A 115,343-nucleotide genomic window follows, 5' to 3' on the forward strand; every position below is an offset into this window, starting at 1 on the left:
GAATTGCAGGAAGGTGCGGCTGTAAAACTGCATCTTGATGAAGATAAACTTTTTTTTGAAAAAACTCCTGATGATATTGCATTTGAAGTTACGGAAAAATCTGTTCTGTTTGAAGATGAAAATATTATCGTAGTTAATAAACCTTCTTTTTTTCCTACAGAGGCAGGAATGGTCGGCAGCCGTGATAATCTTCATGCAGCAGTTATTCGTTATCTGCATAGCAAAAATCCGGCTTTACGGAATCCTCCTTATGCTGGTGTCATGCATCGTCTTGACCGTGAAACAAGCGGAGTTATTCTGTTTACAAAAAGCCGTAGTGTGAATGCTCCATGTCATGATATGTTTGAAAAGCATACGGCAAGAAAAGTTTATCAGGCAGTAGTATGTGCTGACAGGATGAATAAAAAAATTAGTGAAAAGAATTTTATCGTTAGAATGTTTATGGGAAGAATCAGCGCAAAAAGTCAGGCAGCAAAATGGGGAAGTGTGTCTGAAAGTAAAGGCGGGGTTGATTCCGTGACAGAGTTTTCTGTTTTAAAACAGATTGAACTTTCAGGAAAAAAATATTTTCTTGTAGAAGCCCGTCCTTTGACCGGCCGTACTCATCAGATTCGCGTGCACCTGGCAAGCGTGGGACTTCCGATTCTTGGAGATGAACTTTATGGTGGAAAAACCTATTGGAGAATAATGCTTCATGCCTGCAGGTTGAGTTTTCCTCATCCTGTTACCGGAGAAAATATGACAGTGTCCTGTGAGTTTTCAGATTTAGCAGTTAAATAAAAGATAGAGTGATAAGGGCAACTGTTAGAAAAACCGCGGCTGCTGCAAAAATGTGTAAGCATGGTTTATGTCCGGCTGGTGTGCTGCAATATTCAGGATATGAAATTTGAGAGTGCTTAAAAATTTTTTCCTTTAAGAATCCAAATGGTCTGAAGAATCCTGCTGAGGTTAATAATTTAAAGGTTGCGGCTGCAAGTAATAAAACTGAAGTTATGAATGTTGCATCACTGAGTTTATGATATGTAGAAAAATCTGTGTTTTTGCTTTCTAAAAAAAATAATACAGCAGAAATTAAAATTCCGAAAAAAACATATATAAAAAAAGAAGTGAGAAATTTTTTCAAAGCCTGCTCCTGTCTGAAGTCCGGGACAGTTCTGCATCAGGATCTGCAAGTGGAATTGCATCGAGCAGAGATTTTGTATACGGATTAACCGGGTTTTTGAAAAGTTCATCAGAGTCTGCGGTTTCAAGAATTGTTCCCTGACGCATTACGGCAATTCTGTCAGAAAAATATTTTGTGATGGAAAGATCGTGTGCTATAAACAGGATTGCAATGTTTAATTCTTTTCTTAAGTCATTAAGCAGATTTATTATCTGTGCTTTTATTGAGACATCAAGAGCACTTACAGGTTCATCTGCAATTATAAGTTCAGGCTTCATGATTAAGGCTCGGGCAATTCCTATGCGCTGTTTTTGTCCCCCGGAAAATTCATGAGGGTAGCGGTCTGCATATTCCGGCAGAAGTCCGACTTTTAAAAGAACTTCATTCACCTTCTGCTGAATCGTATTCTTATTTTTTTCTCCCTGAATTATAAGTCCTTCTCCGATAATTTCTTTTACAGTCATTCGCGGATTAAGTGAACTGGAAGGATCCTGAAAAATCATTTGAATCTTCGGATTGATTTTTAATTTTGTTTTTTTTGAATTAATAAGTTCTCCGTTAAAAAAAATTTCTCCGTCAGAAACTTTATAAAGATTTATAATGCATCTTCCTGTTGTGGTTTTGCCGCAGCCGCTTTCTCCAACAAGACCAAGGACTTCTCCCTTTTTAATATCAAGGCTCACATTTTTTACGGCATTAAAGATACCGTTTTTTGTGCGAAAGTTCATAGAGATATTTTTTACGCTTAATAATGTATCACTGTTCATGGAAGTTTCCTTTTTGCTGAAGCTGCTTGATGCGGAGTGGAAGTTCAACTTCCGGTGCATCAGGATGTAAAAGCCAGGTTGCTGCATAATGTGTCGGACTTACTTTGAAAAATGGCGGTTCTCTTTCAAAATCTATCTCCATAGCATATTTATTTCTTGGAGCAAAGGCATCTCCTTCCGGTGGAAACCTCATGTCTGGTGGTGTTCCCGGAATAGACTCAAGACGGTTATCAGAATCCGGGTCTGGAATACTTGAAAGTAAAGCCCAGGTGTAAGGATGTTTTGAATTGTAGAAAATTTCCCGGCTGGTTCCGTATTCAACAATTTTTCCGGCATACATTACTGCAACAGAATCAGCAACATTTGCAACAACTCCTAAATCATGGGTAATAAAAATAACGCTCATGTTTCTTTCTTTTTTAAGACGTTTTATTGTCTGAAGAATCTGTGATTGAATTGTAACGTCCAGAGCTGTGGTTGGTTCATCACAGATGAGAATTTCTGGATTTGAGGAAATTGCAATTGCGATAACGATGCGTTGTCTCATTCCTCCGGAAAATTCAAAGGGATATTGATTGAATCTTTTTTCGGGTTCAGGGATTCCTACTTCCGTCATGATGGAAATTGCTTTTTGATAAGCTTCTTTTTTAGAAATTTTCTGAAAGTTTTTCTTTGCGTTGATTATGATAGCTTCTGTTATTTGCTTTCCGATTTTCACAATAGGATCAAGGGAAGACATCGGGTCCTGAAATATCATGGCGATTTTATTGCCGCGTATTTTATTAAAATCTTTTTCTGAGAATTTTAATAAGTTTTCGTTTTCGAAAATAATTTCACCCTGGGGAATTTCTGCGTTGGGAGATTCTATTCCAAGAATTGCTTTTGAGGTAACGCTTTTACCGCTGCCGCTTTCTCCGACAATTGCAAGTGTCTGTCCTTTGAAAAGGTCAAAGCTTATGTTGCGGACTGCGTGTACTGTGCCGGAATTTGTGCGGAAATTTACAGTAAGATTTTTTACGCTGAGGATTACTTCGTTCATTTTTCGCTTCCTCTTAAAACCGGGTTGAAGGCATCTCTGAGTCCGTTTCCAAATTCATTAAAACAGATGAGGAGAATAGATATGAAGGCTGCCGGAAAGAATACGCAGTGAGGATGAATGGAAAGTGCGTCCTGTGCACCGTTGAGCATTGTTCCGACAGAAGTCATTGTGTCACTTTGAAGATTTACAATACCAAGGTAAGTAAGGTTTGCTTCAGAAAAAATTACTCCTGGAATTGTAAGAACGCTTGTTGTGATGATGAAGCCGATTGCATTCGGGAAGATATGTCTGAAAATCAGACGAAAATCCTTTGCACCTAAAGTGCGGCTTGCCATTACGTATTCCTGACCTTTGTAACGGTAGAACTGTGCACGGACAGTTGAGGAAGTTCCAATCCATCCGAAGAAAATAAATGCAACGAACATTGAAAAAACCGGTCCTGCTTTTTTTGCAAAATATAACTGGAACAGTGTCATTAAAATTACGGAAGGTATCTGATATAAAATTTCTTTAATACGTTCTGCAATCAAATCAAAAGTTCCGCCGTAGTATCCTTCAAGAGAGCCAATGATGATTCCTAAAAATAAATTTATGGCAGCAACACAAATACTTAATAAAAGAGAAAGTCTTGCTCCATAAGCAAGTCTTGTAAAAATATCGTAGCCTGCATTATCTGCGCCAAAAAGGAAGGAAGCGTATTTATTATTTTGATATCTGTACCATTCTTTATAAAGAACTCTGGTTTCAAACTGTGTTCCGTCCATTCTGGAGATAAACATTGCCGGTGAGGAAGAATTATTTTCATAAAGAAAAATATCTTTTACTTTTTCACTATCATCTTTAAGGGCAAACCCATGATCATCTGTTAAGAACCATGCATTCTGATCATTTTTGTAGACAGGACTTTTAATTTTCTTGCGGTCGATAATCGGATAGAAAAGCTGTCTGCCGGTTTCTTTTTCGTAGTTTAAGGCTGCTTCATATTCTTCTTTTGTGAGAAGTTTTTTTATCCAGCCGACTTTTGCATAATCATCAATTTTTACTTTGAACCATTTTTGCGGGCGGTTTGCAATGCTGTAAGTTTTTGTTCCGTAAAATTTTTTTACAGCTCCAGGAATATTATTCAGATAATCGAAAGTCTGTTCATTGACTTCTGTAATAGAGCATCCGTTCCAGAAAGCGGTGTTTTCAAATAATGAACATTTTGGAGATGCGTATGCGTAGTAGCCGTCTTTATCAGAAATCTTATATGAAGAAAAAACAGGGGCAAAAACTGCATATAAAATTAAAGCGATGATTATAAAAAAACAGATGACGGAGCCGCGGTTTTTTGCAAAACGAATCATTGCATCCTTAAAATATCCGGTTGGTTTTGTCTGAAGTTTGCATTCACCTAAAGTATTGTTCAGCTGAACAAATTTGAATTTTGATTTATCAATTTTTATACTGCATGGATCAGTCTTATTTTCATAATTCATTTGTTTTATTTCCTCCCATGCGGATTCTAGGGTCTATAAAACCGTAGCTAAGGTCAAAGAGTATTCCTGCAGCAAGACCGATGGAAATGTAAAACATGGAACACATCATGAAGACGCTGTAGTCTTTTTGCGAAATAGAAAGAATGTAAGTTTTTCCGATTCCAGGTACGGCAAAAATCTGTTCGATAATCATACTGCCTGCAATTACGTAAAGAAAATCTGCCAGGTACGTAGGGATGAGCGGTACAAGAGAATTGCGCAGTGCATGTCTTACAGTCGCCTGCTTTTTAGACAGGCCTTTTGTTACTGCAAGGAGCATGTATTCACTGGTAAGGGATTCTGTAAGTTCAGCCCTGATGAGACGCATCTGTCCGGCAATAGGACCAAAAGAGAGGGCTAGAACAGGAAGTATGGCACTGTGAAACATTGTCCAGGAAAACCAGTCATTGCCGGAAGCAAGAACAAGAGGACACAGATTCAGTTTAAAACCTATAAAATACTGGAGAAGAAATGCATAAACAAAAGAAGGTACAGATATAAAGAACATAATGAAAACCTGAATTATGTGATCAGGCCATTTGTTTTTGTAGACTGCAGCTGTTATTCCAAAAATAAGTCCTAAAGGAATAGAAATAATAAGGGAAAAAACGTTTATGTATATGGTTGCAGGAAGTTTTGACATGAGATATTCATCAACAGGCTGTAAAAAAGAGCCCATTGTCGTACAGAATCCCCAGTCCCACTTTGTAAACACATTTTTTAGAAAAATTGCATATTGAACCAGAACCGGTTTGTTGTAGCCCCAGGCCTGCCTCATGTCAGAGAGGGCTTTGTCATATCCGCCCTGTACGCTTTCTACCTGATTTGGAAGCAGGCGGATCAGTATAAAGAGCATGGTCATAATTATAAAAAGGCTTAAAACCAGCAGAGCTATTCGTTTTAAAACATATTTCAGCATATATGAATTTTCGGCATTATTTTAAAATGCTGAATGCATAATTAAGGGACAAATAAGCAAATTCTATGTGAAAATAATAAAAAAAAATTGAAAAGATAAAACAAATTATGTATAATCATTTAATATAATTTGGAGGAAATAATGGATTTTATCGAAACATTGTTTAACAAAGTAACAGACTTCCTTAAATCACAGATTGGTGTATTTGTAGGTCTTGGTCTTGCAGGTGTAGGATTCATTCTTGGATTCTTTGGTTCTTGCGCATTCCTTGGTGTTGCACTTGGTGCACTTGGTCTTCTTGTTGGTGCATATCTTCGCAATGCAGGAACAAAAACTCCTTTTACAGCTCTTACAGTAACACTTGGTGTACTTGCTGTATTCCTTGGAACACTTATCGGTGGTTTCTCTGGTGAATCAAAGAAATCTGTTTACCTTAAGTTTAACGAATATGCTTCATCAAATAAATATTATGAAGAAAGAGAGATTGCTGATGCAGAACTTAATGTTAAGGTAACGCTTTATAATGATGAAAATAAAATCTCTGACTCTCTTAAGGAAAAAATAAGTAAAAAAGTTGAAAAGATCAATAAAAAGCTTCCGGAAAGCCTTAGAGGTCGTTCCTGGTAATATTTTCTTGAAATAAGAAAAAGGGGGTTGTCTGGTATTTTTTTATGCCGGACAGCCCCAATTTTTTTGTCTGTTTTATTTACAAAATTCCTTAATTTCTTCCATATACATGTTGATTGCATTCTGCCAGAAATCTTTTTTTGTAATATCAAACCCTGCCTGAAGGCACAGATTTTCACAGGACATACTGCCGGTATTGCTCAAAATAGTACAATATTTTTCTGCAAAAGATGTTCCTTCTTTTTTGTAAAGGGCATATAATCCGCTGGCAAACAGCTGTCCGAAGGCATAAGGGTAGTTATAAAAATCAAAATCCGTTGAATAATAATGACTTTTAACAGCCCACATGTATTCGTGGCGTTCTTCATTTAATCCGTCACCGTAGCTGCGTTCCTGTGCATCTTTCATCAGCTGGCAGAAATCGTCTGCATTGAGTTCTCCTTCTGAACGTTTTTCAAATACACTCTGTTCAAAATAAAATCTGCAGAGGATATCTACGAGTACCTGACTTGCATCCTGTAAATCTGTTTCTATCATTTTGAGTTTATCTTCATCAGAACAGGTTGCAATCATATCCTGCTTTACGATTGTTTCTGCAAAAGTGCTTGCTGTTTCTGCCAGTGTCATCGGATAAGAAAAGAAAGCTGCTGGTTTATTTTTCATGCAGCTGAAGTGGAAAGCGTGTCCCAGTTCATGAGCAAGAGTTATGATGTCGCTGAAAGTTCCGGTAAAGTTTGTAAGGATGCGGCTCTGGTGTCCTTTTGGAAAATCTTCATCGTAAGCACCACCGACTTTTCCTGGACGAACTTTTGCATCAATCCATCCTGATTCAAAGGCCTGTTTTGCAAAATCTCCCATCTTTTTAGAAAAGGAATTGTATTCTTTTATGATATATTCTTTTGCGTCAGAAAAGGACCATTCTTTTGTAAGAAGAGAATTTTCTGTTCCTGTACTGGAGGAATTTTTTGAAGGAAGCGGAGCAAATAAATCGTAGAAAGCGATTCCTTTTTGAGAAGAAGTACTTGCTGTCGTGCCTGCTTCTTTAAGAAGCTGAGCTTTTTTCTGCCAGTATTTTCTCCATTCCGGAAGACTGTCTTCGATAACGGAAATCATTGCTTCAAGAGTTTTGCGGGAAAGACGGCTGGTAAAAAGGGAACGGTCCAGGGCTGTGTTCCAGCGGCGGCGTTTATTTAAAGAAACAGTTTCTCCTTTTAAATTGTTAAGGGCTGCGGCAATGGCAATTCTGTTTTGAGAAAGAAGATTTATTTCTTTAGCCCAGGCTTCTTTGCGTACTGCAGGATCATTAGAAAAAGCATCGTTTCTTATTTCGTTAAAAGTTTTGCCGTTTTCGTCATGGAGATTGGAAATAATCTGTTCCTGTAAAAGTCCCCAGGCATTTCCTCCTGTGCGGGAAAGTTCTCCTGCAAGTTTTTCTTCTGCCGGTGACATAAGGTGTTTTGATTCTTCAAGAATTTCTTCAAGAAGGAATTTGTATTCGGCATATTCAGGAAAGCGATTGTAAAACTCTTCAAGATAAATCTGATGAGATACGAGTATTGCAGAAAATTTTATTTCCAGCTGATGAATGTTATTTTTTAATTCATCGATTTTTGAAAGATTATTTATATATTCAGTGTTTGTTGTATCTGTTGAATATACAATGTAAGCGTAGGCAGAAAGAGTTTGTGCACTGGCGATAAGTTTGTCTTCTGTTTCAAGATAAGTTTTAAGCCACTGTGCAAAATCAAAATTAGAATTTGCTTCCCGGGTAAAACGGTCTGCTGTTTCTAAAAATTCTTCACAGGTTTTTCTTAAAGTCTCTGTTTCGTTAACGGCTGCTTTATATTCAGCGGAATCAATTGAAGCAAAAAGACTGTCCAGATTCCAGAGCGGAATGTTATTTAAATCGTTTGTATTCATACGAATATTTTATTGATTTTAAGATGCAATTACAATTTGTGTAAAACATGATACACTTGAGGACAACGGAGATATTTAATGAAAAAAATTTATTCTGATACACGTGAACTTGATAAAGCAGCCCGCAGCACATTTGGACTTACAGAAGATATTATGATGGAAAATGCAGCTGCTGCAATGGAAAAAGAAATCTCTGATTATATAAAAAAATGCAATGGTCCTTTTTTATCACGGCCGACAGTTTTAGTTTTATGCGGCGGTGGAAATAACGGAGGTGACGGATATGCACTTGCCCGCCGGCTTATTTCTCATGATGTTTCTGTAACGGTTTGTGAAGTTCTTGAAGCAAAGAGTGAAATGTGTATTTTGCAGAAAGAGCGTGCAAAAAAAAGTGGAGTTCATTTTATAAGTTTTTATGAACTGGATGATTTTTTAACGGAAACAAGTTTTGATTTAAAAGCTGTAGCTGACTGTATTTTTGGAAGCGGGTTTCATGGTGAACTTCCGGTGCAGGCAAAAGCTGTTCTTGATGCTGTAAATAAAGAAAAGGGTCTGCTGAAACTTGCCTGTGATATTCCTTCAGGAATTTATTTTAAAGCAGACGTAACGGTTACTATGGGTGCATTAAAAACACAGCTCTTTACGGACCGTTCAAAAGATATGTGCGGAAAAATAAAAGTTGCAGATCTTGGAATCAGCAGAAGTTCTTTTGAAAACTGTCCGTCGGTACAGCCGGAAGCATTTTTGCTTGAAGAATCAGATCTTGTTCTTCCGATTAGAGAAAAACAGAATGTGCATAAAGGAACCTTCGGTCATACGGTAATTTACAGTGGAGAAAAAACCGGAGCTTCCGTAATTGTAGGAACTGCCGCATTAAATTTTGGAAGCGGTCTTGTAAGTCTTGTGGATAAAACCGACGGTCTTGAAAATAAAAACATTCCTTATGAACTTATGACGGGAAAACAGCTGCCGGAAAATACTACAGCAGTTGCACTGGGAATGGGGCTTGGTATAAATAATGACTGCGGAAATGAATACCTTGAAACCCTGATTGAAAATAAAAATATTGCTGCTGTGCTTGATGCCGACATTCTTTCTGGAGAAAAGTTTTCTGAAAAATTAAAGGAACTTTTATACAGTCGCCGCGGACTTGATAATTTAATACTTACTCCGCATCCTAAAGAATTTGCAAACATGATGAAACATCTTGGGCTTGGAGAATATGAAGCAGCTGATGTTGTGGAAAACAAGCTTGAATGTGCAAAAAAGTTCTGTAGTGAATTTGAAGGCGTTACTTTGATTTTGAAAGGTGCCGATGTTGTTATTGCTCAGAAAAATCCTTCTGAAGAAAATGTCAGGATTTATGTGAATGTGTTCGGCACCGCTGCTCTTGCAAAGGCAGGGAGCGGAGATGTTCTTGGGGGATTCGCGGCGGCGCTTCTTGCCCAGCATAAAAATTCTCTGGGGAGTGCAGTTCATGCTTCCCTGGCACATGCCCTGGCTTCTCAAAAGTGCAGTGTGAATTTTTCGCTTACTCCATTTGAACTGATTTCGTACTTAAAGCAGATTTAAATAAAAATAAACCTCAATTTATGTACAGGCTGTGATTACTCATGTAGAATGTCAGTTGATGAAAAAACAAATTTACATTTTTGTGTTGATGGCAGCAGCTCAGTTGAGTCATGCACATCAGAATGTAAACGATCTGCTTGAAGGGTATTTGAAAAACGATTTGGATTTACAAAAGTTGACGAGTCAGGTGCAGCAGAAGTTATTAACAAAAAAATCAACGGCTGTTTCAAACGGAATTTCTGTACAGCTTTCTACAGGTACGGTTACGATTACCGGCGGAGATTCAACTCAGATAGAATTTTCTCCGGAACTTGAAGTAAAAATTCCTCAGGCAGAAAACTTAACCTTAAGTGCTTTTACATCAGTTTCTGTTTCTTCAGATGAAGATTCAAAAACTTTTACGTCTACAAGTTTAAGTCTTGCGGCAGATATTTATTCCGGTGCCGGTGAAGAAAGAAAAATAACACTGCTTGAAGCAGAGCGGGATTATCTTGAAACCAGACGTTCCCTTCAGAATGGTTTTTTAGAAACAGAAACAGAGTTTTATGAATCATTAAAATCTCTTTATGAAATTGCTTCTCAGATTGTAAGTGCAGAAAAAAGTCTTTATGAAGACACAATCGATTTTGAAAAAATAAAAGCTCAGGGGTACAGTACCGGTTCTACAACGTACAGACTTGCGCAGTCAGAAGTAAAAACTGATGAACATAATGTTGAAGTTTACAGACATAAGCTTGAGCGGGAAGTAAAGATTTTTGCTTCAAAGTGCGGAACTTCTTATGATGAAAAAAATGCGCTGGATTTTCTTCCGTCAGAAATAATGTCTGTTGAACCGGTGAATGTGGATTCATTTAAAAAAGAAAATTACGTAAAAATAGAAAATGCTGTCTGGACAAATTACATAAATGAATTGAAACGAAAAGCTGACAAGACTCACACATTAAAAGGTTCTGCCGGATATACTTTTGATAATAAAGTTTCAGGTTCAAATTCAACAGAGAATAAATATGCAGATACGGTAGATGCTTCTCTTTCTTATACATGGGATTCCACGGCTTTGACTGCTACGGCTGGTGTTTCTGTTCCTGTAGATTCCGGCAATCCGATTTATAAACTTGGTCTTAGTTTTAATCCGAGCCAGTTTATAATTTCTAAACTTCAGAAACTTTCTGATGAGGAAGCTGCAAAGATAGAAGAGCTTGCCGTAAAGAGTGCTCACAGTGATTATGAAACGGCTGTAATTTCTCAACGGACTTCTGCTGCAGATATTCTATGGGATAAAAGTGTTCTTGAAGAAAATTATGACATGTATGTTACTTTGGAAAAAGATACGGCGTTGTATTTAAAGCGTGGAATTATTTCTGAAAGTGAATATAAGTCTGCACAGGTAAATAAAGAAAATTACAGAATAAAACTTTTGATAAATGCACTTGAACTTATCATTTACAATAATGAAACAAAAGTTTTGTTTGTTCGGGATGAAGAATTGTAATGAGATGTAATGAATCGTAATGAATTGCAAGGTGGGGAATCATAAATGAAAAGAAAACAGAAAATTAAAATAGCTGTATTTTCTATGGCAGGACTTGCCGCAGTAATTGTTGTTTTGTTTGCAGCACGTTCTTTTCTTGCTGAAGATGATATAAGTAATGTTACATATAGAGTAAGGCAGGAAAAATATGAAAATGTAATTGATGTTGCCGGGGTTGTTTCTGCAGCACAGGAACAGACTTTGCAGGCACTTTCTGACGGAACTGTTGTTGGGGTTTTTGTTAAGCAGGGAGATCATGTAAAAAAAGGCGATATTATCATTCAGCTGGATGATACGACACAGCAGTATAATCTTGCCAAACATGATTATGAAATGGAAACTACCCGTATCAGCGGTTCAAAAAAAGAGCTGGCGTTAAAAGAAACGGAGAGGCTTTCTCTAGTTCAGAAAATTGCAGAAAGAAAAGTAATGGCAACTTTTGACGGAATAATTGCAGATATTGATGTTGCTGTTGGAGATTCACTTGAAGCAAAAGATTCTGTAGGAACTCTTGTTGATGTTTCTTATCTTCTTGCAGATGTTGAAATTGCAGAAACTGATGTATCGAAACTTTCTGTAGGCCAGACGGTTGAGTTTACGTTTCCGGCACATTCAGGTTTGATAACCGGTTATGTTGTAGGATGGCCTGCTATTGGCGAAGTAACAAGCCGTGGTGCGACTGTCGTAAATGCAAAGCTGAGAATTGATTCACCTTATCCTGAAGAGATTCTTCCAAATTTTTCTTTCAGCGGAAAAATAAAAATTTCACCTGATGAGAATTTTCTTATCGTAGAAAAATATGCTGTTGCCCGTGACGGTAAAGAAGCTTATGTCGTAAAAAAATCTTCTGATGAAAAAATAAAAGTTACTGTTCGTCCTTATGATGTTGAATACGTAAGGATTGAAAGCGGTGACATAAAAGCCGGAGATATTCTTAAGGCTCAGAGTTCTGCAGAAAAATCCGGACAGCAGCGCGGCATGAACATGAAAAATAAGAACAGTAAAAATAATACAAATACGAAAAATAGTCCTGGTGCAGGCGGTCCTCCGCCGGGAGGATTCTAGTGGAAGACTCTGTAATAACTCTGGAACATGTTAAGCGCAGTTACATAATGGGAGAAACGGAAGTAAAAGCTCTTCGTGATGTTTCCTTTGACATTAAGCAGGGAGAGTTTGTAACGATAATGGGGCCTTCCGGTTCCGGTAAATCTACCTGCATGAATATGATTGGCTGTCTGGACAGACCTACTGACGGAATTGTAAAGATTAACGGAAAAGAAACTGCCCGCATGTCAGAAAAGGAACTGGCTGTGCTTCGTAATCAGACTGTGGGTTTTGTTTTTCAACAGTATTTTTTATTGCCGGCTATGACTGTTTTAGAAAATGTAATGCTTCCTTTGCGTTATGCTGGTATTGAACATCATGACAGAATAATTCTTGCGGAAGAAGCGCTGGGTAAAGTCGGTTTGTCTGACAGGCTTCATCATCATCCAAGTGAACTTTCCGGTGGTCAGAAGCAGCGTGTTGCAATTGCGCGGGCAACTGTTACAAAACCAAAAATAATTCTTGCAGATGAACCGACTGGAGCTTTGGACAGCGAAACCGGTAAATCTGTAATGAAATTATTCTGGGAAGTAAATAAAACCGGAACAACAGTTGTAATAGTAACTCATGATCCTCGTGTAGGGGCTGCATCAAAAAGATGCATTAGAATTTTTGACGGACTTATTCAGCAGGATTCACTTCAGGATCCTCAGGAGCTGTAAAGTGCTGGAAGATTTTATAAACGCTTTTTCAAATTTTAAACGGAATAAAATACGAACATTTCTTTCTCTTCTTGGAATAATTATTGGTGTAGCATCAGTAATTGTAATTATGAGTATGGGTTCAAGTTCAACAAAACAGGTCCAGGATACTTTTGGTTCCAACGGTCTTGATATGGTAAGCGTTTCTTCTGGTTTTAAAAGACGAATGAGGGAAGCGATTTCTCTTCAGTTTAATGAATCTTTTAGAGAAACAATGTTTGGTCAGATCGAAAACATAAAAAAAATCTGGTACAAAAATACCTGCAGCATGACTGTATCTTACGGAGATACCAGTGTTTCGATTACTGCAACTGCTGTTGAAACTGATTATCTTCAGGAATACGGATTAAAGCTTGAAAGCGGAAATTATTTTTCTGTAACGGATAATGTTATGGGAACTCAGAAAATAATTCTCGGAAGTGAAATTGCTTCTTCTCTTTTTCCAAACGGTGATGCTGTAGGAAAAATAGTCAATGTTGTTGTCAGTAAAGTTTCATTCAGTTTTACTGTCTGCGGGGTATTAAAGGAACAGACTTCCGGAATGGAAAATACAACGACCGGCTGTTATATAATCCGGGGATTTTATTCAAAAAAGATAAAGGCAAATCCTGAAGCAAGTACGATTATGGTTCAGGCTGTATCAACGGAAAAAGCAACGGAACTCGTAACGACAATTACAGAGTATTGTGAACAGGTCAGCGGAACGGAAGGCTCGGTAAACGTAACTTCAATGCAGACAATTATTGAACAGATAAGTTCCATAACAAATACAATGAGCATCATGCTTTCTGCAATTGCTGCAATTTCTCTTTTAGTCGGCGGAATCGGAATCATGAACATAATGATTGTAACAGTAACGGAACGTCGTCAGGAGATAGGAATTCGTAAAGCGCTGGGGGCAAGTCCGGCAGTGATAAGGCAGCAGTTTCTGATTGAATCTGCAAGCATTACTTTAATGGGCGGTACTATCGGAATTATTCTTGGAATTCTTTTAAGTATTGCAGTTGAATTTGTAAGATCCCTTTCTTTTATAATCAGCTGGCAGTCCTGCATAATTGCCTTTGTATTTTCAGTTTTTGTAGGAATCTTTTTTGGATTAAGTCCTGCTTCCCGTGCAGCAAAGCTTGATCCGGTTGCAGCTCTTGCATGAAATGTCACAGGCAAAAAAAATGGGGATGACCAATAAGTAGCGTTCAGCATGAGTCATTGCCGTGCTCGACACCCTGTCATTGCCGCACTTGATGCGGCAATCTCATGCAGGGGGATTTTCGGATCGAGCCCGAAAATGACACTTTTTGACCGAAAATGACATTTTTTGAACTTTTTGGACAGCCCCTTTTATTCTGAACCGATAAAAAATTTTAAATCAGTTATCAGCTTCCGATAGAACCTTTTGTTGAAGGAACTTCACCATTACGTCTCGGATCTATTTCAACAGCGCTTCTTATGGCACGGGAAGCTGCTTTAAATAATCCTTCCATTTTGTGATGATCACTTCTTCCGCGGATTGTATCAAGATGAAGATTGCATTTTGCATTTGCAGTAAATCCCTGCCAGAAATCTTCAAAGCAGTCTGTCTGAAAACTTGCTTCTGTTCCGTCTGGAGAAATTGAAACCAGAGGAATATTAGTAAGGTTTGCATTGCAGACTAAGAAAGATCTTCCTCCAAAATCAACGCTGGCCTGAAGAAGAGCTTCATCCATAGGATAAATAAAGAAACCGCTGCGGTTAATTCCTGCACAGTCACCAAGGGCTTTTGCAAAACAAAGTCCAAGAACAATGCCTGTATCTTCAATAAGGTGATGCTGGTCTACATGCAGGTCTCCTTTAAGTTCACCTGTCAGATCAAACATTCCGTGTTTGCAAAAAGAGCGGAGCATGTGATCAAAAAAACCAATAGGATTTTTAACATCGCATTTTCCTGTTCCGTCGAGATTCAGGGTAAGCTTAATTTGTGTTTCTGAAGTATTTCTTTCGATTGTGGCAGTGCGCATAATTTTCTCCAATCTGCATTTATTCCGTTTAACTTTGGAATGAATTTATAATACAACTTTTTTTTTATATTGTCAGCGACATTGTAAAATGAGATACTGTTGAACATGACGACAAAAGAAAAAGTACTGAATGAATTGAATAATAAATCTGAACCTGTCAGCGGAGAGTATCTTGCAAAAATCTGTGGAGTAAGCAGGGCTGCTGTGTGGAAGGCAATTAATTCTTTAAGGGAAGCCGGTGTCTGCATTAACGGAACTACTAACGGCGGTTACATGATTGAAGGTCAGGCGGATATTTTTTCTTTAGAAACAGTCAGGCGTGAATTTGAATCAGCATTCCCGCAATTTTCAGAAAGTCATATTGAATGTTTTAATGAGATAGATTCAACAAATACCTATGCAAAAAGATTATTGTCTCAATGTGCTTCTCTTAGAAATGAAAAGGGAGAACTTACTGCTGATGGAAAAAAGTATAATAATTCAATTATTGTTGCAGAATCCCAGACTGCAGGAAGGGGACGTTCCGGCAGAACTTTTGTTTCTCCAAAAAAAACCGGTATTTATCTTTCTGTAATTGTTATGCCTGAAGGCGGTGTAAAGAATCCGGCTCGTATAACGGCATTCAGTGCGGTGGCAGTCTGTCGTGCAATAGAAAAACTTTATGGTGCAGAGCCTTCTATAAAATGGATAAATGATATTTTTTTGAATGGAAAAAAAGTTTCAGGAATTCTTACGGAAGGAACTGCAAATTTTGAAACAGGTATAATTGATTCAGCTATAATTGGAATTGGAATTAATATTGAACCTAATGAAGAGTTTTCAAAAAGCGGATTGAGTAAAGTTGCAGGTTCAATTATTGACGGAACAGCTGATAAAAATGATAAGAAAAATTCTGTAACTCGTGCAAAATTTGCTGCTTTTGTTGCAGGAGAAGTTTTATCTGTTTTACAGGAAGATACGGCAAGTGTTATTTCAGAATACAAAGCCCGGTCGTTTATAATTGGAAAAACTGTTGAAGTTCATACACTGGCTGACAGCGATCAGGGAATGTATAAAGCAACGGCTGTAGATATAACGGATGATGCCGCTCTTGTCGTTGAATGTTCTGATGGAAGCCGTCATACCCTTTCTTCCGGAGAAGTAACCCTAAAGTCTGATGCATTTGTTTAAGTTTTTTTGACAGTTTATGCCTTAATATGCTATATTTGTATAGCATGTTAAGGAGGACAATATGTTAGCATTACGATTAAAACCTGAATTAGAAAAAAGACTTACAAATCTTGCTTTAAAAACAGGAAGGACAAAAACTTTTTATGCAACAAAAGCTATTGAACAGCAATTAGACGAAATGGAAGATTACTATCTTGCTGAACAGTCTTATGATGAATGGATTGCTGAGGGTAAGAAAAGCTATTCTTTTGATGAGGTTTTTAATTAATGTTTGCAGTGGGATTTTCTCCAAAAGTTAAAAGACAAATTGCAAAATTGGGAGAATCGGTTAAACACTCAATAAAGACCTATTTAGAAGAAAAGATTATACCGGCAAAAAACAAAAAAGAGCTTTATGAAGCTGGTGGTACTGAATTAGTTGGCAATCTCAAAGGTTTGTGGCGCTTTAAAAGTTCGGAATTTAAAAATTATAGAATTATTGCTTATCTTGAAGATGATAAACTTGTTATTACAGTATTAGCTGTTGAAAGTCGTTCTGGTTCTTATAAAAACAAAGAAGATTTGGCAAAGAAGGCAAGAAAAGGAAAAATTGGATAAAATCTGTTTTAATGTTTAACCTCTTTTCATAAAATGTTCGTGCATTTGTTTAAGTCTTTTAACAGTTCAAGAATGTATTTTGCCTGATGGGGATTTAGTGCTTTATAATATTTTATAATTTCCTGGATAGATGCTGAATTTTTTACTTCCGGATTAAAAAAATCAGATGGAGAAATATTTAGGAATTCACAGATGTTTAAAAAAGAGGTTATTGAAATGGAAGCTTTTCCGGTTTCGATTTTGTTGATGTAACTTTCATTTTGTCCTAAAGACAGACTCATTTCTCGTGCTGAAATATGTTTTTCGTTTCTTAAAAACCGTAATCTGTCTCTAAAAAAATCTTCAGTCATATCAAACCTCTGTATAGCATTGTAAATCACAGATTTGTTGATTTATGACTTTTTAAGCTGTATACTGATTAGTGTATAGCATTATATACTCTATTAACTTAAATCTATAGCCTATGGAGAGAGGTATGAAGTTACGTTTTGTTCTGTCTGTTTTTTTAGTTACTTTTGGAATTTTTTTAGTTGGATGTAAAAGTGAAGATGAGAAAGTTGTGAAAAGTATTACGGTAACTGTCAGTGATTTGCCGAACTTGTCTCTTGATGAGAAAATTGATCTTTATGAAATAAAAGTTGTTGAAGATAGAGCAGAACCTTCTTATGATTCCAGTTTTTTTTATAAATTATCCATAATATGTTCATCGGCTTCACCTGTTAGTCTTGATTTAACTGAATTAGGTATATCTACTATAGAAAGCTCTATATCTATATTTAGAGGCTGTATAGTTTTGCAAGGTATAAAGTTACCAGATTCACTTACAACAATAGGAGGTAGTGCATTTTCTGGTTGTACAAGTTTGAAGAGTGTAGAGATACCCGATTCAGTTACAACTATAGGAATGTATACATTTTCTGGTTGTACAAGTTTGAAAAGTGTAGAAATACCTGATTCAGTTACAACTATAGGAATGTATACATTTTCTGGTTGTACGAGTTTGCAGAGCGTAGAGATACCAGATTCAGTCACAGCAATAGAACGGAGTGCATTTTATGGTTGTACAAGTTTGCAGAGCGTAGAGATACCTGATTCAGTTACAACAATAGGATCGGAAGCATTTTCTGGATGTACAAGTTTGAAAAGTGTAGAGATACCCGATTCAGTTACAACTATAGGAATGTATACATTTTCTGGTTGCACAAGTTTGAAAAGTGTAGAGATACCCGATTCAGTCACAGCAATAGGATCGGGAGCATTTTATGGTTGTACAAGTTTGAAAAGTGTAGAGATACCCGATTCAGTCACAGCAATAGAATGGAGTGCATTTTATGGTTGTACAAGTTTGCAGAGCGTAGAGATACCTGATTCAGTTACAGCAATAAAGGGAGGTGACATTCAACTTGGGTTTTACGGTGCATTTTCTGGTTGTACAAGTTTGAAGAGTGTAGAGATACCTGATTCAGTCACAGTAATAGGATCGTGTGCATTTTCTGGTTGTACAAGTTTGCAGAACGTGGAGATATCTGCTTCACTTATAACGATAGGAAAGTATGCATTTTATGGATGTACAAGTTTGAAGAGTGTATATATTCCGGCTTCTGTTATAACAATAGAACAGAATGCATTTAAGGAATGTACAAATCTTTTAAGTGTCGTTTTTGAGGATATAGAAGGGTGGTCTCCTCAAGTTTCAAATTTAGTAGAAACAACAAAGTTGTTAGTTCTTGGTTATAGTTTTACAAAGAGTTAATGTGTTATGAAAATAAATTGGCATCGTAGGAATATTTCAAAAGAAGAGTATGAATGTGCTTTTTTAAATAATAGTGTAAAAGAAGCTGCGTATAAAGAAGCAAGTGATATCCGTAAATTTGAAATAGAACTTTTCTGGAAACGGGCAGCTTTTTTCTGGGCATTTATCGTTTCTATTTATACAGCATATTACCATGTTCTTACAAAAATATATGAAAGAAAATGTGAAAACGGTACTTATTATTTACATGGAAAAATTCCTTTAATAGTCTTAAGTGGTTTAGGTCTGTTCTTTTGTGTTTCATGGTTGCTGTCTAGTAGGGGTTCAAAACACTGGCAGGAAAATTGGGAAAATCATCTCATGCTTCTGGAAGATTCGATAACTGGACCTCTTCATAAAACATATGAAGCAGGAAAAGCATTTTCTGAATCAGAATTAACAATAGCTGCAGGATGGATTGTCAGTATCTGTTCATATGGTTTATTACTTTTTGAATTCATGGAGTTTGTAAAAAGATTAAATAATGGTGTTGTATGTTTTTTTACAACATGTATTTTTGCTCTACTTGTATTTATATTGCTTATCTCCTATTCACAAATTGTAAAAGGAACGACATCTAAATCAGGAAGCATAAAATTTCAAACGCAGATTTTAGATAAATAATTATGTGTGAAATAAAGAATAATTGTATATACAGACTGGTTTTGTTTGTTGCAGGTTTTGCGGCATTGGTTTTGATTCTGTACTTTTATTTTATGGATGATGAAATGAAAAAATGTTGTGCCATTAAAGTTTTTATAATTATACTGTTTGTAGTGGTTTTTGTTTTGGCATGTTGTTTAGTTTTTTTCTTAGATTGTAATACGGAGTGTGATTATAATTCTGAAAAATTTATTCGTCAAAATAAAGGAAAAATAAAACTTGTTGTCGATAATGGGGATAATTGTTATACAGTAATATATAAAGATGAGTTTTCTGATTTGATTCAGTATATTCCTGAAGATTCAAAAATATGTATTTATGCAGATAAGTTATCTCTTTCAAAAGACGATTTAATTAAGCTTTCTAAAAAAATTAAAAACCAAAAAGTCATCTTTGTAAGAAAAAAAATATTTTGTAGATAAGCACTTAACAAGAATAGAGCTGATTCCCTCCTTTCACCCCTCCCGGACAGCAACTGCTCTGGCGGCATTGTAGGCCTGCTTGATACCTACAGAAAAAAATACAGGAAAGAGTGCGGCGTACATTTTTATTCCAGAGCGGCCTTTACGGGCAAACCAGGCTCTTTTACACTGATTCCAGTTTTTAAAAACCATGGGAATAAAACATATAAATAAAGAAAGCATATTTGTAAATGTATTTTTCTTAGAGACCGGAAGAAATTTTCTTACAGCGCCTTCAATCGTACCGACACCTTCACGAATCTGCAGCGATGTAGAAGTTCTGAAAACCAGAGAGGCACTTTGAATAATACAAAAAAGTTTTAAAAGCAGAACTGCAGTTTCAGCATTTTTAAAATTAACGGCGGCAGCATATTTAACGCTCAAATACATCTGTCTGTAAAATTCCTCTGAAGAAAAATAAGCAGAAATCCATCTGGCAATAAAACCAGTAGAATATAAAAGCACTGCATAAAAAATTATCGGAGAAAAATCTTTAAGCTGTTCTTTTAAAGTAAAATGCAGATAACAGCAGAGAATAAATTGAAGAACTAAAAAAAGCACGGCAATATAAAAATGCGATTTAAAAATAAAAACATTAAACAGCGGAATAAAAAGTATTTTGCACCATGCCGGCATTTTATGTAAAAAAGAATTTCCGGTTTTATAATTAAAAGGCATTATTTTCTCCAGAATGGTAAAAAAAATTTACCAGATTAAATCTTCAACTTTGGTATATGAATTAAAAGGATTACGGATGTTCCACTGTTCAACATCTGTAGTTAAAATTTTTGAAGGAATATCATCAAAGACTTTAACTCCACGGAACAAAACTATAAACCTGTCTGCAAGGGCAAGACATTTTTCAATTTCATGACTGAGAATGATGACGGTTTTACCCTGGGACTTTAAATCTTTTATAAGGGCGTTTACCTGCTTTACTCCGCCGTAATCAAGATTTGCATAAGGTTCATCAAGAATTATGACAGGAAGATTCATTGCAAGCATGCAGGCTACGGCAAGACGGCGCTTTTCTCCGCCAGATAAAAACCGTGCAGTAAAATCTTTTTTTTCCGTAAGTCCTGTTTTTTCTAAAGCAGTACTTACAGCCTGATTTACTTCAGGTTTTTTCCAGCCGAGATTTTTAGGACCAAAAGCAATATCTTCTGCAGGTGTTTCTCCAAGAATCTGAGTTTCCGCTTCCTGAAAAACAAGACCAACTTTTTTAACTGTATTTTTTTTATTTATAGATTCTTCAAAAATTTCTACAGAGCCGCTGTCTGCATTTTCAAGTCCGGCAATAATGGACATCATTATACTTTTACCGGAACCGTTTTCTCCACCAATAACAAGGCACTGTCCTTCGTCAAGTTCAAAAGAAACATCTTTTAAAACCTGACGGGGACCGTTTATTGTTTCAAAAGTTTTAGAAATATTTTTAATACTTAAAGCTTTCATAAGGATGACAATAATATTAACGGCGGTACTGTGCAAGAACAGGTCTGACTGCAAGTGCAACAGGAATGCATATAACGGTTTTTATGATATCACCCGGAATAAATGGAAGTACGCAGGCAGACATTGTAAATGCAAAAGCAGATTTGTCTGCAGGAACTTTAGAATTAGATAAAGCCCAGCGTGCAAAATGAATTGTTCCCGGAATGTAAAGAATAATCATACCAGCAATTATTGCCACAGAAACACGGATAACATTAACGGCGGAAAACTTTTTCTGCTGAATGTCAGGTTTTCCTGCAATAAGTCCTGCGATTATTGCTCCCAAAAGATAACCCGGAAAAAATCCGCCTGTAGGACCAAGAAGAACTGCAAAACCGCTGCTTCCTCCTGCAAATACCGGCAGTCCGATTAATCCGGCAACTATAAACAGTGCAGTTGGTGCACCGCCAAGTAAACCGCCGAGAATTGTTCCCGTAAGAATGCAGAGAGCGTTTTGTAAGACAATAGGAACAAGTCCCAGCGGAATTCTAATAACACAGCCAATACAGATAATTGCAGCAAAGAGTGCAATAATGGCAGATGTAAAAGCAACATTTTTTTTCATTTTAAAAACTCCTTTAAAGCCACAACGGCAGTTGTGCGACACGGATGTCGCAGACAGCGAATGCAGGCTTTAGAATGCATTCGCAAATGATAGAAAGTACGCAGGCGTACTTTAGTACAGGGAAGTACTTTTTATCATGCCTCCTTTTTTATATTGTTCTATTTAATTGCGCAAACATTTTTTTATCAGATTCAGTATCTGTTCCGGTTGTAGTTAAAAAATTGCCGGTTATAGTTGAATCTGCTCCGGAAGTAAATGCAGCAGAACCACCGTTTTGTAAGTATTTTCTTCCTGCAGCCAGCCGTATCTGAGCCTGAGGATTAATAAAACGGAAAATTGCAACCGTTCTTAAAATTTCTTCCGCGGATAATGGACTCTGGTTTTCTAAAGGTGTGCCTTTTACAGGTGTAAGCACATTAATCGGAATTGAATCAACAGGGATTTCAGAAAGAGAAAGAGCCATGTCTATTCTGTCGGCCATGGTTTCTCCCATTCCTATAATTCCTCCGGAACATATTCTCATACCGCATTCCTTTATGATTTTAAGGGTTTGGATTTTCATTTCATAAGAGTGAGTTGAACAGATGTTTGGAAAAAAACGTCTGGAAGTTTCTATGTTATGATGATAGGTATTTACACCAACTTTTTTTAATTCTATAAACTGCTCTTTTGTAAGAAAACCGAAAGATGCACATAAATCGATGTTTACAGTTTCGTGAATTGTTTTGTAAGCATGTACAGCTTTTTCAAATTCTTCTCCTGTTAAAGCTTTGCCGGCTGTAACAATAGAAAATCTGTGAACTCCTTCTGCGGCATCATTTTTTGCCTTTTCAACTATTTTTTCTTCCGGTAAGAATTCATATTCCGTGCAGTTTGTTTTGTTCCAGGCACTTTGAGCACAGAATTTGCAGTTTTCGCGACACCGGCCGCTTCTTCCACTGATAATGGAGCAGAGGTCTATTTTGTTTCCGCGGAGTTTTTCTCTGATAAGATCGGCACCCTGACACAGCTGTTCAAAGTTGCAGGTTTCAAAAAAAGAAAGGTCATCATTTCTGGTCAAACGCCTTCCGTTTAATATTTCTTGGGTGAGTTGGTTTATATCCATGATGAATGCAATGTATACTAAAATTAAAATATTGTAAACCTGTTTGTGTTCATAAGGTTTACAATACCCTGATGAGAATATAACTGCTGTATTTATATAGAAATAAAAGAGACGGGCGTGATAAAATAAAACCATGGCAGAAAAAATAAAGATATTTCTTCAGTTAATGATTCCTTTTCTGGGAACAGCCTTAGGTTCAGCCTGCGTATTTTTTATGCGTGGAAAGATGAACGAAAAACTTACAAAAGCCCTTCAGGGATTTGCAGGCGGTGTAATGGTTGCAGCTTCAGTCTGGAGTTCAATAATTCCGGCACTGGAACAGTCTGCCTCTTACGGAAAGCTTCAGTTTTTGCCGGCTGTCATTGGTTTCTGGGCAGGAATACTTTTTTTACTTTTTATAGATGTTATTGTTCCGCACCTTCATTTGGGAAGTGAAGAAGCTGAAGGTCCGAAGAGCCATCTTAAAAAAACAACAATGCTTATGCTTGCAGTTACGATTCACAATCTGCCGGAGGGAATGGCTGTGGGTGTAGTTTATGCAGGCTATCTTGCCGGGAACAGCGGAATAACGGCAATGGGTGCATTAAGTCTTGCCCTTGGAATTGCAATACAGAATTTTCCTGAAGGGGCAATCATTTCCATGCCTTTAAACTCAGAAGGAATGAGTCGCCGCCGTTCTTTTTTATATGGAACGCTTTCCGGTATTGTTGAACCGATTGGAACTGTACTTACGATTTTACTGGCAACTTTAGTTATTCCAAGTCTGCCGTATTTTCTTGCATTTGCAGCAGGTGCAATGATGTACGTTGTTATTGAAGAATTGATTCCGGAAATGTCACAGGGCTATCATTCAAATATAGGCACGATTCTGTTTGCATTTGGCTTTACTTTGATGATGACCCTGGATGTAATGCTGGGATAAGGATTACATTAAGACTTTGCGCAGCCCGTACTCAACAATGTCTGTTGCACCGAGAGCATGAAGCTGTGGAAGAAGTGTAGGAACTTCTGATTTTTTAACGGCAATCTTTACAGCATAACCGTTTCCTCCGAACAGTGGAGAAACAGTAGGGCTTTTCATTGAAGGAATACCTTTAATAAGTCCGTCAAACTTTTCTTCGGAAACATTCATTTCGAGCATTACGCGTGAACGTGCAGCAAGAACTGTTTCAAAGAGCATCTTAAGTTCCATGATCTTCTGTTTTTTAGCAGGATCCTTAAGGGCTTCCTTAGAAGCATACATTCTTGTAGAAGATTCCATTAAAGTATCTACAATCTTAAGGCGGTTTGCTTTAAGGGAAGAACCGGTTGATGTGTTGTCAATGAGAACTTGAGCAAGTGCATCCGGAGTATCCTGAACAAAACCTTCGGAAGTTCCCCAGGTGCGGAAAATCTTGCCGTCGATTTTTTTATCAGCAATCCATTTAGAACTTAATGCCTGATATTCAGTTGCAATTGTAAGCGGCTTTTTAAGAAGGGAATCATAATCTACTGTTTCTGGAATTGCAGCAACAATGCGTACTGGATCAAAGCCAAGATCCATAATTTCTTCAACATCGTTCTGAACTCCGTTTTCGTAAACCCAGTCTTTACCGCTGAATCCTACATCTGCCTTATTCTGGGCAAGAAGGGCACTTGTAATCTGAGGCTTTACAACCTGAAATGCCAGATCGTCCTGATTTGTGATAGGAAAGTATTGTCTGTCAGGAAGGTAAAGTGTAATTCCAACGTCATTTAAAAGAGAATAAACTGATTCATAAATACGGCCTTTTGCCAGAAGTATCTTCAATTTTTCCATCGTGTTTCTCCATGTAAAAACATTTAGTGCGGAACCCAATTATATAGATGAAAATAGAATGTTTCAATGCAAAATTTGTTTTGCGGGGGTTAATTAACTTCAAATTGGTGATTTTAAAAGGTGTCAGATTAACGATTAGGTGTAATATTTTTTGATTTTACGCAATTTTTTTATAATACTGATGACTGATTTTATTTATATATGTTATATTATTTAGTTGGGTTTTCAATTTCAGGAGGTATGATGAATCAGGCAAAACGTAAAAATGGCAAACTTTTTGTTTTAATTGCCATGATTATTGCATTGACAGTAGTTGTTCTTGATGCAGTTCAGATTTTAGTTGTTTCTGTATCTGCACGTGGAGAAATCGAAAAAGATACTTTCATGCAGTACAAGGAACTTTCCAGGCAGAGTGCCCTTGTTTATGAGCATCAGATAGACAGTTATCTTTCAAAAATGGATTATTATGCAAATGCAGATATTGTACAGCAGGGTAAATCCACAGAAGAAATTGTAAAATGGATGACAAATCGCATTCATAACAGATCAGAAGTATTTGAATACATCGGTTATGTTGATAAAAACGGCGTTAACTATACCGATCACGGAGAAACTTCTAACGTTTCAGACCGTGATTATTTCCAGGCAATAATAAAGCAGGGAGCAGATAGTTACATTGATAACCCTGTTGTTGCCCGTACTACAGGAAGAACAGTCGTTCATGTCTGTAAGGCTGCCAAATATAAGGATAAGACAATCGGACTTTTCTATGGTGTAATGAATCCTGAATCAGTATCCGATGCCCTTGCAGAAATTGACCTCGGTTCCATCGGTAAGATTGTAATGTTCGGTTCAAACGGTGCTCTGGTGGGAACAAGTATTCCAACAGATTTGTATGCAAAATCTCTTGAAGCAATTAAAGAAAAGTATCCTGAATCATACAACAGTCTTTCAAGAGCGTGGGGTTCTGAAGGCGATGTAGACGGAACTATTGTAAATGAATATGGTTCAAAAGAAGTATTCTTTGCACAGTCAGTAACCGGTACTCCATGGAAACTTTTTGTTCTTCTTAATGAGGAGCGTATATTTACGACTGCAACTCTTGTAACTCAGCTTCTTATCATCGGTGGAGTCATTCTTGCCGTTATGATAGTGATTGTAGTTGGAGTTATGCTGTTCCGTTCATTAAAGCCTCTTACAGTTGTAGAAAACACAATCCGCGGAATTGCTACTGGTGATGCTGACCTTACACAGAGAATTCACATTAATACAAATAATGAAATCGGTCGTGTGGTAGACGGATTCAACCTGTTCTCTGAAAAACTTCAGGAAATCATCAAGACAATGAAGGAATCAAAGGTAGAACTTTTTGATGCAGGTGAACTTCTTCAGAATTCTACGGAAGATACTGCCGCTGCCATTACACAGATTATCAGTAACATTGAAAGTCTTGGCGGACAGGTTGGATTCCAGACAGATTCTGTACATCAGACAGCCGGTGCTGTAAATGAAATTGCCTCAAATATTGAATCCCTTAACCGTATGATTGAATCACAGAGTTCAGCTGTAACACAGGCAAGTGCAGCCGTTGAGCAGATGATCGGTAATATTAATTCGGTTAATACATCAGTTCAGAAAATGGCAGCATCCTTTAAAGACCTTGAGCAGAAAACAATTGTTGGTGTTCAGAAGCAGAATGATGTTAATGCCAGAATTGAAGAAATTGAACGTGAAAGTCAGGCCCTTCAGGAAGCAAATGCCGTTATTTCCGGTATTGCAGAACAGACAAACCTTCTTGCCATGAATGCGGCTATTGAAGCAGCTCATGCCGGTGAAGCAGGAAAGGGATTCTCAGTAGTTGCTGATGAAATCCGTAAGCTTTCTGAGGATTCAAGTTCTCAGTCACAGACAATCGGTAAGCAGCTTTCTACTATAACTGCAAGTATTGAATCAATCGTTAACGCTTCTCAGGTTGCAAGTAATGCTTTCACTGAAGTTCTTAACGGAATCAATTCAACAAATAATCTTGTTCATGAAATTACAAATGCAATGCTTGAACAGAATGAAGGTTCTAAACAGATCAGTCTTGCCCTTAACAGCATGAATGACACTTCAAATGAAGTAAAGACAGCTTCTGTAGAAATGGCTGAAGGAAACAAGGCTATTCTTGCAGAGATTAAAACTCTTCAGGAAGCAACGTTCAGCATAAAAGACGGAATGACAGAAATGTCTGCCGGAGCCCGCAAGATTAATGAAACAGGTGCGGCTCTTTCTGATCTTTCTAACCAGATGAAGGAATCCATTCTTAAGATTGGAAAAGAAGTAGATCAGTTTAAGGTTTGATGATTGTAGATAAGTAAAGTTAAGCCCCGGATAAGCAGATTGTCCGGGGCTTTTTTATTTTAAAAATTTAGAAGGAAGCGCCTAATGAAAAGTTGAAGGTAGAATATTTTTTGTTAACGTTGTATGAGTAGGTGAATCCAAGGGCTGGAAGTGCAATTTTTTCCAGATAGACATAGAATCCGAATCCCGGACCATGGCATATAGCGGCAGAATCATCATAGTCTTTGGCAAAGTCTGCTTCGTAGGAACCAAGAAGGGACATGGTTATTGCAGAAGATTTGTATACGGCCCCTTCAAGAGAAAGTCTGGCCAGGGCAAGTTCTGTAGAAACAAAATTGCCTGATATTATTTTTAGCCCGCAGTCACTGGCAGAATTTTTGTTTTCTATAGAAACTCCATGCTGGTAAGAAGTTTTTAAGTCGATAATTGAACGGATTCTTGGGGTAAAAAAGTTGTTCTGCAGAGTAAGGCTGAAAGAGGCGTTTTCAGAAAAATCATTGACTGACGAATAATCGGCCCCTCCTCTAAGGTTAAGTGATTTTGTAAGAAGAAAGTAGCCGTTCCAGTCAGAAAAGTTTGCATTAAAAGCAACAGATGTATTTATATTGTGACTGTCTTTGTATTCACAGTCCGAAAAATTGTTGTAAGAGTAGCCGATGTTTTGGCTTAAAGTACAAAAGGAATTTAGTCGTTCAGAAATTCCGCCTGAAAAAGAAAAACCAGTGTTGTAGTATTTGATTAATTCTTTGTCGCTGATATCAGTAATTGTGTGATCTGTTTTACCTGCACTTGAAAATAAAGACCATCCTAAAGAGTTGCTTTCCGGGGCGTGGGAATAGGTAAACATTCCGAAGATTCTGTCAGAAAGAATCATTCCTCCGGCAGCCAGTACATCTTTTTTTCCGAAAGCATTTGAATTCAGGATAAAGAGTCCGCCTCCGTAGTTTTTAGATGAATAGAATGCAAAAGGTAAAGGAAGTAATGTTATTTTTTCTTTAAGACTTATGTTCAGTGCAGAGGTTTTAGAATCTGTTTCTGCATTTTCATCACCTTCCGTTTCTGTAAGGGTAACTTCTATGTCAGAGAAAATTCCGTAAGTTCTAAGGGTTGTTTCTATTTCGTGAAGGTCGATTTCTTCTGAATCTTTATTTAAAAAAGTATCAAGATAAGGCTTTAAAGTTTCTGGTTTTGTTTTTTTTAAGCCGGAAATTTTATAATCTGTTATTGTTGAAGCAAAAGCCGCTGTGTACAGAAAAGAAAGAGAAAGTGCCGTAATGAATTTTTTAGTAAAGAGTGATTTCATTTTTATTTTACCGGACCTTTATTTAGAAAAATGCTGACCGCGTTCTATAAAATTCATGTGTCGCAGGGATTTTCTGGATTCTGTTTTTATTACAGATGAGGAAGGTTTGTGTTCAGGTTTCTGTTTCTGAAGCCAGACTGGTAATGCAGGATGGCTGTCTCCTTTTTTTACGTAGTTAAGCCATTCTTCCGGCTCAGGAATGTCAAAGCGCATTTTTTCTCCTGTTACAGGATGAATGAATTTAAGGCTTCTTGCATGAAGGGCCAGTCTGTGGAAAGGATCTGTTTTTGCCCTGTAGTTTTCATCTCCTGCAAGAGGATATCCTTTGTTTGATAAGTGGGCACGTATCTGGTTTTTTTTGCCGGTATCAAGTTCAAGTTCAAAAAGAGTATGGGTTGCTCCCCGTTCAATGATTTTATAATGAGTGCGGGCGGCTGTTGTTTTAGCATTATCATCTTCGCCTGGAACATAACCTACATGATGTGCATTCTGTGCAAGGTTATCATCAATAAGCCCTGAGTCCGGAAGAATTTTTTTATTGTCTTTCGGGTTTTCTGCAACTGCATGATAAAGCCGTTCGGTAACCATTGTGTGCCATGTAGCCATGATTTTATGCTGAACAGTTTCGTTAAGGGCAAACATCATTACACCGGAAGTGTCCCGGTCAAGCCTGTGAACAGTAAAAGGTCTGTGGTTTTTTGTCCATGTACCTTTGCTGCGCATGATTTTTTCCAGTACATCAAGAGCTGTGCGGGCTTTGCTTCCCGGATAAGGAACAGAAAGCATTCCGCTTGGTTTTAAAATTACTGCGATGTCTTTGTCTTCATAAAGAATCTGTATTTTTTCGTGGCCGTAATCAGGTTTGTGTTCACGTTTATATTGTGTGCTTGCTTTTACATGATGAAGAGTTTCTTTCATATAAGCTTCCTTCTGAGTTTTTTAAGTTTCTGTCTTGTTGTCAGGACTTGATTTTAATGAGTTTCGTAATTATAAAGAAAACGATTGAAATTATCACCAGATATATAAGTGCATAAAACTGAAGGACTGTTCTGGTGATTTCATTTTTGAAACAGATACCGAGTATTCCTGATATCAGTGTAATGGCACCGATCAGATAAAAAATAGTTCCTGTAATTTTTGAAGCGGCATTTTGCTTTGAGGAAGTTTTTAGAATCATGCCGGTTATACAGAAAATTAATCCAACTGTGATAAAAATCACGGAACCGATAATAATTTTGAGAGCCATGGAAAATAGTTTACCATAACATAAAAAAATATTAAACTTTACTATGAGGTATTTTATGAACATAAAAAAAAGTAAATTCTCACTCATCACAGGATTACTGATTCTGTGTGCAGCGACTGTTACGGTTTTTGCGGCCGGCAGTAAGAAAAATGGAAAATCAGCATCGGAAGATGTTGGTTTTAAAGTATCCAGTTTTACTCCGGAAGATGAACTGGCAGCAGATATTAAATATCCGCAGATTCAGATTCATTTTACAAAACCGGTTGTTTCCCTCAAGGAATTGGGTAAGCAGACGGCTGTCTGTGATTACGCTTCCATTGAGCCGCAGTTAAACGGTTACTGGAAATGGACAACAACAAGTACACTTTCTTTTATTTCTACAGATGAAGTGATACCTCTCAAAGTGTATACTGTTAACGTTAAAAAAGACTTAAAGGCATTGACTGGAGAAAGAATTTCTGGAACAACAACGTTCAGTTTTCATTCAGAAAATTTAAGGATTATTGCCCTTCATCCTGGTTATACAGAAGTATCTTCAGGTCTGTATGTGGATAATTCGAGAGTACCGCTTAAGCAGGCAAAAGATGTTGGTGTTCTTTTTAATACAAAAGTAAATGTTGACGTTATAAAAAAGTATCTTAAAGTTTCGAATTACGGAGATGATATTCCTTTTGATATCAAGGCCGGCAATATTGACAGTGAAGTTGTTCTTGCATTAAAGAAAGATCTTGAGGAAGATTCAACAGTAAGAGTAACTTTACCCCGCGGTTCTGTAAATGAAGAGGGAAATGCTCCTACAAAAGAAGACTGCTCTCTTTCATTTAATACGATACCTAGCTTCAGAGTTACGGACTGTTATCTGGACAGATATGCTTCAAATTATTCCAATCCTGTAGTTGTTGTATTTAATACACCGCTTAAGGCAGATTCAGAAGCAGAAATTGCAAAACATATTTCAACTTCCCTGGAAGGATTTACTGTAAAAAAAGAAAATGTATCCCTCAGCGGAGCACGCGTTATCCTTTCTAACTTTCCTGTAAAATATAATTCAACTTATACCCTTACAATTGACATGTCTATTAGAGATGTTTATGGAAGGTCATTGGGAAGAGACTACGAAAAAGAGATAGAGATTCCAAGTGCAAGAAGCTATGCGGCATTTAAGGATTATGGCAGTAAAATTCTTGAATCGCAGTTTACTCCAAAAATTGCATTTGAACATCAGAACATAAAATCCGGTTCAGAATATTCGGTTCAGGCTATTGCAGATAATCAGGGTAAATCTCCTAAGGATTCAAGTGTACGTAAAACTGAGCTTGATCCTGAAAAAATACCTCAGGATACAACTATTATTGAAGCAGTAGATCTTACAAACTCACTTGTAAAAGTCGGTAAGGAATATCGCGGAGCTGTAAAGTTCCTTGCAAGTATGGAATATGAATATAGATATTATGACTGGTGGAATGAATATTATTCTACAAGAACATCAACTAATAAAAATAATATCTATGTTCAGGTAACTGATCTTGGTGTTACAGTTCGCTACGGATATGATACGGCAGCAGTCCTTGTTTCCAGTCTTAAAACTGGAGAAACAATAAAGGATGCAACTGTAAATGCTTATCTTATTGATTCATATTATGCTTCATCTGAAGATATAATTGCTTCAACAAGCCACTATGATAAGATAGCAACCGGTACTACGGATAAAAACGGATTTGTTCACCTTAATTTTTCTTCACCTGTAAGTTCTTATAACCGTCGTCTCTACATCGAAGCAAAAACAAAAGATGACCGCGTTATATTTGATCCTAATACAACAAGCATGTGGCGCTATGGTGTAGATTCTTATTCTCCTTCCAGAGCTGCAGAGTCCAGAAAAGTAACATTTATGTTTACAGACCGTGGACTTTATAAACCGGGAGAAAAAGTTTCGTTTAAAGTAATAGACCGTACTCTTTCCGGTGGAGAATATTCCGTTCCGTCAAACAGAGATTTTACTATCCAGCTTAAGGAAAATTCATACTGGAGCGAAAGTACATATTATGAAGAAAGCGGACGTCTTGATTCAAACGGATGTACTCATGGAACTTTTGTTCTTCCAGATGATATTGAGCCTGGTTATTACAGTCTTTCTTACAGAAATGGTGGAGAAAGCTCAAGCTGTACAGTTCAGGTGCAGTATTTTGAGCGTCTTCGTTTTGAAGTAAAGGCAAGTGCACCGGCAATTACATATTATAAAGGTGATGAAGTTAACGTTGATGTTCTTGCCCAGTATCTTGGCGGCGGAAGCATGAGCGGAGCTTCATATTCAGCAGGATGGTCTTGTGAACCTGTATATTATCGTCCGGCTGGAAAGAGATTTGAAAACATGACATTCGGTACACGTCAGTATTATGACGGTCGTACTTCTCTTAACAGAGATTCCGGTGTTCTTGGTGCAGACGGAAGAGCCAGTCTCTCTCAGAAAACAGGCGGAGAAAAAATACTTGGTGTTCCGTACAACTATCGTGCAGAAATTGAAGTAATGGATTCCGGTAATCAGGCTATCAGTTCTTCAACTTCTGTTATAGTTCATCCGGCCCGCTATTATCTTGGTCTTGAAAGACTGAATTCCGGCGGATTCCCTAAGAAGGGTACAGAAGTTCGCTTTACTTATGCGTGTGTAACTCCTGAAGGAGAAACTCCGTCAGCAGCAGCTCTTCCTCCAAAGAAGAAGGATGCTCTCCGTATAGAACTGCTTCGTGAAACCTGGAAGGAAGTTCAGCAGGTATCATGGAACGGACAGATTAATACCCGTTATGAAAGAGAATACGTAACTGAAATAGACAGAAAAGAAACTCTTAGCGGAAGTTCTGTTCCTACAGAGTTTAAGTTTGTTCCACCGAAGGGCGGTTATTATACCCTCCGCATTTCTTCAACAGACTCAGCAGGAAACCCTGTTATTACTGAACGTTCATTCTACGTAACAGGCGGAGACTGGTACTGGTTCAGTTATGATAATTCTCAGGAACTTTCACTTACACCGGACAAGAATGAATATGAAGCAGGAGAAAAAGCTCAGCTTCTTCTTCAGAGTCCTCTTGAAAAGGGAACTTACATGGTAACCGTTGAGCGTGAAGGTATTTTTGAAGAAAAAGTAATTACACTTAACGAAAGTTCATCAGTTATTGATATTGATATTAAAGATCAATATGTACCTGTTATTTATGTAGCAGTATCTTCATATTCTGTCCGCAAAGGAATGCCGAAGAATGATTACAATACTCCGGATATAGATAAACCGAAGCCGTATTTTGGTATTGCAACCCTTATGGTAAGTACTAAGAGCCGCAGCTTTGATCTTGAAATAACTGCTGATAAAAAATCATATCTTCCAGGTGAAAAGGCAACGTTAAAAGTACGTGCTACAAAGAATGGAAAGCCTGTTTCCGGTGCAGATATTACCTTGATGGCGGTAGACCGTGGTGTTGTAGACCTGATTAATTATCATGTACCTGATCCGCTTAAGTATTTCTATAGTGAATACAGATTCCCTCTTTGTGTTTACGGAGGCGATAACCGTGAATATCTTATGGATCCTGTAACTTATGAAATCAAAAACCTTGTAGGTGGTGACGCAGACGGTAAGTATTCAGACCGTAAGAATTTTGATCCGACTGCATTGTTTGAAACGATGATGACGGATAAAGACGGTAATGCAAGCTGTACGTTTACTTTGCCGGATACTCTTACTGCATATAGAATTACTGCTGTAGGTGTATCAACAGATAATTTCTCAATTAAAGAATCTCAGATGGATGTAGCAAATCCAATTTCTGTCCGCCATGTTCTTCCAAGAAAACTTCGCCTTGATGACGTAAGTGAAGTTGGTGCAGTAGTTTCTAATCTTTGTGATACTGATGAAGATGTAGAAATTGCAGTAACCCTTTATGAAGGAACAGAAAAGACAGGAAAAGTTAAGTCTGAAAACGGTGTAATGAGAGTTCCTGGACGTGCAGAAGTAATTGATAATCCTTCAAAGACAATTTCTGTAAAATCAGGAACAACGTTGCCTCTTATGTTTAATATTCATGCGATTAAAAACGGCTGGATTACAGTTGAGCTTACCGTTACAAGCAGTAAGGTAAACGAAAGAGTATATCTGCCGCTTGAAATCGAAAAGCCGTACATCTTTGAAACAGTTACATCTATTGGTTCTGTTACAGGAGACGGAAAGAAAGCTAAGAAGGAAATGATACAGCTTCCTGCTGTGGAAGACGGAGTCGGAACTTTCTATGTTCAGCTTGATCCTACAAGACTTGGTATGCTTCATGAAGCTGTAAACTATGTATTCCGCTATCCGTATGGATGTATGGAACAGCGTTCAAGTAAAGTATTCCCGTTGATTGCATTTGGTGACTATATCGATGTCTTCAATCTTAAGAGTGAGGTTGCTGATCCTGTAGAAGTTGCCGTAAATGAAATTAATTCATGGGAAAACGTTCAGCTTTCTGATGGTGGTTTCCCATACTGGCCTTCGGGAACATATTCTAATTCTTATGTAAGTGCCCGCATTGGTGAAATACTTGCCATTGCAAAACAGAAGGGAATTAAGTTTACAAAGAAGATAGATCTTGATGATCTTGCATCATATCTTATCAGTGTTGCAGGAAGAGATTTCTCTAATGATAATTATTCGACAGCAGCATATGAATATTATGTAGCATCACTTCTCGGAAAGACACCATCTGCTTCAAATCTTGCTGCTATAGAAAAGAATACAGACGGATATATGTCTTCTATGTGTCTTGTTGCACTTACATATGATAAGCTTGGCATGACTGCAAAACGTGATGCACTTGTAAAGAAGATTCGTAACAGAATCACATTTACATCAAGAGGTGCAGAAGTCAAGTCTAAGGATTATGATTACTGGTGGTCAGATACTATAGAAAACTATACATATCCGCTTCAGATGTTCTCAAAGATTTCTCCGGATGATGAAGTAAATGATCATCTTATTTTTGAAGTTCTTAAGATGCAGAGTTCTAAGGGATACTGGAGTTCAACAATGACAACTGTTCGTGTAATGGTTGCCGTTAATCAGTATATTCTTGGACGTAACCTTAAGAATCTGGACTTTAAGGCAGTTGCATATCTTAATGATAAGCCGGTTCTTTCCGGAGAATTCAAAGGACTGGGTGCAGAAGCTGTTGACCGCCGCGTAAAGTTCAGTGACATTTCAAAAGAAGATAATGTTGAGATTCCTGTAGAATTCAGGAAGAGCGGTACTGGAAATCTTTATTATACTATTTCCATGAAGTACGCTATTCCGCCGGAAAAACAGGTTGCCCGTGATGAAGGTATCTGTGTTTACTCAGAAATCTATGACGTAAAGACAGGTGAACTTGTTACGGATGATAATCTTGTTGAAGGAAATGTTTACAAAGAAAAAGTTTACGTTTCATCAACGAACCATCTTGAATATGTAGCTATGCGTGTTCCGGTTCCGGCTGGATGTGAAATATTAAATGCTGCATTTGCTACAACCGGCAGTCAGTATAATTCACGCAATTATGACGATGATTACTACTGGTATGACTATGATAAAAACTGGCTTTCTAACAGAGAAATATTTGATTCGGAAGTTCAGTACTTCTGGGATTATTTCAGACCTGTAGAAACTACAGTTGAGTTTATGTTCCGTGCAACGAGATCCGGTACATACAATACGCCATGTATTACGGCAGAATGTATGTATGAAGAAGAAATTCTTGGCCGCTCAAACGGTAAGGTATGGAATATTTCTAAATGAAGCCAAAGGTTATCTTTGACAGAATAATGCAGGTTAAATTGCCCCGGGCTGTAAAAATTATTTTTGCAGTTGCAGGGGGAATCGCCATAGCGGCGGTTCTTTTTAACCTGGCATTGTATTTGATTCCTTATCCCGGACTTGATGAATTCATGCACCGGCAGTACAGTACCCGTTTCTATGACAGGGACGGAAAGCTTCTGCAGGTGCTGGCTCTTGATGAAGGAATGCACCGGGAATACTATCCTTTTGAAAAATATCCTCACGAATTAGTTAAAGAATTTATAGCCCAGGAAGATAAGAATTTTTATTCTCATAATGGTGTTGATTTAGTTTCTGTTGTAAGGGCAATGATTCAGAATAAAAAAGCCGGAACGGTTGTAAGCGGTGCTTCTACCATTACAATGCAGCTGGTAAGAATCATAAGTCCCCGTACAGAAAAAGTTACTTTGGGGCAGAAGTTTATAGAAGCTTTTAAGGCATATCATCTGGAAAAACAGCTTTCTAAAAAACAGATTCTTGAACTGTATTTAAATAATGTGCCTTTCGGATATCAGAATGAAGGAGCTGCAAGTGCGTCAAGAAGTTTTTATGGAGTTGCTCCGGAACAGTTGACTCCATCACAGATAAAAGAACTTGCTAAAATTCCACGAAGGCCTTCTGATTATAAACCGGAAAAGCTTTATGAATATCCGTATGAAATACCTCACTATATAAATCATCTTGTGGGTGAATATAAAGCCCGGGGTGAAATTATTCCTCCGGAACTTCATCTTTCTATCGACAGTCTTCTTGCAAAGAAAGTTATTTCCAGCATAAATGCCCAGCTTCATAAATATGAAGATGCCCGCATTCATAATGGAGCCGCTTATGTAATCAACAACCGTACTGGAGAAACGGTTTTATGGATCGGCAACAGTGATTTTTATGATGAAGAACATTCCGGTCAGATAGACGGTGTTATGGTAAAAAACCAGCCCGGTAGTTCCATGAAACCGTTTTTATATGCCCTTGCTCTGGAAAAAGGCTTCTCTCCAAATTCAATTTTACCGGACATCCAGCAGGATTTTGGTGGAAGCGGGGTTTATGTTCCGCTGAATTTTAATAATAAGTTTAACGGTCCTGTAAGGTTCAGGGTGGCTTTAGCATCAAGCCTTAATGTTCCGGCGGTATATCTTCTTTATCATCTTGGGGTTGATACTTACATGAGGACGCTGCATGACCTGGGCTATGAGTCTCTGGAAGGTACGCGGGACAGTACGGGACTTTCTCTTGCCCTTGGTTCCAGTGAAGTTACACTTTACGAAATGGTAAATGCCTTTTCTGTTTTTGTGAATGACGGAAAGTTTAAGGGTAAGCAGGTTTATGATAAGAATACGGCGCGCATAATGTGTGACATTCTCAGCGATAAAAATGCCCGGGAACTTGGTTTTGGCTATGCTAAAGTATTTGATACGCCTTATCCGAGTATTTTTAAGACAGGCACGTCAAATCAGTTCCAGAATATTATAGCTCTTGGTTCTACAAGTGAATTTACTGCCGGCGTATGGATGGGAAACTTTGACGGAGAGACGGTTGTACGTAAGACGGGCAGCAGTATTCCTGCAACGGTAGTTCGCGAGATTCTTGATGCACTTACAGAGCGGTATGGCTGCAGGAAGTTTGAAGAACCGGAGAAATACGAAAAAGTAAAAGTGTGTACGCTTTCCGGTCTTTCTCCTTCAGACTGCTGCCCTTCTGTTAGTTACGAGTATGTTTTAAAAACAGCTGTACCTAATATGGAAAGATGTTCCTGGCATAATTTTGTAAACGGGCGTATTTCTGTTTCTTATCCGTCAGAATATCAGCACTGGGCATATGATCGTAATATAAACGCAGGGGAATTTTTTAATTCCGGGGAATTAGAAATAATGTTCCCTAAAAATAATGCTGTGTTTATTTATGATCCGTCAATTCCGCAGGACGTACAGAAGATTAGTGTGATTGCAGTCGGAGGAGCAGAAAGTACTGCAGAACTTTTCCTGGATGGAGTTTCTTTAGGTAAGAAATCCATGCCTTTTTCCTGGAGCATTCCTATAATTACAGGGGATCATGTTCTGGAAATAAAGTGCGGAGAAAAGACAGCTGCTGCAAAATACACGGTAAAATAAGAGTCATTCTGTTTATAAACGGGGGATGACCAATAAGTTTACTTCCTGGTGTATAGAACTAGATGTGGCGTAGCGTTCAGCATGAGTCATTGCCACACTCGCCACCCTGTCATTGCCGCACTTGATGCGGCAATCTCATGCAGGGGGATTTTCGGCTCGAGCCCGAAAATGACATTTTTTGAACTTTTTGGACATTCCCTATTAGTTTTCTTTAATTCTTCTGGAGATAGAAATTCCGTCTCCGAATTTAAAAAATTCTGTTTTAAACTCAGTATTATTTTTTAAGAAATCTATATATTTGCGGATTTTTTTCACGAGCTTTATCGTGCTGTAATTATGAGTCAGGGATAAATCTTCAACCATTCCGTGGAAGCTCAGGTTGTCACTGAATATTACTCCCTGTTCAGAAAGGTTTTCCTTAAAGCGTTCAAAAAATTTGATGTACTGTGCTTTTGCTGCATCAATGAATATAAGGTCAAACTTACCTTCTATGGGATAAGTAAGGGCGTCACCATGAAAAATAGTAATACGGTCAGTAAGATTGTTTTCTTCAAAATTTTTTACGGCAGTACGGTAACGTTCTTCATCTATTTCTATTGTCGTAACGTGAATGTCAGAAGCCAGTCTGGCAAACTTCATTGAAGAATAGCCTATGGCAGAGCCTATTTCCAGAATGTTTTTTACGTTGTTTTCTTTAATGTAATTGCATATAAAATCTGAACCTTCATCCTGCATTATGGGAACTTCATTTTTCATTGCAAAATTCTTTAACTCAGAAGTCTGTTCCGGATCAGACAGAATGTTTATGAATTTTTCGATTTCACTTGCTACGCTGAAGCAGAGGTCTGCACCGCTGTTTACCAGAAGCTCCCGGTTCCCCATGCCGCCGCGTATTGCAACGGTTTTATATCCTTCATTTTTTGCCTTCTGAATGTCCGCCGGGCTGTCACTTAAAACAATTCCATTTTCTTCTGAATAGCTGCTGCTGAATTTTGCATTAATTAAATTAAGCGCTGCCTTAAAGTCTTTAGAATATCCGATAATGTTAAAGCGGTCTTTGATTTCAAAATGTTCAAGAATTTTTGTAGTAAGTTCCGGTGTTTTAAGGGAAAGCAGGACGGTTTTTTTGTTTTTAGCTTTCAGTACTTTAAGCAGTTCTTTTATTCCGGCATAGAGGTTTGTTCTGTTCAGTGCACGGGCAGAATATTCTTTTAAAAACTGTTCATATATTAACTGTGTCTTTTCCGTATTCTCAGTGTTGTAGTGGTTTTTTGTAGAGCGGAGGAGGCATTTAATAAGCGTTTCTTTAAGATTGTCGTCTATAAACTGAATGATTTCATTGTCAGGTAATGTCCAGTATGTAAAGTGTTTTAGTGCTGCATTGATACTGTCAGTGATGTCTGCGGAGGAGTTTATGATAACCCCGTCAAAGTCAAAAATATAAACTTCAGTCATGATTAAAGAGATTATAATGAAATTCTGACAATAAAAAAGGGCTGCCGTTCAGACAACCCTGATTTTAGATTTTAGAGATGAAGTACGCGTTCCTGGATTTCCTGAGTGCGTCCCTGGTTCCAGTACTGGGTACCGATATAACCGCAGGTTCTTCGTGCAACATTCATTGTTGACTGGTCACGGTTCTTGCAGTTAGGACATTCCCAGATAAGCTTTCCGTCATTATCCTTAACAATCTGGATTTCTCCGGTGTAGCCGCATTTCTGACAGAAGTCGCTTTTTGTATTTAATTCAGCATACATGATGTTGTTGTAAATATGTTTAAGCAGCGTCATGACAGCCGGAATGTTGTTTTCCATATTTGGAACTTCAACGTAACTTACAGCACCACCCGGGCTTAATTCCTGGAACTGGCTTTCAAAAGTAAGTTTTGCAAAAGCATCGATTTTTTCCGTAACATTTACATGGTAACTGTTAGTAATATAGTTTTTATCAGTAACCCCTTCAATTACGCCAAATCTGCGTTTAAGACATTTAGCAAACTTGTATGTAGTGCTTTCAAGCGGTGTTCCGTAAACTGAATAATCAATGTGCTCAGCTTCTTTCCACATCTTGCAGGCATCATTAAGGGCATGCATTACGTCCAGGGCAAAAGGTTTTGCTTCAGGATCTGTATGGGATTTTCCGGTCATGTAGCGTACGCATTCACAAAGACCTGCATATCCCAAAGAAATTGTTGAATAGCCGTTATAAAGCAGTTCATCAATTACAGCACCCTTTGGAAGGCGGGCAAGAGCACCGTTCTGCCACAAAATAGGAGCAGCATCTGAACGGGTTCCCAAAAGCCTTTCATGACGAATCCTGAGGGCTCTGTGACAGAGTTCAAGGCGGTCTTTCATAATCTGCCAGAACTTGTCATAGTCTTTTCCGGAAGAGCAGGCAACATCTACAAGGTTAATTGTAACGACTCCCTGATTGAATCTTCCGTAATACTTTGGTTTTCCTTCAGAATCAACGTATGTAGTAAGGAAAGAGCGGCATCCCATGCAAGGGTAGCAGTTTCCGTTTCCGTTTTTGTCAACTTTAAGTTCCAGCATTTTCTTTTCTGAAATATAATCCGGAACCATGCGTCTTGCAGTACATTTTGCAGCAAGTTCAGTAAGATAATAATATTTTGAACCCTGCTCAATGTTGTCAGATTCAAGAACATAAATAAGCTTCGGGAATGCAGGAGTAATCCATGCACCTTTTTCGTTTTTTACGCCCTGATATCTCTGTTTAAGAACTTCTTCAATAATAAGTGCCAGGTCAGTTTTTTCTGCTTCTGATTTAGCTTCATTAAGGTACATGAAAACAGTAACAAAAGGAGCCTGACCGTTTGTTGTCATAAGTGTAATGACCTGATACTGAATAGTCTGAACACCGCGCTTGATTTCGTCCTTAAGGCGCTGATTTACCATGTAGTTGTACTGTTCGTCAGTTACATGAAGCCCGGTGGTTTCTATCATGTCAGAAATCTCTTTCTTGAATTTCTGACGGCTTACATCTACAAAGGGAGCAAGGTGTGCAAGAGAAATACTCTGTCCGCCGTACTGGCAGCTTGCAACCTGGGCAATAATCTGTGTAGCAATATTACATGCCGTGCTGAAGGAATGAGGGCGGTCAATCTTAGTACCGCTGATTACAGTTCCGTTCTGAAGCATGTCTTCAAGGTTTACCAGATCGCAGTTGTGCATTCTCTGTGCAAAATAGTCTGAATCATGAAAGTGAATCAAACCGTTGTCATGTGCTTCTGCGATATCCGGATCTAAAAGGAAGCGGCGGGTAATGTCTTTAGAAACTTCACCGGCCATATAGTCACGCTGTACAGAAACAACAGTAGGATTTTTATTTGAGTTTTCCTGCTTTACTTCTTCGTTGTTTTCTTCCAGCAGGGATTTAATCTGTTTGTCAGTGGTATTTTCTTTGCGCATCAGCTCGTGGCGGAAGCGGTAAGTAATGTAGAGCTTGGCAACATCAAAAGCTCCGTTCTGCATGATTCCGTTTTCGACAAGATTCTGAATGTCTTCAACGTTAAGGGCATGATCGGAGTGATGGCATTCAATTTCGATATCATCAACGATAGAAGCAATCTGAGCATCGCTCAGTTTTTTTGCATCAATAACTTGCTCATTGGCCTTCTTGATGGCATCAGCAATTTTTTCTCTTTCAAAGACAACTTCAGCACCGCTTCTTTTGATGATTTTCATTGATTTTTTCCCACCTTTTTTTATTATCTTACGCTAAATATGGTGTAAGAATACTAAAAGTCTACTAGGGCTAGTGGTTTAAGTCAATATTTAAATTCTGTTATTTCTGATTGTGTAAAACTGAAAATTACGGTTTTATGGTACTTTTTCCGTTTTGTTAGTGACAAAATTTCTTAAAAATTTTTGCAGGCGCATGAATATTTAGAAAAAGGTCTTTTTATGGGTACAGTTTGATTAATACTAAGAATTTACAGTGAAAAAAGTCACGGAGAACTGAATTCTTCTATATTATAATGACATCGGAACAATTAATTGATAAAATCTTTTATTATGGAATTAACTAGCAAACAGAGAAAAATACTGACTTCATTGTCAAATCCCCTTGAGCCTCTTGTTATTGTCGGACAGAACGGCGTAACTGAAGGTCTGGAACAGAAAACAGCTCAGTGTCTTGAACATCATGAACTTATAAAGGTTAAATTTAATGAATTTAAGGACGAAAAGCTGGAACTGGCAAAGAATCTTGCAGACAGTTGTGAAGCTGTTCTTGTACGTGTGATTGGTAATATTGCAATTCTGTATAAGCAGAATCCTGATCCGGAAAAACGCGTAATTAAACTTAAGTAAAAAAAAAGAAGCGGGCCGCTTTAAGGAGGAAGAATAGCGACCCGCTTTGTATAAGATTTTCTTACTGCTTGAGAAGGATAATATATTAGAAATTAATTGTAGTCAATATATTTTCAAAGAAAATTTATGAATTTTTTTGCAAATAGTACGGTATTTTGCAAGGAGTGACATTAAATGCAAAACAGAGTTGGAATCATCGGTGCTATGGATGTTGAAGTAAAAACTTTGAAGTCTTTGCTTACAGAAAGTTCTGAAAAAGTATTAATGGGGCTTACATTTGTACAGGGAAAACTTGACGGTACTGATGTGATAATAGTTCAGTCTGGAATCGGAAAGGTAAACGCAGCTCTTTGTACCCAGCTTCTTATACTTGAATTTAAGGTTACCCACATAATAAATACCGGTATTGCCGGAGCTATGGCACATGGTCTTAAAGTCCTGGATTTTGTTGTCTCAACGGATGCTCTTTATCATGATATGGATGTTACCGGCTTTGGATATAAAGTAACACAGATTCCGCAGATGGAATGTTCTGATTTTCCGGCTGATAAAGCTATGATTGCTGCTGCAAAAGAAGCCTTTGATTCACTTAAAGAGGCTCAGGGACATTCTCTTGTTGCAGGACGCATTGCTTCAGGCGATCAGTTTGTTTCTTCAAAAACAGTAAAGGAAAGCATACGCGCAGCCTGTGATCCGGCTTGTGTAGAAATGGAAGGGGCTGCCATAGCCCATGCTGCATACTTGAACAAAACCCCGTTTGTAATAATCCGGTGTATGAGCGATATGGCAGATGACAGTGGTGAATCAACCTATGACTTTAATGAAGAAACTGCTGCAAATTTAAGTGCGGCACTTGTTCGCTCAATAGTAGGAAAAATACAATAAAGATAATAAAGCCTGGAGGTATTAATTATGGCAGAATTGAAAAAGTACAATGTAGACAGTTTTAATCTTGATCATACAAAGGTTACGGCACCTTTTGTACGTCTTGCAGCAAAGAAAACTGGAGAAAAGGGAGATGTCGTTACAAAATTTGATATCCGTATAACACAGCCTAATAAGGAATTCATGCCGACTGGAGCAATTCATACTATCGAACATATTGTTGCTGAATATATTCGTGATGAAATTGAGGGTGTAATTGATTTTAGTCCTATGGGATGCAGGACAGGTTTTTATTTTACAGTCTGGGGTGATCGCGATGAGCAGTATATTGCAGATCATCTTCTTCCGGTTTTTCAGAAAGTTGTAGACTGGGAAGGAGAAATTCCTGCCGCAAATGAAATACAGTGCGGAAATTATAGAGACATGGACCTTGAAAATGCAAAAAAATATGCAGCTCAGTGGATTAAAGGAATAAAAGAAAAAGGCTGCAGCTGTTATAAATAATAGGATTTAACTATGAACCTTCAGCAGAAATTACGTGAAACTTTGTTTTCTGTACTGCCTGTCATGCTTATTGTGATGATACTGGGTGTAACTGTTGCTCCTTTAGGAGGAACAACCATCTTACGATTTCTGATAGGCGGTATTCTTGTTATTATTGGTCTCACCCTGTTCCTGCTGGGAGTAGACATAGGAATACTTCCAATCGGAGAGCGCAGCGGAGCTGCTCTTACTTCCAGGAGAAACCTGCCGCTGCTGCTTGGAGCATCTTTTTTCATTGGTTTTATGATTACCATTGCAGAACCAGACGTTCAGGTACTGGCAGATCAGGTCAGGTCAATAGATCCTGACGTTTCTAAGTGGGGGCTTATCCTCATGATTGCCGGTGGAATCGGTTTTTTTGTAATGCTTGGTATTCTTCGTACGGTACTTTCGATTCCTCTCAGGATTATTCTTATTGTTTCTTATGGCCTTATTTTTGCCATGGCTTATTTTACTCCGGAAGAATTTCAGGGAGTAGCCTTTGATTCCGGCGGTGCAACAACAGGGCCGATGACTGTTCCGTTTATTATGGCCCTTGGTGTCGGTGTTGCAGCAGTAAGGGCAAAATCTTCAAAAGATGGAAGTGATTCCGGGGCAGACAGTTTCGGTCTTACGGGTATTGCTTCTGCAGGTCCTATATTTGCCGTATGCCTTTACGGAATAATTTTAGCTGCTGCAGGTTCTGACGGAGAAAGTATTGCTGCTGCAGAAAGCGGTGCACATGAAGTGGAAGGACTTGGAATTTTCATAACTGAATTTCCTCTTGTCTTAAAGGAAGTTTCTACAGCTCTTCTTCCGCTGGTATTTATGGCAGCCTTATTTCAGTTTACGCTTATCAAAATGCCTCCTTTTCAGGTTATAAGAATGGTTCGCGGTCTTATATTAAGTTTTGTAGGACTTATAGTATTTTTAATGGGAGCAAAGGGTGGTTTTATGCCTGCCGGTACTAAACTTGGAGAAGTTTTGGGAAGTCTGGCTATAAGCGGAGACAAAACCCTCCTTCTTCTTAATGCAGCCGGCGAAATAGAAAAATCCATGCTTATTCCGGGGATAGTTCAGATAATACTGCTGCTGCTGACAGGCTGTATTTTTGGAGCAGTTGTTGTCTGTGCAGAACCAGCGGTATGGGTTCTTACGGATCAGGTAGAGAATGTTTCTGGCGGAACAATAAAGCGTAAAGTTATGATTGTTGCTCTCAGTACAGGTGTCGCTATTGCTATTGGTTTATCTATGGCAAGAGTTCTGTTCAGGTTCAGTTTGTGGTATGTTCTCATACCCGGCTATATAATTGCCCTGGCCCTTACATTTTTCTGTCCGAAGCTTTTTACTGGTATTGCCTTTGATTCCGGTGGTGTTGCCAGCGGACCGATGACAAGTACTTTCATACTTTCTTTTTCTTTAGGTGCAAGTTCAGCCAGCGGTGGAAATCCGGCAGTAGATGCTTTTGGTGTTATAGCACTGGTTGCCATGACTCCGCTTATTGCCATTCAGATACTGGGAATTGTATTTAAAATCAAAACGAGGGAAGCAAAATGAGCAGTTACAGATTGTTAGTCAGTATAGTTCCCCATGATAAGGGAGAAAAACTTACCCGTGCTGCAATGGAAAGCGGCTGCCGTGGCGGAACTGTTCTTATGGGCAGGGGGCTTGCAAAGTCAAACTTTATGGCCGTTCTTGGACTGGGAGAAAGTACAAAAGATATAATAATGATGATTGTGGAAGAGGAGGTACTGCAGCCGGTAAAGAATGCCATCATTGCTGCAACTTCTCATGAAAAAAAGAATTTCGGGGAATTATTTTGTACGGATGTTGATGCCGTTATGAAAGGCGGTAACTTTAGCGAAGGAGAAGAAAACATGTCTGGAAATAAAAATGAACTTATAACGGTAATCGTAAACCGCGGATATGCAGATGATGCCATGGCTGCTGCAAGAAGGGCGGGAGCTGGCGGCGGAACTGTAGTAAATGCCCGGGGAACTGCACGGGAAACAGACGAACGCTTTTTTGGCATGCATATTGTTCCTGAAAAGGAAATGCTTCTGATAGTTGTAGATGCATCAAAAAAACAGGCAGTTCTTGATTCGATCCGCAGCCTTTCATGTTTGAGTCAGCCTGGAAGCGGAATAGCATTTTGTTCACCGGCAGATGAATTTACTCTTCTCGGAAAGAAATGATTACGGTAGATTGTATTTGATACAAATTTAAGGAAAGAACAGTGATATTTAAGAGTTTGAATGACGTTGAATTGGAAAAACATCTGGATTCAATTCATAAGGATGAAATGGCTGTATTTGTTATGGCAGAAGGTCGTGTCAGGGGTGCGCTTTTTAACGGCAGCCGTTTTGTAAATCAGGCAAGGGCTCAGCATCAGCTGGGTATTCTTGAAACAATGGTTTTCGGGCAGGCAGCTTTGTGCGGGGCTCTTCTTCTTCCAACGATGAAAGGAAAAGAACATAAAACCTGGCATTATGAAGTTGACGGACCGGCAAAAGGATTTTCTATAGAAACGGATTCTACCGGTTATGTCCGCGGTTATCTTTATGAAAATCATATTCCTGTAGAAAAACCGCTGGAAAGCTGGGATTTAACTCCTTTTTTGGGAAACGGCACGATTACAATGTCTACTCTCCGGGAATTTGATAAGGAACCATATTCAAGTTCTGTAGATGTTGATTCAAAGAATATTGCCAGAGACCTTGCGTGGTTTTTCAATCAGAGTGAACAGATTCAGACGGCATTTAATACTGGTATTCAGATGGATAAGCAGGGCAGGGTTATAGGAGCCGGCGGAATGTTCCTGCAGGTACTTCCTGAAGTGGGCGGTTTTAAAAAATCAGGTGAAGCCGTAAATTCTCAGGCAGACAGAAAGGCAGATGAAGAACTTATTGAAAAGGTTGAACTTGCTTTCAGGTCTGCTCCTTCTCTTGGCCAGTGGTTTGCAGAAAACGGTTCAATAGAAGATCTTGTTTATGGTCTGTTCAGAGAATTCAAACCGGCAATTGCAGTGCGCAGGGATGTTAAATTTGAATGTCCATGCTCAAAAGAGGTTTATCTTAACCATGTACGTCATCTTCCAGCTTCGGAAATTGAAGATATAAAGAAAAGCGGACAGGATTCCATAGAAATCGTGTGCCGTAACTGCTCCAGCGTTTATAATATTCCTGTTTCAGAACTTTAGAAATGAATCTTCAGGATTTTATACCCCGTCTGATAAAACTCTGGCGGGGTGGCGGCAGCAGTTCAGTTTTGTCTCCAAAAGAATATGAACGTGTAAGCGGGGCTCTTTTACGTTTGCAGCGCGGGCTTACAGGAGACAGAAAACTTGCCGGTGCCGGTTACATGCAGGAAAATGATCTTTTGGGTGCATACCTGCTTTACTACTGGCCGGTAACTTTTCTTCAGGTTCATCATGCTTTTGAAACGGCTGTCCTCAGTAATGAAATAAGTTTTGAAAACGAAGTTTCTGTACTGGATTTAGGCTGTGGTCCCGGTCCTGCAGGAATTTCTTTCTGCAATGAATTAAAAAAACAGGGCGTTAAAAAAATTCACGTAACGCTGGCAGATTATTCCTCAAAAGCAGTCAGTCTTGCAAAAAAACTTTATGAATCCGCCTTTCCGGAAACGGATGTTTGTGAAGTAATCGTTGATATTGAAAAAAAATATAACTCCATAGAAACCGTATTTAATAAAAAACAGGGCTTTGATGCCATAATTATCAGCCATGCTTTGAATGAACTGTGGAAAACTCAGGAAGATGCCTGTCAGAAGCGGCAGATTTTTATTCTTAATATAAAGAAAATACTTAAAAATGACGGAATTCTTTTTTTAATGGAGCCGGCTCTGCTTAAAACCAGCCGTTCCCTTATAGAACTCAGGAATTCTCTCATAAAAGAAGGGTTTTCTGTAGTGAGCCCGTGTCCTTCCAGTGAAGAATGCCCTGTAATTAAAGCCGGAGAAAACATTACCTGTCACGGAGAATATGCTTTAAAAAATGTTCCTCTTGTAACGGAAATAGCCCGTCGCGCTAAACTGGACAGAAATTCCGTAAAAATGACTTATTTTATGTTTAAAAACGGAATTGTTAGCAGGGAAGAAAAGAAGGGAATCTATACAGTCGTTTCAGAGGGAATGCTTAACAAGAGCGGCCGCATAAGGTTTCTTTTATGTGACGGAAACAGACGCATTGCCTGTTCTGCAAAAAAAGATGATTCTCATGCTGCTGAAACCGGCTTTTTTAAGCTGCACAGATATGAAAAGATTGAATTAATAAACCCTGAAGTCCGGGGCGATAATAAAGATTCGTTTGGAATCGGTAAAGAAACTGCCGTAGCCCACCCTCTACAGCAGGGAAAAAGTCATATTTCTGACAGAAAAAAAGTATAGCACCCGAATTTGAATTGTTCAACCTGTGAAACAAATTTAATCCGTGAAACATATTAAAAAATTTAAAATCCTTTAAAAAATTTGTTGCGTTTTAAAATCACCTCATGTATACTTTAGGAAACTAGAAAACCAAAACCGGTTTCCAAGTTTCTAAGGGGCAGAAAATGAACGAAAATACGGAAACTCTGAGAAGAGAAATACTTGAAGGTACTATAAAAGTATTTAACCGCAAAGGCTTGAAATTTACAATGTCAGAAGTTGCAGAAGAGCTTAGTAAGAGCAAAAAAACTCTTTACGAAGTTTTTCCTGACAAAGAGACAATGTTTTTTGAGATGGTAGATTACTGTTTTGATTCAATTAAAAAAAGTGAAGAAGAAGTTTTCAACAATACAAGCCTGTCTACTATAGAAAAAATCCGAAAAATTCTGGGAGTTCTTCCGGAAGGCTATAAAGATATTGATTTTAAGCAGCTGTATCTCCTGAAAGACAAGTTTCCGAAGATTTACAAAAAAGTAGAAGAGCGGCTGGAAAACGGATGGGAAAAAACCATTCAGCTTTTGAATAAAGGAATGGAAGAAGGCGTTATCCGTAAAGTAAATATCCTGCTGTTCAAGATGATGATGGAATCAAGTCTGGAGCAGTTTTTCCAGAGGGATATTCTTGTTAAGGCAGGAATAAGTTATGCACAGGGACTTGAGGAAATTGTAAACATCCTTGTGGATGGGATTGTAGTTTGAATTTTAATGTACTTGCTGATAACTGGAGGAATATATGCAGGACAGAGCTAAGGTTATTTTTGGAAATGCCATTGAAAAGGCAGCGTATAAAAAAGCCTGTAAGTCAAAAAAGAAATATGCAGGAAAATTTGGTGATGATTCAGAAAAGAATTATCCGGTTGCGATTCAGAAAAATGCTTATATCGGTGATTTGCTTGATGTAAGAAATGTTTTAGTCGGTTCCCTGGAAACAAATGCTCATTACGATAAGAATGCTTCAATTCCTATGGAAGAATTTGATGTTAAAAAGGGAATCATTGTCGGCAATATCCGCATGGGTTTTGGACATTACCGTATTTCCATGGCAATAGCTTCTGCTGCAAAAAGCATGGGATACATTCCTTACTGGATGGATTTGAATTCCTATGGAGAAACTACCTGTACAAAAGTAATCAGTGCGCAGAATGATCTTTATTCTTTAGGTTCAAGACTTTCTTCTAAAAGTGCGCTGTTTAACCGTTTTATCTGGGAGCCTCTTAATTATGAAGGCTTCCGTAAACTTTCTTATAATGCCGGTGATCAGAAAAATGCCGAACTTATGGCTGCCGTGTTTAAAAACATCCCTAAAGATATTCCTGTTGTTGGAACTCATGTATGGCCGGCACAGGCTGCCGTTCATGCAGGAATGAAGAGGGTTGTAAATGCAATTCCTGATAACTGGCCGATGGCTCTTCATTTTGCAGAAGGTTCCGTTCATGCAGTTCAGACACATCAGGCTTATCAGGGTTACAGGATACTTAACGGTATGAATGGAGAAAAAGTTCTTAATCCAATGCCTGAAGACTCTCTTGTTTATACAGGTCATTATGTTGATCATGAACTTGTTTCTAATATAGAAGCAGATTGTGAAGCCAGAAAAGAACGCAAGGCACACGGTAAACCGATGCGCTTTCTTCTTACAATAGGTGGAGCCGGTGCCCAGAAAGAAATATTTGCTGCAATCATAAAGAATCTTCTTCCTGTAATAAAACTCAAGGTTGCAGCTCTTTATATAAATGTAGGTGATTATAAAAACGTATGGTATGACCTGCTGAAAGAAATTCCGGAAATGAAAGAGTTGTCTACGGAACATTTTGATGACTGGACAGAAATGCAGAAGTTTGCATCTGATGCAGTAACAGGAGAGGTAACGGGAATCCATGGTTTTTATCACCAGAATATTTTTGAAGCGGTATATGCAACAAATCTTCTGATACGCAGTGCTGATGTTCTTGTAACAAAGCCAAGTGAATTAGCTTTTTATCCGATTCCAAAACTCTTTATAAAAAGAGTTGGAGGTCATGAAAAATGGGGTGCAATTCATTCAGCAGAAATCGGAGACGGCACGCTTGAGTGTCAGGACATTCCTCATGTACTTCAGATGATAAATCTTTTTGTAAGTGATCACAGGTTATTGAATGACATGTGTGACAATATTATAGCAAATAAAAAAGCAGGCATTTATGACGGTGCCTATAAAGTAGTTGAGCTGGCAACAAGGAGGTAATATGTTATCAGGAAAAGAAAAAATTTCTTACGGTCTGGGGGCTGTAGGAAAAGATATGGTTTATATGCTTTCGGCAAGCTACATTCTGTATTATTATCAGGATCTGCTTGGAGTAAGTGCTATTGCAATGGGAATCATTCTTTTGATTGCCCGTATTTTTGATGCATTCAATGATCCGATTATGGGAATTATTGTTGCAAAGACAAAGACCCGCTGGGGAAAATTCAGACCCTGGCTTCTTATCGGAACACTGACTAATGCAGTTGTTTTATTCCTCATGTTCAGTGCACCTCCTGCCTTAAATAAGACCGGACTTATTGCTTATGCTGCCGTTACTTATATTGTATGGGGTGTTACTTATACAATGATGGATATTCCTTACTGGTCAATGATTCCTGCATTTACCAAAGGCGGAAAAGAACGTGAAGGTCTCAGTGCTCTTGCCCGTTCATGTGCAGGTGTAGGTTCTGCTGTAATTTCCATTATTACAGTCATGAGCGTATTTGCCCTGGGAATGAAATTCAGTCCTGATGCAGAAGCTTATAAGAATTCTGTTGCACTTATTGAACAGACAAAGGCTGCTCAGGAAAAACTGATAGAGAATATCTGTGCACAGACAGCTGTAACTGCAGACGAACTGGAACTTTATGCCGTAAAGATTAAGGAAAATAAAGGAGATGAAGCTTCTCTTTCTTTTATTAAGGCTGATGAAAAGGATTTTCTTGAAAAAGGAATGTCTCAGGCACTTCTTGATGAATACAAGGCTGTCGTAACAAATGTAGCAGTTGCAGAAAAAGATTCTGTAAAAGCAAAAGTTCCTGTTGAGCGTACCGGTTATAAATATTTTTCTCTAATAGTTGCTGTTCTTTTTGTTGTGTTTATCGTAATTACCTGTGCTGCAATAAAAGAAAAGTCTACGGTAAAATTTCAGAGCCCGAGTGTCGGCGAAATGTTCAGGGCGTTGTTCAGAAATGATCAGGCTGTTGTTATCGTAGCTGCAATCGTAATGATTAATACTGCTCTTTATATAACATCAAATCTTGTCATCTACTTCTTTAAGTATGATTTCAACCCGGCTGCCTTTGAATCAAATTATTCAATGTTTAATATGTTTGGCGGCGGATTCCAGATTCTTGCAATGATGATACTGTTCCCTCTTTTCAGAAAATTTATGAATACTGTAAAGATTTTTTATGCGAGTTTCTTTATGGCTTTTACCGGCTATATCATACTGCTGTTTGTAGCTGTAAGCGGTACCAGCAATTTCTGGGCACTGGTTCCTTCTGCATTCCTCATTATGAGTGCAATCGGTATGCTTAATGTTGTTGTTACGATTTTCCTTGCAAATACAGTTGATTATGGTGAATTAAAAAATCACCGTCGCGATGAATCAGTTATATTCAGTATGCAGACATTTGTAGTAAAACTTGCTTCTGGAATTTCTGCTTTGATTGCTTCTGTTGTTCTTGCTGTATGTAACATAAACAAAGATGCAATTAACGGTACAAAGCTTGCTGCTTCTTCAACAATAGGACTTCGTATGAGCATGACGCTTATTCCTCTTGTTGTTCTTATTGCCGGACTTATTATTTTTAAGACCAGGTTTATTCTTAACGATAAAAAAGTTCAGGAAATAAATGAGCAGCTTGCAGCCAGAGGAAAGAAACTTGAAGCTGTTTCTTCAGATGCTGAATAAAAAGACAGTATAGTGTTTTTAAGTCATGTACTTCTGAAAATTTTTTTTGGAAGTACATTTTTTTTGTACAAATAGTAAAGTTGATTTATAATAATGCATGTTTTGATTCTTTTTTAAAACATTAAAAAATATAAACCGGAGACATTATGATTCAGACAGAAAACAATAATTTTATTTTAACCACAGAAAATACAACCTATGCATTCAGGGTTCTGCCCAGCGGACATCTTGAGCATATGTATTACGGTAGAAAAATTACACTAAAAAATATAGATGCAGTTACGGAAAAACATGCCTTTGTTCCTGCAAATTCAACTCAGTACAGCAGGGAGTTTGATCATTTTTGTCTTGAGGATTTATGTCTGGAGTTTTCTTCCTATGGAAAGGGAGATATCTGGGAACCGTCTGTAGAGATTGTTCATAGTGACGGTGTGCGTACCTGTGATTTCTTGTTTGAAAAATTTGAAGTTACAGATACAAAACCTGAGTATAAAATGCTGCCAGGCTCTTATGATGAAAGCGGTAAGTATGAACATCTTTGCATTACGTTAAAAGATAAGTTTTATAATCACAGAATCGAACTTCATTATTATGTTTATTCACAGTGTGACGTTATCTGCCGCAGCGTAAAATTTATTAACGGCGGAAATGAATCTGTTGTGCTGAATCGTCTTATGAGTGCACAGCTGGATTTTTCGGATTCAGGTTTTACTTTTACGAGTTTTCATGGGGCATGGGCAAGAGAAATGCAGAGAAGTGATGCACTTGTTACTCAGGGAAAATTCGTAAGTTCAACTGTGGCCGGAGTTTCTTCCAACAGGGCAAATCCTTTTGTAATGTTAAGCAGGGAAGGTGCGACGGAAGATTATGGTGAAGTTTACGGAATTAATCTTATTTATTCTTCAAATCATTATGAGGCTCTGGAAGTAACTGCCTATGGTAAGTCCCGCTTTGTAAACGGAATAAATCCGGCTACCTTCAGTTATGTTGTAAATCCGGGAGAAGACTTTGAGTCTCCTGAAGCGGTTCTTACTTATTCTCATGAGGGTTTTAACGGAATGAGTCAGAATATGCATCATTTTGTTAAGAATCATATTATTCGCGGAGAATGGAAGAATAAAGTGCGTCCGGTACTGTTAAACAGCTGGGAGGCAGCCTATTTTGATATTAACGAACGTAAGTTAGTCAATTTGGCAAAGGCCGGAAAGGATGCAGGCATAGAACTGTTCGTTATGGATGACGGATGGTTTGGAGAACGTAATGATGATCACCGATCGTTAGGCGACTGGGTTGTAAATAAAAAGAAACTACCGAATGGTCTGGAGGGTCTGTGTAAAAAGATAAATTCCCTGGGACTGGATTTTGGTATCTGGGTAGAGCCTGAAATGGTAAATACCGACAGCAACCTTTATCGTGCACATCCGGAGTGGTCTATAGAGATTCCGGGATATGAACATACGGAAGGACGTAATCAGAGGATTCTTGATTTGACGCAGACGGCTGTACAGGATTACATAATTGAATCCATGAGCAGTGTCTTTTCGAGTGCAAACATTGCTTATGTTAAATGGGATATGAACCGCATATTTACTGATTTTTATTCACAGAAACTTGGTGCAGAGAATCAGGGAGAAGTTGCACACCGTTATGTATGCGGACTTTATCGCTGCATGAAGGAACTGGTAAAGAGATTCCCGCATATTCTTTTTGAAGGATGTTCTGCCGGAGGAAACAGGTTTGATCTTGGTATTTTAAGCTTCTTCCCTCAGATATGGGCAAGTGATGATACGGATGCAGTTTGCAGGGCAGAGATTCAAAACGGTTATAGTTACGGCTATCCGATGAATACAGTCAGTGCCCATGTTTCTGCCTGTCCAAATCATCAGACTTTGCGGACAACACCACTTGAAACAAGATTTAATGTTTCTGCATTCGGTGTATGCGGTTATGAATGTAATCTTGCAGAGATGAAAAAGGATGAGGTTGCTGCTGTAAAGGCCCAGATTGAATTGTATAAAAAGTGGCGGGAAGTTTTACAGACCGGTGATTTTTATCGAAGCAGAAATTTTCTTACATCAAATACAACGGAATGGATTTGTGTTTCTAAGGATAAGAAAAAAGCTGTAGGATTTATGATGCAGAAGCTTGTTCGTCCAAATACCCGCTATGAATGTTTTAAAGCTCATGGTCTGGATCCTGATGCAGAATATCATTTTTATAGTTTTGGTATGAAATACAATATTAAGAATTTCGGTTCACTGGTAAATACAGTTTCTCCAATACATATAAAACAGGATTCTCTTCTTGAAGATATTATTGCAAAGTTTGTAAAGATTGACGGAGAAACAGAAGACTGTCTTGTTAACGGAGATACTTTAATGTACAGCGGCGTAAAATTAAAGCAGGCTTTTGCGGGAACAGGTCTTAATGAAGAAACCAGGTATTACCCTGACTTTGGTTCCCGACTTTACTTTATGGAGTGTTAAAAAAATCAATTTGATAAAAGGACTGATTCTTTTGGAGTAAGGGAGTCAGTCCCTTTTTTAGAGTTTTATCATTTAGTAAATTTATTTTTATCCCAGGTTCTTAACTTCTTCAATAGAAAGTCCTGTGCATTTTACTATAGTTTCGATTGGAATTTTTTCTACCAGCATGTTTTTTGCAGTTTGTATTTTTGCTTCACGGGCTCCTTCTGTTAATCCTTCCTTTCTGCCGGCTTCCATTATATCGTAATCATGTAAATTCACCGCCATATACCTCGCTATGAATTCTTCGTTTTTGATAGTCTCACGGACCTTCTGTAAAAGAGATTTTGTAAAACTGCTTTCTGCCTTGTTGTTGCAGATAAATTTGAAGAAACTTTTTAGTTCTTCATTTTCAGTTTTATCCCATGCACTAGCATTATAAAATACTTTTACGGTTTTGTCTGTTTTATTTGTAATTTCGGTTTCCAGGCAGGTACTTTTAAATGTATAGCAGGGAAGTTTTTTTCCAAGGGGATCATTCTTACAGATAAAGATGATGAAGCTTTCGGGAAGATCTTTATAGATGTGACCCTTTAAAAGGTTATCAACATCTATCATGCTTTGATAGTAACGGCTGCGTAATAATATTTCATCATAAGTATTATTCTGCATTTCGATATCATAAACTTTGTCTGAATCTTTAATATAAACATCAAAACGAACTCCATGGGATTCATAAGTTGGCTTGATGGTTTTTTGAAGTTCCGGGTATTCAATGTGGTCTACCTTTATTTTTAAGAGACGTTCAATTACACCGGCACAAAGTTCAGGATCCTTAAGGACTTCACCGAACATATAGTCATCAGTAAAAGTTAATTTGTTTAATGGCTTAAAACGGCTGGATTCTTTCATTTCTTCTCCAATAGTTAAGAATTTTTATAATAAGATTTTCTTCAAAAAAAGTTGTTTGTAGCTTTCTTCATCAGAAGAAATTCCTCTGTATATATATATTTTCCTCGACAGGAAAAAAAACACACAATTCCATAAAAAAATAGAAGTTTTATTTAAAAATTTGTAAGTGTACACTAAACTCAAAACTCATTTTTTCTATGTTATTGCAGGATTGCTGGCTTGTGCCTTTCATGGAAGTTATTCGGATTTGGTTATTTGGGGCATTGTAAATATTATTTTTGCAATATTGGATTTTATAAGTATTAGGGTAGAAAAAAAGAATAATAAAACTGATTCAATAGATAATGCAGAAAGTAAACTTTCTCAATAAATAAGTATACTCAAAAACGGCAGTAAAAAATATGGCTGCCGTTTTTTGCTTAAGGGGGTATTAGAAATTATATCTATACTTAAATCCTACGGAAACTTTAGGAATGAACATGACCGCCGACTTATAGAACTGGCTCCAGGCATCTCCTAAATCACAGTAATACCATGACATATCAATATTGATTATTCCGTTGTGAGGATAGTTATCTATTACCGGAATATCCCAGCCTAAGGACAGAGTCGGATAGCAGAATGGAAGAGAAATATCACTGTTGTAGTCTGCCATAAGATAGTGGATCAGGTTTCCCCCTGCCGTTATATAAAATGTATCTCCATGAAATCCAAGAAATACAGTCGGAATATATGTGTCATAGTTTTTGTTTATTTCTTTATTGCCGTTTTCATCCGTATCTTCAAAGACTCCGATTGTGTGAAATCCCTTAAAACCGACATAAAGTCTGTCATAGCAGAAAGAAAGTTCATGATTGTCTTCAATAAGGGAGTAGTTAGAACCGAGGCCCAGACCAAGCTGAAAAAAACTGTCTGCAAAAGCAGATGATGCAGCAGAAATAAAAAATGCAGCCATCAGTGATACTAATTTTTTCATAATAAAATTCTCCTTAAGAGAATTATACATGCTATTTTTTTAGAAGTAAATCAAGTTCGTTGTTCTTCTGAAGAAGCTGTGCATTTGAAGAATCAAGAGCTACAACCTGTTTGAGATAGTATTGTGCACGGCGGAAATCTTTTTTTCCGTAGTAAATTTCATAAAGACGGTACAGTGAATCTTTGTTGCGTGGATTTGACGTAAGGCTTGAACGAAGATCGTTGAGAACTTCATCTTCATTTGTATGAACAAAACTTCTTTCGTAATAAAGGAAACTCTTCATTTTTGCATTTGATTTAGGAAGAAGTTTGTTTATAAGCTGAAGGGCCGAGTTTTTCTGATAAGTCTGAATAAGAACTTTTATATAAGCCTGCTGTGCATTTTCGTCAGATTCATTTGCCGTATACATTTTTACGGCAAGATTTGAAGCTTCTGTATTCTTTTTAAGGGCAAGACAGATATCTACATGACGGAATAACCATTCATCAGAAACATTCTGCCTGGCAATGAGCTTCAGACTGATATTGTAAGCGTCCTGCCATTTCTGCTGTTTAACCATTTCTTCTATATATATCTGCAGTGCCTGGGAATTATCCGGGTCAGAAGTCAGAATTAAATCTGTCAGCTGCTTTGCATTCATTCCGTTTATAGCAGAATTTGATGTTGAAGCAATCTGTGCGGCGCAAAGAAGAACTTCTGCATCATCAGGATAAAGGGAAAGTGCTTTTCCGATAGTTTCTCCGGCGGCAGAATAATTTTTATTCCAGTCACGCTGAAGTTTTGCTTTAAGAAGAAGATATTCCCTGCCAGAAGTATTGTTTGTTGAATACAGGTCCAGAAGGGAAGAGGCACGGATAAAGTCATTTTTATCCATAAGAATTCTTGCACGCAGAAGAACATAATCAAGGTTTTCCGGTTCAAGAAGGAGAACGCGTACAACATAAGATTCAGCCTTTGAAAGATCATTCATTGCATAGGATGAACGGGAACATAAGGCCAGAACATTTACATTCTGCGGATACTGTTCAAGAAGGACTTCACCTAATGTAAGGGTCTGTTCGTAATTTTTAGCAAGAAAATTTGCCCTCAGCAGTGCATACTGAATTTCATAATTGGAAGGAGCGCTTTTTCTTGCTTCCATAAGGTATTGAATTGCTGCCTGGGGATTATTTGTGCGTATTTCAAGAATACCCAGCAGGTATTTAACCAGTGCGGAATTAGGCTGCTGTTCAAGGGCTGTATTCAGAGAATTACGGGCAAGGTCATAGTAATCATTTCGGCTTTCTGAAGTAACAAGAACTAAAGAAGGCAGAACGTTTGAAAAAAAGTCTCCGGAACTGTTTCCGGAATCATAAACTCCCCGTTTTGCAGTTTCTATAGTTCCTATATAGGAATTCTGCATATTATAGGAAGGAATTTCCCAGGTTATGGTTTCGGAAGGCCATACAATTTGCATTAAGGTTGTACAGATTCCTATAAGAATTTTTTCGTTTTCTGAATAATCACTTTCAAGACTTTTATGAAGGATGGAAACTGTCTGTTTTAATGAAGCCGGAGAACCTATCTGGGCGTTTTCCATAGCTTTAGAGTCTATTGAAGAGAAAAAAGTGCGTTTGTTTTTCTGTTTGTCAGGAATTGAAACGACCTGTGGTTCCGGTGAGGCAGTAGAAGTTGTTCCGCAGGAGAGTAAGACTGAAGCTGTGCATGTACATAAAGCTAAAAATGCAGCCTTCTCCTTATTGAATTTCACCTTAAGACTCCTGAAAAAGTATTGGCACTCCTAAAATCTGCCGCTAACTTTTAAGAATACAATATGTTCCCCTTCTTGCCAACTATGCCGCCGCTCTGATAAAATAAAAACATGTCATTTTTTAGAGCTATATGTGCAGCTTTTTTGGCTTCTGCAGTGTGTATTTCATGTAAACCGGAACCAAAAGGTAAAATTCTTCCAGCTGCATTCTCAGAGTCATATACGGAAACCCAGCGGCTTTTAATGGACATTCTTGAAGAACAGGATCTTGAAGAAAAAAGCCGCTATGTAGTTGTAAATAAGATTGCAGAAAACATGCTTTCTGTTAATGATTATCCGTCGCTTATTACTTTTTTGACCCAGTGGGTGGAAGAACATCCGGATGACACGTATAACGCTTACTGGCTTTTGATGACTGCTTATGCTTATCTTGAAAATGATGCAAAGCCGATTGCTGAATATTATTTTGAACGAATAATCGGTAATTACGAAGATTTGCTGGTTCAGGACAAGTCGATTCACTTTTTAAGCCTTCAGCATTTAATTCAGATCAGTAAAACTCCTGCAAACAGAATCTACTATTTTAATCAGCTTATTAACCGTTTTCCGAATAAAATAAGTAAAACAGAGCTTTATTACCGTCTTGCCCTTGAATATGAAAAAGAAAGTGAATGGTCACTGGCGTTAAAGACATATACTCAGTTTCTGGATCAGCCGGATGCTTCGACAATTCAAATTGATGGAATTCCGAATGCCTATCTGAATGCAAAGCAGCTGGTTGATTTTAATAATTCACCAAAAGACTGGACTTTTGAAACTAGAGATGCTCTTGTCAGTGCCGTAAAAAAAGCTATTTCAAGTTATAACTACAATGCTCTTGAACGTTATAAATCTAAAGTAAACTTTTTTGCTATGACATGGCGTTCTGAAGAAACGGATGAAAACGCTCAGGTTGGTTTTACGATGCATTCGTATATGCTGGGAAACAGAATCCGTTATAATGCAGAACTGGATCCGTCTTCTACACCGACTGAAGCCTATCTTCGCACTACTGGCTGGTCAACTTATGTTAATACCTGGTATCTGTATTTTAGAAAAGTAAACTTTCCTGCAGATCCAGAAATTCACGGCCGCTGGGAATGGGCAGGCATTTATCTTGGAGAAAAACTGTAAGAGTTTATTAAGTACGTTTGGATACTATAGTCCACGGTTTTTCTTAATACATTTACAAGGAACAGGTTATTTTGCTTTGCCGGGCATTTGTATTTGTCGATGCCTCAAATCTATTACACTGGCTTGCGGTTTTCTGACATGAGGCAGACAAATTTCTATTGATGGGGGGAAGCAGTTTTTGTCTTCAAAAATTTAATAATCTTGCGTATATTTTTAACTTCATCAGATTCATCTGAAAATTTTGAATCTGTTCCTAAATAATGAGTATATTTATACTCCGCACTGTATGCATACTCTAATGGTGTAACAAACTCATCATTATCTGGGTTAAAATATTTTTTATTAGGATCAATTCCTTTATTTATAAAAAATTTTAAAACATCAATATTATCTATTCCAATTAATAAAACAGGAACTTTATTAAAGACTTCAAAATTTTCTTTGTACATAACATCAATCATGTCAGAAGTCTCTAAATTCCAATTATAGATAAATTGATAAAGATATTTCTCCTTATTTTTTTCAAATAATTTTTGAATTTCATTATTTAAAAGAATATAACTTAAAAATTTATAATCCTTCTCAATTATGCATATAGATATATAATCATCATTTTTCTTATTTTTATAATTCAGGTTAACACCCTTTTCAACAATGGCTTTTTCAATTTCAAAATTCTTATTATAAATTGCCAGAGATAACAATGTATTGTTTTCATCCTCATCCATTATATTAACATCTGCATTATCATTTATTAAAAATAAACTAAAATTCGTTAGATTCTTACTAACTGCATACATCAACAATGGTTGTTTATTATATATAATATTCTTATCAGCACCTAACTGTATTATTTTACATGCCTTTTTATATTCATAATTATCCAGAGCTATTATTAACTGATCTTCTAATGAAATAGTTGTATTCTTATGAGAATTATTTTTTAAATTACAACTAAAAAGAAGAAGTAGTACCCATATACTAAAAAAAAATCTATTCATTTTCACAGTCATCCATTTTACTAATAATATAAATAGCCGTAACATCAGATATTTCATTAGTACCTGTTACAAAACCAGTTGGAAACTTTCCAGCTCTTGAGGGGCCTTGCGGTTTTCTGACTTGAGGTAGACAAATTTCTATTGATGGGAATAATAAATACTTTCTATCTTTTTTATCATCTCTTTATCGTTGCTTAATTCGGCTGCTTTTAAGCAGGATTTATCAAGTATTGCCCCATATTCAAGAAGCAAATCCACCTGGCTTTCCCACATCATTCCTTTTTTTATTGCTTCATAAAGCGGCGAAGTAGCATTTTCATCCTGGCACATTTTTTTAAATTCATCATAGGTTAATTCATCTTTATATGTCTGCCAGTCAAACGCCTTACCGTTGCCTTTTGCATTTACATCTGCACCCTTGTCTAAAAATGCCTTTAGCAGTCTGTTGGTATCTTCTACATAGCAGACCTGTTCTTTATATCCCTTTTTCCCAATAAAGAAACTGTCATATACGATTACAAAAACATAAGGATACAAAGAGATATCAGCACCATAATCTATTAAAAGATTTAACATCTGCACATCTGGTGTTGGATTTGGAATTTTTTCTTCACGTAATAATCTATAATAAGTAGTATAATGACTTTCTGCTACTAACAATAATGGATTTGATTCAATCCATCCGCATTCACCAAAGCATAAATCAGGATTATGTCCATTTTCTAATAATTCCTTTAAAAGTAAGGGATTGTCTTCATACCAATTGATTGCATAATACATCCTTCTGTTTTCTTTCTGTTCTTCAGTCATATGATTTACAGCATTTTCTCTTATTTCAGTAAGAACATTTTTTACTTTTTTTTCTAATTGTTTATTAATAAAATCACAGCCAGATAATAAAAAAATCAAAGTTAAAATAAAAAAACTAATTATTTTTTTCATTTATACGAATCCCCCCATGATACTGTTACTTTTGTTCCCCTTTAATTGTTATTTCATTTTCATTTGGATCGGAAAACTCAACCGGATTATTTCCGGCGTAGTGGTACAAATTGCTGTTTGTTAGCGCTTAAACTGGCACTTTTATAAAGTCAGCAATGCTTTTTGTACTAGAACCTGTCCTTCCCTGAAAATTTTCTGCCTCAAATCTATCACACTGGCTGCGTTTTGTATGCAGGGCTTGCGGTTTTCTGACATGAGGCAGACAAATTTCTATTGATGGGGGGGGATTATAACTGTCTGCCTAGTATTATTTCCTTTGCATAACCTTTTTTATCAAAAATAAAGTTCACAAAAATAAAAAATCATTTGATACAAATTCTAAAGTTGTTTCTGTTTTAGAAAAGGGTTTATTCTGAATTATTTTTTCGATATCTTTTTTGTTTAAACCAATAAGCTGACTCAAATTATGTTTGTCATTTTCTGCATTTAATGTAACTGTCTGAATCGTATAAGTATCGCCTTGCTTGTAATACATAATTACTATACCTTCAGCTGATAAAAAAACTTTTTCATAATTATCAATTTTTATAAGACTGTCTGCTTCTACTGTTTTTATTTGTAAATATCCCTTTTTAAATTCCAGATATGGATCTTTTGAAATTCCTTCAAATATTGATGATTCAAATAACTGTATTTCATCATACTTTTTTTCAGAAGAAGTTTTCTTCAAATTTGACTTTTTGTAACAAGAAGAAATACTTGCAATAAGCAATAAAATAAAAAGGTATTTTAATAATTTCATAGTTTATTTTCTCCTAATCATGTACATAAACAAAAGAAGCACCGTTTACAGAATTCAAAGCCTTGTCTGAAAGTCTGGCAAATTCATCTGCTTCTGCCTCAAATCTATCACAGTGGCTGCGTTTTGTATGCAGGGCTTGCAGTTTGTTGACATGAGGCAGACAAATTTCTATTGATGGGAATAGTTAATAAACTCTAAAGAATATTGTATTGATACATGTATCCTGATATTTTGTTCCTTCATAGACTTCAAGAATTTCCAGTTCTACATTACTTTCTATTCTTTCACCTAAAGTAATTTTTTGAGGAGCGGGCGTATCTTCAAGTTCTATTATCATCGGTTCCTTACTCACATCAAGAAATGTAAGCTTAATTTTTTTTGGTCGTGAATTTTCTTTATAGAGATATGGTTTTTTATAGGATACGTATCCTGTCATTATGTAAATAACACTATCGTCAATTCCAAATGTTACTTTCTGACCAATCCCGTTTCCTTTAACATTTTCTACCCATGGAGTTTCCAAATCCCATGTTCCAATATTTTCTGCAGGATATTCTTTATTTTTTTCTTTTAAATATGTACTTGCCTCAAAACATAATTTATTAGGAAGACGTAAAGCCTCATAACCTCTAATTGTATAATACCCAAAATATTCAGGTTCTTTTTTATTTTGTTTATAGAGAAGTAAAACGTCATCAGATGCTATGCAAAGATAAGTTGTTCCATTTTCTAAATCAAGAAAAGTTAGGCCGCCATCCTTTCTTTCGCTATATTTGTAACTTCCAATGATATAGTTTTCAGATTTTTCTCCTTTCTCATAATCAATGAAAAACATAGTATTATCTTTAAATCTGATGCTATGATCCATAGTATTTTCCTGATCAACAGCATATGATTTACCTTCAAGCTTAAAATCTTTCATATCTATTTTTTGAAAAGTTTCAGCCTGCAAAAAAAATAAATTCACTATAAATAACAAAAATAAAATATTCTTTTTCATGATTATTCTCCTATTGGTAATGGATCTCTTATTATTATTTTTATTTTATCTCAATCTGACATGCTAAACTCTGAGGTTTTCCAGCGGCAACTTGTTTCTTTTGAGCATCGGTTTGCTGACATGAAGCAGACAAATTTCTATTGATGGGAATTATTTACCCCTTTAAGACAAATATATAGATGCCCCCACTAAACATTAAAAGAAAGTAAAACAAAAAAATCCATTTCAATTCTTTAAAAGTAATACCATAAAATAAAAATCTAATAAAAGCGCCTATTAAAACAACAATAAAAACAACAAAAGTTTGCAATATATAATTCTTAAAACCGTCCAATCTAATCTCCAATTTTATCTAATTCTTTTTTTAATTGTTTTAATATATTAAATGTTTTTCGATCATAAACCATAATACTCTTAATACCGTTTTTCCTAGAATCTAACAATCCAGAAACAACACCTTTTGCAAAAAAAGAATATAACATCCATACCGATTTGAAAAATAATCATTAAAGTTACGACTCTATTAAGATTACTAGAAAAACTTTTTAATGAGCGATTTCTGCACGGCAAATTTTGATTGATGGGATTCAAAAAAACTTATAATGAGTCCAAATTAATAAGTTTTCCATTCTTATTTATTAAATATGACTTTCCATCAAGTATTACGTTTGCATAAATTTTATTAAATACGCCGGCATAATCAAAATCAATTTCTGAAAGTTTTTTCCCTTTTACATCTACAAAGTTGTAAGTAAGTTGTTTTTTATTCTTATAAATCACGTTACTAAATCCATTGATAAAATTAGAACAAGTAAATGCTTTAAATGATCCAGTTTGTTGTCCGTTCTTATTAAGAATAACCCATTCGTTTTTTTCAAAAGAAGTATTTACGAGAACGAATCCCTTTACAAAATCACAGGCGTGAAGATAACCGTCATAGTGATCTATGTTTATATTGAATTTTAAATTTCCATTTATATCAAAATAACCTACAACCTTATTTGTTGATTCACCATAAATCAAACCTTCTGAAACATTCTGGGAAGTTTCAGAAAACTCACTTAATTTATTTCCGGAGATATCAAAAACAGCATAATTAAAATTTGGTAAAACTCCTACAAAATATTTTTCATTAACATGATAAACACGTTTTAACTCTAACTGAAATTTTTCATTTCCATTCCAGTCTAAAAAATGAAATATTTTATTTTTTTCACCAAAATACAAAACTGGTATTACAGGCCCATCTGAGGAATACGCATTTGATACTTCTGCTATTTTCTTCTTCTGAAGAAGATTCCACAATTCCTCTTTTCCTGTTCCTTTTTCTACAACTGCAACATCTTGATTAATCAAATAAATCCGTTCTCTTCCACAAAAAGTTTTTACTCCTTTATAATATAAAGAATTAATTCCATCCTTTGTTTCTGTAATATAAGTTGAGCCTGATAAGTCAATTTTTGTAAATGTTGGTTTTACTATAATTTTTAATGTGTCTTCATCTAATACTCCATAGTAATTACTCGTTTTAAAAACCATAAGACTTTCTGCCGAAGTAAGAGAATTCAAAATAATCAGAATAAACAGATATATAATTTTTTTCATTTTTAACTCCTATTGATAATAAAAAGAATCATAATAATCAACAGTATCATCCATATTTAAGATTAATAGTCCTGCATGTTCATGCCCCTCAGTGTAACTTTTATTATGTGGACAGGCGCACTGGCCTGTTTAATGAGGAAGGAAATATGTTGCTTATTTGGAAATGTTTTTATGTAAAGCTTTATAAAACTACGGCGGGTCTATTCGCAGCGCAGCTTCTAGCGAGCCCGCCTTTTTTTATAGACAAAAAAACAAATGTCGTGGTAAAATAATCCCACGAGGAGAATACAAATGCCTAGAATAATTCCTATAAGGGATTTAAAAAACACTACAGCAATTTCGACTCTATGCCATGAAGAAGAAGAACCGATTTTCGTTACAAAAAATGGATATGGAGACATGGTTTTAATGAGCATGGAAACTTATGAAAAGAACCTGTTCCTTGCAAACGTATATGGAAAACTTGAAGAAGCAAAACAGGATATGAAAAACGGAAAGTATTCTTCTGTTGAAGATGCAATTTCAAGAATAAAGAAAAATCATGGCCTATAATGTCCGAATCATGGAAAAGGCTGAGCAGGATTTATCCGAAATTGTAACTTATTTTACAGAAAAACTTTGTAATCCAAGTGCTGCTGAAAGTTTACTTGAAGAATTTCTCGAAGAAAAGAACAATATTTCAGATAATCCTTATATGTATCCGTTAAGTAATGATTCAGTTTTGCAATCTGAAGGATATCACAGATTTCTTTTCAAAAAAAATTATATTGTTCTATACTTAATCGACGATGATGAAAAAGAAGTATCTATAATGAGAATCTTTTATGCAAAAAGAGATTATGCTAATTTAATATAGAAGCAACCTAACAAAGGTTATATGGACACCCGCACTGGGGCGCAATGTATTTAAATATGAAACTCGATAAACAAAAAAGTAATCTAAAATATTATTATCAAACTCAGGACTATAAGATACATGCATATAAGAATATCCCTGAATTTCTGGATAAATCTGTCTCAGAAATTGCTTTGCAAAACTTTTTTGAAGAGAAAATTCTTTTTGGCTGTGAATATAAAAAAAACTTTATAGAAGTAATTTATGAAGAAAAAAAACTTCGGGTGAGCATAAATAAAAAAGAAAAATTCATTGATTTTCAGAATCCTAAAGAACTCAAAGATTTATTTGATAGAGAATCTTCGCGGATGCTGAATTCTCAAAAAACAAAAATAAGAATGTCAAAAACAACTATTCTTTTTATCGCAGGATTAATTCTGATTGTTGTAAATTTTATCACATTCTTTATAAGTCTCCATTTTTTTGATAAGAAATCTGTTAATAGAATAATCGCTCCAATTTTTTTAATGTTATTTGGGTGTGGCAGTCTGATGACTTTTCCCAAAAATCTTGAAGATTTTGAATCTGCGGAAGGCTCAAATTTTATTGATCTAAAACTTTGTATCATATCTCTGTTTTTTGGAATAATACTTTTACCAGCCGGCTTTTGGATGTTATTGTAAAAACAAAGTTCCGTGCAATTTCCTTGACAATAAAGATATACAATGTATATACTATGAATATTGGAGGTAGCATTATGCAGGCAGTAGTTCAGAAATGGGGCAATAGCCTCGGTTTTAGGATTCCTTCTCTTTGGGCAAAAGATAATAATGTAAAAAGTGGCAGTAAAATTGAAGTGATTGCCGAAAAAGGAAAAATGATCATTCTTCCCCAGAAAAAATCGCTTGATGATATGATGGCTATGGTAAATGCCGATAACATTCATTCGGAAATTTCAACAGGCCATGCGATAGGTAACGAAGAATGGTAAAATCAAATTATGTTCCAGAAAAAGGCGACTTGGTTTGGCTGGATTTTGACCCGCAAGCCGGACATGAGCAAAAAGGTCGCCGTCCTGCGATTTGTGTTTCTCAGAAAATATACAATAAAAAGATTGGGCTTGCTTTGTTCTGTTCTATAACAAGCCATATAAAAGGTTATCCTTTTGAAATTGTCTTAGACAATCATTCTATCAACGGTTGCATTTTGAGTGACCAGGTAAAAAATCTTGACTGGACTCAAAGAAACTGTGACTTTATAGAAAAAGCAACAGAAAAAGAAATTAATACTGTTGTTGATAATATCAAATTGATGATTGAATAGAATTTCACATAACAAAGCTTCAAAGCGGATGTCGCGGTCAAGTCGCAAAAACGTTTAAGCAATTATTATGCTCACAGCCCACTGGGCTGGTTTGTTTTAGGTGAAAATATGGATGATAAGAAAACTCTTTTAGAAAATATCGATAAAATCCATACAACAGAAATGGGAGCGGACAGAATCAAAAAGAATTTGGATCTTGGAAACTGCAATGCCGTTGATTTTTGTAAATATAAGATTTTAGAGAAAAACTGCAGCATTTATAAACAAGGCAAGAATTGGTATTGCGAAATCGATGGAATAAGAATAACTGTAAATTCATACAGCTATACAATCATTACGGCTCATAAAATGTAAATATGCAAAATACGACGATTCATCGTTGCAATGGAATAAATTTGTAAAAGACTTTTGCGCCGATGAATCAACAAATTCATATGCAAACAAGTTAAAGGTTGCTTCAATTTTATGGAATGAAGTCCGTAATTCTACACGGAAAAAAGTATACAATGGCGATTTGCTGCAAGAATTTGCCGAGAAAATTGAAATTTACAGACTAAGCAAAAAAAAATCTTGACGGCGATGGGAGAATCGAGGTACATTCAAGTAAGGAAAGTAAGGAGGTGTTTTATGGAACTTGCAAAAGTAACTTCAAAAGGGCAGATTACAATTCCTCTTATGATAAGGAATAAGCTTCAGCTGAAAGCTGGCGATAAAGTTTTTTTTGAGGAGAGCAGCGGCAAAGTTTATATTACGAATGCATCTCAAATCACTCTGGCGAATGTACAGGCTCAAATGAAAGGCGAAGCAAAAAAAGCAGGCTTTGAGACAGAAGACGATGTTGTCGCTTATATCAAGGAATTGAGGAAATCCAGGTGAGAGTTTTCGTAGATACAAATGTCGTAATCTCTACGCTTCTTTTTCCAAACGGAAAGGTTTCTAAAGTTTTTTCACATTTACTTGAAAAACATACGGTAATAATTTCTTCCTACACAAAAGAAGAATGTAAGGAAGTATTTGAAAAGAAATTTCCTACAAAAATTGAACAACTTGAAATCTTTTTTGACGGCATTAATTTTGAGGAATTCACAACTCCCTCTAAAATCGCTGAAAAGGAATATCCAAAAATCAGGGATATAAAGGATTTGCCCGTTCTGGTTTCTGCGATTTTATCTGATTCTGATATTTTACTTACAGGCGACAAAGATTTTGAAGATGTTAAAATTGATAAGCCATTGATTTTTACGCCTGCGAAATATTTTGACTTGATAGGAAATTAGCATAATAAAGCTTCAAAACCGACAAACCGGTCAAGCCGCAAAACCGTTTAAGCAATTATTACCATCACCCATGAACACTACATTAAAACCTGAATGTGCTGTATGATTTTCTGAATTTTCATTCGAGTTATGAGGATAATAAAAAATATATAGATATTACGGTTGCTGAATTAAATCTTGAACAAAACATTAGTAATAATTGGAAAACAGGATATGTTCAGGAAGTTCAGCTTTATATTTGTCTGATATTATGAACAGAGTTTTTTAGAAAAAATTTTACAAGGTATATTAGAAGGGTTGTTTTAATGAAAAATATTGTATGGGCTGTAATTTTATTTATAAGTTTAATTACGCTTATAATTTTATGTATAAAAGCTATTAAGTTGAATATTGTTGAACGTAATAAATTAATAAAACATCTGGAAGAAAAAGGTGATTATAAATCATTATATGATCTTGGTTTTTATAATAAGTACTATCAAAAGGAATCGAGAAGAGGCGTTGATACTTTTGTAGTTGCAATGGAAAAGTATAATGAAACTAAAGATGTATATTTTCTAAACTATGCAGATTTTATTGATGGAAGAATTAAGATTTACCTTGTATTTCAATTGAGTATAATGATAAATCTCATTGTATTTATAAAACGAATTAAAATTTTATGCGTTTAATGTAATACCCCATCAATAGAAATTTGTCTGCTTCATGTCAGCAAACCGCAAGTCCTGCATACAAAACGCAGCCAGTGTGATAGATTTGTGGCAGAAATTTTTCAGGGAAGGACACAGTTTGCCATTAGGAGAATAATCATGAAAAAGAATGTTTTATTTTTGTTATTTATAGTGAATTTATTTTTTTTGCAGGCTGAAACTTTTCAAAAAATAGATATGAAAAATTTTAAGCTTGAAGATAAATGGTATGACATCGATCTTGGTGTTAGTGTAGATCACAGCATCAGATTTAAAGATAATACTATGTTTTTCATTGATTATGAAAAAGGAAAAAAATTTGAAAACTATATCATTGGAAGTTACAAATATAGCGAAAGAAAGGATGGCGGCCTAACTTTTCTTGATTTAGAAAATGGAACAACTTATCTTTGCATAGCATCTGATGACGTTCTACTTTTGTATTCTAAAGATAAAAAAGAACCTGAATATTTTGGATATTATAATCTGAGAATCTATGAAGCTATGTGTTTTCCGGATGAATCAAATTATCAGGCAACATCATATTTAAAAGAAAACAATAAAGAATATCCTGCGGAAAATATTGGAACATGGAATTTGGAAACTCCCTGGGTAGAAAATGTTAAAGGAAACGGGATTGGTCAAAAAATAACATTTGGGATCGACTCTACTGTTATTTATTTAATGACAGGATATGTATCTTATGAAAAACCTTATCTTTACAAGGAAAATTCCAGGCCAAAAAAAATTAAGTTGTCATTTCTTGATGTGAGTAAAGAATCTATGATAATAGAACTTGAAGATACGCCGGCTCCTCAAAAAATTACTTTAGGAGAAAGAATAGAAAGTAATGTAGAACTGGAAATTCTTGAAGTCTATGAAGGAACAAAATACAAGGATACTTGCATTAATTCTATGTTTTTTCTTTATTAGTTTATCCCCCCATCAATAGCAATTTGTACCACTACGCCGGAAACAATCCGGTTAAGTATGTGGACCCGGATGGAAGAATTTCTGGCTACCTAAACGATAGTACTGGAGCTGGAGGATTTGGGCATTCTGCTTTATTTGTCGAGTTATACGATAATGGAAAAACATGGAGTAAATTATGAAAAAATTAATATTGATTTCAACTTATCTAGCTTTGTCGCTGGCTGTGCATGCAGAAAAAAAATACATCACGGATGGTTTTGGCATCTGGTCTACGGAGGATTTTAAAAAGTTTACTCCGGTGCTGGCGTGCACGAATCCCATACTTGGAGCCGGGTCTATTAAAACAATTCAAATCGTTGATATATATGACAGGTTTATTCTCTACAAAAAGATGGAGCATTTTGATGAATATCAATTTGAATTCTATAGTTACAAAGATTCGAAACATTCGCCGATTTATACAGTTAACAGAAAAAACATAAACAGGGAATTGGATTCTGCTTTTTATTCTGAAAATTGCATTTTTTGTCTGGAGCATACTATTAATTCTAATTATTCTAAGTCTGATTTTTATATAACAAAAAGGACTGTTGATTCACTGGAAGTGGTTTTAGAATACAAGCTTGATAAATCTTCTTTTAAAGTCTCCTGCACCGGTCCTATGTATGTTGACGAAAAAAATGACAGGTTTCTGTGCCAATGTTCAAAATATAGAAAAGACGGCAGGCTAGAATACTTTCTGAAGATTATGTCCTTAAGTACAGGAAAAGAACTTTTTTTAACAGAAACAAATTATTTAACGGAAGTTTTCGCAGAAGACGGGAAAGTGTATCTATCTGTACAAAATAAACTTTTCACAGCAAATTACACTGACGAAAATATTTCTTTACATGAGTTAAAAACATTCGTTCCAGAAAAAAAGAAAATTATTGCCATACGGAAAAACGGTGACATATATGTTTTAAGAACTGAACACAAGAGGTTCAATCCTGTCCATAGATTTATATTCGGTAGCGATTCTACGATATGGTCTTATTATGTCTGTAAAATTCAAGACGGGGAACTTGTAAAAGTCAAAAAATTAAAAAAAAATTCGTGATTAGATTTTTTGATTCAAAGCAGTATACGAAATATTCTTCTTTTATTATCGTAAGTAGAAGATTTGCAATAACCAGTTCTTTGAAAAAAATGTGGATGGTACAAACCAAGATACGGATTGTAACGAAACTTGCTGCGGGTGGAGAAAGAACCATACATGAGGAATACTACAAGCAATTCTATTACCACTCAGACTATTTAGGTTCGGCTGCTCTGATTACGGACTACAGGGGCGATGAGTACCAGAGGATAGAATATACTCCTTACGGAGAAATTTGGGTTGAAGAGCAGAAAGTTAAGAACGAGGCTCATGTCTATTTGCCTTAAAAATACAGTATTTGGATATCAACAGATCCTGCCGTAGGCAAGGCAAATGCTAAAGATTCTGGAAGTTTACCGGGTATGGGAGGTCTCTTTAACCCGATCAACAGCAATTTGTACCATTACGCCGGGAACAATCCGGTTAAGTATGTGGCCCTGGATGGAAAGGAGCAGACCGATGCTCAAAAAAAACATATAGTAAGGGTTGTCAGATAATGAGGTTGAAAGAATTTAATGAAACAATAAACATATTACATCAATTACATTTGTCTTCAAATGACGTTGATACAATAAATATTAAAATTATAGGTGCAGACAATGAATAAAACAAATTTAATTATATTTTTTTTATGTTGTATTTATATGAATTCATATTCAATTGAAAATCAAAATTATTCCAGTGAAGAAACTAGTTTTTATTTTTTTGATAAAACATTTAAGCAGACAACTTTGAATATGGAAACTGGTGAGATATTTGTAAGGAATGGAGATTTTAAAATTCTTCATGACAAATATGATAATCAGCAGTTAGTATTGACTGTTGATGGAAACGAAGAAAAATATAGATTTTTTGAATTTGATGACTGGTTAATTTTATATAAAAATAATATCCCATTCTTTTTTGGTAACAAAGTATCCTCACGACTTCTTGAGTCTTTATGTTTTAAACCAATAACTGCAACTTCATTTTTAAAAGAGGGAAAAAAAGAATATAGTTCCAATAAACTTTCTAGGTGGGCTAATCTTAATTATGTATGGTCAGAAGGTGTTGATGGATATGGTATTGGGGAAAAACTTTTTATAAGTGAAGCTGATTTAAGCAAAATATATATTCTTCCTGGATATGTTTCAGCAGAACGACCAGATTTATATAAAAAAAACTCACGGCCTAAAACTTTGCGTATAACAACAGACACAGAAAGTTTTACGGTAGAATTAAAAGATAAAGTTGAGTTTCAGGAAATAAAATTCAATAATAGGAATAATAAAAAAATCATTATAGAAATTCTTGATGTCTATAAAGGTGATTTATATGAAGATACATGTATTTCCTCTGTATTATGTCGCACATGGACTTCTTATTAATTCCCCCCAACAATAGAAATTTGTCTGCCTCATGTCAGAAAACCGCAAGCCAGTGTGATAGATTTGAAGCAGAAATTTTTCAGGGAAGGACACAGTTTGGTACAAAAAAACGTACTTTTGCCATAAAACCACCTGCCCTCTATGTTGACATTTTCCGTCTGCTGGTTTTTAGGCAGATATCTTAACAGCAGACCAGGCAAAACAGTGATTGACAAAGAATCAGGAGAAGAATTTCAGTTGCGTAAAACGCACAGCTTCTTTTTTATTCCTCTCCAGTATTGGGGAATCATTTGTGGTATTTTATAGATTATTGCATACATTTGGAAAATGAAAAAGTTCCAAAAACATACTTTAAGAAACTATCAGATACCGATTTCTACGAAGTCAGAATTGAGTTGGGTGGAAATATTTATCGGCTGTTAGGATTCTTTCACAATGGAAATATTGTAATTTTTATAAATGGTTTCCAAAAGAAGACTCAGAAGACACCGAAATCTGAAATAGAAGTTTGTGAAGCAAGAATGAAAGATTTTTTGAAAAGGAGTAAAGAAAATGGCAAATAAAACATTAGATTTAGATGATTATATTTCTCAGCGTAAAGAAAAAGATTCAGAATTTGCAAAAAATTTTGATACAGGTTATGAAGAATTCAAAATCGGTATGATGATAAAAGAAATGCGACTAGAGAGCGGAATGACACAAGAACAGTTGGCAGAAAAACTTGAAACTAAGAAAAGCGTTATTTCGCGAATGGAAAATCATTCCGAAGATATTCGATTATCTACCCTTCAAAAAGTTGCATCTGTGTTTGGAAAATATGGCGGTTTGAGAATGATGCCAATGGCACAAGACAAAGTTCAGCTAGTTTTAATGGTAAAAGGCGATAATCGCGAAGAATATATTACTGTTGAATGCATAGCTAATATTGCTGAATAACTAAAAAAAGGTAGTAACCTTAAAACAACAACTAGTTGCAATTTATAGAAAAGTTGACAAAAACTGTATAGCTATGTATATTTAAAGAAAGCAGGGACGCAAAGCAATCGAGCGACCGTTTCCGTTAAGCTATTTTGAATAGTCCGCCGAAGTCGTCACACTTATGGGCGGGCTTTTTTTATGCTCTAAAATCCTATCTTATTAGGAAGGTGAGCAGGTCTATAACAATTGCGATGATAGCAATGATAAGCATTGCTTTTTCGTACTTTGTCACAGACGGCCTCCTTCATTCACGAGAAATCGGAGGCAAGCCGCCACAATTTACTAAGCGTCCCCTATGAGATGTATATTAGATGAAAAGTATAAAATCTACAAGGCATTGTAGAAAAGAAATATCGCCTAACAAAGCTACAAAGCGGATTTTGCGGTCAAGCCGCGCCACCGTTTAAGTAATTATTATGTGCTATTTCCTTTTTCCAGCCAAATCGTAAACTTCGTTATCAGCTCTTGCAGAAATTACAAGAATATACATGTTATGCGTTTTTTCATCTTCCACAAGTTTATAAACAACCCTGATTCCGATGTCGCGGTATTTTATCTTTAACAGTCCTGTTAAATCATTACCGGCTTTGTTCCCTAAAGGCTTCCCATAGCCACCTTCACTTTGGGGTTTTGGATTATCAGAGACTTTAATAATTCCTTTTAAAACTATCTTACGGACAGAACCGTCAAGACGTGCGAGCTCTTCTTTTGCAAGCGGATGATACTTTATTTCCCAAGCCATCTCTTACTCCAGATTTACTTCTACATCGTCTAAGTCCGACTCCTCAAGACCAAATTCTTTCATAACAGCATCATGCGAAATATATTCACTGTTTTTTGCCAGACGTTTTTCAGCCTCTGCGGCAAGAATGGCGTTTTCATATTCTTCCATCATCTGCTGATAGCTTTGCGGACTCATCAGAATGCATTCAGGTGTATTGTTTTTTACAACAATACGAGTTCCAAATTTCTTTACATCAGCAAAAATCTTGTTTGCCTGTCCCTTATTAAAAAGACTTATGGGAATTATAGAATCAAGCACGTTTAATGCGTTCATTGCTTTCATAATGCTACCTCCAGTAACTATTTGTATTATATTTTACAACTTATTTGTTGTCAAATTTGTTGTTATTACTTTCATCGCAGCAATGGCAATCGTTGCAAAACTGTCCATGTAAAGAGGGAAGGAGCTTTCACCTGCCAGAATCGAGCCTGCAATATTCAGCACCGAAGAAAAAAGTATAAGCAGAGGAAAATAGAAATTTGTCTGCCTGTCCGGGATATGTTGTAATAAAAAAAATGCTCTGATAAAATCTTACAACTGCAGGGTGACTGCGTAAATTCATTATGGTGAAGGGACTGTGGTTCATAAAAAAGAAGCTTTTTTACTTTCAATTTTAGCATTCACGCAGATAAAACTGTTTTCCCAGAACCTGGAGCCTGTTTTAGAAGAAGAACTTCCTCCTTTGCAGGAGATGGTAGAAGATTTAACACAGACGCTTCAAAAAGCAGCAGAAGTTCTGCCGGAACAAAAACAGGAAGCAGAACCTGATGAAGAATATACAAAAATCTATACAGTTGTTCCTGAAGCAAAACGCTATTCTGTCGGCTTAAGCGGAATGAATCACTCCCTTACAAAAAAATTCCGCACGCAGTATTTAAAAGATACAGGCAAAGCTCAGCTTACAGCCATACTTTATGATTCCCTTCCATACAGGCCGTACATCAGGCAGCAGCTTAAGGCAAAAAAGATGCCGATGATAATTCAGTATCTTCCCATAATTGAATCAAATTACAAAACTACTGCTGTTTCACGTACAGGAGCAACGGGACTGTGGCAGTTCATGACAAACAGCATGTCTCCCTTTTTAAAAAAGAACACATGGTATGATGAACGCCTTGATCCCTGGAAAGAAACGGATGCAGCATTAAGTAAGCTTCTGGATAATTATAAGATGTTTCATAATTGGGAACTTTCTCTGGCTGCATATAATATGGGTGCCGGAGCAATGAAGCGGATACTGAAAAAACACCCGGGTAAAGATTTCTGGTATCTTGCAGAACACGGATATCTGCCGGCACAGACAAGAGACTATGTTCCAAAGCTTATAGCAGTTGCAGATGTAATAGAAAATGCTGAGTATTATGGGGTTCTTGAAATCGGAATTGCAGACAAGGCAATAGAAACTCATGCCGTCGAAAAATATGAGTATGTTACTGTGGCAGGAATGATAAGTCTGGAACAGATATCTAAACTTACGGGAATTGAGCGCAGCGTTCTTGATTTTTTAAATCCTTCACTTTTAAAAAAGTGTACGCCGGCAGGAGAAAAATATTCCCTTAGAGTACCATCGGGAACTTCAGAAAAGGCTGCAGAAGCATTAAAAAAAGCAGACATTGCTACGGATGCACTCATATATATAGTAAAAAAAGGTGATTCTTTATGGAGCATAAGCCGCTCTTATGGCCTTACAGTGGATGATTTGTGCCGTGCAAACAATATAAAAGAAATAAGCATACTCAGAATAAATCAGAAACTTGTCATTCCTGTGTTCAAGTAAAACTTCATGGTTTTCTTAAGTGCCGCGGTTTAAATGCCGATAAAGTGCAAAAGAGGTAATTTTTATAAATGAAGAAGATTTTATGTACGCTTGCGGTTGTTTTTCTTGCAGCAGGGTTATTTTCTCAGGGGAACATCAGTCCGACGGAAGAGCTTGAAATAGAGCAGCTGGCCCGCCGTCTTGCAAACTATGACGGTCATGCTTCGGAAGAAGATGCGGTCATGACTTCAACGTCTACAATTAATTGGACAAAAAATACATTTACCTCAAACGTATCCCTGGATGTAGCAAAGGCAGGAATTCCTATGCCAAGCGGCAAGTCTTCTTCCATTAATAAAATTCAGATGGAACTCCCGGCACTTGTAAAGGATCCGCTTCTTTCAATATTTGTTGATAATAATAAAACTCTTGGAGATCTGGTACTTGAAGAAACCGTGACTCTTGAAGAACTTACGCGTATTATAGACAACAGTAAGCAGACTCCGGCTTTTTTTCAGAACGGTTCAAATAATCTTGTAACACAGCATACAATTCAGATTCAGAATATCGGTGCGAGCCTTGTAAAGCATCATGTTGCCTATACACAGCGGGTTCCTATAGAAACTGTTGCCTCTAAGGCCTATACAGGAATCATTATTGATGCCAGGGGAACGCTTCCGGTTCATGGTGAATTTGTTGAAGACAGGACATATCCGTGTATTTTTCCAAAAATCTGGAGTGAAGGCATGGATCTTGTCTATGAGCGCAATATGGTGGATCCTTCCGTTGCTAAAGAAAAGGGTATTGTTCTGTATTCATCAAGTCCTTTTGTAGAGGAATATGAAGATCGTATAGGCAAAAAGCCCCTGTGGATAAGTGCAAAGAAGGTTTATGGAATCAACAGGACGGATTCAGTCATTTCTAAGAATGACTATCTTCAGATTACTTCCGTAAAAGAAAACCTTGATCTTTTGCGTAAAGGAAGGGTTGTCATTCTTCTGGATAAAGACCTGCTCATTCACGGTGTAGCAGCTCCTGATAAAAACAAGAGATATTATGTTGCTTACGAAAAACTCAAGAGATATGTACTTGAAAACCCTATTCCTGATACATTCCTTCTTCCGGGACCAAGCGGATTCAGGTTCAAGATGGAAAACCTTAAGTTTATAGCTGATTCTCCGGAACTTCTGCCTGAAGAACAGGGTCGTATTGTTCAGATAGCACAGTCAATAAAAAAATATGTCATGGACGGAGAGTTTACGATTCTTGTGGAAGGTCATACTGCAGATGTAAATAAACCGGAAGGCCAGCAGCAGCTTAGCGTTTTACGTGCACAGGCAATAATTCAGGCTCTGGTGGATCAGGGTGTGGACAGTTCTCTGTTTACCTACAAGGGTTACGGAGGAACAAAGCCTATTGCTACTAATTCAACTCCGGAAGGCCGTGCTCAGAACCGCCGTGTAGAGATTCAGGTAATGCCTAAATCAGGTTACGTACAGCGGGTTCAGTAAGTTAAGCTTTTTAAGGACTTTAGTAAAGCAGGTCTGTGTGTTCTTTCAGGGCTTTTCTTGCGTCGGTATAGCCCAGACGTATCAGGGAATCAATCTGATCTTCATTAAAGTTAAGGGTTCCGTGAACAAGGTCTCCCAACGGCTGGCTTGGTACTATTTCTATGAGTTTTTTGCCGTTAAGTTTTGTTCCTGAGCGGGATATTTTACTGTCTCCCAGAGAAGAATCGCTTCTTAAATAAACAACGATAACTGTGTCTACGTTTTCATCTTTAAGGAGCGGCTTTACAGGAATGTTCTGTCCTCCTGCGTTTTCGAATCCGCCGTCAATGTATTCACCGTCTTCAGAAAGGCTGGAACCGTTTTTAATTACGCTGGAATCCAGGTGTACCGTGTCAAAGATTCCCGGCATTGCAGAAGAAGCCAGAAGCAGTTTGGTTACGTTTTCTGCAGAGGTCTGTTCATTAAGAATGAAGGTTTCGCTGTAGTCTGTGTAACCTGTAAAACTTATGTTCATGATTTTTCTGGCAAGATTGGATTTTCTTAAACAGGTAACATAGATTTTAGCTTTTTTGTCTTTAAGTGAATTGAAATCAATGTTTTCTTCTATAATAGCTGTCAGTTTTGAGCGGGAAAATATCCCTTTTGCACCTTTTCCGCTGGTAAAATAATCCTTCAGATAGTTTGCTACGGAAGAAGCAAGGTCTGTTCCTGCCTGTTCAAGGCTTTTAAGGAATGGGCTGTCATCAGAAAGGGCATTTTCTTTATATTCATTATAGAGAGAAAGCAGGGTTCTTGAATAATCCATCGTAAAACTGAGGACGTCTGCATACTTATCAAAGTCCGGAGTCAGCACGGAATCAAAACCTATTTGAGTTTTCCACAGTTTCTTTACGGAATATGGAGATACGTTTGTAAAGAGGGCAGCGTTAAGGGCTCCTACAGAGGTTCCTGAAACCGCCGTAATGTTGTCTGTAAGATGCATCTGCTCCATGGCAATCCAGACCCCTGCTTCATAGGCACCTTTTGCACCACCGCCGGAAAGGCAAAGTCCGATTCTTTTTTCTTCGGCGCCGGCTGCGGTCAGAAAAATACAGAAAACTGTCAGTAATATCGATTTTTTCATTTAGATTCCTTTAGCAAGAAGGCATACACCTTCAACAATTGCTTTATGTTCTTCCGGGGCTATACGTGCGTATAGTGAATCTGGGGTGTCGTTTTCTAAAACCGGTACTTTTTTCTGAATAAGGATTCTTCCGGAGTCACATCCTGAATCCACAAGATGAATCGTACAGCCGCTTTCTTTTTCTTTTGCAGCAAGAACAGCTTCATGAACGTTGTGTCCCCACATTCCTACGCCTCCGAATTTAGGAAGAAGTGCCGGGTGAAGGTTAAGGATGCGGTCTTTGTATTCTTCAATGATTTTTCCGCCAAGAACAGAAAGATATCCTGCCAGAACTATTGCATCGGCTTTATAGGCACGGCAGGTTTCAAGAATTGCATCACTTACTGCAAATCTTTTCTGGTCCCGGTCAGCAGTCATGGCTTTTTCTTTGCCTAAAACTGAATAAGGGCTTTTGATTTCTGCAGGAATTCCAGCTGCTTTTGCTCTTTCAAGGGCATAGGCATTTTTAGTACTGCTGATAACCGTAACAATATGATATGGACAGTCCGGAGTCTGTTTTTCGTAATCGATGAGTGCCTGAAGGTTTGTACCGCCTCCGCTGACTAAAACCGCAATATTCATGTAAACACCTCTTAAATATGAAGATTTTATCGGATTTTTTATGTATTGGGAATGCTTCCTGCGTGTACTGTGCCATTCCGGAGGCCTTACACGGAATTTAGTTGAAATAATGGATAAAATCAGATAATCTTAATCACTAGTTTTAAATTTAAAGAAGGAAGGCAAAATGGTAGTAAATCAACTTTTTCTTCAGGCAGCAGGAGCCGGCGGTGGTGGATTCGGCATGCTGGTTCCGTTAATTCTCATTGTGTTCATCATGTATTTTTTCATGATTCGTCCACAGAGCAAAAAACAGAAAGAAACACAGAGAATGATTGATGCTCTTAAGAAGGGTGATAAGGTCGTAACAATCGGTGGCATTCACGGTACGATTGCACAGACAAAAGAAAAGACAGTAATCGTAAAAGTCGATGATAACACAAAAATTGAATTCAACCGTACGGCTATAGCTACAGTTACTTTTGAAAAACCGGTATCAGAAGCTGATAAAAAAGCAGTTGCAGAAAACGCTTCAGAAAATGCAGCAGAAGGTTCGGAAGTTTCTTCAGAAAAAACAGAAGAACAGAAAGCAGCAGAAGCTAAAGCAAGAAAATATGCAAAGATCCGCATGATTGTAATTCTTATTCTTATTGCAGCATTTGCAGTAGCTATGATTATCAAACCAAAGTCTTCTGGTGCTGCAAAAGTAGACGCTAAAGAACAGACAACAGAAACTACAGAAAATAACGGTTCAGCTGTGACAGATGATTCAGGAGATTTTGATTCTGCCGCATCTGAAAAAGCGGAGTAAAATATGAAAAAGGTTACACGTTTAGTAATTATCGTTGCCGTACTTGCAGTATGTTTTGCATTCCTCTGGCCTTCAATCAGCTGGTATGGACGCACTTCTGCAGACGACAAGGCAACAGCAACTCTTTCTCTTGAAAGAATAAAAGAAAAGACACAGGCTCTTGCAGAAGAAGGTGCAAAGGCTCTTTATGCACAGGTTAAGTCAAATCCGGATTCAGAACTTTCTGCTGAATACAAATGGATTGAAAAAAAAGTAAAGGAAAACTTTAAGGACGCAGATAAGAGTGTTCCTTCAAAGATTTCATATAAGGATGTTCTTGATTCTTATTCAGTTTCTTCCGTAAATACAAATCAGGCATACAGCCGTCTTCTTTCTGATTTCGAAAGTGAATATCGTACAAAGATTCTTGCTGACAGAAAAAATTATCAGAACTCTGTAAAGCTTGGTCTTGACCTTAGCGGCGGTGTAAGCGTTATCGTAAAAGCTGATCTTGATACAGTAGTAAAATCATCTGATCTTACAGGTGGTCTTTCTGAAGAAGAAATCAAGAAGCAGGCAATGGCTCAGACTATCGAAAATCTTACTAAGAAAATCGACAGCTTCGGTCTCAGTTCACCGGTTGTTCGTCAGCAGGGAGATGACCGCATTTACATCGAACTTCCTGGTACTGCAGAATCTGATACAATCAGTTCTATTGTTCAGGGCCGCGGTATGCTTAATTTCCGTCTTGCACGTATGGATCTTACAGAAAAGCTTAATGAATATCTTTCCGTACACAAAGACAGTTTTGAAGCAGACGGTTCTGTAAAGGCTTCTGTAATTTCTGAAGTAGGAATTCCTGATGATGCAGAAGTTATGGGTTATTACACAACAGATGATTACGGTCTTGATGAAAAGGCAGGTTATCTTGTAATCAATAAAGAAATCGTTCTTGACGGTAAGCATATTAAACGTGCTGATGTTGGAACAGAAGACATGACTGGTAAGCCGGAAGTTACATTCATACTGGATGATGAAGGTGCAAAACTCATGGGTGATTTTACTACTGCTCATGTTAATGATTTTATGTGCATCGTCAGCGGTTCAAAAGTTAAGTCTAATGCAAAAATCAATACAGGAATTACAAATGGCTCTGTAGCAATTACCGGCTTTACAATGCAGGAAGCTCAGAACCTTAAGAAAGTTCTTCAGTCTGCATGGCTGGATGTGCCTCTTTCTGTAGAAAGCCAGCAGGTTATCGGTGCAGAGCTGGGTGAACTTGCAATTAAGCAGGGTATTACAGCTATTGCCATCGGTCTTGTAGCTATCATGATTTTCATGCTCATCTGGTACAAAGGAGCAGGAATCAATGCATGTGTAGTTCAGGTTCTTAACCTTTACATTATGTTCTCTGTTCTTAGTGCTCTTAATCTTACCCTTACACTTCCAATGATTGCAGGTATCATTCTTACAATCGGTATGGCTGTTGATGCTAACGTAATCATTTATGAACGCATTAAGGAAGAGCTTGTTCTTGGAAAAGACCGTGCAGCTGCAATTTCAACAGGTTTTGCAAATGCTCTCTGGGCTATCCTTGACTCTAACATTACTACATTCATTGCTGCAGCATTCATGAGCCAGCTTGGAACAGGTTCAATTAAGGGATTTGCTTATTCACTTGCAATCGGTGTTCTTTCTACATTGTTCACAACTCTTGTAGTTTCACGCCTTATTTTTGATTTTGGAACAGAAACCCTGCACAAGAAAAATATCAGCATCAGCTGGAGGATCAAATAATGAAAACAGTTAAAAATTTCAATAAAGTGTTTTTACCTTGTGCATTGCTTAGCTGTGCAGTTATTGTTTTTGGTATCGTAGGTATTTTTGCCAGAGGAATTAACTTTGGTATTGATTTTGTTCCTGGTTTTATTGAAGAAGTAGAAATCACTTCAGCTTCAGAAAAAGCAGCTGATACAGAAGCAGCAGCTGATGCTCCGGCAGTATTTACAGGAACAGTAAATGTTGATGAAGTTCGTTCAGCATTTTCTAATAAAAGTATTTCTGTAAAGGCTCTTGATTCAAACGGAAAGACAACTTATCAGATTCGTGCAAAGAGTAACGGAAATGAAGAAGCAGATCAGAAACTTAAGGAAGAAGTTTCTGCTTCCCTTAACGCAAAGTTTGGTGCAGAAAACGTTCAGGTAGTTCGTGAGGACTATGTAGGTTCAAGCTTCTCAAGTTCCCTTGCATTCAAATCTGTAATGCTTGCTTTTGTAACTCTTCTTTTGATCTGGGGTTATGCAACTATCCGTTTCCACTGGGATTTTGCTCTCGGTGCAATTGTTGCTCTTGTTCATGACTTCCTTATCATGTTTGCATTCATTTCCTGGTCACAGGTAGAATTCAGCACAACTACACTTGCAGCTGTTCTTACAATCTTCGGTTATTCTATCAACGCAACAGTAGTTATCCTTGACCGTATTCGTGAAAACATTAAGTACGGTCAGCTGAAGGTATTCTCTGACATCATCAACAAGTCAGTAAGCGATACAGTTGCCCGCTCAATCATTACAACAGTAACAACATTGTTTGCTTCTATTTCACTTCTTGTATTTACAACCGGAAGCATTCATGACTTTGCAGCTGTTCTTACTGTAGGTCTTATTTCTGGATGTTACTCTTCTATGTTTATCAGTTCAGGATTCATTGCATTTATCCGCCGTAACTGGAAGGCTGAATATCAGAACCATGTTCATCAGCCAAAACCAAAGAGAGCTCTTGCAGAAATTAGTGTTGAGTAATTTTTAGTTTAGTTGAATAATTGCCATTGCTGCAGGTTTGCGGCAGTGGCTTTTTTTTTGAATGAGGGGAACTGATGGAAGTTATCCGGGCAAAAGTACTAGGTTTTTGTATGGGTGTACGGCGTGCTGTAGAAACTGCAGAGAATTCTGTGGCGGATAATGCCGGAGAAAAAAAGATTTATACTCTCGGTCCTTTAATTCACAATCCGGTTGTATTAAGTGAGCTTGAAAAAAAAGGTGTAACAGTTCTTACGGAAAAAACTCTTTCTGAAGCACAGCCTGGTTCTACGGTAATAATCCGTGCCCACGGAACAACACCGCAGGTTCTTGCGGAACTGGAAAGTAACGGGCATAAAATTCTTGATGCAACCTGTCCAAAAGTTCATTTAAGTCAGAAACGGGCAGCAGAGTGGAATGCCAGAGGTTTTACCATAATAATTGCCGGTGACAGAAATCACGGAGAAGTGGTAAGCATATCTTCTTATGCCGGCGGAAATGCTGTTGTAATAGAAAATTCACGGGAAGCACAAGAACTGAAACTGCCGCAGAAAGCTGTTTTGATTGCACAGACGACATTCAGTCCTGTGGAATTTGAAAAAATAAAAGAGATTCTTAAAGCAAAAAATCCTGAAATTCAAATATTTAATTCAATATGTTCTGCTACAATGGAACGACAGAATGCCCTCAGTCAGCTTAAGGATAAAACAGACGGAATTCTTGTAATTGGAGGAAAATCTTCTGCAAATACCCGCCGTCTGTACGAAACGGCAGCTGCTATATGTAAAAATGCTGCTTTAATTGAAAATGCAGAGGAAATTCCCCCTGAATTTTTCAAGTTAGAAAAAGTTGGGCTAACAGCGGGCGCCTCAACACCCGATAATATTATAGAAGAAGTCGAAGAGTTGTTATTACATAACAATTAGTGTAAATTCTACTTTGGGTAACAAACTGGAATAATAACGGAGGTTTAAATTCCATGAAAAAAATCACAGCGTTGGCAGCATCATTGTTTTGTTTGACGGCTGCATCTTTTGCTTACAATCCGCCGGTTGGTGGAGAGTATATGTACAAACTGACAAACCCGGAAATGCTTTCTGGTGCAGCATCAGCTGCCGGTGGTGCAGAATTCACTATCGTGCCGTCTTCCATTGTGTTCAATCCGGCTCTTACTGCAGGTGAACAGCGGACTGTGGCTGATTTAAGTGCTTCTGTTCTGATTAATACAAACAAGAATGATCTTCCTGGAAATGCAGATGAATCTGTTGGTTTTGGTTTTCAGCTGGGACTTATTGTTCCTTCAAGATATACAGTATTTACCGGAACAATGCAGGGACTTTTTGCAGATTTCAATGACATGAACCTTAGAAATTCCCTTTCACTTCATCTGGGTGCATCAAAAGAGATTCTTGAAAAACAGTTTTATGTTGGAATGAATCTTTATGGCGGATTCTATATGGGTGACGGTTCTGATTTTACGGCAGGTGTTGATTTAGGAACCCTTTATTTTATGCAGAAAGATCTTGGATTCCTGAAGGCTCCGCGTTTTGGTTTTGCACTTCTTAACATAGGAAAACCTTTGAGCGGTTACTATACTTACGGTGTAAAGGAAGATGAAGGTGTTCCGTCTGACGGAGATTATCCTGGAGTTCTTACACCACGTGTTTCTTTTGCAGCAACTTTATTTAAGACAGCAGATGTAAGCGGTTCTTTCAGTACGGATGTATCTTTCCCAAGCCTTAATAATGCAGTATTTGATGTTTCTTATGGAATGACTTTCTTTGATGTTATCCAGCTTAATACCGGATGGTCTGTAAACATTCTTGAACTTGCAGAAAAAGATTATACGGCTCCTCTTCCTTCTATAGGATTGAGTTTTAAATTCCGTATTAATTCTAAAAAACTTGGAAAAGAAGACTGGGCTCAGAGTGAGATAACACCTTCTCTGGCATGGCAGGAACTTTATAGCGGAATTGAAGTTGTAAGCCTTGGTGCAAAAGTAGACCTTGGTCTTGCAGACACTTCTGCTCCGGAAATTATTCTTTGGGATGAGGAGTAAGGCGCAAGATGAAAACTATTTCTAAAAAAGTAAAACTGTTGGCTGGTGCTGCTTTTGTTCTTCTTGGAACAGGTGCATTTGCAGAAAGAAGTCCTCAGTATATTTCTCCTAATAATGACGGCAGACAGGATCGTCTTGAAGTTCCTCTTAAAATAAGAGACAAGCGTTATATCAGTGCATGGAGCTTTGTTATCCGTGATGCAAACGGAAATATTGTCCGCACTATCGGTAACAAAGTTCAGAATGAAGGCCGCATGACTTTTACCGGCTTCTTCAAAAAGCTTGTAAGCCCTAAACAGAGTGTAGAAATTCCAGAAAAAATTATCTGGAACGGTTTCTGTGATGACGGTTCTCTTGCAAAGGACGGTACTTACAAATATAAGTTCTATGCGAGTGATGATTCCGGCAATCAGGGTGAATCAGATGAATATGTTGTAATTGTAGATAATACACCGCCGGTAATTAACCTTGCACAGCTTAGTTCTGATGAAAAGAATTTTGGTGAAGGTGCAAAGGCAATCCTCCGTATTAAGCAGAGCGGTTCTCTTGAAGAGCTGTGGACTGCAAAAGTAACGGATGCAGCCGGAAAAACAGTCCGCTCTTACAAATGGGAAAAGGCAGAACCTGTAAGCGTTGAATGGAACGGTATGAATGATGATAATTCCATTGTTGCAGACGGAATCTATAACTATGAAATTACTTCAACAGACCTTGCAGGAAACGTTTCTGAAAAAGCTGTAATTACAAACATTCTTTTCTCTGCAGAAAAACCTGAAACTGCCGTAGCAATTAACGGTTCAAAATATTTCTCTCCAGAAGGAAAGACTTCTAAAATCAAGAACGTAAAGCTGGATGTTTCCATTCCAAATCCTACTTCTTCCGTAAACTCTCTTACGGACTGGTCAGTAGTTATTGTAGATGAACATGATAAGGCTGTACGTGAATATACAGGTGATGCAAAAAATGCACCGAAGGGTTCACTTGTATTTGACGGAAAAGATTCTTCTGGAAATCCTCTTCCGGAAGGTCAGTACCGTGCAAAGATTTCCGCAACATATCTTAACGGATATAAACCGGAAGAAATTTATTCACCTGCATTCGTAATTGATAACAGTGCTCCTAAAGCAAGTGCAACTGTCGGCAAAACAACTTTTAACGGAAAAGATTCCCTTAAGATTGCCCTTGCAGCAAAAGCAAAACCTGCATATACAGGAGAAAAGAACTGGACTGGAACAATCGTTGATGCAAAGACCGGTGCAATTGTAAAACAGTATAACTTCGGTTCTGATCTTCCTGGAGAAGTTGAATGGGATTCAGTTTCTGATGCCGGAACAATCGCTCCTGACGGTGAGTATACATTTAAACTTGATGTAGAAGACCTTGCCGGAAACTCAGATTCAGTTTCTACTGCTAAATTTACCCTCGATACTTCAAAGACAGAAGCATATATTTCTATCAGTCCTGCAGCCTTCTCTCCAAACGGAAACGGGGTTCAGGAAGAAGTAAAGATTGCTCCAAAGGTAAATGCAGCCAGCGGTCTTAAGAATTATACAATCAGGGTTGTTGATTCAAAGAATAAAACTGTATGGGAACAGTCAGGCAACGGTAATCCGCCTGAAAGCATTCTTTGGAACGGAACATCAAATACTGGTGATACAGCCGGAGCTAAATGTGAAGACGGTGACTATCGCGTAACTCTTGATGCAGAAGCTCAGAGCGGAACAAAGGCTGCAACTGTTACAAGTCCAAAAGTAACGCTTGATACAAAGGCTCCTGTTGTAAAAGTAACACCTGCTTATACTGTATTCTCTCCTGAGGCTACAAGTACAAGACAGACTCTTCCTGTAAAAGTTGAAGAAAGTTCAACTGAAGCTTTGTGGAAGGCAGAAGTAACAGATGCAAAGTCTAAGAAAGTTGTACGCACTTATACCTGGACAAAGAGCCCTGTAAAGAATTTTGCATGGGACGGAACTGATTCCAACGGAAATAAAGTAGAAAACGGAACTTATTCAATTGCCCTTACATCAACAGATGCTGCCGGAAATACTGCAAAGGCTGTAATTGACGGTATTACTCTTGATGCACGTCCGGCAACTGCCTATGTTACAAATGACCTTACGGGATTCTCTCCTAATGGAGACGGAATTCTTGATAAACAGAAGTTTACGGTTCACACAAGTCTTAGTGAAGGAATTTCTAAGTGGAGCTTTAACATTGTAGATGCTGCCGGAAAAACTGTAAGAAGCTGGACTGAAGCAGACAGTGCAAATCTTCCTAAAGAAATTACATGGGCCGGTGATACTTCAGATAAAACTGTTGCAAACGGAACCTTTACCGGAAAACTTCACATTGAATACGAAAAGGGTAACGTGGCTGATGCTGCAACTGCACCATTCATCTGTACTGCAGAAGCTCCAAAACTTTCTGTAGGAACATCTCCAAAATGGTTCAGCCCTGATAACGACGGTACTGATGATGACCTTCAGATTAAACTTAAGGGAGAATCCCTTGCAGAATTTAAGAGCTGGAGTTTTGTAATCCGTGACCGTAACGGAAACATGTTCTGGAAGACAAGCGGTAAGTCTGCAATTACACCACGCATCATCTGGGATGGACGGGGAAGTAACGGTGAACTTGTTCAGTCTGCAGAAGATTATCCTTATGAATTCGTAGTAACTGATGAACTGGGAATGACAAGTAAGGTTGAAGGAAAGATTCAGGTAGACGTTCTTGTTGTTCGTGACGGGGACAAGCTTAAGATGCAGGTTCCTTCTATTATCTTCCGTTCAGACAATGCTGACTTTAATGTTCAGAAGCTTGATGCAAACGGAAATGTTATTACAGCCGGAATTACTGCTGAACAGGCAAAGAACAATGAGCGTGTAATTAACCGTATTGCCGAAATCCTTAAGAAATTCGGTGATTATAAAGTTGTTGTAGTCGGACATGCTAATCCTTCTACAAACGATCCTGCAGAAGAGACAACGGATAATCCTTCTAAGTGGGGACCTGCTTTAGGACCGCTTTCTCTTAAACGTGCAGAGTTTGTTAAGAATCAGCTTATTAAGCTTGGTATTTCTAAGAGTCGTCTTGGTGCAGAAGGTAAGGGTGGTACAGAACCTGTTGCCGATACAAAAGACAAGACGGTTAACTGGAAGAACCGCCGCGTAGAGTTTATTCTTGAAAAATAAACCGGAGTTTTAATAACTGAAGGCTGTCTGAGAGGCACTTGTGTTTTTCGGACAGCCTTTTTGAATTCTAAAAGATAACTGTAAATTTCAGCTTAGTTGCATAGAATGCAATTAAATGTTGTAGCATTATCAACTATTATATGGTATGATGTTGCGCGACTTTAGCTAAAAGAAGATGTTTTTAGATTTCGAGGTTATTAAATGTCACGTTATTTATTAAAACGCATTGCTACGGCTCTGTTTACGGCATATCTTGTAGCAACGCTTACGTTTTTTATTATGAATCTTGTGCCTGGAGGACCTTTTCTTGCAGAAAAAGCAGTAACACCACAGGCTCAGGCTGCAATGGAGGCTAAATACGGTTTGGATAAGCCTCTGGGTAAGCAGTATCTTACCTATATGAATGGTCTTGTTCATGGAGATCTCGGTCTTTCCATTAAAAAGAGGGGAAGAACGGTTACGGAAATCATTTCTACAAAATTTCCTGTTTCTGCCCGTCTTGGTGGAATAGCCATGCTGGTTGCCGTACTTGTAGGAGTTCCGCTGGGAGCTGTTGCTGCATTTAAGCGCGGAAAAACAATCGATAATATTCTTGTAGTTCTTTCTACCGCCGGAATTGCGATTCCAAGTTTTCTTTCTTCTACACTTCTTCTTTATGTGTTCAGTACAAAACTTAAACTTCTTTCTTCTATAGGTCTTGATTCCCCTTCAAATTATATAATGCCGGTAATAGCCCTTGCCCTGTATCCGACTTTCTATATTGCACGCCTCATGCGTTCTTCTATGCTGGATGTAATGGGTCAGGATTATATGCGTACTGCCCGTGCAAAAGGTGTAAGTACGGTAAAAATGATTTTTAAGCATGCTTTGAGAAATGCAATCCTTCCTGTAATTACATATATGGGACCTCTTCTTGCATCCCTTATGACTGGAAGCTTTATTATAGAAAAGATTTTTAATATTCCGGGACTGGGTTCTGAATTTGTCGGAGCAATTACCAGCCGTGATTATCCTATGATTATGGGTACGACAATTTTCCTTGCGGTATTCGTTATTTTTATGAATGTGCTTGTTGATATTGCCTATGCAATCGTTGACCCTAGAATTAAACTTAAGTAAGGAAAAGAAGATGAATAAGAATCCTTTGAGTTTTCAGCTGAAAGTGGATGATTTTGTTGCAGCTTCAGCTTCAGAAAAAGAATCTTTGACAGTAATGCGTGAATCCGTAGGCTTCTGGAAGGACGGTCTCCGCAGGTTTACAAAAAATAAAATAGCAATGACAGCCCTTGTTATTGTTCTTTTGATAGTAGTGCTTTGTTTTATAGTTCCTGCTTTTTATCCGTATAAGTATGAACAGCAGATGAAGGGAAGTGAACGTCTTGCTCCGATGCAGTATTCAAAAATTGAACAGCAGCAGATTGATGCAGGAGAGTCAGTTTTCCCTCATATTCTTGGAACAGACAGTAACGGCCGTGATTATGCAATCCGTGTAATGGTTGGCGGACGGGTTTCTCTTATGGTTGGTATCGTAGCTTCCCTTCTTATCCTTGTAATTGGTTCGCTTTACGGTGCAATTTCCGGATATTTCGGCGGAATTGTAGATCTTATAATGATGCGTATCGTTGATATTATTTATACAGTTCCGGATGTTCTGATAATCATTCTTCTTGCACAGATTCTTAAGTTTCCGCTGCAGTCTCTTGGAGAAGTATCAGGATTCGGATGGATACAGAAACTTGGTCCAAACATGATTTCAATGTTTATCGTATTTGCCCTTTTGTACTGGGTTGGGATGGCACGCATCGTACGCTCGCAGATTATGGTTCTTAAACAGAATGAATATGTTACTGCAGCCCGTGCTCTCGGTGCAAAAAAGCGCCGCATTATCGGTAAGCACCTTATTACAAACTGTATTGGAACACTTATTGTAACAACGACTCTTCAGATTCCGTCATCTATTTTTACAGAGTCATTCCTGTCTTTCCTTGGTCTTGGTGTTCAGGCTCCGATGCCTTCTCTGGGTTCTTTGGCTTCTGCTGCACTTAACGGCTTCCAGTCATTCCCGGAAAAACTTTTTGCACCGGCATTTCTTATTTTTATCATTATTCTGAGTTTTAATCTTTTGGGCGATGGTCTTCGTGATGCATTTGATCCAAAACTTAAGTCTTAATCAACGGCAGGTGAAAAAATGGCAGACAATGAATTGTTAGTAGATATTCAGCATGAAAAGCTTTCGTTTTTTACCCCGGCTGGTGAAGTAAAGGCTTTAAACGATGTAACTCTTCAGATGAGAAAGGGTGAAGTTCTTGGTATTGTAGGTGAATCAGGCAGCGGTAAGTCTGTAACGGCATATTCTGTAATGGGTCTTACTGCAGAGAACGGAAAGATTACCGGCGGAACAGTTACTTTTAACGGTCACCGCATTGATCAGATGTCAGAAAAAGAACTTCGCAAAATACGCGGTAAAGAAGTAAGTATTATCTTTCAGGATCCTATGACTTCTTTAAATCCTGTATGGACTATAGGAAACCAGATAGAAGAAGCTATTAAACTTCATACAAATAAAACCGGTAAAGAAGCTAAGGAACGTGTAAAGGAACTTCTTACTCTTGTAGGAATCAATGAACCGGAAAAGCGAATGAAGCAGTATCCTCATGAACTTTCCGGCGGTATGAGGCAGCGTGTTGTTATTGCAATTGCCCTTGCCTGTGAACCGGAACTTCTTATTGCAGATGAACCTACGACAGCTCTTGATGTTACGATTCAGGCACAGATTCTTGATCTTATGCAGGAACTTAAGCGCAAGCTGGGTATGGGTATTATTATGATTACTCATGATCTGGGTGTTGTTGCTTCTATGTGTGATCATATTGCGGTTATGTATGCCGGAGAAATTGTTGAATACGGAACAACCGATGATATTTTCTACAATCCGCAGCATGAATATACCCGCGGACTTTTACGTTCAATTCCTAAATTCCACGAAAAAGATTATTCAAAGCTTATTCCTATTGAAGGACAGCCTGTAGACTTGCTTAATCCTCCGAAAGGCTGCGGTTTTGCTCCACGCTGTTCCAACTGTATGAAGATTTGTCTTGAGCAGAAACCTGTACGTAATGAATATAAGAGTCTTGGCGGTGCAGCAATTGGAGAAAACGTTCATTACGGAAGATGCTGGCTTGAACAGAAGGCACAGATGCTCGGCAGTGCAGAAGCTGTAGTAAATCCGACTAACACTGAGGTAAAAGCAGATGAGTGAAACAAAAAAACTTCTTGAGATAAATCATTTAAAGCAGTATTTCCCTGTTGCAGGTACAAATAAAATAGTTCATGCCGTTGATGACGTAAGCTTTTTTATTAACAGAGGAGAAACTTTTGGTCTTGTAGGTGAATCCGGATGTGGAAAAACTACAACAGGCCGTTCTATTTTACGTCTTCATGAACCTACTGCAGGACAGATTATTTACGACGGAAAGGTTATTTTTGACAGCGAAAACAATATAAAAGAAAAAATGCTGCCTTACCGCCGTAAGATGCAGATTGTATTTCAGGATCCTTATGCTTCTCTTGACCCTCGTATGACAGTAGGTGACATTGTTGGAGAAGCCCTGGATATTCATCATCTGTATTCTGATAAGAAAGAACGTCGTGAAAAGATTATTTCGCTTCTTTCTACGGTAGGTCTTAACAGTGAACATGCAAACCGCTTCCCTCATGAATTTTCAGGCGGACAGAGACAGCGTATCGGTATTGCCCGTGCTCTTGCCGTAGATCCAGAGTTTATTGTATGTGATGAACCTGTAAGTGCCCTGGACGTTTCCATTCAGGCTCAGGTTGTAAATATGTTTGAAGATCTTCAGAAAGAGCGTTCCCTTACTTATCTTTTTATTGCTCATGATCTTTCTGTAGTAAATCATATTTCAAGCAGAATCGGTGTTATGTACCTTGGGCACATGGTTGAGGTTGCAGAGGCAGAAGAGATTATTTTCCATTCCCTTCATCCGTATACTCGTTCCCTTATTTCTGCTGTTCCGATTGCTGATCCTAAAGTTGCCCGTGCAAGTAAACGCATCATTCTTCAGGGGGATGTACCTTCTCCGGTTAATCCGCCTTCAGGATGTCCGTTCCGCACCCGCTGTCCTTATGCTGACGACCTTTGTGCTGCTCAGAAGCCGGAATTTAAGGAAGTAACAAGCGGACATTACGCTGCATGTCATCATCTGGATAAGCTTAACTAGCATATTTTTTATGAAGCTGCAGTCTTCTGCAGTTTCTAGGAGGATATATGAAAAAAAGTGTAATTGCTATTTCGGTAATTGCAATGATTGCAATGCTTCCTTCATGTGGAAAAAAGAAGTCTGCACTGGAAGAAGCAATTTCTAAGGCAGAGAAGAATAAGACTGCACTTCACGTACAGGTTGGACCTTCTCCAGAAACAATTGACCCGGCCCTTAACAGTGCTGTTGATGGTGCAAACATGATTCTTCATTCATTTGAAGGTCTTCTTAAGTTTGACCGTGACAACAACATCGTTGCTGGTCTTGCAGAAAGCTGGGAACAGTCTGATGATGGTCTTACATGGACATTCCACCTTCGTCCAAACCTTAAGTGGTCAGACGGAAGTGCACTTACAGCAGAAGATTTTGTTTATTCATGGAAACGTGTAGCTGATCCTGCTACTGCTGCTCCTTACGGATATGACCTTCTTAATATGGTTGTTGGTTTTGACAAGGCAGAAGCTGGTGATGTAGATGCTCTTGGTGTAGAAGCACCTGATGCAAATACATTTGTAGTTCACCTTACAGATCCTTGTATTTATTTTGATAAGATTGCTGCATTTGCTGTTCTTGTTCCAGTTCAGAAAGCAACAATCGAAGCTAACGGAGAAAGCTGGACTATTGATCCAAAAACTTATGTAACAGACGGTCCATACTTTATGGCTGAATTTACAGACGGTCTGCGCATTGTATTCCAGAAGAACCCATATTACTGGGATGCAGACAATATAACTTTTGATTTTATCATCTGGCATCTTATTGAAGACCCTAACACTTCTTATACTGCTTACAATCAGGGCACACTTCAGATGATTAAGGATGTTCCTACTGAAGAAATTCCTTCACTCCGCGGTTCATCTCAGTTCTATTCAGCACCAATCATGGGTACTTACTATGTAACATTCAACGTAGAAAGAAAGCCTTTCAATGATCCACGTGTTCGTGAAGCTCTTTCTCTTGCAATTGACCGCAAGTATGTTGCAAATGTAATCATGCAGGGTACATATATTCCTGCAAAGAACTTTGTAGGACCAGGTGTATCTGATGCTGCTCCAGGTTCTTCTTTTGAAGAATATACAACAGCAAATTACGGTGACTATTTTGATGTAGAAAACTATGCAGCTGATCTTGAAAAAGCAAAGAAACTTCTTGCAGAAGCAGGATATCCGAACGGAAAAGGATTCCCGGCATTTGAATATCTTACAAATGATTCTCTTTATCACAAGCCTGTAGCTGAATATCTTCAGTCTGCTTATGCTCAGCTTGGAATTACTATGAAGATTAACATTCAGGAATGGAAGACTGTAACAGCTGACCGCCGCTCAGGTAACTTTGATGTTGCACGTAACGGATGGGTTTATGACTGGGATGATCCTTCTAACATGATTAACCTTCTTGAAACTGGCAACGGTAACAACGACGGTAAATATTCTTCAAAGGCATTTGATGGTCTTGTAAGAAAGGCTCGTGCTACAGTAAATGTTGCTGATCACTACAAGTATCTTCATGAAGCTGAACAGGTTCTTCTTAAGGATGCAGCTATGGCTCCAGTTGCTTATTACAACGAAGTATGGATGCAGGTAGACAACCTTAAGGATACCTGGCATTCACCTTATGGATACTGGTATTTTATGTACGGTAAATTAGAGTAGTCTAAGTGACATTTTTGCAGGCTTCGAGAGTGGCCTGTAAGTGTTGCCTGCACAGCCGCACGCACTTGCTACGGCTGTGTGTACGGTCATCTTGAGTAGTTTAAGTGACATTTTGCAGGCTTCGAGAGGGGCTTGTAAGTGTTGCCTGCACAGCCGCACGCACTTGCTACGGCTGTGTGTACGGTCATCTTGAGTAGTTTAAGTGACTTTTGAATAATTAAGCCTGCAATTTTTGAGGGTAACTTCAGAGATTGCAGGCTTTTTTTGCTGGTTTTTATTGTTTTTATTATCTACAAATCCGATTAAAAATTGGTATAATGTTGTTTATTAAGGTTAGGAGTTTAAAAATGATTACTGGCGAAATAAAAAACAAAATAGATTCAATCTGGGACGACTTTTTCAGTGCAGGTATGAGCGAATATCTGACTGTCATTGAACAGTTCTCATATCTTATGTTTATACATTCTCTTGATGAGGTTGAAAATGAAACCGAACAGTACGAAAAAATGTCAGGAGAAAAGAAGGAACATATTTTCCCAGAAGATAAACAGAAATACCGCTGGCATATTTTTAAGACCTTTGAAGAAACAGAACTTTTTAATTTGATGAACAAAGAGATTTTTCCGTTCATCAAAAAAATAAATGCAAACGAAGAAAGTGCTTTTGCCCGCTACATGAAAGATGCTGCCTTCTCTATTCCAAGCCCGCAGACCTTAAAAGCTGTAATTACAAAGCTTGATGAACTTTTTGAAAATCCAGAAGTTCAAGCCCGTGACATGCTTGGTGATATTTACGAATATGTTTTGAGCAAGATGAATTCTAGTGGCCAGGTAGGAATGTTCCGTACTCCAAAACAGATTCGCGACATGATGGTTCAGCTGATTCGTCCACAACCAATGGATACAATCTGTGACCCGGCTTGTGGTACAGCAGGCTTCCTTATTTCTTCTGCAGAATTTATCCGCGACACATACGGAAACAAGATGGGCGATAAAGAATGGGAGCATTATTCAAAAGGACTTCTTACTGGTTTTGACACAGGAAGTACAATGCTCAAAATTTCCGCAATGAACCTTCTGCTCCACTCAATTCATGAGCCGCATATTGCTTATCAGGACAGTGTAAGTAAAAATAACGAAATTGAAGGTGAATTTGATATTATTCTTGCAAATCCGCCGTTTACAGGAAGCGTAAATAAATCAACAATTGCGGAAAGTCTTACAAACGTATGTTCTACAACCAAAACCGAACTTCTTTTTGTTGCCTTGTTTATCCGTATGCTTAAGAAAGGCGGCCGATGTGCTTGTATTGTTCCTGATGGAGTTTTGTTTGGTTCATCTAATGCACATAAAGCTCTTCGCAAAGAGCTGGTAGAAAACCATCAGCTTGCAGCAGTTATCAGTATGCCAAGCGGTGTATTTAAGCCTTATGCCGGAGTAAGTACAGGTATTCTTGTTTTCACAAAAACAGGTGCAGGTGGAACAGACAATGTCTGGTTCTATGATATGAAAGCAGACGGATACTCGCTTGATGATAAACGCCAGCCAATTGAAGCAAATGACATTCCAGATATCATCAAACGCTTTCACAATCTTGAAGCAGAAAAAGACCGCAAACGTACCGAGCAGTCTTTCTTTGTTCCAAAGTCAGAAATTGTCGCAAATAATTATGACTTGAGCATCAACAAGTACAAAGAAGTTGTTTACGAAAAGGTTGAATATCCTGCTCCAAAAGTTCTTATTGGTGAAATTAAGGATTTGCAGAAAGAAATAGCTGCTGATTTGTCTGAATTAGAGAAAATGCTCGGAGAATAATTGATGGAAAGTCAGAACATAGAATATAAAAAAACTTGGCGTGATGAATACCTCAAATGGATTTGTGCATTTGCAAATACTGAGGGCGGAAAGCTTTATATCGGCATAGACGACAATGGAAATGTTTGCGGTGTAGATGATCCTCATAAGCTGAGTGAAGATATTCCAAATAAAATCCGTAATACAATGGGATTAATCTGTACGGTGAATCTTCTTAATAAAAATGGTTTGGATTATTTTGAAATTATCACTGAAAAATACCCATTCCCTGTAAGTTATCACGGAAAATATTACAGACGAACTGGTTCAACAATGCAGGAAGTAAGCGGTGTTGAACTTGATAAAATGATTCTATCTGTACAAGGACGCACTTGGGATTCTATTCCAGTTCCACATATTTCAGTTGATGATTTGGAAAATGACGCAATTAGACTTTTCAAAAAAAAGGCGCTGGATTCTGGTCGTCTTGATGAAGCCGCTTTGAATGTATCAAGCAAAACTCTTATTCAGAATCTTCATATTACAGAAGGTGAATATTTAACTCGTGCCTGCATGCTTGCTTTTCATCCTGACCCGGAAAAATGGGTAACAGGGGCATATATTAAAGTCGCATATTTTGAAAACGATGCTGATATTTTGTATCAGGATGAAATACACGGTCCGCTTATTTTGCAGGTAGAAAAGACAATGGATCTCATATACTCAAAGTACATGAAAGCCCTTATTTCTTATGATGATATATATAGAAAAGAAACATTCTTTTTTCCTCGTGCGGCATTCCGTGAACTGCTTTTAAATGCAGTAATTCATAAGGATTATCTTTCTACTACTCCAATTCAGATTCGCATTTACAAAGATAAAATCAGACTCTGGAATGACGGTGCACTTCCAAAAGAAGTTCCGGTTGAAGATTTGTTCAAAGAACATGTTTCAAAACCATGCAATCCTAATCTTGCAAATGTATTCTTTAAGTGCGGTATGATTGAAAGCTGGGCGCGCGGTTTTAATAAAATAAAAAGATATTGTGAAGAAGAAAACGCAAAACTGCCTGTAATTGACCTTTCTCTTGGTGGTGTTACAGCCCGCTGTTTTGCTTCTGATAAATATCTGGCACTTATGAACGAGCATCAAGAGACAGAAAATGTCCCTTTAAATGTCCCTTTAAATGTCCTTTTAACCGAACGCCAGAAAACAATCTTTGAAATGATTGTAAATGACAACACTATTACAGCAGCAATTATTGCAGATAAGCTTGGGAAGAATGAAAAAACAATCAAGCGTGATATAGACGAATTGAAGAAACAAAATCTTTTAAAGCATTCTGATTCTAGAAACAACGGCTATTGGATAATTTTGTCAGGAGCTGAAAAATGAGCGAATGGAAGACGGTGAGACTTGGGGATGTTTGTGAAATTGTTACTGGTGGTACTCCGAGTACAGCAAAAGAAGATTATTGGAAAAACGGTAACATTCCCTGGTTGCAATCTGGAGCTTGTCAGAATTGTTTTGTAAATTCAACTGATACATTTATTACAAAAGAAGGTCTTAATAACAGTTCGGCTAAATTAATGCCGAGTGATACTGTATTAATTGCTTTAACAGGTGCTACTACAGGTAAAGTTGGTTATTTAACTTTTGAGGCGTGTGCTAATCAGTCTGTAACAGGAATTCTTCCAAATAATATTTTTTCACAATTATATTTATATTACTTTTTAATAAGTCAAAGAGCAAAAATCCTTTCAGATAGTTATGGAGGAGCTCAAAAGCATATCTCGCAAGGGTATGTCAAAAATATTGTAGCACCTCTCCCGCCTCTCGACGAGCAGAAGCACATCGCCTTTGTTTTGGACAAATGTAATAAGCTTATCGCCAAGTACAAGCATATGCTCGGAAAATACGATACACTCATCAAATCCCGATTTATCGAGATGTTTGGGGATCCCTTATCTAATCCAAAAGAATGGAAAAAAAAAGAATTACAAGAACTTGTAACAGATGATTGTACAATAAGCTATGGTATTGTTCAAACTGGAGAGAATCAAAAAGAAGGGATAAAAGTATTTAGACCAATAGACATTGTAAATAGAAAACCTGTATTGTCGGGATTAATTAAAACAACTGAAGAAATCTCGAATAAGTATAAAAAAACACTTTTAAAAGGTCACGAACTTTTAATTACTGTCCGAGCAAATATTGGGGATACTTGTGTAATTGGATCTGAATTTAAAGGTTGTAATGTCGGAAGAGGAATTGTTCCTATTAGAACTAATGAAAGTCTTATTACACTTGAGTTTTTGAAGAATCAGTTTGATACAGTTGAAATGAATCGATATGTAAAAAGTCTAGCAAAAGGCATTACTTTAATTCAATTGAATATGGAAGATTTACGAAAAATCAATTTAATTGTGCCACCATTAGAGCTTCAAAATCAATTTAATTCCTTCGTCCAGCAAATCGACAAATCAAAATTTGCCGTGCAGAAATCGCTCAAAAAAGCTGAAACTTTATATAAATCCTTAATGCAGGAGTATTTTGGATAAGGTTAGCTTTTATTTTAGGTAAATTATTAAAGAGAAAAGAAGAGCGAAAATTAAAAAAATTGGAAAAAATATAGAAAATGGAGAATAAGTTTGATTACTTTCTTGAATTTGATGACTCTGAAAAAGCAAAGGAAATTTATGCTAGATTTGGACTCTGCGTTTATACATTTCAAGTTTTAGAGCATCAACTAATGAACATGCTGCTAATAAAAGCAAAATCCGAAAAGATTGATATGTCATCTAAAGAATATGATGATATTTTTTATTCTTATAGTGATAAAACTATGGGTAAGCTAATTGAAAAAGTTGTGCAGCTATATGATATTCCAGATATAAAACGTCAAGAACTTTGGAATATTCATCAAAAAAGAAATTACTATGTTCACCATTATTTTAAAGATCATTCAGCGCATTTCTTTTCTGAAAAAAAGCAGATAAAAATGCTAGAAGAAATTATTACTACTACAGAAGAAACAATGTCTTTTGACACTTTTTTAGAAAATCTGACTCAACCAATAATGGATAAGATGAACATAAACCAAGAATATTTTGATTATTGGTATAAACAAATGATACATGGAGAAGATATTAATTCATTAAAATTTACGAAAACTAAATGATCAGAGGTATATATATAAATTATGCAAGAATATGTTGATTTATTAAGTCGAGAAGACGATATTAAGCAGATTATTAATATAATAGAAAAAATCTCTAAAAGGAAAAATAATACAGTTTCCTTTGCTATTGAAGGTGAATGGGGCTGTGGTAAAAGTTGGTTAATAAATAAACTTGCTTCCGAACTTTATGATATGCAAGATATTGATATCGCTGGTGGGAAATATTGTGTCTTGAAATTTAATCCTTGGGAATATGATTATTACGATGAACCATTATTATCTTTAATACTTAGCTTAAAAAATCAAGTTAATGCTGAAAACTCTTTTTTTAGGGTAAATGAAGAACATAAAAAGATGTTTACAGATTCTATGAAAATTTTAGCAAATGAATTGGTTTATCCAATTTTAGATATTATTTCCTTTGTAACAGTCAATCCTTCTTTTTCAATTTTTGGCAGGTTATTTATTTATAAAACAAATAAGTATAAGAAAGAATTAGATAAAAAAGAAAATGAAGAAAAAAATCAAAAAAAGAATTTAAATCCATATATTGACTTAGAAGAATTAATGAAAAAAATTGTTATCGGATTAAAAAAAATAACTAAAGATAAAACTATTATTCTTCTAGTAGACGAATTAGATAGATGCCTACCTAATTATTCAATAAAAGTTCTGGAGCGGATGCATCATCTAACACAAAATGTAAATAATCTACAAATAATATATACCATCAACAGGAACCAGGTGAATGAAACTATTAAGAAAGTTTATGGCTCGGAAATAGAGCCGAAAGAATATCTTAAGAAATTTATTTCTTTTAGTATTAAACTTTTACCAGGAAATCTAAATCAAAATTTTATTAATCAGAATAAGTCTATATTTGAGAATTTTGATTTTATATTTACAGATAATTTCGATATTGAAATTGCTTTTAGATTTATACTTCCAAATATTAATATGCGAGAAAGAGAGAATGTTCTTGAGAAGATAAAACTCGTAAATTCTATACTAAATGAAAAAGACGAAATGCTGGATTATTCGATTTTATATGTAGAATTATTATTGGTGTATTGTTTTTATTTTGAAATAAATATTTATAATATCTCTCCATTTTATGATAATGAAACTCATTCTATTATAATTTCACCTTTATTTGAAAATTCAGAATTTCTATCTCCTTATTTTGAGAATCTTAGACACTGTCATTCTGTAAAACATAAAAGCCATGGATATGAAGGTTTTTATGAAGCATCTATTGAATATGTAATATGCAATTTGTTAAAAAATCTTGAAGTACAAAAAATACAGGAATATTCAATTGCATGGGAACAAGAGTTTTATAATAATAGTCTGAATTTTCTTAACAATTTTGTTGAACTTTATAAAAGTCTAGATGTTTGATTCATAAGCATTATTATTATCCATAATCTGAAAATCCATTATAGGCTCGAATTAAGGAGCTTATAATGAAAAAGACATTAATTAATCAAATCCAGACCGAAATGTCTGGTGTACTGAACAATGCTCAAAGACAGAAACTTAGTGAAGTCCTTGAGCATTGTTTTTTTAACGTGGATGTTGTTGCCTTAGGCAAAGAGAATCTTATTCAAAGCAAATCTAATCAAATTTTGAAAGAAGAATTTCTTTCGGCTAAGCAAGTTGAAGGTTGTTCGGAACGTTCTGTAAACTATTACAGTTCAACTTTAGATAACCTGATAAAATCACTTGTAAAACCATTTAATCAGATAGAAACAGAAGATTTACGTGTTTATTTGAGTGAGTATCAGAAAAAAAACGATGCTTCAAAGCAGACAATTGATAATATTCGCCGTATTCTTTCCAGCTTTTTTACCTGGCTTGAGGATGAAGATTACATCCTAAAAAGCCCTGTCCGTCGCATTCATAAAATAAAGACTATGAAGCAGGTAAAAGAGACTTACTCTGATGAAGCATTGGAAAGACTCCGGGATAACTGCAAAACTATTCGTGATTTAGCCCTGATTGATATGCTTGCTTCTACAGGTATGCGTGTTGGAGAACTTGTAAAACTAAATAGAGTTGATGTTGATTTTGTAAACCGGGAATGTGTTGTACTTGGTAAAGGCTCAAAGGAACGAGTTGTATATTTTGATGCCAGAACTAAGCTGCATTTACAGAATTATTTAAATTCCAGAACTGATGAAAATGAAGCTTTATTTGTAAGCCTTCTTGAACCTCATAACAGACTTGAAATTGCTGGTGTTGAAATAATGCTTAGGAAACTCGGCAGAAGTCTAGATATTAATAAAGTTCATCCGCACAAATTCAGGCGTACTTTGGCTACACGTGCAATCGACAAAGGCATGCCAATTGAGCAGGTTCAGAAGCTTTTAGGTCACCAAAAGATTGATACAACTATGGAATATGCCATTGTAGACCAGCAAAATGTGAAAAATTCACATAAAAAGTATCTAAGTTAAAAAAGGTAGGAATGGGAGAGAGTTGAACTCTCCAACTGTGAATACGCATTATTTGTTTCGGGTTCCAGAAGTCTCAGATTCTTTCTAGCAACCCGGGCATCCCACAAGAAAAACACAGTCCCCATATTACTATAATAAAATCAACTAAATTCATCCAAAGCTCCTTATCACATACCGTATGAAAAAGGAATGTAAGGGTTGCTAGAATGATAGTCACAGAGCTTACTGAAAACCCCAAATAAGGTCTATTTGTAATATCAATATATCAAAAATAATCAGAAAGATAAATCCCGATTTATCGAGATGTTTGGGGATAATCCAATTGAAAACGGAAAATGGAAAGTTGAAAAACTAGGTAATCTTGGTTTATGTAAAAATGGAATGAACTTCAGTTATGAAGACAATGGCTTTGAAATAAATTGCCTTGGTGTCGGAGATTTTAAGGATAATGCTGTAATTTCAAATTGTGAAAAGCTTCCAGTTATCTCACTAAATGAGAAACCTTCGGAAGAATACTTATTAAAAGACAATGATATAGTTTTTGTTCGTTCAAATGGAAATAAAGAACTTGTTGGAAGAAGTGTTCTTGTACATCCTCGAGTATTAACAACTTTTAGTGGATTCTGTATTCGATTCAGACTTTCAACAGATTCAATTAATCATTTATTTTTACTTCAATTTCTAAAAATACCAAACACAAGAAAAAATATGGCTGGACGAGGTGCTAATATTCAAAATCTTAATCAACAAATTTTATCAAATCTAGATATACCAGTCCCTCAAATTGAACTCCAAAACGACTTTGCAACCTTCGTTCAACAAATCGACAAATCAAAATTTGAAATAGCAAATAGCCTAAAAAGGTTGTACAATAAAGAAAAGTTATCTTAAAAGGAAAGCAGTTTATGGCAAACTTTGATTTCTTGACTTATGATAAAAATTATTTCGCCTTTAGCCAGATGGCCATTTAGGCAGAACTTCAATATAACAAAAATACTGTTTTTGCTGCTTTTGCTGCGCGTAAATCTTTGGAGCAGGCTGTAAAATGGATGTATTCAGTTGATCCGGATTTACATAAACCTTATGACGATTCCATTCAAGTTCTTGTTCATGAATCAAGTTTTGTAAATGCTGTTCCTTCAAATATTCGTCACGACATGCAGCTTGTTATCAAAGTTGGTAATTCAGGCGTTCATGATACTCTTTCTGTAGAAAAGAAATATGTACTTCTTTCTCTAAAGGCTCTTTTCAATTTCTTAAACTGGCTTGATTACACTTATGGGGCTGATTATAAACAGCGTACATTTAGTGAAGATGCAATTCCTAAAAACAAAGTTATAGTTGCCATTAAAAAGCCTTCTCAGGATGAACTGCAAAAATACAAGGATGAGATTGAATCAAAAGATAATACAATCGAAGAATTAAAAAAGCAGCTTGCAGAAGCACTTTCTGCTATTCAAAATAATAAGGATCATCCGTCTAATAAGCCTGAACTTAAGGTTGAAGATTTAACTGAATTCCAGACAAGAAAGATGTTCATTGACGAAGATCTTAAAACTCTTGGATGGCGAATAGATCAGGTTCAGGTTATTGAGGAATACAAAGTTGATGATATGGAAGGCATTCCCGGAAAGACAGGTTATATAGATTATGTCTTGTTTGGGAAAGATGGTTCTCCGCTTGCCGTTGTTGAAGCAAAGAAAACTACAAAAGATCCGAATGTTGGTAAGCAGCAGGCTGTTTTATATGCAGATTGTCTTGAACGAAAGTTCAATCGACGTCCATTTATCTTCTATACTAATGGCTTTGAGACCTTCTTCTGGGATGACAGTCAGTATGCACCTCGTTCTGTAAGCATGATTTTTGCGATGGCTGATTTACAGAAACTTATGGATAGACGGAATTTTCTTTGTGATTTGAACAGTGTAAAAATCAATACAGAAATTTCTGGCCGTCCATATCAGATGAAGGCAATCCGCTCAATCTGCGCTGAGATGGAAAAGAAAATCCGCAAGTTCCTGCTTGTTATGGCAACTGGAACCGGCAAGACAAGAACCGCAATCAGCATTGTTGATGTATTGAGTCGTGCTCATTATGTTTCAAACGTGCTCTTTCTTGCAGACCGTATTCAGCTTGTTGAACAGGCTTACGATGCTTTCCGTGAAAATTGTCCGGATGTTACTGTCTGCAATCTTCTGGATGCAAAAGACAAAGCAGAAAACAAAGGTGCACGAATCGTATTCAGTACATATCCAACTATCTTAAATGCTATTGATACTGAGAAAAATAAAGACGGAAACCGTACATTTACTCCGGCTCATTTTGATTTGATTATCATTGATGAGGCTCATCGTTCCATCTTTAAGAAATACCGGGCAATCTTTGAATACTTTGATGCATATCTTGTAGGACTTACGGCAACACCTCGTCGTGATGTAGATAAATCAACTTTTGAATTCTTTGAACTTCAGGATGATGTTCCAACTGATGTTTATGAATATGAAACTGCTGTTGCGGCTAATTATCTGGTTCCATATCATGCAATTGAAAAGACTTCAACATTCCTTGATGAAGGAATCAACAAAGATAATCTTAGCGAAGAAGATTTAGAGAAGGTCCGCCGACAGGAAGAAGAAAGCGAAGAACCTTTTGAGGAGATTCCTCCAAAGGCAATTAACGAATATGTATTCAATGAAGATACAACTCGCCAGGTTCTTGAAGACTTAATGACAAAAGGAATTAAAACTGGTGGCGGTGATAAACTTGGTAAGACAATCATCTTTGCTTACAACAAAAATCACGCCCAGCACATTGTAGACACTTTTGATAAATTCTGGCCGCAGTATAAAGGTAAGATGTGTCAGAGAATTGTCTGCGATGATTCAAAAGTAAAATCCACAATCAAAGAATTCAAGAAATCAGATTCTCAGTTACAAATTGCTGTAAGTGTTGATATGCTTGATACTGGTGTTGATATTCCTGAAGTTGTAAATCTTGTTTTCTATAAAAAGATTCGAAGTAAGATAAAGTTCTGGCAGATGATAGGACGTGGAACTCGTCTTGCTCAAAATCTTGTATGTACGGATGAAACAGGTTCTTATGTTGGAAAAAAGTATTTCTATATTTTTGATTATCTAAGAAACTTTGAATTCTTCCGTGAAGAAAAAAACGGCATAGAAGGTGCTTCTGGAAAATCTGTAAGCGAAAGAATTTTTGCTCATAAGTGTTCAGTAATAAAACTGTTGCAGGATTCAAAAAATTTATGTCATTCCGAACTTGATTCGGAATCTCAAAATCTCTTTCTTACTTACCGTGACCAGCTTGTAAACGAAGTTCATGCTCAGATTTCCGCATTAAATACATCGCTTACACCTGTTCATCTTGTTTTGAAGCATGTCCTTAAATTTCAAAATGAAAAGAGCTTTGAATGTCTGACCGATGAAGATGTAATGAATCTTACAAAGTACATTGCTCCACTTGTTTTCAACGGAGAACTAGACCAGTATGCAAAAGGCTTTGACAATTTCTGTTATGGAATAATGGAAGCGCAATTATCAAAGCAATCCATAAGTTTTTATCGCTCAAAGATAAAAGTTGTTGCAGAAAAACTTTTAACTAAAGCTTCAATTAAAGCAGTGAGAGATCATTTACCAAGATTGCAGCATCTTTCTGTTAATTCTTATTATGATGACTTAAATGTTGTTGATTATGAAGAAATTCGTAAAGAGATTCGCGATCTTGCACAATTTTCTGTAGATAACAGATATGATCCTATTTTTGTCGATTATGATGATACAGTAATAACAGTGGATGTCCCTGCCGGTGCACAAAATCCAACGCCTGCAGATAACTTTGAGGAATATAAAAAGAAAGTTGATGCCTATCTTTCTGAACATATGAAAGATGAATCTATAAATAAGTTACGTACAAATCAGCCGCTTACAAAGAATGACTTTGACAGCCTTAATCATATTTTCAAGGAAGAGCTTGGTAATGAAAAAATGTTTAATGAGCTGAGTGAGGGCAGAAGCTTAGGAATTTTTATTCGCTGGGCTACAAAGATGGATAAAGATGCAATAAATAATTATTTTGCAGAATTTATTAATGATGCCAACATGAATAATCTTCAGATTGAATTTGTTCAGCGTCTTATAAACATTATCGTGGAACAGGGTGAAATTAATGTGGATGCCTTAATGAAAGGCCGAGCACCATTTGACCGTCCAAAACTTTTTACTGTTTTTGGAACTGAAGCTCAGAACAGGATTTTCGCTGTTGTTCGTAGTATAAACATGAATGCTCGGGAAGTGGCATAGTTTTTGTTAAGCCGTATATACAAAATTCTCTTTTCTTGGGGCTGCTTTAGGAAGTTCTGCGGAAGCAGGGTAGCCTAAAATCAGGTGGGCGATTCCTTCCCATTCACCTTCAATTCCAAGATCTTTAAGAATTTTCTTACCTTCGTCTGATTCGAATTCTTCTTTTGCACGGTGAATCCAGCAGTTACCTATTCCTAAAGAAGAGGCTTCTGCCATCATGTTTCCCATTACAAGTGAACCGTCATAGACTGCTGTTGGAAAATCTTTCTGAGCAAGAACTATAAGGAGCTGCGGAGCACCATAGAAAGGATCAAATTCCGGATTGCCTAAAACAGCTGCATTCATTTTTGAAAGTCTGTCACGTAATTCTCTTGAAGTTACGCTTATAATAATAGTTGCCTGTTTTCCTTTGCCGCTTGCTGCATATTTACCTGCGGTCAGGATTTTATCAAGTTCTTCTTTGGTTATAAGCTGGTCTTTGTAAGAACGGCAGCTTCTTCTTGAAATAAGTTCATTTAAAATATCAGACATAATGCCTCCTATATAATTGTATACAATGTAAATGTGTTCTCTGTCAATAAACAGGTCGTTATTAATAGAGTAAGGCTGTAAAAAGTGGTTGCATCAATAAAAAAATTTGCTCCTTGGAAAAAAAATCAGTATATTTTATTAAAAAGATATTCAAATACGAGGTTGAAAGAAATGGCAAAATATCAGTTTCAGACTGAAGTAAATCAGCTTTTAAAATTAATCATTCATTCAATGTATTCTAATAAGGACATTTTTTTACGCGAAATCGTATCTAATGCAAGTGATGCCCTTGATAAACTTAAATATCTGACTGTTTCGGATGATAAATTCAAGAATATTAATTTTGATCCAAAAATCGATATAACATTTGATGAAGGAAAGAACACTCTTACCGTACAGGATTGCGGTATCGGTATGGATGAAAAAGACCTTGGAGACAATCTTGGTACTATTGCACGTTCAGGAACCAAGGCTTTTATTGAACAGCTTTCTCAGAGCGGAAATAATAATTCAGATTTAATCGGTCAGTTTGGTGTCGGCTTTTATTCAGCATTCATGGCTGCAAATAAAATTGATGTTTACACCCGCAAGGCCGGCGGTGACGGAAAAGCCTGGCACTGGTCTTCAGACGGAACAAATGCTTACGAAATTGAAGAGCTTGATGTAAACAGTGATGCTGCAAAACAGTATGGTTTTGATAAGACAGAAACTTTTGGTACTGCAATTGAAATGCATCTTAATGATGATTCAAAAGATTATGCTTCCCGCTGGAAGATTGATGAATTAATCAAGAAATATTCCAATCATATTGCATTCCCGATTTTCCTCCATTATACACAGACAAAGTATGATAAAGACGGAAAAGCAGATGGAAGCGAAAATAAAATTGAGCAGGTAAACTCTGCAAGTGCTTTGTGGAAAAGATCAAAGAGTGAACTTAAAGAAGAAGATTACAATACTTTCTACAAGACTCTTGCACACGACGGAACAGATCCTCTTCTTCACATTCACACTCATGCAGAAGGAACTCAGGAATATACAACACTGTTCTATGTTCCTAAGACAGCACCGTTTGATATGTACCAGGCAGATTATAAGAGCGGCGTAAAACTTTATGTAAAGCGCGTATTCATTACTGATGATGATCGTGAACTTTTGCCTGCTTACCTTAGATTTGTTCGTGGTGTTATTGATTCTGAAGATTTGCCTCTTAACGTAAGCCGTGAGATTCTTCAGCAGAACAGAATTCTTGATGCAATAAAGACACAGTCTGTAAAAAAACTCCTTGGTGAATTCAAGAAGCTGGGTGAAGATGCTGCAAAGGCCGCTAAGGCAGAAAAACCAACTGATGAAGAAAAAGCTAAGATTGAAAAATGGAATACTTTTGTAAGTCAGTTCAATCGTCCTATGAAGGAAGGTCTTTATTCTGACTTTGGTAATCGTGATGAAATTGCAGAAATCGTTCGCTTTAAGAGTACGGCAGAAGAAGGAACTGGTGATAATAAATGGACAAGTTTTGCTGAATATGTCGGACGCATGAAGGCTGATCAGAAAGCTATTTATTATATTACCGGTCGTGATGAAAAGAATCTTCGTACATCTCCGCTTCTTGAAGCTTACAAGAAGAAGGGCTTTGAAGTTCTTATCTGTGCTGATGAAATTGATGACATCGTTATTCCGGCTTACGGCAAATATAAGGACTACGAGCTTAAGTCAGTAAATCGTGCAGGCAGTGATGAAGAACTTGGCGTAGATAAAGAAGAAGCTAAAAAGAAGGAAGAAGCATTTAAGCCTGTTCAGGAAAAAATCAAGAAGGCTTTGGGTGACAGGGTAAAGGATGTTGTTTTGAGTAAGCGTCTTTCTGACAGCCCGAGCTGCATTGTTATTGATGAAAATGATCCGTCTCTTCAGATGGAACGCATGATGCGTGCAATGGGTCAGGGCAACGGTAACTTTGTAAAACCGATTCTTGAAGTAAATGCAGATCATCCGGTTGTTAAAAAGATAGAAGCTGCTGATGAAACAGTTACTGCACAGCTCAGTGAAGTTCTTCTTGATCAGGCACTTCTTATCAGCGGTGAGGAACTTAAAGATCCGGCCGCATTTGTAAACGCACTTAATGCTTTGATTAAATAATGAATAAAAGATAAAGCTATTTAATGCAGCAGCCTTTCTGGTATTTTTACCGGGAAGGCTGTTTTTTTATTTAAAATCAACTGTTTTCAAAACTTAAAAACTTCCTATGCAGTAAAAGAAAAAAATGTTATCTTAAGACAGTATTGAAATTATTTTATGAGGCAAGTTAATGAAACAAGTGGGATGATACCTGCATCACTGCAGTTATTACCCGCTGGGAAAATTAATTTAGATATGGAGAAAAATGAAAAGAAAACTGATAACGTTCTATGTTTTTGTAATGTCCAGCATTTTAGCTATGGCAGCAGGTTCAAAACCACTTGAGAATACAGATTATATCATAAGTTGGAATTTCAGGGACGAATTTTTTGGTGAAATGGGAGAAAGAGACCCTGGTCCTGCTTTTTTTAAGCAGAACACAGATTATCAAGTTTACTGGACTGCAGATATCAAAAATAATGATTATCTGATAACGATTACAAAAAACAAAAAAGAATTGTCCTATAAGCTTTCTAATTTAATTGACACTAACGATTACTTTAGCGAAAACGCAACTTTAGAAATTATATTTTATCCTGAAGAAAACAGACTGAATATGTTATGCTTTTTTGATTATTGTGATATTAAAACAAGTATATTTATCATCTGTTTTGATTTTAACTTAAGTAAGGTTACTGTCGGGTCAAAAATTACGTACAGCGGATTAATTAGATCAATGATTTCTTCTGCTTCTGAAAGATATGAAGATGCACTTCAAAGGTTGTTTGTGACTGATAAGAAAAATGAGCCTTTGAGTTTTTATTTAAAGAAAGATGAACTTACCAATTTCTATACAAAAGGTATTTTCTGTACGCTGGAAAATTCCATACTTACGATGAATGCTTCAGATGAACGTAGTCTTTACAAGGATGAATATAAAAAGCTGGAAAAAAATTTTCCACAGTTACTTTCAGTTGAAAAAGTAGTTGGCACTTCAAAGAACTGCATGGTTTCAGATTTTTCACTTATTGCAAAAAGTGAATTGAAGGAAGGAGCAACTGTTTATTCAGCTTCAAATATGAAAGAATTTTCAAATACACCATGGGTTCCTTCATTAAATTATACAGATGAAGAGATTGTAATTGAAAGCTCAGAAAATATGAACGGTTTATATTTCTGTAATGGTTTTTATAGAGAAAACAGACAGGATTTATATTTTAAGAATAACCGCGTAAAGGAAATTGAAATTATATATCCGGAGTCTTTTGGATTTAAGCATAATGTTGTTTTAATTGATACGGCACAGCCCCAGTATATTCCTTTGCTTAATTGTGAATGCAAGGAAATCAAAATAAAGATAAAATCAGTTTATAAAGGAACTGATTATAATGATACCTGCATTAATTGTATTATTCCGGTTACGGAACAGCCTTTTAAAGTATTAAAATATTGGGGAAAGTGATAATTCTTTTATGGGAGTGATTATATGAAAAAGTATTTTTTATTATTAATTGTTTTTTCAATGCAACTTGCTGTTGCACAGGATTTTAATTTTTCTCCTTTTGAGTACATTGATTATGTTCATCCTGCTCAATCTAAGAATTTTATTTATAAAGATTCTAATGTTATATTTTGTGCTTCTTATGATACAAAAAATTCAATAAAACTGGATATTAATTATCCGGGTAATTATTTTAGAACGTTTTCAAAACGAAATGATTCTGGATATCAGTTTTATTCGTATAAACTTGAAGATGGTACTCCATACAGAGATTATTTTTTGGAAGGGAAAGGGATAATTATAATATTTCAAACAGAAGATAAAAATATTGAAAAAGTATCTTTAACAGATTTTCAAAAATGGGAAGCAGGGTATTGGAAAAAAATAAAATATGACACAAGTCTTAGAGAATATGGTCCTACTTCAGAAAATGGATGCGGTGTATGGATTTATGATGACGGAATAAATTCTATAAACTCTTCTTCATTTCTTTCGGAACAAAATGAGAATTATTCTGCAAGAAATGTAAAAGATAAAATTTATGTTGAAACAAGTATTGAAGCCATGAATTATTCTTATGATTCCATTACACCACCGTGGGTAGAGGGGGTAAAAGGCTATGGAATCGGCGAATGGCTTGATATTGAATTTAAATATAAATCAGACGAACTTCAAATCTTAAATGGATTTGTTGATTTCAGGCGGCAGTATTTATATAAAGAGAATAGTCGTGTAAAAAAGATTCTGATAGAAAGTATATCTCCAAAATTTTCAAAAGAATATGAATTAGAAGATTTAGTTAAGTATAATGTAATTAAATTACCTCAAAAAACAGATCACATACGGATTACAATAAAAGATGTTTATAAGGGTGATAAATATGATGATACATGTATATCATCAATTCTTGTAACCGATCCATCTAAACCTTCTTTTGAAGAACAGCAGTCCCGTATAAAGCAAATGTTAATCGACTCAGGAATTATTCGTAAATGAAAAAAACTCTGCTTTTATTTTTTTTATTTATAAATTCATTTTTTGTTTTCTCATATGAGAAGTCAAGTCTGTATGGAAGCTGGATTGAAAAGAAAGATTGTCAGCGGGTGCAAGATGAATCAGATTTGATTTATTTGAATTATGAAGGTATTAAAAACATATATGATGTAACGATAAATTTTTTTATTAAGAATGAATTGTTCATATTTCAAAAGTTTGGATATGGTCCAGTCTACATACAGGCATGTGAAAAGATAAATGATAATACTTTTAAGATGACTGTAGTCAATAATCTTGAAGAAGAAAAAGCTCCGGCTGTAAATGTTGTAATTCAATTTATAAATGATGATGAGATTCTTTTGAAGCCAGAAGATGAAAAATCGTTTTATGTCTGGGGAAATATTAAAGAGATAAAGCTTGTCAGGTTTTCTGCTTTGGCGGATAAAAATAAAAATACTGGTATGATTAATGATTCAAATGTCAGATTGAGACTTAATCCGAATCTTGATTGTGAAACATGGGGAAATCTTCAGAAAGGAACTAAAGTAATAATAAAGGAAAAGTCAGAAAATCTTTTTGAAATTGATGGAGAAAAGTGGTACTGGTTTAAGGTTGATGCAGATAATTTTCCTGATGGATGGATTTACGGAAAATATTTGGATTTTTACAATTAGAGAATTATAAGTTATTGTTTCCAGGTGAGATAGAGAAGTATGGAACGAATGTGTCGAGTAGAAAAAAGAATTGGAGGATGGTAATATGCAAAGAATAATTACTGTATTATTCATGTTTATTACTTTAAAGTAATTGAAAGTAGAACATTTTGAAGATAAAGGAGTAATGATTAATGAAGAGTTTATTTATTTTGCTTTTAGTTTTATTATTTGCAGGCTGTAGTGGTAAAAGGGAGTTAAAAGCAGACAGGTCTTCTAAAGAAGTTTCAGAAAAAGTAACTTTAGAAAAAGTTGATACTGTTAAACCTTCAGCCTCTGATACAAAAGAAGTTCCAGAAGTAAAAGAAGAAGTTCAGGCAGCAGTAGAAACACGTGAAAGAATCCGGGACTTTGAGTGGTATGTTGGAACCTGGTTAAAAGTTGCATATGAAGACTACTGGAATAATGAAAGTGATACTGAGTCAGTTGAACTTAAAATTAAAAAAGAGAACGAAAAATTTACAGCGATTTTAACTGAAGGAGAAAAAGTTTCTGAAGGAGAATTATATGTAGATAAATATTTTCTGCCAAAAAATCTTCCAGAGGAAGAACAGTTAAAATATGATAACAGTGATTATCTTGTAGCTGATTTTAATAGGTTAAGATACTGGATTAGTATTTGTTATGATGGCAGTAAAAGAGACCGCATAGCTCTTAATCTTGATGATATAGATGTATATATTTTAGAAAGAGAAGAATGATTTATATGAAAAAAATATTATTTTTATTATCAGCATTTTTTTTACTGGAATCATGTACGAAGAAAAATGATGACAGTAAAAAAGAGGAATCTTCTCGTTTTGAATTAAATGACCCCGGAAGTTTAAATACAGAAGATATTAATCATCTGGGTATGACAGATATAAATAGTTTTGAAGAATTACATGACAGATTATCGTCTGATCAGAAAGAAAGCATAGATCTTTTTGAATTGAATGGTATCGACATTCATTCTTTTAAAGGTTTGGAAGAATTTGAAAATCTGATTATTATTGATTTAACAGATTGTCTGATAGAATCATTTGAGGATGTTGCATTTTCTAAAAAAGCAGAGAGGGGATACCATTCTCTTTATTGTTATAACTGTAGCATAAATAATATAGACAGTATTTCTAAAATGGATACATTGTCAGAATTGAAATTAAGTAACTGTAGTTTTACTAATCATTCGTTTATTAAACTATCTGAAAAGTTAAAGGATTTGCATTTGGAAAGTTGTCCAGATTACAAAAAATTTTTTAACGTTGTTTATCCAAATCTTCAGGTATTGTGTTTAAGAGATAATAATATCTGTCAAAAAGATGAACTTGAAAAAATCCTGGAGAAATGTCCTGCTGTTGAATATATTTATTTAGGGGATAATCCTATTTATGAACAGATAAAAGATAATGTTATCGATATGGGAAAATACAGCGAAATGATTTTTGAAAACTGTATTCAATGAAAAAAATGAACATGTTGAAGAAATTTATACTCTCTAGCGTTATATTAATATTTTCTTTTAAGGGCTTTACTTTTGACATCGATGAAAAGTTTGAAGTAAAGACACCAAACATGATTGTAAAAATAGATGATCAGGTTGGGTTTTTATATGATTTTAAGTATCAGATAAAAAAATTAAGTGACTTTGTTGCTGATCCTGACGGATGGTATTCTTCAACTATTTGTGGAAATAAACTTTATGTAATTTTTGGTTCAAATTATTTTTTATATCACTCGAACAAAGATTTGTATTACCCAAAGTCACCATCTAAGTTTAATTTTGGCAGTTCATTTTTAAAAGCAAAAAATTTTGATGAAGAAATTAAAACCATTTTTACTCTCTCATATTCAGAAATAAAAAATCCGACTCTAGATGATTATTTTGATGAGATTAAAAGCATAATAAAAAGCGTAACAGTTCCTGATATGCTGATTGAACAAATCAACGGAAATCAAATTAAGTATGATACCTATGATATGGAGCATTATTATATTGGTGATTGGGAGATGGGAATGCAGTTATTCCGTTATGGTGCCAGGCCCTGGGCAACTTCAAAAAATCCTGTGGGCATGAATATAAAAATGGATTTTAAAGAAGCTCAAAATTCAATTGTAATATTGAATGGATATGTTCATCCTGATAAACGACATTTATATAAAGCAAACAGAAGGTTAAAGAAAATTAGAGTAACCAGTCCGGATGCAAATTTTTATGTTGAGTCAGAATTTGAAGATACAGTTCATTTTCATGAAGTAAAATTTCCGGAGCCTGTTACTTCAGTTAACATTGAAATATTAGATTACTACGAAGGTAATAAATATAAAGATTTATGCGTACAAATGTTTGGTGTTAGAAATTTTTCATTTTTAAATGAAAACTCAATTAGAAACCTTTCTTTTGATTATCTCATGCGGTATAAAAAATATGAAGAGTAGAAAAGATAATTGGGGGATGTTAGTGAAATAATAAATCACTTTATGGTCCTATATGGAGATAGTATAAAGAATGCAAAGAATAATTACTTTATTATTCATGTTTATTACTTTTCCGATTTTTTGTATTGACTGGCATACAGAATTAAAGAGTTCTTTTATTTCAGAAAAAAGTCTGCCTTTGGGTGGATACGAATATGGAAATGTTTATCAGAGACAAAAGAATAAGTTAAAAATTGTTTATAATGTGGAAGATAAATATTTAAAACTCCCGGAAAAAATCTGGATTCCATATTATGAAGAATTAGACTTGCCAGAATGTTTGGATATTTTTTCGCAGTTTGTATTAAAGGATGACGGATTTTTATATGCAAAAATTGCAAATGAACCCTATTCGCATGAACCAGTAAAAGAGGTCCCTGTAATTTTTGGAGATGAATATACTTTTGCAATTCCAGGGATGGTTCTTTATAGAGAAGAGATTGGCTCTGAAAGTTATAAAGAAGAATTGTATTATGATGGAAAATATGAAAACGGCGAAAAGTTTAGATTTTTTTCTAGCGTTTATAATGATTCAATCAAAAAAGTTTCTTCAAGTTCTCATTTAATTGAAAAAAGTAAAGGTATTGAGTTTGATTATTCTGGGATTAATTTAGACTGGTATTTAGTTCGAAATGGGGAATTTGCGGCAGATCAAATAAATCCTTATTGTTTTCCATGGGTTGAAAATGCAGAAGGCTGTGGAATCGGTGAATGGGTAGAGTTTGAATTAAATAAGCCATCCGCACTTACTTATATTTTAAATGGCTTTGTAGATGGAAGCAGGATGCATTTATATAAAGAAAACAGCCGCATAAAAGAAGCAGAGTTCTTAGGGTGGACAGAAGACGGTAAAGAGATAAAAATGAAAATTCATTTTGAAGATTTTGTTTATTTCAAAACCGTACAGTTCTCTGAGCCTGTAATAAAATTTCGTATTACAATAAAAGAAGTATATCCCGGAGAAAAATGGCAGGATACCGCTATTTCAGCAGTGATGTTTCCTGTTACAATTGATAAAATTAAATGATGCAAAGATTAATAGTATTACTGGCAGTGTTTTCTCTAGTTTCGTGTAACCGGAAGATGTCGGTTACCTATGATGTTGATGAATATAGGGTTTCTTTACTTGAAGGAAATTTAAAGACCGTTGAATTGTATTATCGGAAGTTTGGAAAAATTGCTCTTGAAGATTTTGGCTATGAAAAATTAAAAATGTATAATCCATTGGAAGTAGCTTTAGTTGGAAAAAATTATGATATTGCCGATTTTCTCATAGCAAAAGGTACTGATGTAAATGCAAAGACACCTTCTGGCTTAGGAAATATTATTCATACTTTTGCTTACAGGGAGGAACCGGAAAACATTCAATATTTAATTTCAAAAGGAGCACAAACTAAGAATCTGAATCCTCCCTTAGGTATAATTATATGCAGCTCAAGTAATATGGAATTAATTAAACTAATGGCAGATGGAGCAATTGATATAAATGAAAAAGATGAAGATGGAGAAACTCCGCTGTATACCGCTTGTGGTTATGGAAACTTACAAGTAGTAAAGTTTCTGGTTGAACATGGAGCTGATATAAATTCACGGACGAATGAAAATGCAACTCCATTTTTAATTTCGGTTTGCCGTGGGAATATTGAAGTAGCAGAGTATTTAATTTTACAAGGTGCAGATACAACAGTTGCGGACTTAGAAGGATATGATGCTCTGTGGTGTGCAAATGAACTTGGAATTAGAATAAAAGGACTGAATGATTCATATTAATTAATACGAAGTAAGGAGAAAAATATGGTATCAACAAGAAACAAACTTCTCTCAGTAATATTAGTACTGATTTGCTTAACAGTAAGTATTCACGCAGAACAAATTCCTGACAAAGAATATACGATTGATTGTTCACTGTGGCATTTATTTAATATGCATGAATCAATCGTTGACGAGAATCGATATTATTATCTGGTAGATCCAGAGACTTGCAGTCTTAAGGTTATAGAAAATCAGAGTTGTATTCTGACAGTTATGGATAAAGAAAAACAGCTTTCGTATGATATAACTTCATCAGTTTTTGCAGATATTTACCAGGTTTATGATTCTTATTTTGTTGCGAAAAAAAATGAGAACGGAGTTTTTATAG

Annotated in this window: 106 protein-coding genes (2 of these 106 running past the window's edge); 75 read left to right on the forward strand and 31 right to left on the reverse strand. The window is 36.6% G+C overall.

Features of this window, described 5'->3' with window-relative positions; translation table 11 throughout:
- Nucleotides 1–780, forward strand: partial view of an RluA family pseudouridine synthase gene (locus tag HNP77_RS06385; protein ID WP_184652345.1) — the 3' portion only. 171 nt of this gene lie to the left of the window's left edge; only the last 780 of its 951 coding nucleotides appear in the window; its start codon lies off the left edge, out of view; the stop codon is at nucleotides 778–780.
- Here HNP77_RS06385 and HNP77_RS06390 read toward each other — a convergent pair.
- Genes HNP77_RS06390 through HNP77_RS06410 form a run of 5 tightly spaced genes read right to left on the reverse strand, consistent with a single transcriptional unit; the run spans nucleotide 773 to nucleotide 5,404 of the window.
- Nucleotides 773–1,123, reverse strand: a complete 351-nt coding sequence (locus HNP77_RS06390; protein WP_184652346.1) for a DUF3899 domain-containing protein — start codon at nucleotides 1,121–1,123, stop codon at nucleotides 773–775. The genes HNP77_RS06385 and HNP77_RS06390 overlap by 8 nt on opposite strands.
- Entirely contained in the window at nucleotides 1,120–1,890 is a 771-nt protein-coding gene (locus tag HNP77_RS06395) for an ATP-binding cassette domain-containing protein (protein WP_281393461.1), read from the reverse strand. Before HNP77_RS06395 ends, HNP77_RS06390 begins: the two co-directional genes overlap by 4 nt.
- A gap of 28 nt (nucleotides 1,891–1,918) precedes the next feature.
- A complete protein-coding gene (locus HNP77_RS06400; RefSeq protein ID WP_184652348.1) occupies nucleotides 1,919–2,968 on the reverse strand; it encodes an ABC transporter ATP-binding protein in 1,050 nt (349 codons plus the stop codon).
- The gene (locus HNP77_RS06405) at nucleotides 2,965–4,446 is read right to left on the reverse strand and encodes an ABC transporter permease (RefSeq protein ID WP_184652349.1); all 1,482 of its coding nucleotides are present in this window, start codon (nucleotides 4,444–4,446) and stop codon (nucleotides 2,965–2,967) included. Before HNP77_RS06405 ends, HNP77_RS06400 begins: the two co-directional genes overlap by 4 nt.
- Nucleotides 4,436–5,404 carry an ABC transporter permease gene (locus HNP77_RS06410; protein ID WP_221266531.1) on the reverse strand — a complete coding sequence of 323 codons (969 nt, stop codon included), beginning with the start codon at nucleotides 5,402–5,404 and terminating at the stop codon, nucleotides 4,436–4,438. Before HNP77_RS06410 ends, HNP77_RS06405 begins: the two co-directional genes overlap by 11 nt.
- Nucleotides 5,405–5,545: 141 nt before the next feature.
- Between HNP77_RS06410 and HNP77_RS06415 the strand changes: the two genes are divergently transcribed.
- On the forward strand, nucleotides 5,546–6,031 hold the full coding sequence (locus HNP77_RS06415; RefSeq protein WP_184652351.1) for a hypothetical protein: 486 nt from the start codon (nucleotides 5,546–5,548) through the stop codon (nucleotides 6,029–6,031).
- A 75-nt stretch (nucleotides 6,032–6,106) separates the two neighbouring features.
- Here HNP77_RS06415 and HNP77_RS06420 read toward each other — a convergent pair whose 3' ends face one another.
- Complete coding sequence (locus HNP77_RS06420; protein WP_184652352.1) at nucleotides 6,107–7,951, reverse strand: M3 family oligoendopeptidase; 1,845 nt, start codon at nucleotides 7,949–7,951, stop codon at nucleotides 6,107–6,109.
- Nucleotides 7,952–8,029: 78 nt separating this feature from the next.
- Between HNP77_RS06420 and HNP77_RS06425 the strand changes: the two genes are divergently transcribed.
- From HNP77_RS06425 to HNP77_RS06445, 5 genes are read left to right on the forward strand one after another with little or no spacing between them, the layout of a single operon-like run.
- The gene (locus HNP77_RS06425; RefSeq protein WP_184652353.1) at nucleotides 8,030–9,523 is read left to right on the forward strand and encodes an NAD(P)H-hydrate dehydratase; all 1,494 of its coding nucleotides are present in this window, start codon (nucleotides 8,030–8,032) and stop codon (nucleotides 9,521–9,523) included.
- A 58-nt stretch (nucleotides 9,524–9,581) separates the two neighbouring features.
- Nucleotides 9,582–11,015 carry a hypothetical protein gene (locus HNP77_RS06430; RefSeq protein ID WP_184652354.1) on the forward strand — a complete coding sequence of 478 codons (1,434 nt, stop codon included), beginning with the start codon at nucleotides 9,582–9,584 and terminating at the stop codon, nucleotides 11,013–11,015.
- Nucleotides 11,016–11,060: 45 nt separating this feature from the next.
- A complete protein-coding gene (locus HNP77_RS06435; protein WP_184652355.1) occupies nucleotides 11,061–12,119 on the forward strand; it encodes an efflux RND transporter periplasmic adaptor subunit in 1,059 nt (352 codons plus the stop codon).
- Between the two features lie 47 nt (nucleotides 12,120–12,166).
- A complete protein-coding gene (locus HNP77_RS06440) occupies nucleotides 12,167–12,820 on the forward strand; it encodes an ABC transporter ATP-binding protein (RefSeq protein WP_221266561.1) in 654 nt (217 codons plus the stop codon).
- A gap of 1 nt (nucleotide 12,821) precedes the next feature.
- Nucleotides 12,822–14,009, forward strand: a complete 1,188-nt coding sequence (locus HNP77_RS06445; protein WP_184652357.1) for an ABC transporter permease — start codon at nucleotides 12,822–12,824, stop codon at nucleotides 14,007–14,009.
- A gap of 223 nt (nucleotides 14,010–14,232) precedes the next feature.
- Here the strand turns inward: HNP77_RS06445 and HNP77_RS06450 are convergent, their stop codons facing one another.
- Nucleotides 14,233–14,853 carry an imidazoleglycerol-phosphate dehydratase gene (locus tag HNP77_RS06450; RefSeq protein WP_184652358.1) on the reverse strand — a complete coding sequence of 207 codons (621 nt, stop codon included), beginning with the start codon at nucleotides 14,851–14,853 and terminating at the stop codon, nucleotides 14,233–14,235.
- Nucleotides 14,854–14,958: 105 nt separating this feature from the next.
- Here HNP77_RS06450 and HNP77_RS06455 point away from each other — a divergent pair, with 105 nt between their 5' ends.
- From HNP77_RS06455 to HNP77_RS06465, 3 genes are all read left to right on the forward strand, one after another.
- Entirely contained in the window at nucleotides 14,959–16,023 is a 1,065-nt protein-coding gene (locus HNP77_RS06455) for a biotin--[acetyl-CoA-carboxylase] ligase (RefSeq protein ID WP_184652359.1), read from the forward strand.
- Between the two features lie 61 nt (nucleotides 16,024–16,084).
- Entirely contained in the window at nucleotides 16,085–16,291 is a 207-nt protein-coding gene (gene relB, locus HNP77_RS06460; RefSeq protein ID WP_184652360.1) for a type II toxin-antitoxin system RelB family antitoxin, read from the forward strand.
- Entirely contained in the window at nucleotides 16,291–16,620 is a 330-nt protein-coding gene (locus HNP77_RS06465) for a type II toxin-antitoxin system RelE family toxin (RefSeq protein ID WP_184652361.1), read from the forward strand. Before relB ends, HNP77_RS06465 begins: the two co-directional genes overlap by 1 nt.
- Before the next feature lie 26 nt (nucleotides 16,621–16,646).
- Here the strand turns inward: HNP77_RS06465 and HNP77_RS06470 are convergent, their stop codons facing one another.
- Entirely contained in the window at nucleotides 16,647–16,970 is a 324-nt protein-coding gene (locus HNP77_RS06470) for a helix-turn-helix domain-containing protein (protein ID WP_184652362.1), read from the reverse strand.
- Between the two features lie 125 nt (nucleotides 16,971–17,095).
- On the opposite strand from HNP77_RS06470, the gene HNP77_RS06475 reads away from it, so the two are divergent.
- The 3 genes from HNP77_RS06475 (at nucleotide 17,096) to HNP77_RS06485 (ending at nucleotide 19,497) form a co-directional block, all read left to right on the forward strand.
- Complete coding sequence (locus tag HNP77_RS06475; RefSeq protein ID WP_184652363.1) at nucleotides 17,096–18,373, forward strand: leucine-rich repeat domain-containing protein; 1,278 nt, start codon at nucleotides 17,096–17,098, stop codon at nucleotides 18,371–18,373.
- A 6-nt stretch (nucleotides 18,374–18,379) separates the two neighbouring features.
- Complete coding sequence (locus tag HNP77_RS06480; RefSeq protein WP_184652364.1) at nucleotides 18,380–19,036, forward strand: RipA family octameric membrane protein; 657 nt, start codon at nucleotides 18,380–18,382, stop codon at nucleotides 19,034–19,036.
- 92 nt (nucleotides 19,037–19,128) lie between these two features.
- Nucleotides 19,129–19,497 carry a hypothetical protein gene (locus tag HNP77_RS06485; protein ID WP_184652365.1) on the forward strand — a complete coding sequence of 123 codons (369 nt, stop codon included), beginning with the start codon at nucleotides 19,129–19,131 and terminating at the stop codon, nucleotides 19,495–19,497.
- Nucleotides 19,498–19,530: 33 nt separating this feature from the next.
- Here HNP77_RS06485 and HNP77_RS06490 read toward each other — a convergent pair whose 3' ends face one another.
- The 4 genes from HNP77_RS06490 to bioB all read right to left on the reverse strand — a co-directional run bounded on the left by HNP77_RS06490 (nucleotide 19,531) and on the right by bioB (nucleotide 22,655).
- Nucleotides 19,531–20,214, reverse strand: a complete 684-nt coding sequence (locus tag HNP77_RS06490) for an energy-coupling factor transporter transmembrane component T family protein (protein WP_184652366.1) — start codon at nucleotides 20,212–20,214, stop codon at nucleotides 19,531–19,533.
- A 27-nt stretch (nucleotides 20,215–20,241) separates the two neighbouring features.
- Entirely contained in the window at nucleotides 20,242–20,991 is a 750-nt protein-coding gene (locus tag HNP77_RS06495; RefSeq protein ID WP_184652367.1) for an ABC transporter ATP-binding protein, read from the reverse strand.
- Between the two features lie 16 nt (nucleotides 20,992–21,007).
- The gene (locus HNP77_RS06500; protein WP_184652368.1) at nucleotides 21,008–21,595 is read right to left on the reverse strand and encodes a biotin transporter BioY; all 588 of its coding nucleotides are present in this window, start codon (nucleotides 21,593–21,595) and stop codon (nucleotides 21,008–21,010) included.
- 148 nt (nucleotides 21,596–21,743) lie between these two features.
- Nucleotides 21,744–22,655 carry a biotin synthase BioB gene (gene bioB / locus HNP77_RS06505; RefSeq protein ID WP_221266534.1) on the reverse strand — a complete coding sequence of 304 codons (912 nt, stop codon included), beginning with the start codon at nucleotides 22,653–22,655 and terminating at the stop codon, nucleotides 21,744–21,746.
- Nucleotides 22,656–22,833: 178 nt separating this feature from the next.
- Between bioB and HNP77_RS06510 the strand changes: the two genes are divergently transcribed.
- Complete coding sequence (locus tag HNP77_RS06510; RefSeq protein ID WP_184652370.1) at nucleotides 22,834–23,622, forward strand: ZIP family metal transporter; 789 nt, start codon at nucleotides 22,834–22,836, stop codon at nucleotides 23,620–23,622.
- 3 nt (nucleotides 23,623–23,625) lie between these two features.
- Here the strand turns inward: HNP77_RS06510 and hisG are convergent, their stop codons facing one another.
- Entirely contained in the window at nucleotides 23,626–24,498 is an 873-nt protein-coding gene (gene hisG / locus HNP77_RS06515; protein WP_184652371.1) for an ATP phosphoribosyltransferase, read from the reverse strand.
- A gap of 243 nt (nucleotides 24,499–24,741) precedes the next feature.
- Between hisG and HNP77_RS06520 the strand changes: the two genes are divergently transcribed.
- The gene (locus HNP77_RS06520; protein WP_184652372.1) at nucleotides 24,742–26,841 is read left to right on the forward strand and encodes a methyl-accepting chemotaxis protein; all 2,100 of its coding nucleotides are present in this window, start codon (nucleotides 24,742–24,744) and stop codon (nucleotides 26,839–26,841) included.
- A gap of 67 nt (nucleotides 26,842–26,908) precedes the next feature.
- Here HNP77_RS06520 and HNP77_RS06525 read toward each other — a convergent pair whose 3' ends face one another.
- From HNP77_RS06525 to HNP77_RS06535, 3 genes are read right to left on the reverse strand one after another with little or no spacing between them, the layout of a single operon-like run.
- The gene (locus HNP77_RS06525; RefSeq protein ID WP_184652373.1) at nucleotides 26,909–28,144 is read right to left on the reverse strand and encodes a BamA/TamA family outer membrane protein; all 1,236 of its coding nucleotides are present in this window, start codon (nucleotides 28,142–28,144) and stop codon (nucleotides 26,909–26,911) included.
- Between the two features lie 18 nt (nucleotides 28,145–28,162).
- Nucleotides 28,163–29,062: an RluA family pseudouridine synthase gene (locus HNP77_RS06530; RefSeq protein WP_184652374.1), complete on the reverse strand. Its 900-nt coding sequence runs from the start codon at nucleotides 29,060–29,062 to the stop codon at nucleotides 28,163–28,165.
- Nucleotides 29,063–29,102: 40 nt separating this feature from the next.
- Complete coding sequence (locus HNP77_RS06535; protein WP_184652375.1) at nucleotides 29,103–29,390, reverse strand: hypothetical protein; 288 nt, start codon at nucleotides 29,388–29,390, stop codon at nucleotides 29,103–29,105.
- 55 nt (nucleotides 29,391–29,445) lie between these two features.
- Here HNP77_RS06535 and HNP77_RS06540 point away from each other — a divergent pair, with 55 nt between their 5' ends.
- Nucleotides 29,446–35,187: an alpha-2-macroglobulin family protein gene (locus HNP77_RS06540; protein WP_184652376.1), complete on the forward strand. Its 5,742-nt coding sequence runs from the start codon at nucleotides 29,446–29,448 to the stop codon at nucleotides 35,185–35,187.
- A complete protein-coding gene (locus tag HNP77_RS06545; RefSeq protein ID WP_184652377.1) occupies nucleotides 35,184–37,334 on the forward strand; it encodes a transglycosylase domain-containing protein in 2,151 nt (716 codons plus the stop codon). Before HNP77_RS06540 ends, HNP77_RS06545 begins: the two co-directional genes overlap by 4 nt.
- A 201-nt stretch (nucleotides 37,335–37,535) precedes the next feature.
- Here HNP77_RS06545 and HNP77_RS06550 read toward each other — a convergent pair whose 3' ends face one another.
- Together HNP77_RS06550 and nrdD are read right to left on the reverse strand one after the other, a co-directional pair.
- Complete coding sequence (locus tag HNP77_RS06550) at nucleotides 37,536–38,789, reverse strand: HAD hydrolase-like protein (RefSeq protein ID WP_184652378.1); 1,254 nt, start codon at nucleotides 38,787–38,789, stop codon at nucleotides 37,536–37,538.
- A gap of 71 nt (nucleotides 38,790–38,860) precedes the next feature.
- Entirely contained in the window at nucleotides 38,861–41,038 is a 2,178-nt protein-coding gene (gene nrdD, locus HNP77_RS06555; RefSeq protein ID WP_184652379.1) for an anaerobic ribonucleoside-triphosphate reductase, read from the reverse strand.
- 330 nt (nucleotides 41,039–41,368) lie between these two features.
- Here nrdD and HNP77_RS06560 point away from each other — a divergent pair, with 330 nt between their 5' ends.
- From HNP77_RS06560 to HNP77_RS06610, 11 genes are all read left to right on the forward strand, one after another.
- Complete coding sequence (locus HNP77_RS06560) at nucleotides 41,369–41,665, forward strand: YhbY family RNA-binding protein (protein ID WP_221266535.1); 297 nt, start codon at nucleotides 41,369–41,371, stop codon at nucleotides 41,663–41,665.
- Nucleotides 41,666–41,839: 174 nt separating this feature from the next.
- On the forward strand, nucleotides 41,840–42,550 hold the full coding sequence (locus HNP77_RS06565; RefSeq protein WP_184652380.1) for a 5'-methylthioadenosine/adenosylhomocysteine nucleosidase: 711 nt from the start codon (nucleotides 41,840–41,842) through the stop codon (nucleotides 42,548–42,550).
- A 27-nt stretch (nucleotides 42,551–42,577) separates the two neighbouring features.
- On the forward strand, nucleotides 42,578–43,054 hold the full coding sequence (locus tag HNP77_RS06570; RefSeq protein ID WP_184652381.1) for an S-ribosylhomocysteine lyase: 477 nt from the start codon (nucleotides 42,578–42,580) through the stop codon (nucleotides 43,052–43,054).
- A gap of 12 nt (nucleotides 43,055–43,066) precedes the next feature.
- The gene (locus tag HNP77_RS06575; RefSeq protein ID WP_184652382.1) at nucleotides 43,067–44,629 is read left to right on the forward strand and encodes a DUF1538 domain-containing protein; all 1,563 of its coding nucleotides are present in this window, start codon (nucleotides 43,067–43,069) and stop codon (nucleotides 44,627–44,629) included.
- Nucleotides 44,626–45,267 (forward strand): P-II family nitrogen regulator, encoded by a 642-nt coding sequence (locus tag HNP77_RS06580; RefSeq protein WP_184652383.1) that lies wholly within the window; start codon nucleotides 44,626–44,628, stop codon nucleotides 45,265–45,267. The genes HNP77_RS06575 and HNP77_RS06580 overlap by 4 nt, the downstream gene beginning before the upstream one ends.
- 41 nt (nucleotides 45,268–45,308) lie before the next feature.
- Nucleotides 45,309–46,271 (forward strand): Hsp33 family molecular chaperone HslO, encoded by a 963-nt coding sequence (locus tag HNP77_RS06585; protein ID WP_184652384.1) that lies wholly within the window; start codon nucleotides 45,309–45,311, stop codon nucleotides 46,269–46,271.
- 2 nt (nucleotides 46,272–46,273) lie between these two features.
- Nucleotides 46,274–47,476 carry a small ribosomal subunit Rsm22 family protein gene (locus HNP77_RS06590; protein ID WP_184652385.1) on the forward strand — a complete coding sequence of 401 codons (1,203 nt, stop codon included), beginning with the start codon at nucleotides 46,274–46,276 and terminating at the stop codon, nucleotides 47,474–47,476.
- A 164-nt stretch (nucleotides 47,477–47,640) separates the two neighbouring features.
- Nucleotides 47,641–48,213 carry a TetR/AcrR family transcriptional regulator gene (locus HNP77_RS06595; RefSeq protein WP_184652386.1) on the forward strand — a complete coding sequence of 191 codons (573 nt, stop codon included), beginning with the start codon at nucleotides 47,641–47,643 and terminating at the stop codon, nucleotides 48,211–48,213.
- Nucleotides 48,214–48,247: 34 nt separating this feature from the next.
- Nucleotides 48,248–49,738 (forward strand): DUF6937 domain-containing protein, encoded by a 1,491-nt coding sequence (locus tag HNP77_RS06600; protein WP_184652387.1) that lies wholly within the window; start codon nucleotides 48,248–48,250, stop codon nucleotides 49,736–49,738.
- Nucleotide 49,739: 1 nt separating this feature from the next.
- Complete coding sequence (locus HNP77_RS06605) at nucleotides 49,740–51,434, forward strand: MFS transporter (RefSeq protein ID WP_246428874.1); 1,695 nt, start codon at nucleotides 49,740–49,742, stop codon at nucleotides 51,432–51,434.
- A gap of 146 nt (nucleotides 51,435–51,580) precedes the next feature.
- Nucleotides 51,581–53,920, forward strand: a complete 2,340-nt coding sequence (locus tag HNP77_RS06610; RefSeq protein ID WP_184652388.1) for an alpha-galactosidase — start codon at nucleotides 51,581–51,583, stop codon at nucleotides 53,918–53,920.
- Nucleotides 53,921–54,007: 87 nt separating this feature from the next.
- On the opposite strand, the gene HNP77_RS06615 is transcribed toward HNP77_RS06610, so the two are convergent.
- The 3 genes from HNP77_RS06615 to HNP77_RS06625 all read right to left on the reverse strand — a co-directional run bounded on the left by HNP77_RS06615 (nucleotide 54,008) and on the right by HNP77_RS06625 (nucleotide 57,537).
- Nucleotides 54,008–54,811 carry an Rpn family recombination-promoting nuclease/putative transposase gene (locus HNP77_RS06615; RefSeq protein WP_184652389.1) on the reverse strand — a complete coding sequence of 268 codons (804 nt, stop codon included), beginning with the start codon at nucleotides 54,809–54,811 and terminating at the stop codon, nucleotides 54,008–54,010.
- 430 nt (nucleotides 54,812–55,241) lie between these two features.
- Nucleotides 55,242–55,787: a hypothetical protein gene (locus HNP77_RS06620; protein ID WP_184652390.1), complete on the reverse strand. Its 546-nt coding sequence runs from the start codon at nucleotides 55,785–55,787 to the stop codon at nucleotides 55,242–55,244.
- Between the two features lie 31 nt (nucleotides 55,788–55,818).
- Nucleotides 55,819–57,537, reverse strand: a complete 1,719-nt coding sequence (locus HNP77_RS06625) for a tetratricopeptide repeat protein (protein WP_184652391.1) — start codon at nucleotides 57,535–57,537, stop codon at nucleotides 55,819–55,821.
- A 111-nt stretch (nucleotides 57,538–57,648) separates the two neighbouring features.
- On the opposite strand from HNP77_RS06625, the gene HNP77_RS06630 reads away from it, so the two are divergent.
- The gene (locus HNP77_RS06630) at nucleotides 57,649–58,710 is read left to right on the forward strand and encodes a tetratricopeptide repeat protein (protein WP_184652392.1); all 1,062 of its coding nucleotides are present in this window, start codon (nucleotides 57,649–57,651) and stop codon (nucleotides 58,708–58,710) included.
- 155 nt (nucleotides 58,711–58,865) lie between these two features.
- Here HNP77_RS06630 and HNP77_RS06635 read toward each other — a convergent pair whose 3' ends face one another.
- From HNP77_RS06635 to HNP77_RS06655, 5 genes are all read right to left on the reverse strand, one after another.
- On the reverse strand, nucleotides 58,866–59,711 hold the full coding sequence (locus tag HNP77_RS06635) for an ankyrin repeat domain-containing protein (RefSeq protein ID WP_184652393.1): 846 nt from the start codon (nucleotides 59,709–59,711) through the stop codon (nucleotides 58,866–58,868).
- Between the two features lie 138 nt (nucleotides 59,712–59,849).
- Nucleotides 59,850–60,653 (reverse strand): ankyrin repeat domain-containing protein, encoded by an 804-nt coding sequence (locus HNP77_RS06640; protein ID WP_184652394.1) that lies wholly within the window; start codon nucleotides 60,651–60,653, stop codon nucleotides 59,850–59,852.
- A 346-nt stretch (nucleotides 60,654–60,999) separates the two neighbouring features.
- Complete coding sequence (locus HNP77_RS06645; RefSeq protein ID WP_184652395.1) at nucleotides 61,000–61,455, reverse strand: hypothetical protein; 456 nt, start codon at nucleotides 61,453–61,455, stop codon at nucleotides 61,000–61,002.
- A 184-nt stretch (nucleotides 61,456–61,639) separates the two neighbouring features.
- A complete protein-coding gene (locus HNP77_RS06650; RefSeq protein WP_184652396.1) occupies nucleotides 61,640–62,455 on the reverse strand; it encodes an NADase-type glycan-binding domain-containing protein in 816 nt (271 codons plus the stop codon).
- 597 nt (nucleotides 62,456–63,052) lie between these two features.
- Nucleotides 63,053–64,060, reverse strand: coding sequence for a hypothetical protein (locus tag HNP77_RS06655; protein WP_184652397.1), 1,008 nt, complete (start codon nucleotides 64,058–64,060; stop codon nucleotides 63,053–63,055).
- 291 nt (nucleotides 64,061–64,351) lie between these two features.
- On the opposite strand from HNP77_RS06655, the gene HNP77_RS06660 reads away from it, so the two are divergent.
- From HNP77_RS06660 to HNP77_RS06730, 15 genes are all read left to right on the forward strand, one after another.
- Nucleotides 64,352–64,612, forward strand: coding sequence for a type II toxin-antitoxin system Phd/YefM family antitoxin (locus tag HNP77_RS06660; protein ID WP_184652398.1), 261 nt, complete (start codon nucleotides 64,352–64,354; stop codon nucleotides 64,610–64,612).
- 10 nt (nucleotides 64,613–64,622) lie between these two features.
- On the forward strand, nucleotides 64,623–64,916 hold the full coding sequence (locus HNP77_RS06665; protein WP_246428875.1) for a type II toxin-antitoxin system RelE/ParE family toxin: 294 nt from the start codon (nucleotides 64,623–64,625) through the stop codon (nucleotides 64,914–64,916).
- Between the two features lie 56 nt (nucleotides 64,917–64,972).
- Entirely contained in the window at nucleotides 64,973–65,578 is a 606-nt protein-coding gene (locus tag HNP77_RS06670) for a hypothetical protein (protein WP_184652400.1), read from the forward strand.
- A 74-nt stretch (nucleotides 65,579–65,652) separates the two neighbouring features.
- On the forward strand, nucleotides 65,653–65,886 hold the full coding sequence (locus HNP77_RS06675) for an AbrB/MazE/SpoVT family DNA-binding domain-containing protein (protein ID WP_184652401.1): 234 nt from the start codon (nucleotides 65,653–65,655) through the stop codon (nucleotides 65,884–65,886).
- The gene (gene mazF / locus HNP77_RS06680) at nucleotides 65,880–66,218 is read left to right on the forward strand and encodes an endoribonuclease MazF (protein ID WP_184652402.1); all 339 of its coding nucleotides are present in this window, start codon (nucleotides 65,880–65,882) and stop codon (nucleotides 66,216–66,218) included. Before HNP77_RS06675 ends, mazF begins: the two co-directional genes overlap by 7 nt.
- Nucleotides 66,219–66,326: 108 nt before the next feature.
- Nucleotides 66,327–66,572: a DUF3781 domain-containing protein gene (locus tag HNP77_RS06685; protein WP_184652403.1), complete on the forward strand. Its 246-nt coding sequence runs from the start codon at nucleotides 66,327–66,329 to the stop codon at nucleotides 66,570–66,572.
- Between the two features lie 273 nt (nucleotides 66,573–66,845).
- Nucleotides 66,846–67,094: an AbrB/MazE/SpoVT family DNA-binding domain-containing protein gene (locus tag HNP77_RS06690; RefSeq protein ID WP_184652404.1), complete on the forward strand. Its 249-nt coding sequence runs from the start codon at nucleotides 66,846–66,848 to the stop codon at nucleotides 67,092–67,094.
- The gene (locus HNP77_RS06695; RefSeq protein WP_184652405.1) at nucleotides 67,091–67,495 is read left to right on the forward strand and encodes a putative toxin-antitoxin system toxin component, PIN family; all 405 of its coding nucleotides are present in this window, start codon (nucleotides 67,091–67,093) and stop codon (nucleotides 67,493–67,495) included. Before HNP77_RS06690 ends, HNP77_RS06695 begins: the two co-directional genes overlap by 4 nt.
- A 305-nt stretch (nucleotides 67,496–67,800) precedes the next feature.
- The gene (locus HNP77_RS06700; protein WP_184652406.1) at nucleotides 67,801–68,166 is read left to right on the forward strand and encodes a hypothetical protein; all 366 of its coding nucleotides are present in this window, start codon (nucleotides 67,801–67,803) and stop codon (nucleotides 68,164–68,166) included.
- 138 nt (nucleotides 68,167–68,304) lie between these two features.
- Nucleotides 68,305–69,117: an NADase-type glycan-binding domain-containing protein gene (locus HNP77_RS06705; protein WP_184652407.1), complete on the forward strand. Its 813-nt coding sequence runs from the start codon at nucleotides 68,305–68,307 to the stop codon at nucleotides 69,115–69,117.
- 175 nt (nucleotides 69,118–69,292) lie between these two features.
- Complete coding sequence (locus tag HNP77_RS06710) at nucleotides 69,293–70,216, forward strand: hypothetical protein (protein ID WP_221266536.1); 924 nt, start codon at nucleotides 69,293–69,295, stop codon at nucleotides 70,214–70,216.
- A complete protein-coding gene (locus HNP77_RS06715; RefSeq protein WP_184652409.1) occupies nucleotides 70,213–70,542 on the forward strand; it encodes a hypothetical protein in 330 nt (109 codons plus the stop codon). The genes HNP77_RS06710 and HNP77_RS06715 overlap by 4 nt, the downstream gene beginning before the upstream one ends.
- 312 nt (nucleotides 70,543–70,854) lie before the next feature.
- Nucleotides 70,855–71,622, forward strand: a complete 768-nt coding sequence (locus tag HNP77_RS06720; RefSeq protein WP_184652410.1) for an NADase-type glycan-binding domain-containing protein — start codon at nucleotides 70,855–70,857, stop codon at nucleotides 71,620–71,622.
- Nucleotides 71,623–71,942: 320 nt separating this feature from the next.
- Nucleotides 71,943–72,185 (forward strand): type II toxin-antitoxin system RelE/ParE family toxin, encoded by a 243-nt coding sequence (locus HNP77_RS06725; protein ID WP_246428876.1) that lies wholly within the window; start codon nucleotides 71,943–71,945, stop codon nucleotides 72,183–72,185.
- On the forward strand, nucleotides 72,175–72,558 hold the full coding sequence (locus tag HNP77_RS06730; RefSeq protein ID WP_246428877.1) for a helix-turn-helix domain-containing protein: 384 nt from the start codon (nucleotides 72,175–72,177) through the stop codon (nucleotides 72,556–72,558). Before HNP77_RS06725 ends, HNP77_RS06730 begins: the two co-directional genes overlap by 11 nt.
- Before the next feature lie 463 nt (nucleotides 72,559–73,021).
- On the opposite strand, the gene HNP77_RS06735 is transcribed toward HNP77_RS06730, so the two are convergent.
- Entirely contained in the window at nucleotides 73,022–73,342 is a 321-nt protein-coding gene (locus tag HNP77_RS06735; protein ID WP_184652412.1) for a type II toxin-antitoxin system RelE family toxin, read from the reverse strand.
- 3 nt (nucleotides 73,343–73,345) lie between these two features.
- Nucleotides 73,346–73,666 (reverse strand): type II toxin-antitoxin system Phd/YefM family antitoxin, encoded by a 321-nt coding sequence (locus HNP77_RS06740; RefSeq protein ID WP_184652413.1) that lies wholly within the window; start codon nucleotides 73,664–73,666, stop codon nucleotides 73,346–73,348.
- Between the two features lie 295 nt (nucleotides 73,667–73,961).
- On the opposite strand from HNP77_RS06740, the gene HNP77_RS06745 reads away from it, so the two are divergent.
- Both HNP77_RS06745 and HNP77_RS06750 read left to right on the forward strand, forming a co-directional pair.
- On the forward strand, nucleotides 73,962–75,161 hold the full coding sequence (locus HNP77_RS06745) for a lytic transglycosylase domain-containing protein (RefSeq protein ID WP_184652414.1): 1,200 nt from the start codon (nucleotides 73,962–73,964) through the stop codon (nucleotides 75,159–75,161).
- Nucleotides 75,162–75,229: 68 nt separating this feature from the next.
- The gene (locus HNP77_RS06750) at nucleotides 75,230–76,651 is read left to right on the forward strand and encodes an OmpA family protein (RefSeq protein WP_184652415.1); all 1,422 of its coding nucleotides are present in this window, start codon (nucleotides 75,230–75,232) and stop codon (nucleotides 76,649–76,651) included.
- A gap of 19 nt (nucleotides 76,652–76,670) precedes the next feature.
- On the opposite strand, the gene HNP77_RS06755 is transcribed toward HNP77_RS06750, so the two are convergent.
- Both HNP77_RS06755 and purN read right to left on the reverse strand, forming a co-directional pair.
- On the reverse strand, nucleotides 76,671–77,774 hold the full coding sequence (locus HNP77_RS06755) for a patatin-like phospholipase family protein (protein ID WP_184652416.1): 1,104 nt from the start codon (nucleotides 77,772–77,774) through the stop codon (nucleotides 76,671–76,673).
- Complete coding sequence (gene purN, locus HNP77_RS06760; RefSeq protein WP_184652417.1) at nucleotides 77,775–78,395, reverse strand: phosphoribosylglycinamide formyltransferase; 621 nt, start codon at nucleotides 78,393–78,395, stop codon at nucleotides 77,775–77,777.
- 166 nt (nucleotides 78,396–78,561) lie between these two features.
- Between purN and yajC the strand changes: the two genes are divergently transcribed.
- The 19 genes from yajC (at nucleotide 78,562) to HNP77_RS06855 (ending at nucleotide 104,890) form a co-directional block, all read left to right on the forward strand.
- A complete protein-coding gene (yajC, locus tag HNP77_RS12495) occupies nucleotides 78,562–79,185 on the forward strand; it encodes a preprotein translocase subunit YajC (RefSeq protein ID WP_184652418.1) in 624 nt (207 codons plus the stop codon).
- 3 nt (nucleotides 79,186–79,188) lie between these two features.
- Complete coding sequence (gene secD, locus HNP77_RS06770) at nucleotides 79,189–80,961, forward strand: protein translocase subunit SecD (protein WP_184652419.1); 1,773 nt, start codon at nucleotides 79,189–79,191, stop codon at nucleotides 80,959–80,961.
- A complete protein-coding gene (gene secF / locus HNP77_RS06775; RefSeq protein ID WP_184652420.1) occupies nucleotides 80,961–81,965 on the forward strand; it encodes a protein translocase subunit SecF in 1,005 nt (334 codons plus the stop codon). The genes secD and secF overlap by 1 nt, the downstream gene beginning before the upstream one ends.
- Nucleotides 81,966–82,039: 74 nt before the next feature.
- Nucleotides 82,040–82,888: a 4-hydroxy-3-methylbut-2-enyl diphosphate reductase gene (gene ispH / locus HNP77_RS06780; RefSeq protein ID WP_184652421.1), complete on the forward strand. Its 849-nt coding sequence runs from the start codon at nucleotides 82,040–82,042 to the stop codon at nucleotides 82,886–82,888.
- Nucleotides 82,889–82,941: 53 nt separating this feature from the next.
- A complete protein-coding gene (locus HNP77_RS06785) occupies nucleotides 82,942–84,021 on the forward strand; it encodes a hypothetical protein (protein WP_184652422.1) in 1,080 nt (359 codons plus the stop codon).
- A gap of 8 nt (nucleotides 84,022–84,029) precedes the next feature.
- Nucleotides 84,030–87,212 (forward strand): FlgD immunoglobulin-like domain containing protein, encoded by a 3,183-nt coding sequence (locus HNP77_RS06790; protein WP_184652423.1) that lies wholly within the window; start codon nucleotides 84,030–84,032, stop codon nucleotides 87,210–87,212.
- 201 nt (nucleotides 87,213–87,413) lie between these two features.
- Nucleotides 87,414–88,331 carry an ABC transporter permease gene (locus HNP77_RS06795; protein WP_184652424.1) on the forward strand — a complete coding sequence of 306 codons (918 nt, stop codon included), beginning with the start codon at nucleotides 87,414–87,416 and terminating at the stop codon, nucleotides 88,329–88,331.
- 10 nt (nucleotides 88,332–88,341) lie between these two features.
- Complete coding sequence (locus HNP77_RS06800) at nucleotides 88,342–89,382, forward strand: ABC transporter permease (protein ID WP_184652425.1); 1,041 nt, start codon at nucleotides 88,342–88,344, stop codon at nucleotides 89,380–89,382.
- Nucleotides 89,383–89,400: 18 nt separating this feature from the next.
- On the forward strand, nucleotides 89,401–90,471 hold the full coding sequence (locus HNP77_RS06805; RefSeq protein ID WP_184652426.1) for an ABC transporter ATP-binding protein: 1,071 nt from the start codon (nucleotides 89,401–89,403) through the stop codon (nucleotides 90,469–90,471).
- Nucleotides 90,464–91,450 (forward strand): ABC transporter ATP-binding protein, encoded by a 987-nt coding sequence (locus HNP77_RS06810; RefSeq protein ID WP_184652427.1) that lies wholly within the window; start codon nucleotides 90,464–90,466, stop codon nucleotides 91,448–91,450. Before HNP77_RS06805 ends, HNP77_RS06810 begins: the two co-directional genes overlap by 8 nt.
- Nucleotides 91,451–91,497: 47 nt before the next feature.
- The gene (locus HNP77_RS06815; RefSeq protein ID WP_184652428.1) at nucleotides 91,498–93,141 is read left to right on the forward strand and encodes a peptide ABC transporter substrate-binding protein; all 1,644 of its coding nucleotides are present in this window, start codon (nucleotides 91,498–91,500) and stop codon (nucleotides 93,139–93,141) included.
- A 347-nt stretch (nucleotides 93,142–93,488) separates the two neighbouring features.
- Nucleotides 93,489–94,955, forward strand: a complete 1,467-nt coding sequence (locus HNP77_RS06820; RefSeq protein ID WP_184652429.1) for a type I restriction-modification system subunit M — start codon at nucleotides 93,489–93,491, stop codon at nucleotides 94,953–94,955.
- Nucleotides 94,956–94,958: 3 nt separating this feature from the next.
- A complete protein-coding gene (locus HNP77_RS06825) occupies nucleotides 94,959–96,329 on the forward strand; it encodes an ATP-binding protein (RefSeq protein WP_184652430.1) in 1,371 nt (456 codons plus the stop codon).
- Entirely contained in the window at nucleotides 96,326–97,495 is a 1,170-nt protein-coding gene (locus tag HNP77_RS06830; protein ID WP_184652431.1) for a restriction endonuclease subunit S, read from the forward strand. Before HNP77_RS06825 ends, HNP77_RS06830 begins: the two co-directional genes overlap by 4 nt.
- Before the next feature lie 77 nt (nucleotides 97,496–97,572).
- Complete coding sequence (locus HNP77_RS06835; RefSeq protein ID WP_184652432.1) at nucleotides 97,573–98,115, forward strand: hypothetical protein; 543 nt, start codon at nucleotides 97,573–97,575, stop codon at nucleotides 98,113–98,115.
- 21 nt (nucleotides 98,116–98,136) lie between these two features.
- Nucleotides 98,137–99,516 carry a KAP family P-loop NTPase fold protein gene (locus HNP77_RS06840; protein ID WP_184652433.1) on the forward strand — a complete coding sequence of 460 codons (1,380 nt, stop codon included), beginning with the start codon at nucleotides 98,137–98,139 and terminating at the stop codon, nucleotides 99,514–99,516.
- Nucleotides 99,517–99,581: 65 nt separating this feature from the next.
- The gene (xerA, locus tag HNP77_RS06845; RefSeq protein WP_184652434.1) at nucleotides 99,582–100,574 is read left to right on the forward strand and encodes a site-specific tyrosine recombinase/integron integrase; all 993 of its coding nucleotides are present in this window, start codon (nucleotides 99,582–99,584) and stop codon (nucleotides 100,572–100,574) included.
- A gap of 303 nt (nucleotides 100,575–100,877) precedes the next feature.
- A complete protein-coding gene (locus tag HNP77_RS06850) occupies nucleotides 100,878–101,465 on the forward strand; it encodes a restriction endonuclease subunit S (RefSeq protein ID WP_184652435.1) in 588 nt (195 codons plus the stop codon).
- 158 nt (nucleotides 101,466–101,623) lie between these two features.
- Nucleotides 101,624–104,890: a type I restriction endonuclease subunit R gene (locus HNP77_RS06855; protein ID WP_221266537.1), complete on the forward strand. Its 3,267-nt coding sequence runs from the start codon at nucleotides 101,624–101,626 to the stop codon at nucleotides 104,888–104,890.
- Between the two features lie 6 nt (nucleotides 104,891–104,896).
- Here the strand turns inward: HNP77_RS06855 and HNP77_RS06860 are convergent, their stop codons facing one another.
- The gene (locus tag HNP77_RS06860) at nucleotides 104,897–105,421 is read right to left on the reverse strand and encodes a nitroreductase (protein WP_184652437.1); all 525 of its coding nucleotides are present in this window, start codon (nucleotides 105,419–105,421) and stop codon (nucleotides 104,897–104,899) included.
- 171 nt (nucleotides 105,422–105,592) lie between these two features.
- Between HNP77_RS06860 and htpG the strand changes: the two genes are divergently transcribed.
- The 10 genes from htpG to HNP77_RS06910 all read left to right on the forward strand — a co-directional run.
- Nucleotides 105,593–107,557, forward strand: coding sequence for a molecular chaperone HtpG (htpG, locus tag HNP77_RS06865; RefSeq protein WP_184652438.1), 1,965 nt, complete (start codon nucleotides 105,593–105,595; stop codon nucleotides 107,555–107,557).
- A 244-nt stretch (nucleotides 107,558–107,801) separates the two neighbouring features.
- Nucleotides 107,802–108,998, forward strand: coding sequence for an NADase-type glycan-binding domain-containing protein (locus HNP77_RS06870; RefSeq protein ID WP_184652439.1), 1,197 nt, complete (start codon nucleotides 107,802–107,804; stop codon nucleotides 108,996–108,998).
- A 24-nt stretch (nucleotides 108,999–109,022) separates the two neighbouring features.
- Complete coding sequence (locus tag HNP77_RS06875) at nucleotides 109,023–110,033, forward strand: NADase-type glycan-binding domain-containing protein (protein ID WP_184652440.1); 1,011 nt, start codon at nucleotides 109,023–109,025, stop codon at nucleotides 110,031–110,033.
- Nucleotides 110,030–110,707, forward strand: a complete 678-nt coding sequence (locus HNP77_RS06880) for an SH3 domain-containing protein (RefSeq protein ID WP_184652441.1) — start codon at nucleotides 110,030–110,032, stop codon at nucleotides 110,705–110,707. Before HNP77_RS06875 ends, HNP77_RS06880 begins: the two co-directional genes overlap by 4 nt.
- Before the next feature lie 173 nt (nucleotides 110,708–110,880).
- Nucleotides 110,881–111,447 carry a hypothetical protein gene (locus HNP77_RS06885; RefSeq protein ID WP_184652442.1) on the forward strand — a complete coding sequence of 189 codons (567 nt, stop codon included), beginning with the start codon at nucleotides 110,881–110,883 and terminating at the stop codon, nucleotides 111,445–111,447.
- A gap of 5 nt (nucleotides 111,448–111,452) precedes the next feature.
- The gene (locus HNP77_RS06890; protein WP_184652443.1) at nucleotides 111,453–112,190 is read left to right on the forward strand and encodes a leucine-rich repeat domain-containing protein; all 738 of its coding nucleotides are present in this window, start codon (nucleotides 111,453–111,455) and stop codon (nucleotides 112,188–112,190) included.
- Nucleotides 112,187–113,164 (forward strand): NADase-type glycan-binding domain-containing protein, encoded by a 978-nt coding sequence (locus tag HNP77_RS06895; protein WP_184652444.1) that lies wholly within the window; start codon nucleotides 112,187–112,189, stop codon nucleotides 113,162–113,164. The genes HNP77_RS06890 and HNP77_RS06895 overlap by 4 nt, the downstream gene beginning before the upstream one ends.
- A gap of 70 nt (nucleotides 113,165–113,234) precedes the next feature.
- Entirely contained in the window at nucleotides 113,235–114,230 is a 996-nt protein-coding gene (locus HNP77_RS06900) for an NADase-type glycan-binding domain-containing protein (protein WP_184652445.1), read from the forward strand.
- Nucleotides 114,231–114,286: 56 nt separating this feature from the next.
- Nucleotides 114,287–114,973, forward strand: a complete 687-nt coding sequence (locus HNP77_RS06905; RefSeq protein WP_184652446.1) for an ankyrin repeat domain-containing protein — start codon at nucleotides 114,287–114,289, stop codon at nucleotides 114,971–114,973.
- Between the two features lie 24 nt (nucleotides 114,974–114,997).
- Nucleotides 114,998–115,343, forward strand: partial view of an NADase-type glycan-binding domain-containing protein gene (locus HNP77_RS06910; protein WP_184652447.1) — the 5' end (the start) only. 827 nt of this gene lie beyond the right edge of the window; the window shows 346 of its 1,173 coding nt (coding positions 1–346); the start codon lies at nucleotides 114,998–115,000; the stop codon falls past the right edge of the window.

The organism is Treponema rectale, from assembly GCF_014202035.1.
In the GTDB taxonomy this organism is placed as follows: Bacteria; Spirochaetota; Spirochaetia; order Treponematales; family Treponemataceae; genus Treponema_D; species Treponema_D rectale.

What these genes read in the sequence shown, in the direction of transcription:
- HNP77_RS06395 (WP_281393461.1), bottom strand. Translation starts at nt 1,890, where the DNA reads ATGAACTTTCGCACAAAAAACGGTATCTTTAATGCCGTAAAAAATGTG.
- HNP77_RS06400 (WP_184652348.1), bottom strand. Translation starts at nt 2,968, where the DNA reads ATGAACGAAGTAATCCTCAGCGTAAAAAATCTTACTGTAAATTTCCGC.
- HNP77_RS06405 (WP_184652349.1), bottom strand. Translation starts at nt 4,446, where the DNA reads ATGAATTATGAAAATAAGACTGATCCATGCAGTATAAAAATTGATAAA.
- HNP77_RS06410 (WP_221266531.1), bottom strand. Translation starts at nt 5,404, where the DNA reads ATGCTGAAATATGTTTTAAAACGAATAGCTCTGCTGGTTTTAAGCCTT.
- HNP77_RS06415 (WP_184652351.1), top strand. Translation starts at nt 5,546, where the DNA reads ATGGATTTTATCGAAACATTGTTTAACAAAGTAACAGACTTCCTTAAA.
- HNP77_RS06420 (WP_184652352.1), bottom strand. Translation starts at nt 7,951, where the DNA reads ATGAATACAAACGATTTAAATAACATTCCGCTCTGGAATCTGGACAGT.
- HNP77_RS06425 (WP_184652353.1), top strand. Translation starts at nt 8,030, where the DNA reads ATGAAAAAAATTTATTCTGATACACGTGAACTTGATAAAGCAGCCCGC.
- HNP77_RS06430 (WP_184652354.1), top strand. Translation starts at nt 9,582, where the DNA reads ATGAAAAAACAAATTTACATTTTTGTGTTGATGGCAGCAGCTCAGTTG.
- HNP77_RS06435 (WP_184652355.1), top strand. Translation starts at nt 11,061, where the DNA reads ATGAAAAGAAAACAGAAAATTAAAATAGCTGTATTTTCTATGGCAGGA.
- HNP77_RS06440 (WP_221266561.1), top strand. Translation starts at nt 12,167, where the DNA reads ATGGGAGAAACGGAAGTAAAAGCTCTTCGTGATGTTTCCTTTGACATT.
- HNP77_RS06450 (WP_184652358.1), bottom strand. Translation starts at nt 14,853, where the DNA reads ATGCGCACTGCCACAATCGAAAGAAATACTTCAGAAACACAAATTAAG.
- HNP77_RS06455 (WP_184652359.1), top strand. Translation starts at nt 14,959, where the DNA reads ATGACGACAAAAGAAAAAGTACTGAATGAATTGAATAATAAATCTGAA.
- relB (WP_184652360.1), top strand. Translation starts at nt 16,085, where the DNA reads ATGTTAGCATTACGATTAAAACCTGAATTAGAAAAAAGACTTACAAAT.
- HNP77_RS06465 (WP_184652361.1), top strand. Translation starts at nt 16,291, where the DNA reads ATGTTTGCAGTGGGATTTTCTCCAAAAGTTAAAAGACAAATTGCAAAA.
- HNP77_RS06470 (WP_184652362.1), bottom strand. Translation starts at nt 16,970, where the DNA reads ATGACTGAAGATTTTTTTAGAGACAGATTACGGTTTTTAAGAAACGAA.
- HNP77_RS06475 (WP_184652363.1), top strand. Translation starts at nt 17,096, where the DNA reads ATGAAGTTACGTTTTGTTCTGTCTGTTTTTTTAGTTACTTTTGGAATT.
- HNP77_RS06480 (WP_184652364.1), top strand. Translation starts at nt 18,380, where the DNA reads ATGAAAATAAATTGGCATCGTAGGAATATTTCAAAAGAAGAGTATGAA.
- HNP77_RS06485 (WP_184652365.1), top strand. Translation starts at nt 19,129, where the DNA reads ATGGATGATGAAATGAAAAAATGTTGTGCCATTAAAGTTTTTATAATT.
- HNP77_RS06490 (WP_184652366.1), bottom strand. Translation starts at nt 20,214, where the DNA reads ATGCCTTTTAATTATAAAACCGGAAATTCTTTTTTACATAAAATGCCG.
- HNP77_RS06495 (WP_184652367.1), bottom strand. Translation starts at nt 20,991, where the DNA reads ATGAAAGCTTTAAGTATTAAAAATATTTCTAAAACTTTTGAAACAATA.
- HNP77_RS06500 (WP_184652368.1), bottom strand. Translation starts at nt 21,595, where the DNA reads ATGAAAAAAAATGTTGCTTTTACATCTGCCATTATTGCACTCTTTGCT.
- HNP77_RS06510 (WP_184652370.1), top strand. Translation starts at nt 22,834, where the DNA reads ATGGCAGAAAAAATAAAGATATTTCTTCAGTTAATGATTCCTTTTCTG.
- hisG (WP_184652371.1), bottom strand. Translation starts at nt 24,498, where the DNA reads ATGGAAAAATTGAAGATACTTCTGGCAAAAGGCCGTATTTATGAATCA.
- HNP77_RS06520 (WP_184652372.1), top strand. Translation starts at nt 24,742, where the DNA reads ATGAATCAGGCAAAACGTAAAAATGGCAAACTTTTTGTTTTAATTGCC.
- HNP77_RS06525 (WP_184652373.1), bottom strand. Translation starts at nt 28,144, where the DNA reads ATGAAATCACTCTTTACTAAAAAATTCATTACGGCACTTTCTCTTTCT.
- HNP77_RS06530 (WP_184652374.1), bottom strand. Translation starts at nt 29,062, where the DNA reads ATGAAAGAAACTCTTCATCATGTAAAAGCAAGCACACAATATAAACGT.
- HNP77_RS06535 (WP_184652375.1), bottom strand. Translation starts at nt 29,390, where the DNA reads ATGGCTCTCAAAATTATTATCGGTTCCGTGATTTTTATCACAGTTGGA.
- HNP77_RS06540 (WP_184652376.1), top strand. Translation starts at nt 29,446, where the DNA reads ATGAACATAAAAAAAAGTAAATTCTCACTCATCACAGGATTACTGATT.
- HNP77_RS06545 (WP_184652377.1), top strand. Translation starts at nt 35,184, where the DNA reads ATGAAGCCAAAGGTTATCTTTGACAGAATAATGCAGGTTAAATTGCCC.
- HNP77_RS06550 (WP_184652378.1), bottom strand. Translation starts at nt 38,789, where the DNA reads ATGACTGAAGTTTATATTTTTGACTTTGACGGGGTTATCATAAACTCC.
- nrdD (WP_184652379.1), bottom strand. Translation starts at nt 41,038, where the DNA reads ATGAAAATCATCAAAAGAAGCGGTGCTGAAGTTGTCTTTGAAAGAGAA.
- HNP77_RS06560 (WP_221266535.1), top strand. Translation starts at nt 41,369, where the DNA reads ATGGAATTAACTAGCAAACAGAGAAAAATACTGACTTCATTGTCAAAT.
- HNP77_RS06565 (WP_184652380.1), top strand. Translation starts at nt 41,840, where the DNA reads ATGCAAAACAGAGTTGGAATCATCGGTGCTATGGATGTTGAAGTAAAA.
- HNP77_RS06570 (WP_184652381.1), top strand. Translation starts at nt 42,578, where the DNA reads ATGGCAGAATTGAAAAAGTACAATGTAGACAGTTTTAATCTTGATCAT.
- HNP77_RS06575 (WP_184652382.1), top strand. Translation starts at nt 43,067, where the DNA reads ATGAACCTTCAGCAGAAATTACGTGAAACTTTGTTTTCTGTACTGCCT.
- HNP77_RS06580 (WP_184652383.1), top strand. Translation starts at nt 44,626, where the DNA reads ATGAGCAGTTACAGATTGTTAGTCAGTATAGTTCCCCATGATAAGGGA.
- HNP77_RS06590 (WP_184652385.1), top strand. Translation starts at nt 46,274, where the DNA reads ATGAATCTTCAGGATTTTATACCCCGTCTGATAAAACTCTGGCGGGGT.
- HNP77_RS06595 (WP_184652386.1), top strand. Translation starts at nt 47,641, where the DNA reads ATGAACGAAAATACGGAAACTCTGAGAAGAGAAATACTTGAAGGTACT.
- HNP77_RS06600 (WP_184652387.1), top strand. Translation starts at nt 48,248, where the DNA reads ATGCAGGACAGAGCTAAGGTTATTTTTGGAAATGCCATTGAAAAGGCA.
- HNP77_RS06605 (WP_246428874.1), top strand. Translation starts at nt 49,740, where the DNA reads ATGTTATCAGGAAAAGAAAAAATTTCTTACGGTCTGGGGGCTGTAGGA.
- HNP77_RS06610 (WP_184652388.1), top strand. Translation starts at nt 51,581, where the DNA reads ATGATTCAGACAGAAAACAATAATTTTATTTTAACCACAGAAAATACA.
- HNP77_RS06615 (WP_184652389.1), bottom strand. Translation starts at nt 54,811, where the DNA reads ATGAAAGAATCCAGCCGTTTTAAGCCATTAAACAAATTAACTTTTACT.
- HNP77_RS06620 (WP_184652390.1), bottom strand. Translation starts at nt 55,787, where the DNA reads ATGAAAAAATTAGTATCACTGATGGCTGCATTTTTTATTTCTGCTGCA.
- HNP77_RS06630 (WP_184652392.1), top strand. Translation starts at nt 57,649, where the DNA reads ATGTCATTTTTTAGAGCTATATGTGCAGCTTTTTTGGCTTCTGCAGTG.
- HNP77_RS06635 (WP_184652393.1), bottom strand. Translation starts at nt 59,711, where the DNA reads ATGAATAGATTTTTTTTTAGTATATGGGTACTACTTCTTCTTTTTAGT.
- HNP77_RS06640 (WP_184652394.1), bottom strand. Translation starts at nt 60,653, where the DNA reads ATGAAAAAAATAATTAGTTTTTTTATTTTAACTTTGATTTTTTTATTA.
- HNP77_RS06645 (WP_184652395.1), bottom strand. Translation starts at nt 61,455, where the DNA reads ATGAAATTATTAAAATACCTTTTTATTTTATTGCTTATTGCAAGTATT.
- HNP77_RS06650 (WP_184652396.1), bottom strand. Translation starts at nt 62,455, where the DNA reads ATGAAAAAGAATATTTTATTTTTGTTATTTATAGTGAATTTATTTTTT.
- HNP77_RS06655 (WP_184652397.1), bottom strand. Translation starts at nt 64,060, where the DNA reads ATGAAAAAAATTATATATCTGTTTATTCTGATTATTTTGAATTCTCTT.
- HNP77_RS06660 (WP_184652398.1), top strand. Translation starts at nt 64,352, where the DNA reads ATGCCTAGAATAATTCCTATAAGGGATTTAAAAAACACTACAGCAATT.
- HNP77_RS06665 (WP_246428875.1), top strand. Translation starts at nt 64,623, where the DNA reads ATGGAAAAGGCTGAGCAGGATTTATCCGAAATTGTAACTTATTTTACA.
- HNP77_RS06670 (WP_184652400.1), top strand. Translation starts at nt 64,973, where the DNA reads ATGAAACTCGATAAACAAAAAAGTAATCTAAAATATTATTATCAAACT.
- HNP77_RS06675 (WP_184652401.1), top strand. Translation starts at nt 65,653, where the DNA reads ATGCAGGCAGTAGTTCAGAAATGGGGCAATAGCCTCGGTTTTAGGATT.
- mazF (WP_184652402.1), top strand. Translation starts at nt 65,880, where the DNA reads ATGGTAAAATCAAATTATGTTCCAGAAAAAGGCGACTTGGTTTGGCTG.
- HNP77_RS06685 (WP_184652403.1), top strand. Translation starts at nt 66,327, where the DNA reads ATGGATGATAAGAAAACTCTTTTAGAAAATATCGATAAAATCCATACA.
- HNP77_RS06690 (WP_184652404.1), top strand. Translation starts at nt 66,846, where the DNA reads ATGGAACTTGCAAAAGTAACTTCAAAAGGGCAGATTACAATTCCTCTT.
- HNP77_RS06700 (WP_184652406.1), top strand. Translation starts at nt 67,801, where the DNA reads ATGAAAAATATTGTATGGGCTGTAATTTTATTTATAAGTTTAATTACG.
- HNP77_RS06705 (WP_184652407.1), top strand. Translation starts at nt 68,305, where the DNA reads ATGAAAAAGAATGTTTTATTTTTGTTATTTATAGTGAATTTATTTTTT.
- HNP77_RS06710 (WP_221266536.1), top strand. Translation starts at nt 69,293, where the DNA reads ATGAAAAAATTAATATTGATTTCAACTTATCTAGCTTTGTCGCTGGCT.
- HNP77_RS06720 (WP_184652410.1), top strand. Translation starts at nt 70,855, where the DNA reads ATGAATAAAACAAATTTAATTATATTTTTTTTATGTTGTATTTATATG.
- HNP77_RS06730 (WP_246428877.1), top strand. Translation starts at nt 72,175, where the DNA reads ATGGCAAATAAAACATTAGATTTAGATGATTATATTTCTCAGCGTAAA.
- HNP77_RS06735 (WP_184652412.1), bottom strand. Translation starts at nt 73,342, where the DNA reads ATGGCTTGGGAAATAAAGTATCATCCGCTTGCAAAAGAAGAGCTCGCA.
- HNP77_RS06740 (WP_184652413.1), bottom strand. Translation starts at nt 73,666, where the DNA reads ATGAAAGCAATGAACGCATTAAACGTGCTTGATTCTATAATTCCCATA.
- HNP77_RS06750 (WP_184652415.1), top strand. Translation starts at nt 75,230, where the DNA reads ATGAAGAAGATTTTATGTACGCTTGCGGTTGTTTTTCTTGCAGCAGGG.
- HNP77_RS06755 (WP_184652416.1), bottom strand. Translation starts at nt 77,774, where the DNA reads ATGAAAAAATCGATATTACTGACAGTTTTCTGTATTTTTCTGACCGCA.
- purN (WP_184652417.1), bottom strand. Translation starts at nt 78,395, where the DNA reads ATGAATATTGCGGTTTTAGTCAGCGGAGGCGGTACAAACCTTCAGGCA.
- yajC (WP_184652418.1), top strand. Translation starts at nt 78,562, where the DNA reads ATGGTAGTAAATCAACTTTTTCTTCAGGCAGCAGGAGCCGGCGGTGGT.
- secD (WP_184652419.1), top strand. Translation starts at nt 79,189, where the DNA reads ATGAAAAAGGTTACACGTTTAGTAATTATCGTTGCCGTACTTGCAGTA.
- secF (WP_184652420.1), top strand. Translation starts at nt 80,961, where the DNA reads ATGAAAACAGTTAAAAATTTCAATAAAGTGTTTTTACCTTGTGCATTG.
- ispH (WP_184652421.1), top strand. Translation starts at nt 82,040, where the DNA reads ATGGAAGTTATCCGGGCAAAAGTACTAGGTTTTTGTATGGGTGTACGG.
- HNP77_RS06785 (WP_184652422.1), top strand. Translation starts at nt 82,942, where the DNA reads ATGAAAAAAATCACAGCGTTGGCAGCATCATTGTTTTGTTTGACGGCT.
- HNP77_RS06790 (WP_184652423.1), top strand. Translation starts at nt 84,030, where the DNA reads ATGAAAACTATTTCTAAAAAAGTAAAACTGTTGGCTGGTGCTGCTTTT.
- HNP77_RS06795 (WP_184652424.1), top strand. Translation starts at nt 87,414, where the DNA reads ATGTCACGTTATTTATTAAAACGCATTGCTACGGCTCTGTTTACGGCA.
- HNP77_RS06800 (WP_184652425.1), top strand. Translation starts at nt 88,342, where the DNA reads ATGAATAAGAATCCTTTGAGTTTTCAGCTGAAAGTGGATGATTTTGTT.
- HNP77_RS06805 (WP_184652426.1), top strand. Translation starts at nt 89,401, where the DNA reads ATGGCAGACAATGAATTGTTAGTAGATATTCAGCATGAAAAGCTTTCG.
- HNP77_RS06810 (WP_184652427.1), top strand. Translation starts at nt 90,464, where the DNA reads ATGAGTGAAACAAAAAAACTTCTTGAGATAAATCATTTAAAGCAGTAT.
- HNP77_RS06815 (WP_184652428.1), top strand. Translation starts at nt 91,498, where the DNA reads ATGAAAAAAAGTGTAATTGCTATTTCGGTAATTGCAATGATTGCAATG.
- HNP77_RS06820 (WP_184652429.1), top strand. Translation starts at nt 93,489, where the DNA reads ATGATTACTGGCGAAATAAAAAACAAAATAGATTCAATCTGGGACGAC.
- HNP77_RS06825 (WP_184652430.1), top strand. Translation starts at nt 94,959, where the DNA reads ATGGAAAGTCAGAACATAGAATATAAAAAAACTTGGCGTGATGAATAC.
- HNP77_RS06830 (WP_184652431.1), top strand. Translation starts at nt 96,326, where the DNA reads ATGAGCGAATGGAAGACGGTGAGACTTGGGGATGTTTGTGAAATTGTT.
- HNP77_RS06835 (WP_184652432.1), top strand. Translation starts at nt 97,573, where the DNA reads ATGGAGAATAAGTTTGATTACTTTCTTGAATTTGATGACTCTGAAAAA.
- HNP77_RS06840 (WP_184652433.1), top strand. Translation starts at nt 98,137, where the DNA reads ATGCAAGAATATGTTGATTTATTAAGTCGAGAAGACGATATTAAGCAG.
- xerA (WP_184652434.1), top strand. Translation starts at nt 99,582, where the DNA reads ATGAAAAAGACATTAATTAATCAAATCCAGACCGAAATGTCTGGTGTA.
- HNP77_RS06850 (WP_184652435.1), top strand. Translation starts at nt 100,878, where the DNA reads ATGTTTGGGGATAATCCAATTGAAAACGGAAAATGGAAAGTTGAAAAA.
- HNP77_RS06855 (WP_221266537.1), top strand. Translation starts at nt 101,624, where the DNA reads ATGTATTCAGTTGATCCGGATTTACATAAACCTTATGACGATTCCATT.
- HNP77_RS06860 (WP_184652437.1), bottom strand. Translation starts at nt 105,421, where the DNA reads ATGTCTGATATTTTAAATGAACTTATTTCAAGAAGAAGCTGCCGTTCT.
- htpG (WP_184652438.1), top strand. Translation starts at nt 105,593, where the DNA reads ATGGCAAAATATCAGTTTCAGACTGAAGTAAATCAGCTTTTAAAATTA.
- HNP77_RS06870 (WP_184652439.1), top strand. Translation starts at nt 107,802, where the DNA reads ATGAAAAGAAAACTGATAACGTTCTATGTTTTTGTAATGTCCAGCATT.
- HNP77_RS06875 (WP_184652440.1), top strand. Translation starts at nt 109,023, where the DNA reads ATGAAAAAGTATTTTTTATTATTAATTGTTTTTTCAATGCAACTTGCT.
- HNP77_RS06880 (WP_184652441.1), top strand. Translation starts at nt 110,030, where the DNA reads ATGAAAAAAACTCTGCTTTTATTTTTTTTATTTATAAATTCATTTTTT.
- HNP77_RS06885 (WP_184652442.1), top strand. Translation starts at nt 110,881, where the DNA reads ATGAAGAGTTTATTTATTTTGCTTTTAGTTTTATTATTTGCAGGCTGT.
- HNP77_RS06890 (WP_184652443.1), top strand. Translation starts at nt 111,453, where the DNA reads ATGAAAAAAATATTATTTTTATTATCAGCATTTTTTTTACTGGAATCA.
- HNP77_RS06895 (WP_184652444.1), top strand. Translation starts at nt 112,187, where the DNA reads ATGAAAAAAATGAACATGTTGAAGAAATTTATACTCTCTAGCGTTATA.
- HNP77_RS06900 (WP_184652445.1), top strand. Translation starts at nt 113,235, where the DNA reads ATGCAAAGAATAATTACTTTATTATTCATGTTTATTACTTTTCCGATT.
- HNP77_RS06905 (WP_184652446.1), top strand. Translation starts at nt 114,287, where the DNA reads ATGTCGGTTACCTATGATGTTGATGAATATAGGGTTTCTTTACTTGAA.